Below are 81,494 nucleotides of genomic sequence, written 5' to 3'. Positions count from 1 at the left end.
CAGCAGCGCCGCCGCCCTCGTCAGTGAGCGGGGTTATAGATCCACCCCCACAAAGATGTCAACAACGTCCGTCGTAAAAAATCCAAAAATCAAACAAACCATTGATAAGAAATGGAAATTCCATAAAACACGATAGGAAGCAGGCCGAGGGACGTGAATATCGCCCGGTCTTAGAGGCTCATCCGACCCCGGGCCACCGGCATGCCATCTTTCCGTCCCGGGATTTTCACAATTGCATGATCTAGAGCACGCTTGAGGACACGCGCGGGTGCCTCCTGCCTCGCGCACGGGCAACCGCGCGGGCTCCTCAAGGCACCCCGGGATTTGACGGGGCGCGTCGAAACATGCAGATGTTGGCCGGCCTGCGTGACACGTGGGCGGGGTTCATGGGGAAAGCACGGATGCCGCGCGGATGATTAACGACCGCAACATGGTGCGATCGCTTGGAAGCGAACCGCCGATCCTTGCCGACGGCCATCGCGCGCCGGATCGGCGCGAGATTTCGCTGCGCTGGCTGTCCGGCACCTTCCTCACCGGCATCACTTCCTGCATCCTGATGGGCGTCGCCCTCTTCGCCGCCCTCGACGGCCGCCAGCAGCTGGCGATCCCGGCCGAAGCCTATGCGGTGACCGGTGACGGGGACAAGGCCGGCCTGGAGGCGGACACCGTCAGCCGCGGCGCCCGCCTCTTCGGTCCGAAGATTGCCGCCCGTCCGGTCGACAAGGCAATCCTCGAAGTTTCCACCGTCACCCATGACGGCGAACGCGAGGTGGTCCGCCGCCAGCCCTTCGCCCATGTGAAGATGGCGCTCGCCGCCAACTACAAGACCCAGGAAAACTATCCGCCCTTCGACCCTCTGGCGATTTTCGCCACCGACGAGAAGGTTGCGCCTGCCGCGACCCGTACCGGCACCCTCTACGGCTCCGATGTCGAATCCGAGGTCAGCCTGAAGACCACGCCCTTTCCGACCGGCGGCGCCAGCCGCCCCTTCGCCGGCGAGATGAGCTTCGACGAGGTCGAGGAAAACGTCCGCACCAACGGTTCGGTTCTGACCGACGGTTCGACCCAGGTCGCCGCCCTCTACTACATCGACCCGCAACGCTTCGACACCGAGACCTCGGGCGTCGACCTCGCCGCCGGGCTCACCGCCCGCATCGTCGAGCAGAACATGACCGTCTCCGAGCCGGAAATGCTGACGCCGGAAACGCCCGAATATGCAGACGACGTGCTGCCCGTGCGCCGTCCCCAGACCGCCGACGCCGTGCTGATGGCGGCCGGCTACCCGAAGGCCAAGGCCGGCGACATCGCCAAGGCGCTCGAACCCTATGCCGGCGGCCAGGAACTGTCCGAAGGCGACGTGCTGCGCATCGGCATCATCCAGCGCGGCGAGGAGGTCAAGATCGTCCGCATCAGCCTCTACCGCCGCGCGACCCATGTCGTGACGCTTGCGGTGAGCGATGCCGGCCGCCTCGTCACGGGCTCCGAGCCGCCGGCCCTCGACGCGATCGCCACGGCCTTCGACGAGCGTGCGCCGCAGGTCCCCTCGACGGCCCGCGACCTGCCCCGCGTCTATGACGGGATCTATCGGGCCGCCCTGTCCTACGGCATGAACAGCGACATGACGGCCCTGGTGATCAAGCTGCTCGCCGCCAATGTCGACTTCCAGGCGCAGCTGAAGCCGAGCGACACGCTTGAGGCCTTCTTCTCGGTCGAGGACGAGGAGGGTCACGCGACCGAGGACAGCGAACTGCTCTATGTCCGGGCCCGCTTCGGCGACACGGTGACGACCTTCTATCGTTTCCAGGACCCGGCCGACAATTCGGTCGACTACTTCAACGAGGAAGGCAAATCGATCCGCCAGTTCCTGCTGCGCAACCCGGTGCCGAACGGCGTGTTCAAGTCCGGTTTCGGCATGCGTCGCCATCCGATCCTCGGCTATTCACGCATGCACACCGGCACCGATTGGGCAGCACCCCGTGGCACGCCCATCATCGCGTCGGGCAATGGCACGGTGGAAAAGGCCGGCTGGGATTCGGGCGGCTACGGCAACCAGACGCTGATCCGGCACGCCAACGGTTATGTCACCTCCTACAACCACCAGAGTGCCATCGCCAAGGGCGTCACGCCGGGCGCCAAGGTCCGCCAGGGTCAGGTGATCGGTTATGTCGGCAATACCGGCCTGTCGACCGGTCCGCACCTGCACTACGAGCTGATCGTCAATGGTACCAAGGTCGACCCGCTGCGCGTCCGCCTGCCCGGCGGCAAGTCGCTCGAGGGCGAAACCCTCGCCAAGTTCGAGACCGAGCGCCAGCGCATCGACGCCCTGCTCGAGGGCGGCGGCAAGCCTCCCGAAGTCGCCAGCAACTGAGATCCTTGAACCAGGCCCGGCAGCCTGTGACATTAGCAGTCGGTCCTCACGCACGGCGCTCGTCCGCACGACAAAAAGGCGACCCCTTGCGGGACCGCCTTTCCTGTCTGTTGGAAATTTCGGCTAAGATCAGGCCGCTTCGCTGACCGCCTTGACCGTCGTGAACAGCAGCCGGTCGGAACCCGCGGCGATGCGGACGGTCGCGCCGTCGGCGATCGTGCCCGAGAGTATCTGTTCGGCCATCGGATCCTGGACATACTTCTGGATCACCCGCTTCAGCGGCCGTGCGCCATAGACCGGGTCGTAGCCCTTGTCGGCCAGCCATTCGCGGGCGTCCGGGGCAAGCTCGATGGCGATCTTGCGCTCGGCCAGCAATGCCAGCAACCGCTTGAGCTGGATGTCGACGATCGCCCCCATCTCCGCACGGCGGAGCCTGTGGAACAGGATGATCTCGTCGACGCGGTTGAGGAACTCCGGACGGAACGATGCCTTCACCACGTCCATCACCTGGTCGCGAACCGCCTCGCTGTCCTGATCGTCGCGAAGACCGGTCAGGTATTCGGCGCCGAGGTTCGAGGTCATGATGATGATCGTGTTCTTGAAGTCCACGGTGCGGCCCTGACCGTCGGTCAGGCGACCGTCGTCGAGCACCTGGAGCAGCACGTTGAACACGTCCGGATGCGCCTTCTCGATCTCGTCGAACAGCACGACCTGGTACGGCTTGCGGCGGACGGATTCGGTAAGTGCACCGCCTTCCTCATAGCCGACATAGCCGGGAGGTGCGCCGATCAGCCGGGCGACCGAATGCTTCTCCATGTATTCCGACATGTCGATCCGGACCAGCGCCGTTTCGTCGTCGAACAGGAAGCGGGCGAGCGACTTGGTGAGCTCGGTCTTGCCCACCCCGGTCGGGCCGAGGAAGATGAACGAGCCGATCGGCCGGTTCGGATCCTGTAGGCCGGCGCGCGAACGGCGGACCGCACGCGACACCGCCTGCACCGCATCGCCTTGGCCGACGACAGACTTTGCCAGTTCGTCTTCCATGCGAAGCAGCTTTTCGCGTTCGCCTTCCAGCATTTTGTCGACGGGAATACCCGTCCAGCGCGAGACGACATGGGCGATCGCATCCGGCGTGACGACTTCCTGCACCATGGCATTGGTCGAGCTGTCCTGGGCTTCCGCTTCGGCCAGCTGCTTCTCCAGCGCCGGGATGACGCCGTAGGTCAGTTCGCCCGCGCGCTGGAATTCGCCCTTGCGCTGCGCGATCGCCAGTTCGTTGCGGGCCTCGTCCAGCTTGCCCTTCAGGTCTGCGGCCAGGCCGAGCTTCTGCTTTTCCGCCTGCCAGCGCGCCGTCAGCGCATCGGCCTGCTCCTCGAGCGAGGTCACTTCGCTTTCGAGCCGGTTCAGCCGGTCGGCGGACGCGCTGTCGGTTTCCTTCTTCAGCGCCTCGCGTTCGATCTTCAGCTGCATGATGCGGCGGTCGAGCTCATCGAGTTCCTCGGGCTTCGAGTCGACCTGCATCCTCAGCCGCGAGGCGGCCTCGTCCATCAGGTCGATCGCCTTGTCCGGCAGGAACCGGTCGGTGATGTAGCGGTTCGACAGCGTCGCGGCCGCGACGATCGCCGAGTCGGAGATCCGCACCTTGTGGTGCTGCTCGTATTTTTCCTTGAGGCCACGCAGGATCGAGATGGTGTCCTCGACATTCGGTTCGTCGACCATGACCGGCTGGAACCGGCGGGCCAGTGCCGCATCCTTCTCGACGTGCTTGCGGTACTCGTCGAGCGTGGTCGCGCCGACGCAATGCAGCTCGCCGCGCGCAAGGGCAGGCTTCAGCAGGTTGGAGGCGTCCATCGCGCCATCGGCCTTGCCGGCGCCGACCAGCGTGTGCATCTCGTCGATGAACAGGATGATCTCGCCGCTTTCCGACTGCACCTCGTTGAGAACGGCCTTCAGCCGTTCCTCGAACTCGCCGCGATATTTGGCACCGGCGATCAGCGAGCCCATGTCGAGTGCCATCAGGCGCTTGTCCTTGAGGCTCTCCGGCACGTCGCCGTTTACGATGCGCAACGCAAGGCCTTCGGCGATCGCCGTCTTGCCGACGCCGGGTTCACCGATCAGCACGGGGTTGTTCTTGGTGCGGCGCGACAGGACCTGGATGGTGCGGCGGATTTCGTCGTCACGGCCGATCACCGGGTCGAGCTTGCCCTCACGGGCTTCCGCCGTCAGGTCGCGGGCATATTTCTTGAGCGCGTCGAAACCCTGCTCGGCATTGGCGCTGTCGGCGGTGCGGCCCTTGCGGACCTCGTTGATGACCTGGTTGAGTGCCTGCGCGGTTACGCCGGCCTTCTTGAGGGTCTGGAATGTCGAGGCGGAGGATTCGATGGCCAGCGCGAGCAGCAGGCGTTCGACGGTGACGAAACTGTCGCCGGCCTTCTTGGCCGCTTCTTCCGCGGTGGTGCAGACCTTCGCCAGCGGCTGGGACAGATAGACCTGACCATTGCCGCCCGAAACCTTGGGCAGCTTGGCGAGGGCGGCGTCGTTGGCGATCCGCGCTTCCTTGGCGTCGCCGCCGGCGCGCGCGATCAGCGAGGACGCCATGCCCTGGTCGTCATCGAGCAGGACTTTCAGCACATGCTCGGGGGTGAACTGCTGGTGGCCTTCGGAAAGTGCGTGCGTCTGGGCGGACTGCAGGAAGCCGCGGACGCGCTCGGAATATTTTTCGATGTTCATCGTGCCTGTCTCCGGTAGCCGCCCTGCCCGATCGGCACAGCGCGGCGGTTGAGATACGGCCCCCTGACAAGGCGGACCGTGCGGGACGTCGCCGTCCCCTTGACCGTGATATGGGGAGGCATTTTCGGCGTTTAAAGAGCGATTTGGAGCAAAATTGGTGACCCTTGACGATCGGCAAGCACCGCCTCGGAAAGTCCTCCGAAACACCCCGTCTCGCCCCATGGATGCAAAAAGCCCCTCCTCCCGGTCGGAAGAAGGGGCCCTGGTCTGTCACCTGTGCGGAGCGCTTACTCCGAAGCGGCCTCAAGTGCCGGCGCCTCGGCGGAAGCCTGGGCTTCGCCGCCCTCTTCTGCATTGCCGCGACGCGGCTGGCGGCGCGGGCGCGGTGTGTTACGGCGGCGCGGCTGGCGTTCGCCTGTCTCTTCGGCTGCACTCTCCGCAGCGGCGGCTGCCGCCTCGGCCGGCATGTCCTCGATCACCGGCTGTGGGCCGGTGCCGGCGATTTCGACCTCGCGGCGCGGCTGGCGCGGCTGCTGGTGCGACCGCTGCTGCTGGGGCTGAGCCTGTGCTTGCGGCTGCGGAGCGCCGCCGACGTCTTCCATGCCGTCCATGTCGTCGCCGTCACGATCGCCGTAGTCGTTGCGGTCATCCCGGTCGTCGCGGTCCTCGCGCTGGAAGCGTTCCTGCATCTGCGCCTGGGCGGCGGCGATGATGCGGTTGTAGTGCTCAGCGTGCTGCAGGTAGTTTTCGGCCATGACGCGGTCGCCGGCGCTCTGGGCGTCGCGGGCGAGCGTGGCGTATTTCTCGGCGATATGCTGGGCAGTGCCGCGGATCTTCACATCGGGGCCGGAGCTGTCATAGGTCCGGGTCAGCGGATTCTGGCCCTTGCGGTTAAAGTTGCCTCCACCGCCGCCGCCGCCACCGCCGCCGCCATTGTTACGCCCCCGACCACGCTTGTTCTGCTGTCCTGGCCTCATAGATGATTCACCTGAATTCTTCTGTTGTGCTGATAGATGGCAACGCTGTTGGTTCTGGTTGGACCGGACCAAGGCTATGCGTGCCGCGGGCAGACTGCGCCATCGCTTTTGTGCCGCTGGTGATAGTCAAGTTTACTGAGTTACGCACCGGGATTTCCGCGCCCCGTGTAGCCCTGTCACGAGCCGAAATCGAAGCAGACCCAGACCCGAACGAATCTCGTTCATTCCCCGCTGCCCGTTGCGTGCCCGCAAACTATTACGCTTCCTTACGAAAACCAAGCCTTTTTCTTCCAAAAGCCAAAATATCCTTAGCGTACGCAGCAAATGCAGATCAGCCCTTCTTGACGAAGAGCAGGACACGGTCGTTGCCGCCATAGTCCTGTCGCGCCTCCGAAAGGAAAAAACCCTTTTCCTCAAAGACTTGAATGACGCTAAGCTTCTGGTCGTAGCCGATTTCGACTGCGACCGCCCCGCCTTCCAGCAGATGCTGCGCCGCATCTGCCGCGATCGCGCGGTAGGCCTCTAAGCCGTCTTCGCCGCCATCGAGGGCGGCACGCGGATCATGGTCTTTGACCTCCGGATCCAGCGTCTCGACCACGCGGGTCGGTATATAGGGCGGATTTGACACGATGATGTCGAAGCTTCCTTCGACCTTGTCGAACCATGCGCTTTCGCAGGTCTCGAACCTCTCGTTCACACCGTTCAGATAGGCATTGCTTGTGGCAATTGTAAGGGCGCCGGGAGAAATATCGACGCCGACCGCCCGCGCCTCGCGGCATTCCTTGATCAGCGCCAGCGCAATTGCCCCGGTTCCCGTGCCGAGATCGAGGATCCGCGCGCTGCCCTTTTGCTCAACGAGTCGTCGAACCCACGGCAGCACCGTGTCGACCAGGATTTCCGTGTCCGGCCGCGGTTCCAGCGTGTCGGGCGACAGCGCGAGGTCGAGGCCGTAGAATTCCCGGCGCCCGAAAATGCGGTGGACCGGCTCGCGGGCCTCGCGCCGGCGGATCGCCGCCTCGATACGGGCGGCATCGGCACTCGTGACAGGCTCTGCACCGCGTAGCACGAAATCGGTCTGGTTGAGCCCGAGCAGCCCGCCGATCAGCATCCGGGCCTCGGTCGCCGGATCGTCGAGCCCTTCGACGGTCGCGAAGCGGCGGCGGGCCTCCGCCAGCAGCGAAGCGATCGTCGCTTCCGCCCCGCTCACGTCTGGTCGCCGAGCTGGGCCAGCTGACCCGCCTGGTAATCCGAGATCAGCGCATCGACCATCTCGTCGATCTCACCTTCCATCATCCGGTCGAGCTTGTAGAGCGTCAGGTTGATACGATGATCCGTGACGCGCCCCTGGGGAAAGTTGTAGGTGCGAATGCGCTCGGACCGGTCGCCCGAGCCGACCTGGCTCTTGCGATCGGCCGACCTTTCGCTGTCGGCCTTCTGCCGCTCGATGTCATAGAGACGCGACCGCAGAACCTGCATGGCTTTGGCGCGGTTCTGGTGCTGCGACTTTTCCGACGAGGTGACGATCAGGCCGGTCGGCAAGTGAGTGATGCGCACCGCCGAGTCCGTGGTGTTGACGTGCTGGCCGCCGGCACCCGACGAGCGCATCGTGTCGATCCGGATGTCCTCCGGGCGGATCTCGATGTCGATCTCTTCTGCTTCCGGCAGCACGGCGACGGTCGCCGCCGAGGTGTGGATCCGGCCGCTTGCCTCCGTCTCGGGCACGCGCTGGACGCGGTGCACGCCGGATTCGAACTTCAGTTTGGAAAACACCCCGCGCCCGGTGATCGTCGCGATGATTTCCTTGTAGCCGCCGGCTTCGCCCTCGCTCGCCGAGAGAACCTCGACCTTCCAGCCCTTGGTGCTGGCAAAGCGCTCGTACATGCGGAAAAGGTCGCCGGCGAAAAGTGCAGCTTCCGAGCCGCCGGTGCCGGCCCGGATTTCGAGGATCGCGCTCTTTTCGTCGGCCGCGTCCTTCGGCAGGAGCAGGATCTGCATGTCCTTCTCGAGCCCCTCGATCCGCTCCTCGACCTCGGGCAGCTCCATCTCGGCGAGCTCGCGCATCTCGCGGTCGGTCCCCCGGTCGGCGAGTAGCGCCTTGAGCCCGGAAAGCTCGGAGATCGCCGCCTCGTACTCGCGGATCTTCTTCACCACCGGCTGCAGTTCGGAATATTCCGACGCCAGCTTCACATAGACGTCGGCCGCCGGTCCGGCGGACATGCGCGCCTCTATCTCGCCGAAACGGCGTTCGAGTTCGCGCATTTTCTCGACAGGAAGCTTCGCCACCCTTTACTCCAAACTGTATTCGATCAGACGGGAATGTTGTTGTCTTCGGCAAATCCGACCAGGATGTCCCTGAGCGGCACATGCGTGTGGTGGTCGTCGAGCGCGGCATTGATATGCCGGCCGAGCTGTTCCACCTCGAGCCCGAGAAGCATCGCCTTGATCGGGCCGATCGCCGTCGGCGACATCGAGATCGACCGGAAGCCGATGCCGAGCAAGGCCATGGCCGAAAGCGGCTTGCCCGCCATCTCGCCGCACAGCGTCACCGGCGTCTCGTGCCGGTCGGCTGCCCTCACGATGTCGCGCAGGATGCGCAGGAACGGTCGCCCGAGAACGTCGAAACGATCCGCCACGCGCGCATTGCCGCGGTCCACCGCCATCGAGAACTGGAACAGGTCGTTGGAGCCGACGGACACGAAGTCCACCTCCTCCATCAGCTCGTCGAGCTGCCACATCAGCGCCGGCACCTCGAGCATCGCGCCGAACTGCAGCTTCTTCGGCAGCGGATGACCGAATTTCGAGAGGTGCTGGACCTCCTTCTGCATCAGTTCGCGCACAGCCCGGATCTCTGCGACCTCGGTCACCATCGGCAGCATCATCTTGAGCTCGGCGCCCGCGGCCGCCTTGAGCAGCGCCCGCAGCTGCGTGCGCAACAGGCCCGGACGGTCGAGCGAAAGACGGATCGCCCGCCAGCCGAGCGCAGGGTTTTCTTCCTCCTGCGCGCGGAAATAGGAAACGACCTTGTCGCCGCCGATGTCGAGCGTGCGGAAGGTCACCGGCCGTCCGGCGGCCTGCTTCAGCACGCTGCGATAGAAACTCTCCTGCTCCTCGGCCTTCGGCATGGTCGACGAGATCATGAACTGCAGCTCGGTGCGGAACAGACCGATACCCTGGGCGCCGGATTCCGAAAGCTGTGGCAGGTCGACCAGCAGGCCGGCATTCATCTGCAGCGTGATACGCTTGCCGTCCTTGGTGAGTGGCTCGACGTCGCGCAGCGCGCGGAACTGCTCCTGCCGACGGGCGCGCAGCTTGACCTTCTCTTCATAGGCCTTCTGCAGGTCGGCCACCGGCCGCACGTGTACCTTGCCGTCGTCACCGTCGATGATGACCGGATCGCCGTTTTCGGCAAGCGCCACCGCGCCGGCCGCCTGGCCGACCACGGCGATGCCCATGGCGCGCGCCACGATCACCACATGGCTGGTCACCGCCCCTTCCTCGAGCACCAGGCCGCGCAGGTTGGCGCGCGGATAGTCGAGAAGTTCGGCGGCCCCCATGGCCCTGGCAAAGACGATCGCGTCCGACGGGAAGCCTTCCGCGGCGCTGCGCGGAGAAAAGCCGGTGAGCTGGCGCAGCAGCCGGTTCGCGAGGTCGTCGAAATCGTGCATCCGCTCCCGGAGATAGGGATCGGTCAGGCGGATCATGCGCGCCTTGGTGTCGCTCTGCACCTTTTCGACCGCGGCTTCCGCGGTCAGGCCGTTGTGGATCGCCTCTTCCATGCGGCGGACCCAGCCCTGGTCGTGGGCGAACATGCGATAGGTCTCGAGCACGTCGCGATGCTCGCCTTCCATCGACACCTCGCGGCGCGACAGCATGTCGTCGATCGAGATCCTGAGCGAGCCGAGCGCATCGGCAAGGCGCCGGATTTCCGTCTCGGTATCCTCGTTGAGAAGATTGGTCACCACGATGCGAGGCTCGTGCAGCACGACATAGCCGAGGCCGATGCCTTCGTTGTAGCCGTCGCCGTCGATGGTCACCGCCCGCGTCAGGTCGAGTTCGAGCCCCGGACGGGTGATCTTCTTCAGCTCGCCGGTCGCGATCATCTCGGCCAGCACCATGGCGGTGGTTTCGAGCGCTTCGAGCTCGTCCTCCCGGTAGTTGCGCTGCGCCTTGTTCTGCACGACGAGAACGCCGAGGCTGCGGCCGGCCCGGAGGATCGGCACGCCGAGGAAGGAGTGATAGATCTCTTCGCCCGTTTCCGGCAGGTAGCGGAAGGCCGGGTGTGCCTGCGCGTCGGAAAGGTTGAGAGGCTGCGCCGAGGCCGCGATGGTGCCGACGAGGCCCTGTCCCATCTTCAGCTGGGCCAGATGCACGGCATCCTTGTTCAGACCTTCGGTCGCGTAGAGCTCGAGAACGCCGTCGGAGCGCAGCACGTAGGCCGAACACACCTCCGCGACCATGTTGCTCGCGATCTGGCGAACGATCTGGTCAAGGCGCTCCTGCGGCTCGAGCGGTTCCGCCATCAATTCGCGCAACCGCTTGAGGAGGACGCGTGGACCCGCGGAAAGGTCTCTCATCGCGTACGTGCTCCCGAATTCGTCATTGGGTCGGACGGCCTCGCCGCCCGGGTCCCGAAATGACGGGGAAGGCGAATGCCGTTTTAGAGAATCAATTCTTATCGAGGCCGTAGCAGGAATGCAAAGTCCGAACCGCGAGTTCGGCATAGGCACCGTCGATCAGGATCGAAATCTTGATTTCCGAGGTGGTAATAGCCTTGATGTTGATGCCCTTTTCGGCGAGCGCCCGGAAGGCGGTCGCGGCGACGCCTGCATGGCTGCGCATGCCGATGCCGATGACCGAGACCTTGACCAGCCCCTTTTCGCTTTGAACGACGTCGTAGCCGATCTTGTCCTTGTTGTCGCCGAGCACGGAGAGCGCCTTGTCGACGTCGCCCGACGGGACGGTGAACGTCATGTCGGTGCGGGTGCCGTCTTCGGAAATGTTCTGGACGATCATGTCGACATTGATATGCGCCTCGGCCAGCGGGCCGAAGATGGCCGCCGAAACGCCGGGGCGGTCGGCGAGCCGGCGCAGCGAGATCTGCGCTTCATCCTTGGCATAGGCAATGCCGGTCACTACTTCCTGTTCCACGATCTCATCCTCATCGCAAATCAACGTGCCGGGCGGGTTCAACAGATCGCCCATGCCCGGCGCATCGGGATCTTCGAAGCTCGAGCGCACGAACGTGCGCACCTTGTGGACCATCGCGAGTTCCACCGAACGGACCTGCAGCACCTTCGCACCGAGCGATGCCATTTCGAGCATTTCCTCGAAGGCGATCTTCTTCAGACGGCGCGCCTTCGGCTCGATGCGCGGGTCGGTGGTGTAGACGCCGTCGACGTCGGTATAGATGTCGCAGCGGTCGGCCTTGATGCCGGCAGCAATCGCGACAGCGGACGTGTCGGAACCGCCACGGCCGAGGGTGGCGATGCGGTTGTCCGGGCCGATGCCCTGGAACCCGGCGACGACGGCCACCTGGCCCTCGCCCATGCGGCGGATGATGTCGGTGCCGTCGATCTCCTGGATACGGGCGGCGCCATGGGCGTTGTCCGTCTTGATGGCAATCTGCCAGCCCTGCCACGAGCGGGCATTGATGCCCATCGACTGCAACGCGATCGCCAGGAGCCCGGACGTCACCTGTTCGCCGGACGCGACCACGGCATCGTATTCGCGCGCATCGTAGAACGGGGAGTCGGCGCCGGCGACCTTGGGCATGTTCTGCACCCAGTCGACCAGTTCGTTGGTCTTGCCGGACATGGCGGACACGACGACCGCGACCTCATGGCCCTGATCGACCTCGCGTTTGACATGCCGGGCAACGTTGTAGATGCGTTCGAGATTGGCGACGGAGGTTCCGCCGAATTTCATCACGATGCGAGCCATGCCTTGTACCGTCACGCTGATGGGTGCTCGCCGGCACCCCTTGAGAGAAGCGCCCCACGAACCGGTCGTCGGGCGAAGTTGCGGTCTCTTATCGAAAACGACGGGCAAGTTCAATGGCCCGCCATGCCGCGGCATGGCGATGATGACATCGGTCAAACCTGCCCCGGGGGGTACAGGGTGCTGGGGCAGGTACCTACGATGGTTTGAGAAGGGGGCGATCCTTCAGCCGCCCCCGTCGATTAAGACGATCAGCAGCGATTAGAGCCGCCGGCAGTTCTCGCCGTTCACGTCGCAGATGACCTGTCCGTCTTGGCGGTTGCGCGGCTTGTCCTTGTCTCGCTTGGGCTGGAGCACGCCGCCCTCGCGACGAATGATGTAGTCACCGTCGCGGGACGGGCTGCGCGGCCGCTCGACATTGTCCCAGTCCCGCGGAGGCGGCGGCGGACGACGCCAGGTGTCGTTGTCATCGTAACGCGGCGGGCGCGGACGATAATAGCCGTCACGCCAGTCGTCGCGGTCGCGGTAGAAGTCGCGGTCGCGATAGTGACGATCCCAGTAGCTGCCGATGGAGAAGGTCACCGTCGGAATGCCGAGCGGACGATAGTATTCCGGCTCCACATAGATACGGCGCTGCGAGTAGGTCGTCTGCAGGTAGCGACCGGAAACCCAGCCGCGATAACCGGCATAGGCGACATCACACCAGTTGGCGGTCTGCATGCAGCCCTGGATGTTGACGCGTGCGCCCGCGGGGATGACGATGACCGCCGGATAACGCGTGCTCGGCCCCGACCGCATGTTCACATTCGCGGTCGAATAGGCGGTTGCGGCCGCGGCAATGCCCGGCAAAGCCGCCGCAATTGCCGCACCGATTGCGAAAATCGTGAGCTTTTTCATTGGGGTATCTCCTCGATGCCATTCGGTGCTTATATGCGCCCGGGCAAATGAACCGATGCTGAACGTATGCTGCCCGCCCTTTGTTCCCTTCGGCATTTTCCGTTTTTTTTCGTTTCTGTTTTCCCCGCCCTTCCCGGCGCGCCCACAATGTTCACGTCCCGCCATGGATACACCGGATAGCGTTGCCGGCGAGGCGGGAACGGTGCTGCGAAGGGTCCTTCTGAAACGCGGAGGGATGTCGCAGGCTACCCTGAGGCGATCCCCCTCCCTGAAAAGGGGCGTGCCTGTGCGGCACACAAGGCGTCGGTCTCGATGCTGTAGAGGGAAAGGAATTGGGTGGCAAAAATCATCGAAACGGGGCGCCCTGCGTGTCACTGTTTCTACCTTGTCCGGCACGCCGGGCGCCCCGGCCGACAGGCCGGATGAATGGGAAGACCGCATGACATGGGGTTTCGGCCCGCGTGAACGATGACCTGTGTCCAGGAGAGGAGGCAAGCCATGGCAAAGAGCGATCATTACGAGCTGGAGCGTGCCCGTGAAGCACGCCACGAGGCCCGCTGGCGGCTCATGGGAACCTGCCACCTCAAGCTCCGCCACAACACCACGCCCGAACAGGGCTGTCGCATTCGCCGGTGCCGTCGCAATCGGATGTGCAGCGGGCCGATGATCGCCACGCCACGCCAGGGTCAGGCGATCACCAGGGAGCGCGATCTCGGCCTCAGCGGCGTCGCGGTCGCCTGCCTCCCCCGCTGCATGGTGAACCTTGACGACGAATTGTTCGAGCTCCATGCGCAGAACACGCTCCCGCAGCTCGAAGAAGCGTTGTTCGGCCACCCGCCGAGGTTACTGCGACGCATCATGAGCCCCGACCGTGCGCACCGCCGCTTCCTTGGCGGCCCGGACGACGACGAGCCCGACCCTTGACTTTGGCGACCGATAGGCCGACTTGAAAGGCGTTATCCGTGCAAAGAGGATCCGGCAATGAGCGCAGAGGCACGCACCACCATCGACCAGGCCGAAGTCGACCGTTTTTCCGCCATGGCTGCGGAATGGTGGGACCCGACCGGCAAGTTCAAGCCGCTGCACAAGATCAATCCGGTCCGTCTCGCCTATATCCGGGATCAGGTATCGGCCCATTTCGGCCGCGATCCCAAGGCCCACCGCCCGCTTGAGGGCCTGCGCATCCTCGACATCGGCTGCGGCGGCGGCCTGTTGTCGGAACCGGTCGCAAAGATGGGCGCCAATGTCCTCGGCGCTGACGCATCGGAGCGCAATATCGGCATCGCCAGCACCCATGCCGCCCAGACGGGGGTTGCCGTCGACTACCGCGCTGTGACGGCCGAAGCGCTCGCCGAAGCCGGCGAGACCTTCGACGTCGTTTTGAACATGGAAGTCGTCGAACATGTCGCCGACGTGGACTTCTTCATCACCACCTGCGCTTCGATGGTCCGTCCCGGCGGCCTCATGCTGGTGTCGACCATCAATCGCACGCTGAAGGCGGCCGCGCTTGCCATCGTCGGCGCCGAATATGTGCTCGGCTGGCTGCCGCGCGGCACCCACCAGTACGAGAAACTGGTCCGCCCAGAAGAACTGCGGGCGCCGATTGAAAAATCCGGGCTCGACGTGGTCGAGATGAAGGGTGTGTTCTTCAATCCGCTGCAGAACCAGTGGAACCTCTCGCCCGATATCGATGTGAACTACATGGTCCTGGCCCGCCGGCCTTCCGCAGGACAGGCCTTATGACCGTCGCCTCGGACGTCCTCACCTTCTGGCGCGAGGCTGGGCCGGAAAAATGGTTCGCCAAGGACGACGCCTTCGACGCGGCAATCCGGGAGCGTTTTCTTGACGCGCATCTCTCCGCCGCACGCGGCGAGATGGAAGATTGGGAGGAGACGGCCGAGGGGACACTTGGCCTCCTGATCCTTCTCGACCAGTTTCCCCGCAATCTGTTCCGCAGCAGCGGTCATGCCTTCGCCACCGACGGCCTGGCGCGCCGGATCGCCCGAGAGGCACTCGAGCGCGGCTTCGACCGTGCCGTCGATCCGACGTTGCGTCCCTTCCTCTACCTGCCCTTCGAGCATTCGGAACATCCCGCCGATCAGGAACTGAGCGTCGAACTGTTCACGACACTCCAGGACGAGACCGGCGATGCGGAAAGCCTGCGCTGGGCGGTCGAGCACCGCGACATCATCGCCCGCTTCGGCCGTTTTCCCCATCGCAACGCCGCACTTGGACGTCAGACAACCCCGTCAGAACAGGCCTATCTCGACGGCGGCGGTTTCAAGGGGTGAGTTTCCGCGGCCCAAACGCAGTTCAAGGAGTGCAAAGACCGGCCCCCGACGGTTGACCGGATGCGCCCCATCAGACTGGCAGGTTCCGGGCGGTGTGCAGAAGCTCCGCCTGGTCTCGGGCATTGATGGCGGCGATCTCCCTGACGCGGGCGCGGTCGATCCCATAGGGCCGACCGTCTGAATCGAACGCCTGCTTGAAGGTGAATGCGGTCGCCGAGGCGCCGCGATCGGCCAGAAGCTCGAACCGCCCGACCGCCTCCCGCCATTCCGGTTGCCGGTCCGCCTCGACCCAGAACAACACAAGCGGGGGCCATTGCTGCGGCACATTCCATCGTCTGGCATGCTTCAAAGCCTCGGCATGGATGCCTGCATAGGAAAAGGCCATCAGGCTCTCGATGTCCCGCCAGAGCGACAGGGAGGATGGGCCGGATTGGCGTCCGCTTCCCGAGAGGAACCGTGGAAAGACCTGCGACCCCCAACTCGATGGTCCCGGTTCCCCGTCATAACCCGATCGCGCAACGAAGCCCGATGCTCGCGTCGCCGCCTCGAAGTTCAGCGGTTCTCGCGTTAGAAACCCCTCGATCGCGGGATCGCCGTATTCTGCAACATGGATGCCGAAATTGTAGATTGCGAGGTGGAAGCCGTGAGACATCATTTAGTTGACGTCGTCCGGCAGGACCGGCAGGGGCGCGATTTCGATGCCCTCCTCGACCAGGGCCTTGACGTCGGTCAGCGACGCCTCGCCGATGATGCCGCGGGCCTCCGCCTCGCCGTAATGGATCTTGCGGGCCTCTTCCGGAAAGCGCTCACCGACATCCTCGCTGTTCGCGCGGATCGCGACGACCGCCTCCTTGAGCTTGGTCAGCGCTTCCTTCTGCACCTCGTTCGCCGCGAGCGCCTGTACCGCCTCCTTCTGCCGCGCGGTCGAGACCGAAGGTGCCATCAGCACCTTCGTCACCTCGAGCGAACCGCAGACCGGACAGCTCAGGAAACCGCTCGACTTCTGGCGTTCGAAGTCGGCGCTTTCCGAGAACCAGCCCTCGAATTCGTGGGCATTGTCGCAGTGGAGCGAGTAGCGGATCAAACGGTGACGCCCCCTTTCGCGAGTTCTGGCTCCATGTTGAGCTCGAAATCGCGGGCATTCTTGAGGTTCGGGATCTTGGCACGCGCCGCTCCGACCGCCGCGACATCGATGTCGGCAAGCACGATGGCTTCGCCGCTGCCACCGGCAGACGCAAGCACCTTGCCCCACGGGTCGACGATCATCGAGTGGCCGAAGGTCTCCCGGCCGTCCTCGTGCACCCCGGCCTGGGCCGCGGAGATGACGAAGGCGCCGTTCTCGATCGCCCTGGCACGAAGCAGGACCTCCCAATGCGCCTCGCCCGTCTGGCGAGTGAAGGCGGCAGGCGTGGTGAGAATTTGCGCACCGGCAACGGCTTCCGTGCGGAAAAGCTGCGGGAAACGCACGTCGTAGCAGATGCCGAAACCGAGCTTGGCGAAGGGCAGGTCGGCGACCGTCGCCTTTTCGCCCGGCCGGTAGACCGCGCTTTCTCGCCAGCTCTCGCCATTGTCGAGGTCCACGTCGAACATGTGGATCTTGTCGTAGGTGCAGATCTTGCGCCCGTCAGGTCCGAAGAGGAAGGCACGGTTGGCGATCTTGCCGTCGGCAAGCGCGATCGCCGTGGATCCGACATGCAGGTAGATCGAAAGTTCGCGTGCAAGATCCCCGGCTGTCCGCACGATGATATCATTCTCCTCGTCGCGCAGAACCGCCATCAGGCCCGGACGGTCTTTCTGCACGGCGCCGGTCATTTCCGGCGTCTGCACGTAGATCGCCCCGTGGCCGGCGGCTTCGCGAACGAGGCGTGCCATGGCGGCGGCGTTCTTTTCCGGGTCGACGCCCGAGCACATTTGGATGGCGGCAGCCTTGAAGGTCATGGGTCTTTCTTCCTCAGTTTGCCAGAAGGGCGTCGAGCTTGCCGGCCCGGTCGAGCGCATGAAGGTCATCGCAACCGCCGACATGGCTATCGCCGATGAAGATCTGCGGGAAGGTCATGCCGCCATTCGACCGGCTGATCATCTCCTGGCGCAGCTCCGGTTTCCCGGTCGCATCGTGCTCCAGGAAATCGACGCCCTTGGATTCGAGCAGCGCCTTGGCGCGCGAGCAGTAGCCGCAGCCCTGGCGGGTATAGATGGTCACCGATGCCATGTATGTCTCCGGTCGGAACGAGCCGGCAAATGCCGGAAAGGATATGGGTATAGCGGTCATATAAGACCGGAGATTGCCCTTGCAAAGGTTAAAACTGTGACTTCGCGCGCACCCGCCTTCTTGAGTGCTCGGGTCGCGGCGCTGACGGTTGCACCGGTGGTGAAGACATCGTCGACCAAAACGACGTGCCGACCGAAGACCTCAGGCGCCATGGCCTCCGGGACCACGAAGGCACCCCGCACGTTGAGCGCCCGCGCATTGGCTGTGAGTCCCACCTGCTGGGCGGTTCGCTTCTTTCGCACCAGCGCCTGCGGGCAGAAGCGTTTGCCGGCAAGTCGCGCCACATGCCGGCCGAGTTCCGCGGACTGGTTGAACTTGCGCCCGAACAGGCGGAAACGGTGCAAGGGCACCGAGATCACGACATCACAGTCTGCGAGCGCCTCGGTTCCCGCCCGCGCCATCCACGCCGCCATCATCGGCGCGAGGTCCGTGCGGTCGCGATATTTGAGATCGTGCACCAGGTCACGGGCGATACCCTCGTGCAGGGCCACCGAGCGCAGCCGGTCGAACACCGGCGGATGGGCGATCGCCTCCGCCGACAGCATCCCGGCCCCGGGATCGTGGGCGAAGGGTGTGCCGAGCACCTCGCAATACGGCCGTTCGATGAGGCGCAGGGACGACCAGCAGCGCGCGCAGAGGCCGCCATGTCTTTCCGTCCGCACGTGGCAATGGGCACAGCTCGGCGGGAAGACGAGATCGCGCAGCACGGTCGCGATGCCGAGCGGCACGGCGAGGCTGACGCCCAGAGCTTTTTGCACTATTTGACCCGGCATGCGGTTGACTTTAGGCGCTCGGCGGCGCCTTTGCCAGACCGAGTTTTCGACTGGAGCACACGCACATGGAGCGGCTTTTCGATCAGGACCTGCTGACGGCGAACCGGCTGCGGGCACACCGCAGACAGGAGGGCGGCAGCGACTTTCTGCTGGAGGTTGCCGCCCGCGAACTTGCCGAACGCCTGGCGATCGTCGAGCGCCGCTTCGAGCATGCGGTCGAGCTGCATGGCGCGACCGGTGTCGCGGCAAGGCTCGCGCTCGAGACCGGCAAAATCGACCGTCTGGATCGTGTTGAGACGCATGCCGAATACGGCAGGGCTGGCGAACGTCTCACTGTCGCTCCCTTCGAGGACGTCCCGCTCGAGCCTCAATCGGTTAACCTCGTTCTCTCCCCGCTTGCGCTCCATCTCACCAATGACACGCCGGGTATGCTGGTCCGCATTCGCAGGGCCCTGAAGCCTGACGGCCTGTTCCTTGCAGCAATCCCTGGTGCCGGAACGCTCGGCGAACTGCGCGACGTACTGCTGACGACCGAGGTCGAGCTTTACGGAGGCGCAAGCCCGCGGGTCATCCCCTTTGCCGACATTCGCGACGTCGGCGGGCTCCTTCAGCGCGCCGGCTTCGCCCTGCCGGTGATCGACGAAGAAAGCTACACCGTCCGCTACGACAATCTCTTCGCACTGATGCGGGATCTGAAGGCGATGGGCATGGCCAATCCGCTGATCGGGCGCAGCCGCAAGCCGCTCGGTCGGGCCTTCTTTCTGAAGGCGGCGGAACGCTATGCCGAACGATACTCGGATCCCGACGGACGCATCCGCGCCACCTTTTCAGTCATCTACGTTTCAGGCTGGGCGCCCCACGAAAGCCAGCAGAAGCCGCTGAAACCGGGCTCCGCGAAAATGCGCCTCGCCGACGCGCTCGACCCGACCAAGGGTCAACCACCGACGGGCAAGGGGGACGGCTGAGACACGGGGATTAGCGCCTTCCCGCACGGGGGGGTGCGCGCGAACAGGTCGGCCTGGTGGTGTGGTCGTATCAGTTGCCGGCGCCGTTGACGGACGTTTCGACGGTGCCGAACACGTTCATCAGCGAGTCGGCGAACTGTGCATACCCGCCGATCAGCGCGACAGAAATCAGGGCCGCCATCAGACCGTATTCGACGGCCGTCGCGGCCCTGTTGTCGGCAAAGAACTTGCGAACGAGATGCATGGTCTCTCCTGGGCACCCGCCGGCGGTCGTTTTGCCGGATCACGGGAATGAAGTCTCTGGATGGTCAGCAACCCTGGCCCGTTCCGAAGCCGTCGACGATGCAGACGGATCCAGGTGTTTCCTGCAGGACGCTGCGGCGGATGGTGTAGCGCTTTCCGCCTTCCGCCTTGGGGATAGAACCGGTGCTCATCATGTCATACTGGTCCGGCTCGAAAGCCAGGCTCTTCTTCTCGGTCTTGCCGGCAAGCATCGGTGTAACGACGAGCGAAAGCGCCACCGCCGCCGTACCGAACAGCAGGGCGAGGTTGAGTACACCCGTCTTACCGGACCTTTGCGAAGACCGTTCTCTCGACCTTACGGCCTTCCAGAAATCCTCGTTTGCCATGACACGCTCCACACACACGCTTGAACGTATGAACAGCCAAGAGCTTTGCCCCATGGCTGTAAACTTTGCGTTAAGAACGTCGGCAAATTATAGAAACGGCTAAAGAAGATCCTGGAGAAACGGGATCAGCGGCTCGTCGGCCGGCGGCATCGGATAGTCGCGAAGCGCATTGGCGCGCACCCATTTCACCGCCTGCCCTTCGCGACCATGGGCGATGCCCTCGTAGCGGCGGCAGATATAGAGCGGCATCAGCAGGTGAAATGTCTCGTAGGTGTGGCTGGCAAAGGTCAGCGGTGCGAGGCACGGCACTTTGGTGGCAATCCCAAGCTCTTCCTCGAGTTCGCGGATCAGGGTTTCCTCCGGCGTTTCACCGGGCTCGACCTTTCCACCCGGAAACTCCCAGAGCCCGGCGAGGGACTTGCCCTCGGGGCGCTGCGCCAGAAGGATCCGGTTGTCGGTGTCGACAAGGGCGCAGGCGGCGACGAGGAGGATGGGCTTGTTGCCGTTGCTCATGCATCTGCTCCCTTGCGCCAGTAGGCATAGCGATAGGCCTCGACGAAACCGAGCTTGGCGTAGAGCGCAAGCGCCGCCTCGTTACCGGCAACCACCTGAAGCCAGGCCGTCCGGGCGCCGCGCATCCGCGCCCAGCGCAGTGCCGCCGTCAGGATTTCGAGCCCCAGACCGCGCTGGCGTCGATCGGCTCGCACGGCGAGCGACATGATGCCCGCAAGATCGTTGTCCTGAACGCAGAGCGCCACCGCGACCGGCCCGCTTTCGGGCTCCTCAATGACGAACAGCCCGGTCGGCGGCTTGATACCGCTCACCACTTCGGCAAGTGCCGGCTTCAGGGCCAGATCGCTGCCGTGCACGAGAAGGTCGGCATCGACATAACGGCCGACGTCATGGCTCGGCAGGTGATCGAGCGTATCGCCCGGCAGTTCGATAGCACCGAGATCGCAGGTCATCGTGACCACTTCCTCGAAGCGTTCCCAGCCCTCGCCTTTCATCAGGTCGATAAGCGGCGGCGGCGTGAGCGGCGTCTCGCGCACCAGGATCGGACGGCCATGGGCCTCGAACTTGCGTGCGGCCTTTTCCAGCCGAAGGCCGATGTCGCGGCAGTCGGAAGGATCGAGGGCGACGATGCAGTTTAGCCGCTTGGAGGGATGACCGCCGGTCAGGCGGATCTGCCAGCTGCCGTCATACTGAACGCTCGTCGCCGGCCATGCCCTGAAGCCGACGGCCTCAAGGCGCCGGACGAGCGGCAGGTTCTGATCGGAGGGCACGGACGACATCGCGGCAATCAACTCCGGTAGTCACCGTTGATCGCGACATATTCCTTGGTGAGGTCACAGGTCCAGACGGTGGCCTTGCCCGCGCCGAGCCCGATGTCGACGCGGACCGGAATGTCCTGGCCCTGCATGACGGCCGTCGTGGCGGCCTCGGAATAGGCCGGATCGCGCTCGCCATTGACGGCGACGCGAATGTCGCCGAACCAGATCGCCAGCCGGTCGCGGTCGGCCATCTCGCCGGACTTGCCGACGGCCATGACGATACGACCCCAGTTGGCGTCTTCACCGGCGACCGCAGTCTTCACCAGCGGCGAGTTGGCGATCGACATGGCGATCTTCTTCGCAGCCAGATCGTTTTCGGCGCCGGTGACGGTGATCTCCACCATCTTGCGCGCACCCTCGCCGTCCCGGACCACCTGCAGCGCCAGGTCCTTGAGAAGGTCGTCGAGCGCGGCGCGGAAGCCGGCAAGACGCGGGTCGTTCGCATCCTCGACCTTCGTCTGCCCGTCGGCCGCCGCCGCACCCGTCGCGAAGAGCATCAGCGTATCGGAGGTCGAGGTGTCGCTGTCGACGGTGATCGAATTGAAGCTCGGCTCGACGCCGGCGGAGAGCAGCGCCTGGAGCACCGGAGCCGCGATGTCGGCATCGGTCACCACGAAGGACAGCATCGTCGCCATGTCCGGCGCAATCATGCCGGCGCCCTTGGCGATGCCGTTGATGGTCACGGTGACGCCGCCGATCTCGGCCGAACGGGTCGCAACCTTCGGATAGGTGTCGGTGGTCATGATGGCCTTGGCCGCCTCCAGCCAGAAGTCACCGGTCGCCCCCTTCGCCATGTCTCCGAGCACCCCGGCGAACTTGGTGGCGTCGAGCGGTTCGCCGATGACACCGGTCGACGCCAGGTAGATTTCATTCTCGCCGCATCCCAGCGCCTCTGCCGCCGACTTGGCGGTGAGCTGGGTGGCAGCCTTGCCCTTGACGCCGGTGAAAGCATTGGCATTGCCCGAATTGACCACAACGCCGCGGGCCAGCCCATGGCCAAGGCTTGCGCGGCAGTGATCAACAGGCGCAGACGGGCACTTCGACTTCGTGAAGACGCCCGCGACCGCGGCCGGTCGGTCGAAAGCCATCAGCAGCACGTCGGTCCGGTTCTTGTACTTGATGCCGGCGGCGGCTGTTGCCATCCGCACACCGCGGATCGACGGTATGTCGGCATAGGACGTGGGGGCGAGTGGGGAAACGGTTGCTGACATCTTCGGCTGCCTGGAATGGGAGGGCCCGCGAAAATGCGGGCCCGTGATAAAGGGAGACTATCGCTTACTGCTGCGGCTGCTGAGGCTTGTTGACGTCCTCGTAGCCCTTGCGCAGCGCTTCGTCGAGGATCTCCACCTTCTGCTCGGCCTTGGCCTTCTCGATGATGGCGAGATACTTGTCGCGCATCACCAGCTGCCGGATCTGCTGGGCGACCTGCTCGTATGCCGGCGGCGCGGCATCGCGCTTGTCCTCGACCTTGATGACGTGGAAGCCGAACTGGGTCTTGGTCGGAACCTTGGAATAGGAGCCCTTTTCCATGGCAAAGGCTGCTTCTTCGAATTCCGGAACCATGCGTCCCTTGGTGAAATAGCCGAGATCGCCGCCTTCAGACTTGTTCGGGTCGGTCGACTTCTCCTTGGCGAGTTCGACGAAATCCTTGCCGGCATCGAGATCGGCGATGATTGCCTTGGCTTCTTCCTCGGTCTTCACGAGGATGTGGCGGGCGCGCACTTCCTCCTGCTTGGGAAGTGCTGCGATTTCCTTTTCGTAGCGCGCCTTGACTTCGTCTTCGGTGACGGCGTCGACGACATGCTTCTTGAAATAGAGGTTGTGAAGTTCGCGATCGGCGATGAAAGCCATGCGCTTCTTGAACTCGGCGTCGTCCTTCAGGCCTTCGCCATCGGCATTGCCGGCGAGCAGCTTGACGTCGATCGCGCCGGAAAGGGCCGCGACCTTCTTCTGCTCGTCCGGCAGCTGGGCGAGCTGCGGGTCGAGATTGGCGATCGCCAGATCCAGCTCGGACTGGGTGATCTCGAGCTTGCCGACCTTGGCGACGATGGCATCGGCATCCTGTGCGAAGACCTGGCCCTGCAGCCCGATGAACGCAACGCAGGCCGCGAGGGTAATTTTATGAAAACGAAGCATAAGAAACCTTTCGGAAGATGAACCGTTTCAAGACCGCTCGAATCGGGCGAAAAATTGTCAGAGGCAAGGCGAGGCAGGCTTTTCCGGCCGACCTGCGCCGTTGACATCATTCGACCCCCCTCTTATCTGTCACGCAACCGCGCGTCCAGAGCCGTTTCCCGGGGCTCGGAGCCTAATCGCCGAATTTGCGACAGGGTTCAGGGGCGCGCACGAAAACATGACGAAGGTCAGAAAGGACCGTCGAATGGTCAGTCTCGGTGGGCTCGCCCGCAAACTCTTCGGTTCGGCCAACGAGCGTCGCGTTCGCTCGTACCAGCCGAAGGTAGCCGCCATTGGAGCACTCGAAGAGAGCATCAAGGCGCTTTCCGACGAGGCCTTGGCAGGCAAGACGCAGGAATTCCGCAAGCAGCTCGCCGAAGGCAAGACGCTCGACGACATCCTCGTCCCGGCCTTTGCGGTTGCCCGCGAGGCCTCGCGCCGCGCCCTCGGCATGCGCCCCTTCGACGTGCAGCTCATCGGCGCGATGATCCTCAACGACAATGCGATCGCCGAAATGAAGACCGGCGAAGGCAAGACGCTGGTGGCGACGCTCGCCGTCTATCTGAACGCGCTCGCCGGCAAGGGCGTGCATGTCGTCACGGTCAACGACTATCTCGCAAGCCGCGACGCGGCGACGATGGGCAAGCTCTATCGCTTCCTCGGATTGACCACCGGCGTGATCGTGCACGGGCTCTCCGACGAGGAACGTCGCGCGGCCTATGCCTGCGACATTACCTACGCGACCAACAACGAGCTCGGCTTCGACTATCTGCGCGACAACATGAAGTACGAGCGCGGCCAGATGGTACAGCGCGGCCACAACTATGCGATCGTCGACGAAGTCGACTCGATCCTCGTCGACGAGGCGCGCACCCCGCTCATCATCTCCGGTCCGCTGGACGACCGCTCGGACCTCTACAACACCATCGACGCCTTCATTCCGCAGTTGACGGAGGAAGACTACGAGATCGACGAGAAGCAGCGTTCGGCGAACTTCTCCGAAGTCGGCACCGAGAAGCTGGAAAACCTGCTCCGCCAGGCCGGCCTTTTGAAGGGTGCATCGCTCTATGACGTCGAAAACGTCGCGATCGTCCACCACATCAACAACGCGCTGAAGGCCCACAAGCTCTTCTCCCGCGACAAGGACTACATCGTCCGTAACGATGAGATCGTCATCATCGACGAGTTCACCGGCCGCATGATGCCGGGCCGCCGTTACTCGGAAGGCCAGCACCAGGCGCTCGAAGCCAAGGAAAAGGTACAGATCCAGCCCGAGAACCAGACACTCGCCTCGATCACCTTCCAGAACTATTTCCGCATGTATTCCAAGCTCGCCGGCATGACCGGTACAGCTTCGACCGAAGCGGAAGAGTTCGGCAACATTTACGGCCTCGAGGTCGTGGAGGTCCCGACCAACCTGCCGATCAAGCGCATCGACGAAGACGACGAGGTCTACCGGACCGCGGAAGAGAAGTTCAAGGCGATCATCGCCGAGATCAAGGATGCCCATGAACGTGGCCAGCCGGTTCTCGTCGGCACGACCTCGATCGAAAAGTCCGAACTGCTTGCCAACCTGCTCCGCCAGACCGGCTTCGAAAAGTTTCAGGTCCTGAACGCCCGCTATCACGAGCAGGAAGCCTACATCGTTTCCCAGGCCGGCGTGCCGGGTGCGGTAACGATCGCCACCAACATGGCCGGCCGCGGTACCGACATCCAGCTGGGCGGCAACATCGACATGCGTCTCGAGCGCGAGCTCGAGGGTGTCGAGGACAGCGCCGAACGCGAAGCCAAGACCGCTGCGATCAAGGCGGAAATCCAGGAACTCAAGGCCAAGGCGCTTGCCGCCGGCGGTCTCTACGTCATCGCCACCGAGCGTCACGAAAGCCGCCGCATCGACAACCAGCTGCGCGGGCGTTCGGGCCGCCAGGGCGACCCGGGCCGCTCGAAGTTCTACCTGTCGCTCCAGGACGACCTGATGCGCATCTTCGGCTCCGACCGCATGGACTCGATGCTGCAGAAGCTCGGCCTCAAGGACGGCGAAGCGATCGTCCATCCGTGGATCAACAAGGCGTTGGAACGCGCCCAGAAGAAGGTCGAGGCGCGGAACTTCGACATCCGCAAGAACCTCCTGAAGTATGACGACGTGCTGAACGACCAGCGCAAGGTCATCTTCGAACAGCGCATCGAGCTGATGGACGCCGCCGACGTCTCTGGCACGATCGAGGACATGCGCCACGAGGTCATCGAGACCCTGGTCCGCACCCATATCCCCGAGCGCGCCTATGTCGAGCAGTGGGACGTCGTCGGCCTGAAGCAGCAGATCGCCGTCACCCTCAACCTCGACCTCCCGGTCGAGATCTGGGCGGCCGAGGAAGGCATTGCCGAAGACGACATCGTCAATCGCGTGACCGAAGCGGCCGACAAGGCAATGGCCGACAAGGCCGAGCGCTTCGGCCCCGAGATCATGGCCTATGTCGAGCGCTCGGTCGTGCTGCAGACGATCGACACGCTGTGGCGCGAGCACATCGTCAACCTCGACCACCTGCGTTCGGTCGTCGGCTTCCGTGGCTACGCCCAGCGCGATCCGCTGCAGGAATACAAGGCCGAAGCCTTCGAGCTTTTCCAGGCCCTGCTCGCCAACCTTCGCGACGCCGTCACCTCGCAGATGATGCGCGTCGAACTGGTGCGCGAGACGCCGCCGGCGCCCGCCCTGCCGGAAATGGAAGGCCACCATCTCGACGCCACCACCGGCGAGGACGATTTCGGCGAAGGCTCCGCAACCTCCAACCTGCCCTTCGTCGCACCGGAAAACCGCGATCCGAACGACCCGTCGACCTGGGGCAAGATCGGCCGCAACGAGGTCTGCCCCTGCGGGTCCGGCAAGAAGTACAAGCATTGCCACGGTGCGTTCGAAAACGCCTGACGGCGGCGAACGGAACACAGGCATGGAAATCGGAAGGCGGCCTCGGGCCGCCTTTTTTCGTAAATGGAAATCCGCCCTGCCATGCCGATCGGAACCGTTTCTTAACCCTGATCTGACATGGTCCACGCTGTTGTTCGTGCGTCACCAATGGGCCTTTTGTGTCGATCATGGCAGTCATCCAGACAGCGGAAAAGCTCCTGCCATCCGGTCTCCATCCGGCATTGCGCAAGGTCGTTGCCGCCATTACCCGCGACGACGAGACGGCGCGTGCGCAGCGCATGGCGCTGATTGCCTTTGCCATTCGCGTCGTTTCGGCCGCCATCGCCTTCGTCTCGCAGATCATCCAGGCCCGGCTGATGGGCGAGTTCGAATACGGCATCTTCGTCTTCGTCTGGGTGCTCGTCGTCCTGTTCGGCAACCTCTCCTGCCTCGGCTTCCACACCGCCGTCATCCGCTTCCTGCCGCAATACGACGCCCGCGACGAGCATGACGAAATTCGCGGGCTGACCATGACGGCCCGGATCTTCGCCCTGACCTCGGCGAGCGCGCTTGCGCTCTTCGGTCTTGCCTTCCTGCATGTCTTCGGCGACCGGATCGAGGCCTACTACGTCATTCCGCTCTTCCTCGGCCTCTTCGCGCTGCCGATGATCGCGCTCGGCGACGTGCTGGACGGCACGGCGCGCGCCAACAGCTGGCCGGTCGCGGCGCTGAGCCCCACCTATATCGTCCGGCCAACCCTGATCCTGCTCTTCATGATCGCAGCCGTCTGGCTCGGCGCGCCGCGCACGGCGACGACGGCCATGCAGGCGGCCCTAGCGGCGACCTATGTCACCAGCCTCGGCCAGTTCCTCACCATCGACCACCGCCTGCAGAAGCGCTTTGTCGACGGTCCGCGCCGGATCGACTTCCTCGCCTGGTTCAAGGTGGCCCTGCCTATCTTCCTGATCGAGGGTTTCGGCTTCCTGCTCACCAATTCCGACGTCGTCGTCGTCGGGCTCTATCTCGATCCGGACCAGGTCGGCATCTATTTCGCCGCCGCCAAGACCATGGCGCTGGTGCAGTTCGTCTTCTTCGCGGTCAAGGCCGCCGCCGCTCCGCGCTTCTCCGCGATGATGGCCGAAGACGACATGCGCCCCCTCGCCGCCTTCGCCGGCAAGACGGCACGCTGGAGCTTCTGGCCATCGCTCATGGTCGGTCTTTCGGTGCTGGCGGTCGGCGAGTTCCTGCTGGGGCTGTTCGGCCCTGCCTTTACGGCCGGCTATGGGCTGATGGCCATCCTTTTCGTCGGCAGCCTGTCGAAGGCCCTTGTCGGTCCGGGCGAGGTACTCCTGACGATGGCCGGCAAACAGAAGCTCTGCGTGCTGCTCTATGTCGGCGCGCTCGCAACCAACATCACATTGAACGTGACGCTGATCCCGCTTTACGGCCTGACGGGGGCGGCTGTCGCAACTGCGGCGGCGACGATGACGGAAGCACTCCTGCTGCACGTGGCCATACGCGCCTCGCTCGGCATCGTGCTCTTCGCCTTCGCCGACCCGCTCGCCATCCTGAACAGGACGAGGACGACCTGACCATGGTGGAACCTCCGGTCTACAACGAGAGCATGAACAGCAGCGCCAATCGCCTGGTCGACAACCTGGCGGACGAGCGCGAGATGCGCCCCGCGGCGGACCTGCGCGTCGATGTCGGCCGCCCGGGCCGCCAGCTCAGCCTCTATCCGGGCCGCGTCGGCTACGACCTGCAGGAGGAACTCGACTTCCTCACCTATCGCGTGATGGAGGCGAACGTCTTCTTCGCTCCGCGCTTCCTTGCACCCGCCATGCCGCGCCTCGACGAACGGCAGATCCGGCTCGCCGTGCTGCGCGACGAGAACGGCACGCGCAGCCGCGTGCGGCTGATGATGCCCTTCTCCGTCGAGAAGCCCGGCTTTTCGGTCGGCCCCTCGATCATCCGGGCTTGGTCGAACCCCTTCGGTCCGCTCGGCACGCCGCTGGTCGATGCCGAAGGTGCGGCCGAGACGATCGACAACCTGCTTGATGCCTTCTCCCGTCCCGAGGCGAAGCTGCCGGGCATTCTCGTTCTGCCGGACCTGCGCCTCAACGGCCGCTTCGCGCAGCTCGCCAAGGCAGTGGCGATCGGCCGCGACCTGCCGCTGACCGTCACCAACACCTTCGACCGGCCGATGCTGCAGAGCTACGACGACGGCGACACCTATCTGAAGGAAACAATCTCGAAGTCGCACCTGCGCGAGATGCGCCGCCAGTTCCGCCTTCTGGGAGAGCACGGCCGCGTCACCTATAACGTCGCCCGCCAGCCCGAGGAGATCCGGCTCCGGATGGAGGAATTCCTGGCGCTCGAGGCGAGCGGCTGGAAGGGACGCAAGCGTTCCGCCATGGTCATGGACCGCTTCCGCGCCGCCTTCGCCCGCGAGGCGATCACCAATCTCGCCGAAGTCGACGCCGTGCGTATCCACACGCTCGACCTCAACGGCCGCGCCGTCGCCTCGATGGTGGTCTTCATCATGGCCGGCGAGGCCTATACGTGGAAGACGGCCTATGACGAGAGCTTCGCCCGCTATTCGCCGGGCAAGCTGCTGCTCTCCGAGCTGACCGAGTGGCATCTCGACGACCCCAACATAGAGCGCACCGACAGCTGCGCGGTGTCGGACCATCCGATCATGAGCCGCTTCTGGAAGGAGCGCGAGGAGATGGGAACGCTGGTCATCGGCCTGCGACCCAATGCGGACCGCGACATGCGCCAGGCGGCAACCCAGCTCCACATGTATCGCAATACGCGCAATCTCGCCCGCATCCTGCGCGACAAGATCCTGTCCCGCCGCTTCGCCGACTGATTGGCCGGCGGCTATTCGGCCGCGATTGCCATTTCGCGATCGCGCAACAGGCGGCGGATCACCTTGCCGCTGGTGGTCAGCGGCATCTCGTCGATGAACTCGACCTCGCGCGGGTATTCATGCATCGAGAGCCGCTGCTTGACCCAGTCGCGGATTTCACCGGCAAGTGCGACGCTCGGCGCATGACCTTCGGCGAGCACCACGAAGGCCTTGACGATCTCGGTGCGCAGCGGATCGGGCTTGCCGATCGCCGCCGCGAGCCGGACCGCCGGATGGCCGATCAGACAGTCCTCGATCTCGGCCGGCCCGATGCGATAGCCCGAAGAAGTGATGACGTCGTCGTCGCGACCGAAGAACTCGACATAGCCGTCCTTGTCCTGACGGCCGAGATCACCGGTCTTCATCCAGTCGCCGACGAACTTGCGCCGGGTCGCCTCCTCGTCGTTCCAGTAGCCGAGGAACATCACCGGATCCGGCCGCGCGATGGCGACCTGACCGGTCGTGCCGGCCGGAAGCTCGCGACCGGTCTCATCGATGATCGCCACCCGATGCCCGGGCACCACCCGTCCGATCGCACCGGCCTTCGTCACCCCCAGATGGGCGGCCGAGCCGAGAACGAAATTGCATTCGGTCTGGCCGTAGAACTCGTTGGGCACGATGCCGAGCGTCGCCCTCACCCATTCATAGGTCTCGCGTCCGAGCGCCTCGCCGGCCGAGCCGATGCTGCGCAACACAAGATCATAGCGTTCGCGCGGACGTTCGACCGATTTCAGCAGCCTGAGCGCCGTCGGCGGAATGAAGGCATTGGCCACTTTCATTTCGGCCATGATCCGGTAGGCCGTGTCGGGGTCGAATTTCTGCGCAGGCGACGCGACGACCGGCACGCCGAGCATCAGCGCCGGCAGCAGGGCATTGAGCAGCCCGCCGGCCCAGGCCCAGTCGGACGGCGTCCACATTTTGTCACCCGGCCGCGGCAGAAAATCATGCACCATCTGGAACCCGGGCAGATGGCCCGGCAGGACCCGGTGGCCATGCAGCGCGCCCTTCGGCGGGCCGGTGGTCCCGGAGGTGAAGATCATCAGCGCGGGCGTATCCGGCCCGGTATCGGCAACGGCAAAGACCGGCGGATGCGCCGCGACGAGATCGCCGAATGCATGCACGCCGTCGCCAGCGGCCTCGATCGAGATCACTTGCTTGAGATCCGGCAGGCGGGAACGGATTTCGCCGAGCCGCGACAGGCCGAAATCATTGGTGACGATCACCTTTGCCCCGGCGGCTGCAAGCCGGTATTCCAGCGCCTCGGCGCCGAACAGCAGCGCGAGCGGCAGCGCGATAGCCCCCATCTTGTAGATCGCCACATGGGCGATCACCGTCTCGAAGGACTGCGGCAGCAGCAGGGCGGCCCGATCGCCCGGCGCGACGCCGAGCGCCGTCAGCGCATTGGCAAACGAGGCCGATTTCGCCGCGAGTTCGCCATAAGTCATCGACGGATGCACGTCGTCGAGCGAGAAATGCTCAAGACAGACGCGATCCGGATCGCGCGCGGCCCAGTCGTCGCTGACCGCGCGGCCGATATTGAAGTCTTTCGGGATCTCCCACGAGAAATCGCGATAAATGCGCTCGTAGGAACCGTATTCGGGCAGGAACATGCCGGTTTTCCAGTTCACATCGGCATTTTGCTATCATTCATTTCGCAAGTGCACAATGGATGTGCACTTTGCCCCCGAAAGGCCGATCGGCGGGGCAGTTCGCTGGACACCGTTCAAAACCGCATGCTAACGTTGAAGACCGTTAGCCGGCATTGCCGGCATTGCATCGAACTCGTCCCGAACTGGCAGAAAGCACATCCATGAAGACTCCCGGCAAGAAGGTCCGCCTGGGCCAACCCGTCAAACAGGTGACCGTGGATGCCAGCCTGCTCCCCAAGACGATCAACCGGAAACCCGCCGCCGACACGGGCGCGACCGCCAAGGTCAACATCGTCGCGCCAGTGCATCCGGCCGTTTCCGCCACGCGCCAGAAGATCAAGCAGCAGGCTCTGAAAACCACGATTTCCCGGGTCGGAGCGGCGATCGAGGCTGGCAGCCTCCCGGCTGCGGAGGCCAAGCGCCTGCTGATTGCCCGCACGGCAAAGAGCCTCGGTTCGGTAGAGGCCGCCGAAAAGTGGTATCGCGGCCACCATCTGGCCGAGCTCGGCGGCCGCACGCCGGCACAGATGGTCCGCGCCGGCGAGCTGAAGACCCTGCTCGAACATCTGAGCAAGGAAGCCGCCGACAAGGCCTGACATCCTTCGCCTGTCATGGCAGGCCGGATGATGCACCGTCGGCCGATCGCGGTCAGGCGACCCTCATGCGCCCCTCTATGAAACGGAACTCCTGCGTCTTGCCGCCGAAGCCATAGGCGGCGGCGGGAACCTCGTGCACGAGCACATAACTTTCCGGATGGACATTGCCGAGCAGTGCCCCGAAGGCCGCATAGATCGCCGCGAGATAATCGGCGAGCTCGCTCTTGGTGTTCGTTCCGTCCACGACCTTGATATCGAGCCAGAAGCTCTGCGCCCCCTGATCGGCGAGCGAGGGCCCGCCGGCGAACCAGTGCGCCGGATCGACATGAGTGACGGCAACGGCCGTCACCGTCGGATCCTTGCGCAGATGCGTGCGGGTCAGCTCGGTGACGGTCTTGGCGATGCGGGCGGAGCGCTCCGCGTCGGGTGGCGTGGTGATGGCGACGGAAATGATCGGCATGATGGACCTTTCTGGATGGATGACCGGACATCCCGGCCCGGCCAGTCCGTTTTCGCAGAAACAACGCGTCAAAAAAATCGAATTGTAATTCACGAATATTTCGACAAAATCGAAATATGGAAACACTCGATCCGGAACTGCTCCGCACCTTCCTCGCCTTCGCCGAGACAGGCTCGCTGACCCGCGCCGCCGACATCGTCGGCCGCTCGCCCTCTGCCGTCACGGCACAGATGCAACGCCTCGAAGGCATCGTCGGGGATGCGCTTCTCGAACAGGCGGGCCGTGGCCGGAGCCTGACGCAGGCCGGCGAAGCGCTGGTGGGTCATGCGCGCCGCATCCTCGCGGCCCATCGCGAGGCGCTTCTCAGTCTCAAGGGCGCGCGCGCCGACGGGCGCATTGCCCTCGGCTGCACCCAGGATTTTGCCGAAAGCGGGCTGCCGTCCATCCTCAGCCTGTTTGCCGAGAGCTATCCGCGCCTGCGCCTCGACCTGAGGATCGGCCGGACGGCAGAACTGACGGGCGCATTCGACCGCGCCGAACTCGACATCGCCCTCACCATGCGCAGCGGCCCGTCGACCGACGAACGACTGGTGTTGCGTGAGCCGATGCTGTGGTTGGGACTGCCGCGCTGCCTTCACGGGATCGACGGCGAAGTGCCGCTCGCCCTGCTGGACGCGCCCTGCGGCTTCCGCCATGCCGCGATCGCCGCCCTCGATGCCGCCGGCCGCCGCTACCGGATCGCCGCGACTAGCGCCAGCCTGTCAGGCCTCGCGGCCGCGGTGAAGGCCGGGATCGCCGTCACTGCCCGCACCGGACGCATGGCCGGCGACGGGATCCCGCCACTCGACGGAGATTTCGGCCTTCCGAAACTGCCGGAGGCGGAATTCGCCCTTCGCCTGCGCCCCGACACCGACGCGCCTGCAACCGATCTCGCCGACCTCCTTGCCGACATGCTGCCGCTGGCAGGCAATCGAGGCTGAGACGACCCCTCACGTTGGACTCGACGGCATCTCAGGCCCGATGCGCGGACCTGCCGAGCTCGCGGCGCGAGAACCACAGGCCCGGCAGCATCGGCAGCCAGAAGGACAGGCCGCGGAACACGACGACCGCCGTCAACGAGGGAGCGACGGGGATGCCGAGGATGGACATGACCGCGACGGCGGACGCCTCATAGGTGCCGAGACCGAGGGGAGCGGGACCGATGGTCGCTCCGATCGAACCGGACACCATGCCGGCAAAGGCGACGAATGGGTCGACATCGACCCCGATCGAACGGAAGGCGAGCCAGAGGGTGGCGGCATCGAGCAGGATGACGGCCAGCTGGAAGCCGAAGGCGCCGAGAAAGAGCGGCAGGCTCATCAGCTCGAACAGCGGCGCCTCGGCCATTTCCATCATGACGATCCGCACGGTCGGGCGGCGCTTGAGCCAATCCGGGATGAAGCGCGCGCTCACCGACTTGATGGCGATGACGGCAAGCGGGATGAACAGCGCAACGACTGCGAAGACGGCGAAGGCGGAGGCGAGCGCCGCGCCCATGCGATGGCTCGTCCAGATGATCGCAAAGCTCGCGATCGCCGCGGTGAGATAGGCCGCATAATAGGAAAACAGCCCGACTAGCATGGCGAAGAACGCGATCCTGAGCGGCACGCCGCGATTGCGCAGGCTCGCCGCGACCAGCAGCGTTCCGCTCGCCCCGCCGGTCGGCAGGGCCTGGTCGACGAAGAGCTTTCCGAGCCCGAGCGAGGCGAAACCGGCTAGCCGCATCCGGTAGCCCGCATGCCTGAGCGCCAGCCACCAGACGCCTCCGGCACAAAGATAGGTGAGCGCCTGGGCGACGAGACCGAGCAGGAGCCAGCGCGGATCTGCCGCCGCGGCGAGCGCGACGAAATGCTGGAGTTCCGTGAACCGGGAAACCGCAAGGAGCAGGACCGCAACGAGGAGCAGGCCCGGGATCCAGCTCCACAGCGCAGCCCGCCTGACACCCGCGCCCTGACGTGCGATCTCGTCGAAAAGCGCAGAGCCGGCAGCGTCCTCATCGGGACGCGGCACGATTGGCCCTCCGTCGACCGGGGAAGACAGGGGATCAGGCTTCGTCTTGCGGGGAGTTTCGGACATCGGTCTGGGGGCACTCGTCATTTCCGGACGCGTCGGCACCTGTCGCCTTCGCCGCAAAAGCTTCCCCCGCGCCGCCGGGAAAATCAAGAAGTCGCGACCATTTGCTGCACGCGACAGAAACAGTGAACAAAGGGCGGCGCATACGGGAGGGAAATGATAAATGGTGCCCCATGCCGGAATCGAACCAGCACTCCTTTCGGAACTCGATTTTGAGTCGAGCGCGTCTACCAGTTCCGCCAATGGGGCACGGAAGCGACTTGCGTCGGTAGGACTGCGCCGGACTATACGAAGCGGGCCGAGGCGGTCAACCGCCTTTTTCACGCCGGCGACCGTTCACGCAAATGTTTGCACGGCGGATAAAGGGTCGCGGCGCCGGGAGTTTACAGCGGCCGTCCGCTTGCTTTAAACCGCTCGGGCCGAAGATCAGGGAATGAAGCATGCTGCGTCGCCTCTATGACTGGACCATGTCGCTTGCCGCGCGCAAGTCAGCGGAGAAATGGCTGGCGGTCATCGCCTTCATCGAAAGCTCGGTCTTCCTCGTGCCCGCCGACGTGCTTTACCTGCCGATGGCGCTCGCCAGACCGCAGAAGGCCTATCGCTACGCGCTGATTGCCACGGTCGCCTCCGTGCTCGGCGGCATCGCCGGCTGGTTCCTCGGCTATTACGCCTTCGAGACAGTGGCCAAGCCGATCCTCGAATTCTACGGCAAGTTCGACGCCTTCGAGCGCCTGCGCACCTCCGTCGACTACCAGATGGTGCTGTTGCTGCTGGTGACCTCGGGGCTCGCGCATCTTCCGCCGATCAAGGTGGTGACCATCCTTTCGGGCGTCGCCCACATCAACATCTGGCTGTTCATCGTGTCGGCCATCGTCGCCCGCGGCGCCCGCTTCCTGCTGCTTGCCTGGCTGCTCAAGCGCTACGGCGAACCGATCCGCGATTTCATCGAAAGGCGTCTCGGCCAGATCGCCGGCGTCGGTGCCGCCGTGCTGATCGTGCTATACGTCGCCTACCGCTACCTTCTTCACTGAGATCGGACACCGTCCATGAACCAGCCCGCATCCCTCCTCACCTCCGACACCGCGATCGCGGCGGTTCTGACGTTCGGCATGGCCGTCGTCGTCGGCTCGGCCCTCGGCTTCGAGCATATCGGCGGCTACATTCCCTGCGCGCTCTGCCTGCTGCAGCGCAATCCCTATTACATCGGCGTCGGCGTCGGGCTCCTCGCCATCCTGTCGTCGGTCTTCAGGCTGCCACCGGCCGTCACTCGCGGCCTGTTCGCCGTGATCGCCGTGCTGATGATCGTCAGCATCGGGCTCGGCACCTATCATGCCGGGGTCGAATGGAAGTTCTGGGAAGGCCCGACGACCTGCGCGGTCGGCGCGACGGGCGGGGCTGCACCGGGCAATGTGCTGGAAGCGCTGAACGAGACACGCGGCCCTTCCTGCACCGAAGCGGCGCTGCGCGTGCTCGGCCTGTCCTTTGCCGGCTGGAACGTGCTGACCAGCCTCGCCCTTGCAGCGATCGCAGTCTGGGCCACCTTCCGCCGCCGTACCGCCTGAGCGATCAGGGCTGCAGTTCGGAATCCCAGTAGAGATAGTCGACCCAGCTGTCGTGCAGATAGTTGGGCGGGAAAAGACGGCCGTTGTTGTGCAGGTCCTGCACCGTCGGGCGGTAGGGCCTCTGGTGCGGGAACATCTGCGCCTGGCGCGGCAGCTTGCTGCCCTTCCTGAGATTGCAAGGCGAACAGGCCGCGACGACATTTTCCCAGGTGGTCTCGCCGCCATGGGCGCGCGGGATCACGTGGTCGAAGGTCAGGTCGTCGTCAGAGCCGCAATACTGGCACTCGAACTTGTCGCGCAGGAACACGTTGAAGCGGGTGAAGGCAGGATTGCGGGTCGGCTGGACATAGGTCTTCAGGCTGACGACGCTCGGCAGCCGCATCGAGAAGCTCGGCGAGCAGACCGAATGATCGTATTCGGCGATGATGTTGACACGGTCGAGAAAGACCGCCTTGATCGCGTCCTGCCAGGACCATAGCGACAAGGGGTAATAACTCAGCGGCCTGTAGTCGGCATTCAGCACGAGCGCCGGCAAGGCCTGGGGCGAGACTGCAATCGTCAAGGCATTCTCCTGAGCGATTCGGCACCTACGCCTACATATTAGGTCCGTTGTTACAGCATTGTGAAGCCCAATTCCGAAGCCCGCGCTATTCGGCCGCCGGCGCCGCCTCGCGACCCGTTTTCGACGCGTAGTGCGCCCAGAAGAGACGGGCCGCGACGGAGCGCCAGGGCGCCCACGCCTCGGCGATCCTCGCGACCTCGCGGATCTCGGGCCGCACGGCATGACCGAGCGCATCGCCGACCGCGGCCCGAAGCGCCACGTCGCCAGCCGGAAAGACGTCGGGATGGCCGCCGCAGAACATCAGATAGACTTCCGCGGTCCAGGGCCCGATGCCCTTCAGGGCCGTCAGCTGCCTAAGGGCGGCGTCCGCATCGAGCCGGGCGACCGCTTCGAGATCGAGATCGCCCGAAACGACCGTGCGCGCGGCGTTGAGCAGCGTTTCCGCCTTGGCCCGCGACAGGCCGAGGCCGGCGGACGCATCCGGGGCGATGGACAAGTAGGTTTCGGCGGAGGGCAGGCCGCCCGCCGCCTGCAGGATGCGCAGCCAGATCGCCTCGGCACTCGCCCGGCTGACCACCTGCGAGACGATGATGTGGGCGAGACCGGCAAAACCCGGCTCGGCAAGGCGCAGCGGCAAGGGGGCAAGCCGCGCGGCGAGCGGCTCAAGCCGTGGGTCGAGCACGACGAGCGCGGCAAGACCGGCCTCGACATCGGCAGTGGTGCGGATCGTCATGTCGTCCCGTAATCCCTCTTTTCGCCAGCCGGCATTTCGTGCCAGATGGACCGATGATCCCGCCCGCCTTCCAAAGACCGGTCCTGCGCTTCGCGCCGAGCCCCAACGGCCTCCTGCATCTCGGCCACGCCCTTTCGGCGCTCTTGAACGCCGACATGGCCGGCGCGCTCGGCGGGCGCTTCCTGCTGCGCATGGAAGACATAGACCTGACCCGCTGTACACCCGAATTCGAACAGGCGATCTATGACGATCTTGCCTGGCTTGGGCTCGACTGGGAGCGCCCGGTCCGCCGCCAGTCGGAGCATCTCGACGCCTATCGGGCGGCCCTCGACGACCTGATCGCCCGGCGTCTCGCCTATCCGGCCTTCATGACCCGCGGCGAGGTGAAGGCCCACGCGACGGCGAAGGAGGCCAAAGGCGCGCCCTGGCCCCGCGATCCGGACGGCGCCCTCCGCTATCCCTCGATCGACCGGGCCCGCAGCGAGGGCGAGCGACGAAGAATGATCGATGAGGGCACGCGCCACGCCTTCCGGCTCGACATGGATCGCGCCCTCAAGGAATGTGGCGGAACGCTCTCCTGGACGGAAACGGGCGACGGTCAAACGGGAACGGTCGCCGCGGATCCGGCGGCCTGGGGCGACGTGGTCCTGTGGCGGTCCGACGCGCCGTCGAGCTATCACCTCTCCGTCACCGTCGACGATGCCGCGCAGGGCATCACCCATGTGGTGCGCGGCCTCGACCTCTTCCACGCCACGTCGGTGCATCGGGTGCTACAGGCGCTGCTGGGTCTTCCGGCACCCGTCTATCATCACCACAGGCTGATCCTCGGGCCTGACGGGCGGAAGCTGTCGAAGAGCGAGGGCGACACGGGCCTTTCGGCGCTGAGGGCGGAAGGGGCGACCTCAGCCGATATTCGCCGGCTCGTCGGCCTTTGACGCTTTGGCCTCTTCGACCAGGCTCTTCTGGCCGAGCACCTCGAACTTCAGGAGCGCCGCATTGAATTCGGCGCCGATGATGAAGATCGCGCCCACCATGTAGAGGAAGACCAGCACGACCATGATCGACGCCAGGCCGGCATAGGTGGCGGCATAGTTGGCGAAGCTCGCCAGGTAATAGGCGAAGATCAGGGCGCCGATCAGCCAGAGAACGAGCGTCAGCAGAACCCCGGGAAGAACGTCTCGAATGCGGCGGTGGCCGTCGGGCAGGCTGAGATGGGAAAGCACCAGTCCGAAGGCGAGCAGCCCGAGGGTGCCGTAGATGCGCCAGTCCGACAGGGTCGCGAGCACGCCTTCGAGCCAGGGGAACCATTTCTCCGCAAAGCCGAGCGCCACGGGAACGGCGACGAGCAGCGCGCTGATGAGGGCAAGTACCGCCACGCCACCAAGCATGAAGCCGACGCTCAGGAGGCGCGTGAGATACCAGCGGCGCGTCTCGACGACGCGATAGGCGCGGTTCAGCGAGACCCGGAGAGCCTCGACCCCGTTGGAGGCGAAATAGGCGGCAGCGAGAACCGAAACCGTCAGGAGCCCGCCGCGCGGGATGGTGAGCACCTGCACGACCTGCTCGGAAAGCGGCTTGGCGATCGCCTCCGGCCATGTGTCGAAGATGATGTGCACGGCGGTCTCGGCAAAGCTGTCGGCACCGAGAAAACTCGCAAGCGCCGTGCCGAAGATCAGGAAGGGAAAGACGGCGAGCAGCACCGACAGTGCGACGTGACTCGCCATGGCCCAGCCGTCGTCTTCGCTGAAATGATTGAGCGCGTCGAAGCTGACCTTGTAGAGCATACGCAGGAATGCCGGCATCCGATCTCCTTGAATTCCGCCGGCCGTCAATCGACGGCCGATTGTCACCCGCGAACGAATATGGGAAACGGAAGCGGTTTGTACAGGACACATTCCATGACGGATCGCCGCAACATCATCGTAACCGGATGCTCGTCGGGCATCGGCGCCCATTGCGCAAGGACGCTCAACACCGATGGCTGGCGGGTCTTCGCCACGGTGCGCAACGAGGAAGACAGGGCATCACTCGAAGCGGACGGCATCGAGACCTTGCTGATGGACTATACCGACACCGACAGCATCGCCGCGCTGGTCGACACCGTATCCGAGCGCACCGGCGGCCGCATCCACGCCCTGTTCAACAACGGCGCTTATGGTCAGCCGGGCGCGATCGAGGACCTGTCGACCGATGTCCTGCGCCGTCAGTTCGAGACGAACGTCTTCGGCTGGCATGAACTGACCCGGCGCATCATCCCGTTGATGCGCGCCCGCGGCGAAGGACGCATCGTCCAGTGCTCGTCGATCCTCGGGCTGCTGCCCTACCGCTACCGAGGCGCCTATACCGCTTCGAAATATGCGCTCGAGGGGTTGAGCGTGACGCTGCGCATGGAGCTTGAGGGCACCGGTATCCATGTCAGTCTGATCGAACCCGGCCCGATCGAAAGCCGCTTCACCGCCAATGCGCTGAAGATGATCGAAGCCAATGTCGACCTGGAAAATTCGGCCCATGCAGAGGAGTACAGGCGCCAGCTCGCCCGCCTCAACGGAACCGGCCCGATCAACCGCCACAAGCTTGGTCCCGAGGCGGTCTACAAAGTGCTGAGACATGCCTTGACCGCGGCACGACCCCGCCCACATTATCTCGTGACCACACCGGCCCGGCAGGGCGCGTTGCTGAAACGGCTCTTGCCGGCCGACCTGTTCTACAGGCTGATGCGATCGCTGGACTGAGCCTGAAAAGAAAGCAACAGAGAAAACATGTCCGGCTTCACCACCGTCCTCGCCCTGATCGTCATGGGCCTCGTCGTCCTCGTCCTCATCCGGGGCCTGTTCAACATGCTGAAGGGCGGCAGCGGCAACACATCGAACAAGCTGATGCAGGCGCGCCTCGTCCTGCAGGCGATCGCCATCGCGCTGATCATGCTGACACTGTGGCTGACCGGCGGCGGCCGCTGAGGAGGAACCGGCAATGGTCCGACTGAACAAGATCTACACCCGCACCGGCGACGACGGCACAACCGCCCTCGTCTCGGGGCCGCGCCGCCTCAAGCACGACCTGCGCGTCGACGCCTATGGATCGATCGACGAGGTGAACTCGACGATCGGCGTCGCCCGCCTGCACACCGGCGACATGGCGGAGCTCGATGCCATGTTGATGCGCATCCAGAACGATCTCTTCGATCTCGGCGCGGACCTTGCAGCGCCCGAGACCGGCGAAGTGTTGTCCTATGAACCGCTGCGGGTGATCGAGGCGCAGGTGATCCGCATCGAAAGCGAGATCGACCGGTTGAACGCCGATCTCGACCCGCTTAAATCCTTCATCCTCCCGGGCGGCTCGCCGGCAGCCGCACATCTTCACCTCGCACGCACCGTCGCCAGGCGCGCGGAACGCATTATGGTGGAACTGTCACGCTTCGACGGCGAGACGGTGGCCGAACCGGCGCTCAAATACATCAACCGCCTGTCGGATTTCCTGTTCGTCGCTGCCCGTTTCGCCAATGACGGCGGCAAGGCCGACATCCTCTGGGTTCCTGGCAAGAACCGCTGAACCGCCAACGGGCCGAAGGGGCGCGCGAATGTTCATTCCGCTGCACGATCGCAACGCCCTCAAGCACATCCGGCGCCAATACGTCACCGGCGGCCTGATCCTCGTCAACGCGCTAGTCTTCGCCTTCACCGTCCTGCTGACCCCGGAAGCCGTGGCCGAGGCCAATGTCTACGGGTTCGGCTTCATCCCGGCGGTGGTCTTCGACAGCGCCGTGCTCGATCCGGCGCTCGCCATCGTGCCGCCGGATGCGACGCTCGTCACCTATTCCTTCCTGCATGCCGACCTGATGCATCTCGGCTCGAACATGCTGTTCCTCTGGGTGTTCGGCGACAATGTCGAGGACGCGCTCGGACACGTCCGGTATCTGCTCTTCTATCTTCTTTGCGCCGCCGCCGGTGCGCTGTTTCACGGGCTGGTCGCACCCCTCTCGCAGGCCCCGCTGATCGGTGCTTCCGGTGCCGTGTCGGGCGTCGTTGCCGCCTATCTCATGCTGCATCCGAAGGTTAGGATCTGGGTGCTCGTGCTCTTCCGTTTTCCGCTGCCCCTTCCGGCCTTCCTGCCGCTCGCCTTCTGGATCGGCCAGCAATTTGTAATGCTGGCGACCGATGGCGAAGGCACGGTCTCCTGGGGCGCCCATGTCGGGGGCATTCTCGCCGGGACACTTCTGGTCCTCGTCATGCGGCGGCGCGGTGTGCCGCTGTTCGACCGGACAATCGTCACACCGAAGGCGGTCGTGCACCGGACCACGACGCCGCCGTCGGCCCCCGTCCCGCAAGCCGGCGGGCAGAGGCGAACGCTCCAATGGGGTCGATAAGCGGGTCGCGCCTTAAATTTACGTGTACGTAAAAGTCAGTTAATCGTTTTAAGGATGGTCATGGGCGTCTGCGGACGTTGTAATTGGGAAAAAAATGCGTATCCATGTCGCCCACTGACTATCGGATAGCCGCCCGAAAGCGCATTTTCAGGCAGGGCAATGAAGGAAGGAACTCATGAAAGTACTCGTTACCGTCAAGCGGGTTGTTGACTACAACGTCAAGATCCGCGTGAAGCCTGATGGTTCCGGCGTTGAGCTGGCGAACGTCAAGATGTCGATGAACCCGTTCGACGAAATCTCGGTCGAAGAGGCGCTTCGCCTGAAGGAAGCCGGCAAGGCGGACGAAGTGGTCGTGGTTTCGATCGGCCCGGCCAAGGCCGAGGAAACGCTGCGCACGGCGCTTGCGATGGGTGCGGATCGTGCGATCCTGGTCGAGACCGAGGATCAGGTCGAGCCGCTCGCGGTCGCCAAGATCCTGAAGGGCGTGGTCGAGGCGGAAGCCCCGGGCCTCGTCATCACCGGCAAGCAGGCGATCGACGACGACGCAAACCAGACCGGCCAGATGCTTTCGGCCCTGCTCGGCTGGAGCCAGGCGACCTTTGCCTCGAAGCTCGATCTCGGCGCCGACAAGGCGACAGTGACTCGTGAAGTCGACGGCGGCCTGCAGACCATCGAGGTCAAGCTCCCGGCGATCGTCACCACCGACCTTCGCCTCAACGAGCCGCGCTATGCCTCGCTGCCGAACATCATGAAGGCGAAGAAGAAGCCGCTCGACAAGAAGAGCCCGGCCGATTTCGGCGTCGACACTGCTGCTCGCCTGAAGGTGCTGAAGACCGAGGAGCCTTCGGGCCGCAAGGCTGGCGTCAAGGTCAAGTCGGTCGCCGAACTGGTCGAGAAGCTGAAGACCGAAGCCGGCGTGCTTTGATCCGGAAGATTTGAGGAGATATTGAACATGGCCATTCTTCTTCTGGCAGAACACGACAACGCAACCGTCTCCGACCAGACGGCCAAGGCGCTCACCGCCGCCGCCAAGATCGGCGGCGACGTCCATGTGCTGGTCGCCGGCGCCGGCGCCAAGGCTGCCGCCGACGCGGCGGCAAAGCTCGCTGGCGTCTCCAAGGTGCTTCTCGCTGACGACGCTTCTCTCGCCAACAACCTGGCGGAGCCGCTCGCAGCCCTGATCGTTTCGCTGTCCGGCGCCTATGACACGATCATCGCCCCGGCTACCTCGGTCGGCAAGAACGTGCTGCCGCGCGTTGCCGCCCTTCTCGACGTGATGCAGGTCTCGGAAATCATCGAGGTCGTCTCGGCCGACACCTTCAAGCGCCCGATCTATGCCGGCAACGCCATCCAGACGGTGCAGTCGACCGACGCCAAGAAGGTCATCACCGTACGCACGGCATCCTTCGCCGCGGCCGCTGAAGGCGGTTCGGCCGCTGTCGAGAGCGTCTCGGCGGCTGCCAATCCGGGTCTTTCGAGCCATGTCTCGGACGCCCTGTCGTCGTCGGACCGTCCGGAACTGACCTCCGCCAAGATCATCATCTCGGGCGGTCGCGCACTCGGCTCGTCGGAGAAGTTCCAGGAAGTGATCCTGCCCGTCGCCGACAAGCTCGGTGCCGCCGTCGGCGCGTCCCGCGCCGCAGTCGATGCCGGCTATGCGCCGAACGACTGGCAGGTCGGCCAGACCGGCAAGGTGGTCGCCCCGCAGCTCTACATCGCCTGCGGCATCTCGGGTGCCATCCAGCACCTCGCCGGCATGAAGGACTCGAAGGTCATCGTCGCGATCAACAAGGACGAGGAAGCCCCGATCTTCCAGGTCGCCGACTACGGCCTTGTCGCCGACCTGTTCGAGGCCCTGCCGGAACTCGAAAAGGCGCTTTGATCTGCGTTCCTTTCGCAACTGCGAAAGGACTGGAAAAACGCCCCGCAGGGGTCTATCAATTTGCCGGGCTGGCTTTCGTTGGCCCGGCATTTTCATGAAATGCGATCAAAGCCTGGCGAGGAGAACGGGATGGCTACGACTATTGGCAATGTGGGGATCGTCGGCGCGGGCCAGATGGGCTGCGGGATCGCCCATGTTTCGGCGCTCGCGGGTTACAAGGTCACCATCTACGACCTGGCCAAGGATCGCATCGAGGCCGGCCTCGCCACCATCAACGGCAATCTCGCCCGCCAGGTGAGCAACGGCAAGCTCGCCGACGAGGATCGCAAGGCGGCCCTTGCCCGCATCTCCGGCACCACCGACATCAACGACATGGCGCCGATGGACCTCGTGATCGAGGCCGCCACCGAGGACGAGACGGTCAAGCGCAAAATCTTCGCACAGCTCTGCCCGGTCCTGAAACCCGAGGCGCTGCTCGCCACCAACACCTCCTCGCTGTCGATCACCCGCCTCGCCGCTGCGACCGACCGCCCGGAACGCTTCATGGGCATCCACTTCATGAATCCGGTTCCGGTGATGAAGCTGGTCGAACTGGTGCGCGGCATCGCGACCGAAGAGGTGACCTTCGAAACCGCAAAGACCTTCGTCCGCTCGCTGGAAAAGACGATCACCGTCGCCGAGGACTTCCCGGCCTTCATCGTCAACCGCATCCTGCTGCCGATGATCAACGAGGCGATCTACACACTCTATGAGGGCGTCGGCTCGGTCGAGGCGATCGACACCGCGATGAAGCTCGGCGCCAACCATCCGATGGGCCCGCTGCAGCTGGCCGACTTCATCGGCCTCGACACCTGCCTGTCGATCATGCAGGTGCTGCACGACGGCCTGGCCGACAGCAAGTACCGTCCCTGCCCGCTGCTGGTGAAGTATGTCGAAGCCGGCTGGCTCGGCCGCAAGTCCGGCCGCGGATTCTACGATTACCGCGGCGAAGTACCGGTCCCGACGCGGTAACACCGTTCTCCTTGACGCCAAGGGCGTTGTTCCCGGAAAAAGGCGGCCGCCTTTCACCACCGGGACATGAAACGATGCCACCGCCGGGATCGAGGGGCCAATCCTCGGCAATGAGCAGTGAGGCGATGTTCAGCTGCCGACGGCGGCCTTGACCAGCGCCCGGGCGTCCTTGCTGTCCCATTGGGCGGGACCGTTCATCGCGCCGAGCAGGCAGCCCTTGCCGTCGAGAAGCAGGGTGACCGGCAGGCCGAAGGCGAGGCCTTCCTTCTTCATCGTGTTGAATACGCCCATGCTGGCGTCGCGATAAAGCCCGAGCGCATCGACGCCGATTTCGTCGAGGAAAGCCTTCGGCTTGTCGACCGGTCCGGTGTCGATGTTGATCGCCAGCACCTGGAACCTGTCGCTGCCCTCAGCCTTCTGCAGCGCGTTGAGGGCCGGCATTTCCTCCCGGCAGGGCACGCACCACGTGGCCCAGAGATTGACCAGCAGCGTCTTGCCGGAGAAGTCGGCAATTGTCGTGGCCTTGTCCGCCTGGTCCTTGAAGGTGAGGCCGCCGATCAGGCGCGGCTCGCTCGCCGCCACCATCGCCGCGACCTCGCCGGTGGTGAAGGGCTTCAAGGCCGCAGCCTTTTCGATGCTCCCCGCGCACTGGGCGGCCTCCGCCGTCTCCGCGCCATTGCCAGACCCGGCCTGCTTCACGTATACCGCGACCGCGCCGGCCATGATCCCGGCGACCGCCGCAATCAACACAAGCTTGGCGGAAGGAAGTCCGAGCGGTCTTTTTTCTGTCATCGCAGTCTCCAGGATGGGCATCGAATGGCTGAGGACACCAAGAACACGAAATCCTCCAACCAGATGTGGGGCGGTCGCTTCGCGTCCGGGCCGGCCGCCATCATGGAGGAGATAAATGCCTCGATCGGTTTCGACAAGAAGCTTTACGCCCAGGACATCCGCGGCTCGATCGCCCATGCGACCATGCTCGCCCATCAAGGCATCATCACCGGCGAAGACAAAGACAAGATCGTTCACGGCCTGAACACGATCCTGTCAGAGATCGAGGAAGGCCGGTTCGAGTTCTCGCGCAAGCTCGAGGACATCCACATGAACGTCGAGGCGCGCCTTGCCGAGCTGATCGGCCCGGCCGCCGGACGCCTGCACACCGCCCGCTCGCGCAACGACCAGGTGGCGCTCGATTTCCGCCTCTGGGTCAAGGAAGAGCTGCAGAAGGTCGAGGGATCTCTGACGTCGCTGATCGCCGCCTTCCTAGACCGCGCCGAAGAACACGCCGCGACCGTGATGCCCGGCTTCACCCATTTGCAGACCGCCCAGCCGGTGACCTTCGGCCATCACTGCATGGCCTATGTCGAGATGTTCGGCCGCGACCGCCAGCGCGTGCGCCACGCGATCGAACACATGGACGAGAGCCCGATCGGGGCAGCCGCCCTTGCCGGCACCGGCTTTGCCATCGACCGCCACATGACGGCTCAGGCGCTCGGCTTCCGCGAACCGACCCGCAACTCGATCGACACCGTGTCCGATCGCGACTTCGCGCTCGAATTCCTGTCGATCGCCTCGATCTGCGCCACGCACCTGTCACGGCTCGCCGAAGAAATCGTCATCTGGTCGACGCCGCAATTCGGCTTCATCCGCCTGTCGGACGCCTTTTCGACCGGCTCGTCGATCATGCCGCAGAAGAAGAACCCCGACGCCGCCGAACTGGTGCGCGCCAAGACCGGCCGCATCAACGGCTCGCTGATCGCACTCCTGACCGTGATGAAGGGCCTGCCACTCGCCTATTCCAAGGACATGCAGGAAGACAAGGAACAGGTTTTCGATTCGGCGGAAAGCCTGGAACTGGCGATCGCCGCCATGACCGGCATGGTCCGCGACATGACGGTGCGCACCGACAAGATGAAGGCGGCCGCCGGTTCTGGGTACTCGACCGCGACCGATCTCGCCGACTGGCTGGTGCGCGAGGCGGGACTGCCGTTCCGCGACGCCCATCATGCGACAGGCAAGGCCGTCGCCATGGCCGAGGCAAAGAGCTGCGACCTGTCGGAACTGTCGCTCGAAGACCTCCAGTCGATCAACCCGGCCATCACCGCCGGCATCTTCGACGTCTTGACCGTCGAGGCCTCGGTCGCCAGCCGCAAGAGCTATGGCGGCACGGCACCGGAGGAAGTACGCCGGCAGATCGCCTGGTGGCGCGCCCGCAACTGATCACAGTCGTTTAAGCCGGCATCACGAGATTGAGGGTGCACAAGCGCCCCAATTTTCGCTACAGGCTAAAGAGACGAGATTTTCGATGGATTGGGTGATGGTGAAGACGCTTTCCCGTGCGACGATGGCAGCCGGCATCCTGGCAGCCGCCCTGGTGCTGACCGGCTGCGGACGAAAGGCCGACCTCGACCCGCCGAACATGCCGGCGGCCGAGCAGAACAAGCTGGCACCCGGCCAGAAGACGCAGAAGCCGACCGTCGCCGACGACCCCTTCATCCTCGATCCCCTTCTCTGACAGGCCGTAGCCCGTGAACCACTTCGACTATCGCGACGGCGTGCTCTACGCCGAGGACGTTTCCGTACTCGACATCGCCAAGGCGGTCGGGACTCCCTTCTACTGCTATTCGACGGCCACCCTCGAACGTCACTACAAGGTCTTCTCCAAGGCCTTCGCCGGTGTCGAATCCATGGTCTGCTACGCGATGAAGGCCAACTCGAACCAGGCGGTCCTCAAGACCCTCGCCAGGCTCGGCGCTGGCGTCGACGTCGTCTCGGAAGGCGAGCTGCGCCGCGCGCTCGCCGCCGGCATCCCGGCAAACCGCATCATGTTTTCCGGCGTCGGCAAGACTGTCTCCGAAATGGACCTGGGCCTCGAGGCAGGCATTTACTGCTTCAACGTCGAGAGCGAACCGGAACTCGAGGTTCTGAATGCCCGTGCCGTCAAGGCCGGCAAGCAGGCGCATGTCTCCTTCCGCGTCAATCCGGACGTCGATGCCAGGACCCACGCCAAGATCTCGACCGGCAAGAAGGAAAACAAGTTCGGCATTTCCTTCGACCGCGCCCGTGTCGTCTATGCCCGCGCGGCCAGCCTGCCCGGTATCAAGGTCACCGGTATCGACATGCACATCGGCAGCCAGATCACCGAGCTGCAGCCCTTCGAGGACGCGTTCCGGCTGCTGCGCGAACTGGTCGAGACGCTGCGCGCCGACGGCCATGCGATCGATCACGTCGACGTGGGCGGCGGCCTGGGCATTCCCTACAAGGACGACAACAACCCGCCGCCGGAACCGGACCACTATGCCCGGATCGTCAAGGAACAGCTGGCCGGGCTGAACTGCAAGATCGTCGCGGAGCCGGGCCGCCTGATCGTCGGCAATGCCGGCATCCTGGTGACCGAGGTCATCTATGTGAAGGACGGCGGCGAAAAGACCTTCGTGATCGTCGACGCGGCGATGAACGACCTTATCCGCCCGACCCTTTACGAGGCCCACCACGAGATCCGCCCGGTGGTGATCCAGGCGGCAAGCGCACCGCGCATCCGCGCCGACGTCGTCGGCCCCGTCTGCGAGACCGGCGACTATCTCGCGCTCGACCGGGAAATGGCGATGCCGAAGGCAGGCGACCTGATGGCCGTGGGCTCGGCAGGCGCCTATGGCGCCGTCCAGGCGAGCACCTACAACACCCGCCGGCTGGTGCCGGAAGTGCTGGTCAAGGACAGCGAGTTCCATGTGATTCGCCCGCGTCCGAGCTATGACGACATGATCAATCTCGATTCGGTTCCGGCCTGGCTGGACTGATCGGCACCCGCGGCCGCCGTTCACTTTTCGGCGACCGCGGCAAAAAAGCGGACTGAGCGCGCCGTCCGCCCTCGTCTTCGCCACAAAGAATGCTATCCTCCCCGGAGAAGGCAAAAGGCCGGCTCGCGACCTTTCCCCGGTCCAAGGCCCGCTCAACGGAGACCCGACGGATGACCCCTCCTCAGCCGGGTGGAACGAGAACAGGAGCGTTTCGCAACGACCCGGCCCTGGCGCGGCGGGTGGCGATCAAGCGCTTCCTCGCAAGGCTCGTGCTGTTTGCCGAACGGCTTCTGCCGCTCTTCCTGCCACTGGCAGGCATCGCCGCCATATTCATCTCGCTCGCCTGGCTCGGCGTCTATCGGCAGTTGCCCGACGCCGTTCGGCTTGTTCTCGTCTTCGTCCTGACCTTCGCCTTCGTCGCGAGCCTCCTTCCCTTCGCCCGGCTGCGCTGGCCGGCAAGCGAAGAGGCTGACCGGTTGCTCGAGGAACGCAACCACCTGCCGCATCAGCCGGTCGCCGTGCAGGATGATGAACCCGCCTTCGAGACGCCCTTTGCCCGGGCGCTGTGGGTCGAACACCAGCGGCGCATGGCCGAGACCATCGCCGCCCTCGACGCAGGCTTTCCACGTCCCGACATCGCCCGCTTCGACCGCTATGCGCTGCGCGCCGTCCCGGCGCTTCTGTTTGCCGTCGCACTCGCCTATTCCGGCTCGAACGGCGCGGGCGTCATCGCCGACGCCTTCCGCCAGCAGCCGCAGACCAGTGACATGCCCGACATGCGCATCGACGCCTGGATCACTCCGCCGGCCTATACCAGCCAGGCTCCGGTCTTCCTGTCGGGTCTGGACGGAGCGACCGAAGGCCTTGTGCGGGTCCCGCAGAATGCCCAGGCGACCGTGCGCATCACCGGCGGTGGCGCCGATGAAAAGGTGATCTTCCGTGCCGCCGACAGCGGCGCCGTGACGGACTTCGCAGCCACGGTCCCTGAGGATGAAACCGCAGAAGATCCAGCCAAGCAGCAGACGGCGGAAGCGGCGCCCGCCGCCCGTGTCTACGAATGGAAGCTCGGAACGAGCGGGGACCTGCTGGTCGGTGGGCACCAGTGGCGGATCGAGGTGATCGCCGACAAGGCGCCGGAGATCGCCTTCGACGGCCTTCCGCGGCGCAGCGCAAACGGCGCGCTCGAAATCGGCTTCAAGGCACAGGACGACTACGGGCTTTCCAAGGCCTTTGCCGAGATCGAGTCCGTCGATCAGAAGCCCGATGCCCTGTCGCTCTACCCCCTGCCCGACTACAAACTCGACCTGCCACGCCATAATTCCCGCGAGGCCAAGGGTATCTCGAGCCGCAACATCACGGAGCATCCGCTTTCGGGCCGCAAGGTCAGGATCACCCTCGTCGCAACCGACGGCGCAGGCCAGACCGGTCGCAGCCAGCCCCACGAGATGGTCCTGCCGGCGCGCGCCTTCGTCGAGCCGCTGGCGGCAGCGGTCGCCGAGGAGCGCCAGGTCTTCGCGCTGGATGTGCGCGACCTGCCGCAATCGATCGCCCTCAACGAGGCACTGTCGCTCCGTCCCGACGAAACGATCCCCAACACCACGCACTACCTGCTGATCCAGTCGGCCCAGGCGCGCATGAAGCTTGCCCGCACGACGGAAGACCTGAAAGGCACCGCCGACTATCTCTGGGAGATTGCGCTCGGCATCGACGGCGGCGACCTGTCGCTTGCCGAGCGCAAGTTGCGCGACGCCCAGCAGGCCCTCGCCGACGCGCTCGAACGCAATGCCCCGGACGAGGAAGTCAAGAAGCTGATGGACGAGCTGCGCGCCGCCATGCAGGACTTCATGAAGGCGCTCGCGGAACGGCAGCCGGATGCCCAGGAGCAACAGCAGCAGCAGTCGGCGCAGAATGTCCTGCGCCAGCGCGACCTCGAAAACATGATGAACCAGATCGAGAACCTGGCGCGCTCCGGCAACCGCGACGCCGCGCGCCAGATGCTGTCCGAGCTGCAGCGCATGATGAACAACCTGCAGGCCGGACGCCCGCAGCGCGGCGGCCAACAGCAGGAGAACAGCCAGGTCCGCCAGCAGATCGACAAGCTCGGCGAGATCATGCAGGAGCAGCAGAAGCTGATGGACGAGACCTTCCGTCGCGACCAGGCTCTGAAGGACCGCATGCAGCGCGGCGATCCCGGCGACGGCGAGGATGGCGAGTTTCTCGAGCAGATGCCGCCGGAAGGAGAAGGCGGCCAGCAGCCGCAGGAAGGCCAGCAGGGCGAGGACGGGCAGCAGGGCTCTCCGACCGATCGCATGACCGCCGAACAGTTGCGCGAGGCACTGAAGAACCTTCGCGCCCAGCAGGAGCAGCTCGGCAAGCAGCTCGGCGAACTGCAGAAGGGCCTGAAGGAACTGGGCGTCGAGCCCGGCGAGGGTTTCGGAGAGGCCGGACGCGAAATGCGCGGCGCGGGCGAAGCGCTCGGCAAGAGCCAGGGCAGCCGCGCCGTCGAAGGACAGGGCAAGGCTCTGGAAGCCCTGCGCAAAGGCGCACGCGACATGATGAACCAGATGATGCAGGCCATGCGGGGCCAGCAGGGCGAACAGCAGGGCATGGGGCAAGGCGGCCAGAACGGCCGCGATCCGCTCGGTCGGCCGAGAGCCAGCTCAGGCCCGGACTTCGGCGAACGCGTCAACGTGCCCGACGAGATCGACGTGCAGCGCGCACGCGAAATCCTGGAGGCGATCCGCAAGAAGCTTGGGGAGAATGCCGGTCCGGAACTGGAGCGGCGCTATCTCGAACGACTGCTCGACATCCAGTAGACAGGGTCATCGCCGGCCGACATGTCGCCCGGCGGGCAGACGTCAGCTCGCCAGTGCGCGGGCGACGGCGGCACGGATGTCCGGCAGTGCAAAGGGCTTCGACACGACATCGATGATCTTCGCGGCGAGATCGTCGGCGCGTTCACGCTGCTCGGCATAGCCGGTCATCAGCAGGATCTTGAGGTCTGGGAAGGACGACGCGGCGCGATGGGCAAGCTCGATCCCGTCCATGACCGGCATGCGGATATCCGACAGCAGGAGGTCGAATTCCTTTTCACCCAGGCGCTCCAGGCCTTCGGCACCGTCAGCGGCCTCGAAAGTCTCATGACCGTCGAGACGGAGGGCGCGCGCCACGAAGGAGCGGAGGGAATCCTCGTCCTCGGTAATCAGAATTCTCGCCATGATCGCTACTCCGTTCATTCGCTGTCCCGGAAGCGAAATCACCAGAGTTTCCTTTGCGATCGGTAAACGCCGCGGGGGCCGACCGCCCCCATGGTTAACAAGTGCTCTTCGTCTCGGGGCGAAAGTCAGCCCCGGCGAAGACCTCAGGCGTCGCCCGTGACGACGCCGACGAAGGGCAGTTCGCGGAAGGCATAGGCCACGTCCATACCGTAGCCGACGACGAAGTAATCGGGGCATTCGAAGCCGACGTGATCGGCCTCAAGCTGTTCCTGGCGCTTGACTTTCTTGTCGAGAAGCACGGCCAGCGAAACATGGGCGGCACCACGCTCGTAGAGCAGTTCCTTGGCGAACTTGAGCGTCCGGCCGGACTCCAGGATGTCGTCGATCAGGAGCACGTTGCGGCCCTTCACGTCGCTGTCGATATCCTTCACGATCCTGACCCCTTGCGAGACAGTGCCTGTGCCATAGCTGGACAGGGTGATGAACTCGACCTCCGGAGCAAGACCGACGTCATGCAGCGCGCGGATCAGGTCGGCGGCGAAGATGAAGGAGCCCTTGAGCACGGCAATCACCAGCAGATCGTCGGCAGGTCCCTTGGCGATCTCGGCGGCGATCTGGTGGTTGCGCTCGTTGATCTGCCGGGCGGTATAGAGCGGTTCGATGTTCTTTCCGCGGACGACGGGCATGGTTCACTCCTTCAGGACTGCGGCACGGCCTGTCGGGACCGAGCGTCGAGAGTGTTGGCCGATAGCATAGTCAGGAGCGCGAGGCACCCGTTTCCTCGAAGGAAAGCCGAAGTTCCGGCATTTTTCCACCGGGATGCAGGAGCCTGGCTGTGATGCCACGGCTGTGTCCGGCATCGATTTCGCTGACGGGGGTCTCGATATAGGTGCTGGCGATCACCTGACCGCCCGCGATCAGGTCAGCGCGCAGCTTCGGCAGCACGCTTGTCCGCGTCCCACGGTTCTCGATGATCGCGTTGACCTGCAGGACCCGCATGCCGTCGTCGTCATGCGGAGTCAGGCTGACATGGGTGATGTCGAGCGGCTCGGCATTGGCCCTCGCCCCCGGCTCGCCGACCATCAGCCCGGCAAGCGCGAAGATCGCGACGAAGACGAGCGAAACGAAGGCGGCGAACCCCTTGTCCGAAAGTGTCTGCAGTAGGCTTTCCAGCCGCGACAGAATGCCTGCGGCGAAGGTGCGCCTGCTGGCTGGCCGCGACGCCGCCCAGCCCCTGTCGGCGGTCCGGCGGTGATTATCGTTGGAACTGCGGGCATCGGAGGGCCGGCGCGGCGTGGTTTCGCGAACCGTGACGAACTCGGCGTCGACGATGTCTTCCGTCACGCGGATCGGCCAGGCATGCGGCATCCTCGGCCTGTCGGGCGGCAGGAGGTCGATGTCCGGTGCGGCGGCGTGCCTTCTGGAGCGGAATGCGTTCATCTTCCAACAGCCTTTCGCAATCGCCCGCGGACCGGCCAAATCTGGGCATTGAAACGAATCCTCTCCAGACGTAAATTCAAATGGTTAATGCTTCGGAAAGAAGGGGCCGCAACGGCCGTAATTCGACCGGGATTTACCGACTGTTAACCTCATTCGTTAAGATGTCGCGGATCCGCGATCTGTCAGACTGGCTGGGCTCTTGATCCATTTCGAAAATGTCGGCTTGCGTTATGGGATGGGACCGGAAATTCTCCGCGACCTCACCTTCGATATTCCGAAGCGTTCCTTCCAGTTCCTGACCGGGCCTTCCGGTGCCGGCAAGACCACCCTGCTGCGCCTTCTGTTCATGTCGCTCCAGCCGACGCGCGGCCTGATCCGCAGCTTCGGCCGAGACATCACCAAGATCCCGCGCGCGGAATTGCCGATGCTGAGGCGCCGTGTCGGCATCGTGTTCCAGGACTTCCAGCTACTAGACCACCTGACGACCTACGAGAATGTCGCGCTGCCGCTGAGGGTGCGCGGCAAGGACGAGGCAACCTACCGCAAGGACGTGATCGAACTCCTGAAATGGGTGGGCCTCGGCGAGCGCATCAACGTGCTGCCGCCGGTGCTTTCCGGCGGCGAGAAGCAGCGGGTGGCGATCGCCCGCGCGCTGATCGACCGGCCCGAGATCCTGCTTGCCGACGAGCCGACGGGCAATGTCGATCCGCCGATGGCGCGCCGCCTGCTCAGCCTGTTCCTGGAATTGAACCGCCTTGGCACGGCCGTCGTCATCGCCACCCATGACCTGGCGCTGATGGACCAGGTCGACGCAAGACGCATGATCCTTACCGACGGGCGGCTCGACATCTATGACTGATCACGATCCCTACGAGAGCCACGCACCCAGCACCGCACCACCTCAGCACGCCGCGCGGCGCACCGAGATGACCGTGCGCCCGACGGGCGCAATCCTGCCGCCCTCCAACATCCAGGGCAATGCGCTGATGGTGGTGATCGCCATCATGGCCTTCCTCGCCTGCCTGACGCTCGGGGCGGTCAGCATGGTGCGCGCCACCGCCGCCGGCTGGCAGAGCCAGATCTCCCGCGAGGTCACCATCCAGATCAAGCCCGAGGACGGGCTCGACATGGACAAGGCACTGGCCAAGGCCCGTGACCTGGCACTGACCTTCGTCGGCACCAAGGACGGCCAGATCATGGACGACGCGGCAACGGCACGCCTGCTAGAACCCTGGCTCGGCACCGGACTCGACCTTCACGAACTGCCCGTCCCGCGGCTCGTCATCGTCACCATCGACGAGAGTAACCCGCCGGACTTCGCGGCGATGCGGGACATGCTGAAGACCGAGGTTCCGCAGGCTTTCCTCGACGACCACCGCACCTGGGTCGACCGGCTCGTTCAGATGGCCCGCACCACCGTGCTGATCGGCTCGGCAATCCTCCTGCTCGTCTTCACCGCGATGGTGCTGACGGTGGTATTCGCGACCCGCGGGGCACTGTCCGGCAATCGCCATATCATCGAGGTCCTGCACTTCGTCGGCGCCGAGGGCTCCTTCGTCGCCCGGGAGTTCCAGAAGCATTTCCTCAAGATCAGCCTGAAGGGTGCCGCCGCCGGCGGCCTGCTTGCAGCCGCCCTCTTCGCCATCGCCGGCTACTGGCAGAGCCGGTCGCTCGCCACGCCGGAAAGCGATCAGGCAAGCGCACTCTTCGGCACTTTCTCGATTGGATACATGGGTTATCTCGGCATCTTCGCGACGATGATCGTCATTGCCCTGCTGACGACGCTGACAGCCCGACTGACGGTTATCCGCACAATCTATGAAATCGACAGCATACGCTCCGACCCGGCACGCACGGACGGGTTGCTGAGTGACTGACACCGTGAAAGCCTGTTGAATGCCACAAAGCCGCCTGTTCCGCATGGCAGAAGCACGCTATGCACGAACAATGACGATGGGTCGGATGAGACGCGATAGAGCATTCCGCGAGGATCTGCCAAAGAGCCCCGCCGGCGGCCTTCTTGCGCGCCGGGGCCTCCTGCGTCGTTTTCTGCACTATGCCGGCCTGGTCGCGATCCTGCTTTGCGGCGTCATCCTTGCCGGCTTCCTGTGGTTTGCCGATTCGGTCACCACCCTCGTCCCGCCCGCAGATGCCCGGGCCGATGCCATCGTCGTGCTGACAGGCGGCTATCAGCGGATTGATCAGGCGGTGGAGCTCCTGCGCCGCGGTTCCGGCCGGCGCCTGCTTATTTCCGGCGCCCATCCGACGACATCTCCGGCGCAGATCCGCAAGATGACCCAGAGCTCGCCGGACCTCTTCGAATGCTGCGTCGATGTAGGCTACGAGGCGCTCGACACGATCGGCAACGCCAATGAGACCTCGCGCTGGATCCATGATCACGGCTATGCCTCAGTTCTGGTGGTCACCAACAATTATCACATGCCGCGCAGCCTGATGGAGTTGCGCCGTATCGATCGCGCGACGAACTTCATCCCCTATCCGGTGGTCAATGCCGACCTCAAGCACACCGCCTGGTATGCCGATCCTAATGTCGTGCGCACCCTCCTGTCGGAATACGGCAAGACGCTGATCGCCTATGCGCGCGGCGTGATCGGATGGGGTGCCGGCGACGGGTTGCGCTCGACGGCCAAGTTCGCGAAGACGTCGGGCTGAGCCGGCCGCGACCGGCAAAACACGGCTTTTTATCCCGGGCAATATGCGTTAGGGACGGTGTCACGCCCGTCTTAGGAAATCCTGCCCGATGATCATACTGCGTTCGATCCTGTTCAACACGCTCTTCTATGCAAACCTGATCCTGCAGATGATCTTGCTGTCGCCCTATTACTTCCTGGCGCCACGCAAGAAGGCATTCGTCATTCCGAAAAACTGGGCCCGCTCCAACCACTGGCTGATGGAGAAGATCGTCGGTACGACATTCACCGTCGAGGGGCTCGAGAACATTCCGAAGGGCGGCTACATCCTTGCGCCGAAGCACCAGTCCCTTTGGGACACATACGCGCTGCTGCCCTGGCTCGACGACCCGGTCTACATCCTCAAGCGGGAACTGATGTGGATCCCGATCTTCGGATGGTATGTCGCCCGGCAGAAGATGATCCCGGTCGATCGCGGCGCCAAAGGCAAGGTGATGGTCGGGGTGATGGAGCGCACCAAGAAGGAAATGGCCGACGGCCGCCAGCTCATCATCTATCCGGAAGGCACCCGCCGTCCGCCGGGCGCCGAGCCGGCCTATAAATACGGTATTGCCCGCATCTATCGCGACCTCGAAGTCCCGGTCGTACCTGTAGCAATGCATCCCGGCCTGTTCTGGCCGCGCCGCAAGTTCCTACGCTTCCCCGGGCATTTCAAGGTGAAGATCCTGCCGCCGATCGCGCCCGGGCTCGATCCTGACACCTTCTACGAAACCCTCATCGAAAAACTCGAATGGGTAAGCGACGAACTCCTCATCGAGACGGTGGAGAACAATCCTGGTCTACCGCTGCCGCCGACTGCCGCGAAGCGGATGAAGGAGCTTCTGGCCGAAAAGGGGGCGTGAGGCTCAGGCAACACCCTCGAGCCGCTCGATTTCGGCGGCGACCTGCTCCAGCCATTGGTCCCGGATGCCGAGTTCGCGCAGATGCGCGACCGTGTTGGCCACATAGACCGGATTGGGACCCGACACGCCGACCGCGCGGTTGACGATCTCGGCCGCCTCACCGACGGAAACCGACCCGGCATACTGATGATGCCCGCGATCGATGACATAGGTCAGCGCCCTGACCTTCCGGCCGTCGGAGAGGCGGATCGGCAGGGTGCGCTCCAGATAGACATGGGTCACGAGCTCGCGCTGGCGAAGGTAGTCGATGGTTTCCTCCCGGTTTGCCTCGGCGACCCTGAAGGCGACGCCGCGGCACGAACCGCCGTGATCCAGTCCCAGCACCAGCCCCGGGCATTCCTGCGTGCCGCGATGGACCCAGGAGCGCACGCAAAGCGAGCGGCGATAGCCCAACATCAGGGCCTGGGCCCGTTCCTCGTAGGAAAAGCCCGGGTTCCACATCAGGGATCCGTAGCCAAACACCCAAAATTCGTCCATATCGCAGGTCATTCCAGAATACCGGCCCGATTACCGGATCACCATTTTACGTTTGGAGCGCCTGATGGCAACGTCGAGTGAGGAAAACCGGAGTGTCGCCACCCTGAAGGTCGTGCGACTCGGCATTGCCGTCGTGCTCTGCATCCTCGTCTATAGCGGCCTGTGGTACGGCGCGGCAGGGGCCTTGAAGGACAAATTGACGGCGATCCTTGCCGGCGCCAATCCCGCGGCCATCACCGCGGAATGCGACGACATGCAGGTCGGCGGCTTCCCCTTCCGCGTCGGCGTCACCTGCAGCCGGCTGTCCGTCGACGACCATTTCCATGGTCTTTCGGCAAGTTTCGGCGCCTTCCGCTCGGCCGCCCAGGTCTATGCCCCCGGCCATGTGGTCTGGGAACTGGATAGCCCCGGCCAGGTCCGCTCGGCGCTCGGCTTTTCGCTCGCGCTGGAATGGCAGGCGCTGCGTTCGAGCCTCAATGCCGGGCTCTCCGGCCTCGACCGCACCTCCCTCGAAGCGACCGGTCTGCAGGTTCTTCTGACGACCATGGTCGACGGGGCGACCATCGAGACGACGGCGCCGCATGCGGAGGCCCACCTTCGCCGCTCCGGCGAGGACCTGGACATCGCGCTCCTGTCGCGCGACGCGGTCGTGTCGTTGCGCGGCCAGGCGTCGCTCCTGCCGCCGGTCTCATCGAGCCTCGACATGACGCTCGTCGGCAAGGCCAAGTATCTCGAACTCAAGGGCGACCGCGGGGAAGGGCTCTACGGCAGCGAAGGCGAGATCCGCCGCCTCGTGGCAGACATGGGCGGCGGCCGCGTCGTGACGATCAGCGGCCCTATCTCGGTCGGCAATGACGGCATGCTCTCCGGCCGGCTTCGGATCGAGATCGAGGGCATCACGGCTTGGCGGGATACCCTGAGCGCCGCGTTCCCCGAGGAGAAGGACAGCATCGAGAACGCTGCCAATGTGCTGAGGGCGCTGTTCGGCGGGCAGGACAAGGGCGGCGCCGACCTCAGGCTGACGAATGGCGTCGTCTCCCTCGGCATCATCCCGATCGGTGTCCTGCCGCCGCTCTGAGCGAAGCGGTCAGGCCTTCTTGTCCAGCGAGTGGCGGCCGAAATCCGGCACGTCGACGTCCTGGCCGGCCTCGATGATCGAGCGGCGAATGGCGCGGGTGCGGGTGAAGAGATCGAACAGCTTGTCGCCCTCGCCCCAGCGGATGGCACGCTGCAGATAGGCGAGATCCTCCGAGAAGCGCGCCAGCATTTCGAGGATCGCGTCCTTGTTGTGCAGGCAGACGTCGCGCCACATGGTCGGGTCGGAGGCCGCAAGACGGGTGAAGTCGCGGAAACCGGACGCCGAATACTTGATCACTTCCGACTGCGTCACCGTCTCAAGGTCGTCCGCCGTGCCGACGATGTTGTAGGCGATGATGTGCGGCAGGTGCGAGACGATCGCCAGCACCTTGTCGTGATGCTCCGGGTCCATCTCGTCGATCTTGGAGCCGAGCGCCCCCCAGAAGGTACGGAGCTTGGCAAGTGCACCGGCATCGGTGCCCGGCAGCGGCGTGAAGATGCACCAGCGCCCCTGGAATAGACCGCTGAAACCGGCATCCGGGCCGGACTTTTCCGTGCCCGCGAGCGGATGGCCCGGAATGAAATGCACGTTGTCCGGCATGTGCGGCGCCATCTGGGCGATGACCGACGCCTTGGTCGAGCCGACGTCGGTGACGATTGCACCCGGCTTCAGATGCGCGGCGATCTGCCGGGCGACGGCTTCGGAGGCGCCGACCGGGACCGAGACGACCACGAGGTCGGCATCCTTGACCGCATCCGCCGCCGACAACTCGTAGGCCGTGCCGAGGGCAAGCTCTTCCGCGCGCTTCAGCGTGTCGGCGCTGCGGGTCGAGACGACGACGTCACGGGCGAGACCCAGTTCCTTCACGTCGCGGGCGATCGACGAGCCGATGAGGCCGATACCGATCAGCGCGATCCGGTCGAACATCGCAGTCATCAGGCACGCCCCATGAACTCGGTCAGCGCATCGATCACGCCGCGATTGGCCTCTTCGCTGCCGATCGTCATGCGCAGCGAATTGGCAAAGCCATAGCCGCGCACGGCGCGCAGAATGAAACCGCGGCTGGTCAGGAAGTCGTCGGCCTCTGCGGCGCGCTTACCATCGACGTCGGGGAAATGCACCAGCACGAAATTGGCGACCGACGGCGTGACCTTGAGGCCGAGTGCGGAGAGTGCGGTTGAGACCTTCTCGACCCAGGCGAGATTGTAGTCGGCCGCCATCGTGACGAAGGCCTGGTCGCGGACCGATGCCGCGCCCGCGGCGATTGCCGGCGCATTCATGTTGAACGGACCGCGCACACGGTTCAGCGCGTCGATGATCTCCAGCGGCGCATAGGCCCAGCCGATACGCAGCGCCGCAAGCCCGTAGACCTTCGAGAAGGTGCGGGTCATCACGACGTTGCGATTGCCGGAGACGAGCTCGATGCCGGCCTCGTAGTCGTTGCGGCGGACATATTCCGCATAGGCCGCGTCGAGCACCAGGATGACATTGCCGGGCAGGCCGGCATGGAGGCGACGGATTTCGCTCGCCGGCACATAGGTGCCCGTCGGATTGCCCGGATTGGCGAGGAAGACGATCTTCGTCTTCTCCGTCACGGCGGCAAGGATCGCATCGACGTCGACCGTGCAATCCTTTTCCTTCACCACGACCGGGGTCGCGCCGGCGCCCATGATCTGGATCTTGTAGACGAGGAAGCCGTGCTCGGTGATGATGCCTTCGTCGCCCGGGCCGAGATAGACGTGGCAGAGCAGGCCGAGAAGTTCGTCCGAACCGTTTCCGCACAGGATGTTGGCGGCGTTCAGGCCGTGCACTTCGGCAATCGCCTCGCGCAACGCTACCGCCTGGCCGTCCGGGTAGATCTCGAGATGGCCGGCGCTCTGCTTGAAGGCGTCGATCGCCTTGGGGCTCGGACCGTGCGGGGTTTCATTGGACGACAGCTTGAAGACCCGCGCAACGCCCGGCGCATGTTCCTTGCCCGGCACGTAGGCGGCAATGTCAAGGATACCCGGACGCGGGGTCGGCTTCATGGTTTCGCTGCTCATCGATGTGGCTTTCTGTCGTTGAAATTCCGGGCGGACGCCCGGCAATATCGGATGAGAGCCCATAAAACGGAAAGCCGGTTTTGTCGAGGGTGACCGCTGTCGCAGCCGTCCTCCGGATCAGCGATCCTGAAGCGCCTTGACCCGCGTCGTCGGCACCCCTTGAGGCGCGAGAACGGGCGCGAAGACACGGCGCGAGGCGCGTGCCGCGACCGGCAGGCCCTGATAGAGGCGCTTCTGCGCCTCGATGACGATGACGCCGGAAAAGGCCGGCCAGACAAAACGCCCCAGCCGCTCGAAACTGCGCCGCAGACGCAAGACCGCTCGGATTTTCGACGGCGGGAAGAACAGCGCCTCCGCGCTCGCCCCAGGCGTAAAATTGGTCTCGCGGAAAAGCGCGGTCAGCTGGCCGCGCGAATAGGGGCGGCCGGATCCGAAGGGCGTGTGCTCCATCCGGGCCCAGACCCCGCGCCGGTTCGGCACGACAACGACCAGCCGTCCGCCGGGTGCCAGCACCCGCCAGATCTCCTTCAGGCTCTCCCGCGGGTTTTCGGCGAATTCGAGCGAATGGACCATCAGCACCCGGTCGACCGAGGAATCCGGCAGCGGCAGTTCCTCGTCGAACACCAGCGCCGTGGCAGATGGTTCGCCGACCGGCCAGTTCACGGCCCCCTGGCCGGCAGGCATGAAGGCAAAGGTCCGCTCCGTGTCCGCCCGGAAGCGGTCGAGGAACGGGATGGCATAGCCGAGGCCGACCAGCCGTTCCTGCGGCAGCCGCACCCAGAGCGACGAAAGCGCCATGGCGATCGATTCCTCCGCCATGCGGCCCAGCATGGAATGGTAGAACTGGCGGAGATCGACGATATCGACGTGCATGGCGCCATTGATAGCAGGCAGCCGGTGGACTTCAAGGCGCAACACGCTACATTTCGGCAATCGAAGCACAACGGACAAAGGCCCGATGAAGCCCCTCGACCTCGACGTCTTTCCCTGCCGGAGCGACAATTTCGGCGTTCTCATCCACTGTCAGGAAAGCGGTCTCACCGCCACGATCGACGCTCCCGAACTGGAGCCGATCCTCGCCGCCGCGGCCCGCCGCGGCTGGAAGATCACCCATGTCTTCACCACGCATCACCACGGTGACCATGTCGAGGCGAACCTCGCCCTGAAGGAGAAGTTCGGCTGCGAGATCATCGGCCCTCGTGAAGAGGCCGTGGCTATCCCCGGGCTCGACCGCGCGGTCGGCGATGGCGACAGCTTCGACTTCGGCGGCCATGTGGTGCAAGTGATCGAGACGCCTGGCCACACCGCCGGCCATATCTGCTACCACCTGCCCGACGACAAGCTTCTGTTTGCCGCTGACACCCTGTTCGCCCTCGGCTGCGGCCGGCTTTTCGAGCGCCCTGCGGCCGACATGTGGCATTCGCTTCAGAAGCTCGCAGCTCTTCCCGACGAGACGGCGGTCTATTTTGGCCATGAATACACGCTGTCCAACGCCCGTTTTGCCCTCACCATCGACCCCGAAAACAACCGGCTGAAGAACCGCGCTGCCGAGATCGAGGCCATGCGCCAGAAGGGCGAATTCACCATTCCGACGACGATCGGCCTGGAGAAGGAGACGAACCCCTTCCTGCGCGCCGCCGACCCGTCGATCCGCCGCAACCTTCTGATGGAGGGCGCGACGGACACCGAGGTGTTTGCCGAGATCCGCAAGCGCAAGGATCACTTCTGATGACGGCAGAGGACGTGATCGAGACCCTCGGGATGCAGCCCCACCCCGAGGGCGGCTGGTTCGTCGAAACCTTTCGCGACGGAGCCGGCGGACCGCGGGGACACTCAACGGCGATCTACTACCTGCTGAAGGCGGGCGAACGTTCTCACTGGCACCGGGTCCGTGACGCTGTCGAAGTCTGGCACTACCATGCCGGCGCGCCGCTGGCGCTCTACAGCGCGCCCGACGGAACGACCGTCGAGACCATCGTGCTAGGTGCCGATCTCCTGCGCGGCGAGCGCCCGCAGGCCGTGATCCCCGCCGACGGGTGGCAAGCCGCCGAAAGCCTCGGCGACTTCACGTTGGTGGGCTGCACGGTCGCACCCGGCTTCGACTATCAGAGCTTCGAGATGGCACCGCCCGGCTGGTCGCCCTGGGCTGAAAGCAGGTCATAGCTCCTGTCAGATCAGGACGCGATTGCCACAACCGACAGGGTCAGAATGACCTGCGAACCGAAATAGCTCGCCCACACATAGCGGGCGGCAAGGCGGCGCAGCGGGTGATCCTTTGTCATCTTGAAGGTCTCGACGGCCAGCACCGCATCGGACGACATGAAGAGCACGGCACCCGCAAAGACCGCGACGGCAGAAACGCCGAGCGACAGGACCGCCATGCCGGCAATCGCCGAGGCATAGGCGAGCACGGCGGGCGCCAGTTCGCCGGCCGCACGCCAGAGGAAACCGACAAGGGCCCCGGCAAGCAGCACGGCGACAACCGCAGCAACCATCCTCCAAGCCTCCGCAGCGACAAGTCCGACGTCGCCGATCTGGTAGAACAGTGCCCCATAGGCCAGATGAGCGATGAGGAAGGAGGCGAGGCCGCCGATGAAATTCCGCTCGCCCTCATAGGCCAGGAAGGCGTCGCCGAGCGCGCTGAAGGCAAGCCCCGCGACCATCAGATGCGGTGCCTCCATGACAAGGGCATAGAGCGCAAGCAGCGAAACCGGAAGGGTCTTCCAGAGCGCACGCCTATGGCTCGGCTGCTTGTTCAGGATCAGAAAATAGCTCAGTCCGACAAGGACGGCGATCGAAAGGACGATCGTGGCAGCGGCTTCCATCGTCCCCTCCCCAACAATCGGCCGATCAGGCTTCGGCCTTGCGCTTGCGGCGGATCATGTCCTGCGCCGCGAGCATGGCACCGCCGGTGATCAGCAGGCAGGCGAAGGCAATCCTCAGGCTAGGCTCGGCGAAGCCGAAAAGGGTCAGGATGAGCGTCGACAGAAGCGGCGCGGCATAGCTCGACGCGCCGAGGATCTGGATGTCACCGTTCTTCACGCCATGATCCCAGGCATAGAAGGCAAGACCGACCGGGAAGATGCCGAGGCCGACGACGGCAACCCACTGCGACACGCTGTCCGGCCAGACCGTCGTCTCCAGACCGAGATGGCAAAGCGCCGAGAGGATCGAGGTGGCAAGGCAGAAACCGGTCACCACATCGGTCGACACGGCCTCGAAGCGACGCGTGAGAAGCGAATAGCCCGACCAGGTGAAGGCGCACAGGAACGCGGCCATGTAGCCAAATGCATAGGCCGGATCGAAGGCGATGCCGTTCTTGGCGACGATCAGCACCGTGCCGGCAAGCCCAGCAAGCGCACCGGCCACATGATACCAGCGCAGCCGCTCGCCCGGCAGAAGGGCCGAGCCGACGACGATGAGCAAGGGCCAGAGATAGGCGATCAGACCGGCCTCGACGGCAGGAGCATTACGTAGGGCGGTGAAGTAGAGGAAGTGATAACCGAAAAGGCCGATCACGCCGGTAAGCCAGACCTTAGGAGGCTGGCGCAACTCGCGGATGCGTTCCGGCTTCAGGATGAAGGTCACGATGCCCGGCAGGCTGCCGATCGCAAACGTGATCGCCGAAAGCTGGAACGGGGGCATGGTGCCGGACGCGGCCGTGAGCAGTGCCAGAAACGACCACATCAGGATGGCCGTGAAGCCGATCAACGTTGCCTTGGTCTTCACCCGTGTCTCCCCTCGCGGGGATCAGGCCCGCACTTCCTCAGCCGTCGAATTCGACCGCCGAAACATAGATCGTCCCCATCTGCGTCGGCACGCGCGCATAGACAGGAGCATATACCTTCAGCGTGGACGTCTTGGCAAACCAGATTTCCATGCCGTCCACCTTGCGCAGGTACTCGATGTCCTTGCGGCCCTTACGGAAACCGGACTTCGGGACATACCGCATGGAGCAGACGATCGCCTCACCCTTGACGCCACCGGCGGAGAAGCTTTCACGCCCCTTGGGCGTCAATACGATATCCATCCGGCTTTCACCGTCATAGATCGGAAGCGTTCGCGGGCAGGCGGCCTCCCCCTCCGGAATGATCAGGCCGCTGATCGGATCGAGCACCGCCATGAGATCCTGCTGGGTGACTTCGATCCAGGTCTCGGGCCGCCGCTTCGGCTGCGGCTCGATCGTCGTCTGGGTGACGTTCCCGTCCTGGTAGCGCACGTCATAGGTGAGCTTCTTGCGGCCCTTCTGATAGACCAGCGTATAGCGGTCGGTCTGCATGCGGTCCCCATGAAGGGTTCCGGACACGTTGGAGACCGCCGAGATTGTGGTGACGACATTGACGATCGCCGACGACTTGAAGCTGCCGGAGATCGTGTAGCTCGACTGGTTGACCTCGGTGACGAAGGAGGCGCGCGCGATCGGCAGTGCGCCGAGCGTAACGCGGTAGTCCGTGCGGTAACGCAGGTTCTCAGCCGCGGCCGGCCCGGCGGCAAGGACAAACAGACAGCTTAGAAGGCTCAAGAAACGCAACGACGGCTCCCACGGCGGATCCCGCCTCTCGTTTGACGGCAAGTGATGACCGCGCTTATCCTGAGCAGCGACTGTGGCAACAAAATAGCGGGAATTTCCCGCACTTGCGCGAAAATCCAAGGTTTGGCTTGACGCGCCCGGCCAGTCTGACTATAGAACCGCAACTTTCCAATCAAACGCCGTTGGATTGCCACGCCGGTATTTGCCCGGAAGCAATGCGATGGCCAAGAAAAATATAGGTGTATCATGTCCCGCAGTTGCGAATTGACCGGCAAGGGCGTCCAGTCGGGCAACAATGTGAGCCACGCGAACAACAAGACCAAGCGCAAGTTCCTTCCGAACCTGTGCGACGTCACGCTGATCTCGGACGCACTTGGCCAGCGTTACCGCCTGCGCGTTTCCGCAGCCGCTCTGCGCTCGGTCGAGCACCGTGGTGGCCTCGACGCCTTCCTTCTGAAGGCCAACGAAAACGAACTGTCGATGCGCGCCCGCCTGCTGCGTCGCCAGATCGTCAAGAAGACTGCAGCTGCCGCCTAATCCGCGGTTCGCAAAGCTTCTACAAGGTCAGAAGGCTTGAACGGGACCGCCCGTGCAAGCCTTTTCCTTTTGCATCATCGTTACTCCAACTGGTGGCATCACCCAGGATAAAAAAATGCTGAACGCACGCCATATCCTTATCTACAGCCTGCTGATGACGGCCATCGTGGTCGCCTCGAACATCCTGGTCCAGTATCCGCTCTCGGGTACGCTCGCCGGGATCCAGCTCGGTGACCTCCTGACCTACGGCGCCTTCACCTACCCGGTCGCCTTCCTCGTCACCGACCTCACCAATCGCCAGTTCGGTCCGCAGACCGCGCGAAAGGTCGTCTTCATCGGCTTCGTCGTCGGCGTCGCGCTGTCCTTCCTGACCTCTTCGCCGCGCATCGCGATCGCCTCCGGCTCGGCCTACCTCGCCGGACAGCTGCTCGACATTACCGTCTTCAACCGCTTGCGCCGGCTCGCCTGGTGGAAGGCGCCACTGATCGGTTCGATCTTCGGGTCCGTGATGGATACGATGATTTTCTTCTCTCTCGCCTTCGCCCCGATCTTCACGCTAATCGGCCCGAACGACGATTTTGCCATCGAATGGGCACCGGTCCTCGGCGTGCTGGCGACCGATGCACCGCGCTGGATGTCCTGGGCGATCGGCGATTTCGCAGTCAAGATGATCGTCGGCGTCGTGATGCTCCTGCCCTATGGCGCCCTGATGAGCGTCCTGCGCCCAATGGCGCCGGCCCGTTCCGCCTAGGCGGAAGAACAAGCCGGCTCGTCACCGATCTCAGTCGACGAGCCGGAACTCCAGCATCAGCGTCCGCTGCAGGATTGAGTGATTGTCGTCAGAGACGAGGATGACGCGCGTCGAGCCGTCGGGCGCGACCACGACGTCCAGCCCCTCCATGTTATCGATCTCCTCGTCCATCCCGGCTTCGAGGATGATGCTGCCGTCGACAACGGCACCCGGCTTGATGCTCTCGCCAGCAATCCGCCGCATGCGCAGGGCCACCCCGGTGGCGAGTGAGAAGCGCCGCTCCAGCAGAAGAAGATCGCCGTCAGGCAGGAAGGCACCGTCCGTCACGTCGAAACCGTCATGGGCGACGACCCGGAACGCCCCCTCGAGAGGCCCGTCGAGGATGCCGGCAAAGAGATGACCGTTTCCGTCATAGCTCTTCTCCGCCACGGCGACGAGGGCACCGGAAAGCGGGCTCGACGGCAGCGACAGGGCAAGCATCTCCAGCCCGCCATTGCTGCGCAGTTCCCGGACCGGGATCGGCAGAGGCAGGGCCATGGCGAACGGACGCGCCGTCTCGATGGACGAGAGGGGCCGGTAGCCGCTCACGCGATGCATCTGCTCGTAGCCGACGAACACATCCCCGCCGCGGATCGCCAGGCTTTCGGCGTCGACTGAACGCTTGCGCCGGTTGGAGGCGCCGTTGACGTCGAGCATCGGCGCAATCGTCACGTCGGCGAGCCCGCCGAGCCGGCCGGCGCCGTCCCGCGTGATCCTTCCCGAAATCCAGTGGCCGGTATCGAGAACGCCGAGGAAGTGTTCACCATCGGGAAGGAAACGGATACCGGACCAGGCACCGAAAAGCGGTTCGGGCGAGGAAAGCTCCAGGCCGCCGACGAATTCCAGCGCCCCGAAGCGGCTGCGGGCATCGGGCGCGAAGTTGGTGATCGCCAGGGCATCGACCCGAGCCGGCTCGGCCTGGGCGGGAAGAGGCAGGATCATAGCGGCGGCGAAGATGCAGGCGAAGGCGAGAGGGCGGCGGGATGGCAATGACTTGACCCTGAATGGGAGGAGCGTTCATCGCCTTATGCCACGGACGCCCCCGACCGGCAAAGCACCGGGAAACGGAACCCGGGCTTTAGGCCGGGACAAGCTACGCGTGCGAGCCTTCGCCCATTCCATCCAAGCCACTATTTCAGGAGTTTGCAGTGATCAACGGCGTTAGCGACAAGCAATATGCTCCCCTCCTCTACCGTTCGGGTCAGTCGACCGGCACAGAAAGCGGCGGCTTTTCCGACGCACTCCTCTCCTATGGCGGCGGCTCGTCCTTCTCGCTCGAAGACGAAAACACCGTTTCCTACGACAGAACGCCGGAAGAGGCAGAGGCGCGCGCCGAGGCCAAGAGCCTCATCGAGGAATTCTCCGAATGGGCGCATATGGACGTCGCGGAACTCATCCGCGCGCAATATCTGCAAGATCAGGGCCTTACCGAGGAATCGCTTGCCGCGATGGATCCCGACGCCCGCAAGGCGATCGAGGAGGACATTGCCGAGCTGATCAAGGAACGGCTCGGAGTCGACAAGGGCACGACCTCGGCTGGCAGCACGGAGGCCTCGGAGGCCGCCGTCGAAGCCTGATAATCAGCTGGCGCGGCGTGCCCTGCCGCCGCGCTTGCCGCCCTGTTCCTGGTCTTCGAACAAGGCCGCGAGCTGCTCGGTCATAGCACCGGCCAGTTCGTCCGCATCAACGATGGTCACCGCCTTGCGATAGTAACGCGTCACGTCGTGACCGATACCGATCGCCAGAAGCTCGACCGGCGAGCGCGTCTCGATCTGTTCGATGACGGCGCGCAGATGGCGCTCAAGGTAGTTACCCGGATTGACCGAGAGCGTCGAGTCGTCGACCGGCGCGCCATCGGAAATCATCATCAGGATCTTGCGCTGCTCGGAGCGGACCATCAGGCGGCCGTGCGCCCACATCAGCGCCTCGCCGTCGATGTTCTCCTTGAGCAGCCCCTCGCGCATCATCAGGCCGAGATTGCGGCGCGCCCGGCGCCACGGCGCGTCGGCGGACTTGTAGACGATGTGCCTGAGGTCGTTGAGGCGGCCGGGTGTCGGCGGTTTGCCGCCCGAGAGCCACTTCTCTCTGGACTGACCGCCCTTCCAAGCCTTGGTGGTGAAGCCGAGAATCTCGACCTTGACGCCACAGCGCTCAAGCGTGCGGGCAAGAATGTCGGCGCAGGTCGCGGCGACTGTGATCGGACGGCCGCGCATCGAACCGGAATTGTCGATGACGAGCGTCACGACGGTATCACGGAACTTCGTGTCGCGCTCCATCTTGAAGGACAGCGGCTGCATCGGATCGATGACCATGCGGGTGAGCCGCGCGGTATCGAGATAGCCTTCCTCCAGGTCGAAGTCCCAGGAGCGGTTCTGCTGCGCCATCAGTCGACGCTGCATGCGGTTGGCGAGGCGCCCGACGGCACCCTGCAGATGGGCCAGCTGCTTGTCGAGGAAGGCACGCAGGCGGTCGAGTTCGGCCTCGTCGCAGAGTTCCTCCGCCGTCACGACCTCGTCGAACTCCTGCGTGAAGATCTTGTAGTCGACCTTCTCGTTGAAGTCGTCGAACGGGCTTGCCGGACGGCGCATTTCACCGGGCGTCTCGCTGTCGTCCTCGCCCTCGTCCGACATGTCGTCGTCGGAGATTTCGGCGCCGTCCATCTCGCCGTCGTCCATCTGCTCCTGCGAGGCTTCGCTCTCCTCGGCGGGAGCCTGCTCGGAGCCGGCCTCCTCCTCGGCGCTTTCCTGCTCTTCCTCGTTGGAGCGCGGCTGGTCCTCGGAGGACTGGTCTTCGTCCTCGCCCTCCTCGGTCTCGTCGCCGACGTCCTCGGCCATTTCCATGGCGGACAGCATGTGGCGGACGACGCGGGCAAAGGCCTGCTGGTCGTTGATCGCGCCGGGCAGGTCTTCAAGGCTGGAACCGGCCTTGTCCTCGATGAAGGGACGCCACAGGTCGAGCACCTTGCCGGCGGATTCCGGCGGCTTTTCGCCGGTGAGCTTCTCGCGCACCAGCATGGCGACGGCTTCCTGGATCGGTGCGTCTTCCTGGCGGTTGATGCCGGAAAAATTCGCCTTGGCGTATTTTTCCGAGTTCATGGCGGTGATGTTCGTCGCCATGCCGCTCATCCGGAGCGAACCGATCGACTCGACACGGGCCTGCTCGACCGCATCGAAGACCGAACGGGCATCCTGGCCTTGAGGCGCCATCGTCGCATGGATCTTCTGGTCGTGGCAGGCGATGCGCAGCGCCATGGAATCGCCGAGCCCGCGGGTCACCGCGAGTTCGTGGGCCGTGGGCTTCTTCGACAGTTCCGGCAGCCGGACACGCTCCCCGGCGAGGCCCGGTCGCTCATTGGCGAACACGACCTCGACCTCGGGGCTGCCTGCCACCGAACGCACGCAACCGGTGATCGCCCGGCGAAGCGGCTCGGTGTCCACTCCCGTGCCGGGCTTTGCTCTCGAATTATCCCCGCGACCTGCCATCGTGATCGCCCTCTCAGGCGCCGAGCACGATGTTGGCAGCGCTTTCCTTCAGCTCGACGCCGAAGGCGCGCTGATACTGCTCGGCGACCAGCGTGCGCTCGAGTTCGTCGCACTTGTTGAGGAAGGTCACGCGGAAGGCGAAGGCCACGTCGCCGAAGATCTCGGCGTTCTCGGCCCAGGTGATGACGGTACGCGGGCTCATGACGGTCGACAGGTCGCCGTTGATGAAGGCCGAGCGGGTCAGGTCGGCGAGGCGAACCATGCGCGAGACCGTGTCGCGACCTTCTTCGGTCTTGCCGAAGCTCTTCACCTTGGCGAGAACGATGTCGACTTCCTTGTCGTGCGGCAGGTAGTTCAGCGTGGTGACGATCGACCAGCGGTCCATCTGCGCCTGGTTGATCTGCTGCGTGCCGTGATAAAGGCCAGTCGTGTCGCCGAGGCCGACGGTGTTGGCGGTCGCGAACAGGCGGAAGGCCGGGTGAGGACGGATGACGCGGCTCTGGTCGAGCAACGTCAGACGGCCCGAGCTTTCCAGCACGCGCTGGATGACGAACATGACGTCCGGGCGGCCGGCGTCGTATTCGTCGAAGACGAGCGCGACGTTATGCTGGTAGGCCCAGGGCAGGATGCCGTCCTTGAATTCGGTGATCTGCTTGCCGTCCTTGAGCACGATCGCGTCCTTGCCGACGAGGTCGATACGGCTGACATGGCTGTCGAGGTTAACGCGCACGCAGGGCCAGTTGAGCCGTGCTGCGACCTGCTCGATGTGGGTCGACTTGCCGGTACCGTGGAAACCGGAGACCATGACGCGGCGATTGTGGGCGAATCCGGCGAGGATGGCGAGCGTCGTTTCCCGATCGAACAGGTAGTCCGGATCGAGGTCGGGCACATAGGCATCTCCCTTGCTGTAGGCCGGGACGCGAATATCGCTGTCAATACCGAACACCTCGCGCACCGACACGGTGGTGTCGGGGAGATTGGAAATATCAAGTTCAATTTTGCTCATCGTCTCTCCATGCCGGGCGCCGCCGACCGGCCTTCCAAATAAAGCGCGTTACAGGCACTATCGATTAACAGAAACCCGCCTGCTTTAACAATTGATACGCTTGAATGACAGCGCGAAAACGCTCTTCCGAGCCCCTGTCTCCGCCATTTGCGTCAGGGTGGTGTTTTTTTACAAGTTCCTTGTAGCGGCTCTTGATTTCCTGCGCGCTCGAATTGGCCGCAAGCCCGAGCGTATCGAGCGCCTTAGCCTCGAGGGACTTCAGCTTGCGGGCCTGCGGCTGGAAGCGCGAACCGCTACCGCGCCCCTGCTGGACGAAACCGAACGGGTCCTTGATGCGCGCCTGGGAGGCTGCCGAGCCGGACCGGGCCGTCGAATGCAGCGGGCTCGCTTTCGCATTCTTGTTGACGCCAACCGTCCAGGTCGGCCGATGCCCAGTGATCGCCTCCTTCTGGTAGCGGGCAATCTCTGTGTCGGACAGGCCGGAGAAGTAGTTGTATCCCTTGTTGTATTCCTTCACGTGCTCGAAGCAGAACAGGAAGAATTGCCCTTCGGCGTTGCGTCCGACGGGTGCCCGATGAACCCCGGGCTTGTCGCACCCGTCCCATTGGCAGGTCGGCGTGGCTTTCTCCGCCTCCGGCTCCCGTTTCCGCCGCGTGCGGATCCGGTCGAAGTATTTTGAATCGAGTTTCATCCGGTAATTATGGTGCCTCCGGCAGTCGACAACAAGAATTGACAAACGTGATTGTTCTAGGCTTTGTGAGGCTTTTTTCGAGCCGGCAAAGCGCAAGGAAGGTCATGTCTCTACGCAACAGAATTGAGGCGAAACTGCGCGAGGCCTTCAGCCCGGAACGCCTTTTCGTCATAGACGAAAGCAGTCAGCATGCTGGCCATCAGCCCGGCTTCGAAGGTGCCGAAGGCACCCACATGCGCGTGCGGATTGTCGCCGCCCTCTTCACCGGAATGACGCGGCTCGCCCGCCACCGGGCGATCACCGAACTCCTGCAGCCGGAACTCGATGCCGGACTGCACGCGCTGGCGATAGAACCTGCCGCGCCCGGCGAGGAAACGCGCTGGTAGAAGCCTTTGCGACTGGATTGCCGACGCTCAGATGGGCCGGTCGGGGCCGTCTGTCAAGCCGGGCCGGCCGTTTGGTCCCTGCTTGCAGCCTCCTCCGCAGGGCGGATGCGCAGCTTGGTGATACGGTTCTTCTCGCGCTTCATCACGATGAAGCGTTTGCCGTGGAAGGTGAAGGCCTGCCGCTCTTCGGGGATCGATTTCGATTCGTGGATGACCAGCCCGGCGATCGTCGTCGCCTCCTCATCCGGCAATGACCAGTCGAGAGCCCGATTGAGGTCGCGGATCGGCACGGCGCCATCGACGACGATCGAGCCGTCGGCCTCCTGCCGCACCCCCTGGATCTCCAGGTCGTGCTCGTCGGAAATGTCGCCGACGATCTCCTCGATGATGTCCTCGAGCGTGACGATGCCCTGCACCTCGCCGTATTCGTCGACCACGACGGCGAAGTGCATCTTGCGGCGCAGGAATGCCGCGAGCTGATCCTTGAGATTGGTCGTATCCGGCACGAACCAAGGTTTCTGGGCGATCTTCACCAGATCAAGGCGCGAGACGTCGGCATCCGGCTCGGCAAGCGCAATCAGCAGGTCCTTGGCGTGCACGACCCCGATGATGTTGTCGGTCGCTCCACGCCAGAGCGGCATGCGCGTGTAGGGGCTGTCGAGCACGGCGCGGACGGCGACTTCCGGAGGTTCGTCGGCATTGACCGCCCGCATCGCCATGCGGTGGATCATGATGTCGGAGACTTCGAGCTCGCCGAGGTCGAGCACGCCACCAAGGCGGTCGCGATCAGTCTTGTCGAGATGGGCGTCGTGATGGACGATCGCGAGCGCTGCCTGCAGGTCGTCGTAGCTGGAAAGCGACAGGGTCTCCTGCGACAGATCGACCTTGAAGGTACGGAGAAGCCCCCGAACCATCGCATTGACGAACCGCGACAAGGCCCCCCGTTCAGCCGTCATTTCGACCGCATGTCCTCCAGGAACGAACAGACTTCCGATGCCGGCACGTCGTCGGCGACGAAGGACTGACCGATGCCGCGCGTCAGGATGAAGGTGAGCTTGCCGCCCTTGACCTTCTTGTCCTGGCCGATTGCATCCATCAGCACCTCGGTCGAGGGAAGCTCTCCCTCGATGTCGTCGATCGAGGTCGGCAGGCCGACAGCCTTGAGATGTGCCTCGACGCGGGCCACATCCTCGACGCCGATCAGGTTCAGCCGGTTCGAGAAACGGTGGGCGAGAACCATGCCGATCGACACGCCTTCGCCATGCACGAGGCGGCTGCTGTCATACTGGGTCGCGGCTTCGAGGGCATGACCGAAGGTGTGGCCAAGGTTCAACAGCGCCCGGCGGCCCGTCTCGCGCTCATCGGCGACGACGACATCGGCCTTGGCCTGGCAGCTCGTGGCGATCGCCTCGATGCGTGCCGCACCGCCGGAGAACACCTCGCGCCAGTTGCGCTCGAGCCAGGCGAAGAAATCCGGCTGGTCGATCAGACCGTATTTGGCGACCTCGGCATAGCCGGCACGGAATTCACGCTCGCTCAGGGTATTGAGAACGTCGGTATCGGCGAGAACGAGGTCCGGCTGATTGAACACGCCGACGAGATTCTTGCCCTGGCGTGTATTGATACCGGTCTTGCCGCCGACGGAGCTGTCGACCTGCGACAGCAGAGAGGTAGGCACCTGAACGAAGCGAACGCCGCGCCGCACGATACCGGCGGCAAAGCCGGTGAGGTCGCCGATCACGCCCCCGCCGAGCGCGATCACCACGTCGTTGCGCTCGATGCGGGCCTCGAGCAGCACGTCGCAGACCTTGGTCAGGTAGTCGAAGCTCTTGGTCTTCTCGCCCGGCGGCAGGGTCAGCGACACCGCCTCGATGCCATCGGTCTGAAGGCTGTCCATCAGCGGATCGAGATAGATGCCGCCGACATTCTCGTCGGTGATGATCGCGGCCTTGCGGCCTTTGATGCGCGTGGAGATTTCGCCGCCCGCACGCCCGATCAGGCCAGGCCCGATCAGGATGTCATAGGCGCGCTCGCCGAGCGGCACGTGGACGAGCCGCTCTTCGCTCTCGGTCTTACTCATCGTTCTTGCTGCCTTTACCCGTATATTCAATGATAGCTTCCAGCACCTCGTTGACGATCGTCTCCTTGCGCTCATCACGCGAGTGGACCGTCATGTCGGCAAGCTCGTAAACCGGATAGCGCTGGTTCATCAGGTTTTCGAGCGTCTGCTTCGGGTTCTCGGTCTTCAGCAGCGGACGGTGGTCGCGCTTGTTGACCCGCTCCCAGAGTACCTCGAGGTCCGCCTTCAGCCAGAGGGATATGCCACCACGCTCGATCTGCTTGCGCGTCTTCTCGTTGATGAAGGCGCCGCCGCCGGTCGAGACGACCCGTGGGCCGGACCTGAGCAGCCGCTTGATCACCCGTGTCTCCAGTGCCCGGAACTCCTCTTCGCCATAAGCTGCGAAGAGTTCGCTGATCGTCATGCGCGAGACGCGTTCGATCTCGGTGTCCGTGTCGATGAAGGGAAGGCCGAGTTGGGCGGCGGTCATCCGGCCGATCGCCGACTTGCCTGCCCCCATCAGTCCGACGAAGACGAGATTGCGTCGTCCCAGCGCAGCACGCGCGCGTTCACCCAAGGTGGGGGCAACGGGAAATATTAAATCGCTCATCGACCTGTTCGCATCCGTTTCCCAACGGTATTGACAAATGAACGCCTAGCGTCAAGCCATACACTGGAATGAATGCGACGACTGCGCGCCTTGCACAGTCAGCGGCGCCCCATCATATCAGGTGTCGTTCGCAGCCCGGGGACGATGCCATGCCGACGCTATTCCGCTTTCTCTTCTTCTGCGCAACGATCGTCGGGATCGTCTATGCCGCCATGTGGTCGCTCGTCGTCTTCGTCGAACCACGCGAACGCGACGTGACGATCCGCATTCCCTCCGAGCAGGTCAATCCGCCGGAAGAGGGTGCGGGACAGTAGACGAAGGAGCCGTCCTTGGCCGATCTGAGCCGCGCCCATGTCGAGGCCTTCCTGGAGATGATGAGCGCCGAGCGTGGCGCGGCGGCGAACACGCTTGCCTCCTACGAACGCGACCTCGACGACCTTTGCGATTTCCTGTCCGGCAGGAAGACGAGCCTCGACACGGCCGAGCGCGGCGATTTGTCCGCCTATCTCTCCGACCTCGCCAAGCGCGGTTTTATGCCGACCTCCCAGGCCCGGCGCCTGTCGAGCATGCGGCAGTTCTACAAGTTCCTCTATGCCGAAGGACTGCGCGGCGACGATCCGACGGCGATTCTCGACTCGCCGAAGAAGGCGCGTCCACTGCCGAAGTTCCTCAGTGTCGAACAGGTCGGGCGGCTGCTGAGGCTTGCCGAGGAGGAAGCAGCGCTCGACGGTCCCGGCCGCCTGCTGCGTCTGCGTACCCTAGCCCTCATCGAACTCCTTTATGCGACCGGCATGCGCGTCAGCGAGTTGGTTGCCCTGCCCGCCAGAGTACTGACCCAGGAGGGGCGTTTCCTGGTCGTCCGCGGCAAGGGCAACAAGGAACGCCTGGTGCCGCTGTCGAAGGCAGCGGTCGTGGCACTCGCCCGCTACGGCGACCTGATGGCTGAGGAACGCGGCGACCGGGAAACCTCGCCCTTCCTCTTTCCGGCGGCAAGCAAGGAGGGCTTCCTGCCGCGCCAGGTCTTCGCGCGAGAGCTGAAGGATCTTGCCGTCCGGGCCGGCCTTCCCGCCGCGTCCGTCTCGCCGCACGTGCTGCGCCACGCCTTTGCCAGCCATCTGTTGCAGAACGGAGCAGACCTGCGCGTGGTGCAGGAACTGCTGGGCCACAGCGACATTTCAACGACACAAATCTATACGCATGTGCTCGATGAAAGGCTCCAGGAACTGGTCCAGACGCATCACCCTCTTGCAAAAAAGGCCAAAAACCTCGATTAGGACCGGCAACGCCGGTGCCAAGCGCCCGAATGGCAAAGGGCAAAACGATCGGAACCCGATTTCATGCACAACTATCTCGACTTCGAAAAGCCCATCTCCGACCTCGAAGCAAAGATCCACGAACTGAAGAAGCTCGCGGAAGAGGATGAGAGCATCGACACCTCCGAGGAGATCGGTCGGCTGGAGGCCCGCACCCGCGAGGCGATGGAAGAGATCTATTCCAAGCTGAACGCCTGGCAGAAGACGCAGGTTGCCCGCCACCCGCAGCGTCCGCACTTCGTCGACTATGCCGCCGAGCTCTTCACCGACTTCACGCCGCTCGCCGGCGACCGCAAGTTTGCGGAAGATGCCGCGATCCAGGCTGGTCTCGCCCGCTTTCGCGGCCAGCCGGTCGCGGTGATCGGCCAGGAGAAGGGCAACGACACCAAGTCGCGCCTCAAGCACAATTTCGGCAGCCCCCGTCCGGAAGGCTATCGCAAGGCGATCCGCGTCATGGAAATGGCCGACCGCTTCGGCCTGCCTGTCGTGACCCTGATCGACACCGCCGGCGCCTATCCGGGCATCGGAGCCGAGGAGCGTGGCCAGGCGGAAGCCATCGCCCGCTCCACCGAGATGTGCCTCAACATCCGCGTGCCGATCGTTTCCGTCGTACTCGGTGAAGGCGGCTCCGGCGGCGCGATCGCGATCGCCACTGGCAACCGCGTCTACATGCTCGAGCATGCGATCTACTCGGTCATCTCGCCGGAAGGAGCCGCCTCCATCCTGTGGCGCGATTCCACCCGCGCCAAGGAGGCCGCGACCAACATGAAGATCACCGCCGAGGACCTGAAGTCCCTCGGGGTCATCGACGGCATCATCCCCGAGCCTGTCGGCGGTGCGCATCGCGATCCGAAGACGGTCATTCATGCAGCCGGCGACGTGATTGCCAACGCGCTTGGCGAGCTCTCGCCCCGCCCCGGCGATCAGCTGCGCAGCGAACGCCGCCAGAAATTCCTCAACATCGGACGCAATCTCTAAGGCCGGGCGTTCAGCGCCCGTCACAATGCTGCTGCTTTCGCAAGTTAAGCGCGGTGATGTCGCGGTTCGACTGCGCCGTTGGTTAATGGTTTGTGAAGAAAAGCGTAATAGACTAAAAAGGTGTGCTTTCGGACGAAAGCTGTTCTGTCCTTTATCTGATGAGCCTTCGGAAATGCGCTGGAAATCGACCGCTCTCGTTTTGACCCTCGTCGCCGCACTTGCCGGCTGTACAGTCAATGAAACGCTGGACAGCGTCGATACGTCCAAGATCTCCGACAAGGACGACCACCCGCTGTCGCCGAAGATCCTCGCGGAGTTGCGCGCCAAGGGCATGGACCGCAATTCGCCGATCGCCATCCGCATCTTCAAGGAAGAAGGCGTCCTGGAGATCTGGAAGGCCAAGACCAACAATCGCTTCGACAAGATCAAGGAATACCAGATCTGCGCCTGGTCGGGCCGGCTGGGTCCGAAGATCAAGGAGGGCGACAGGCAGGCGCCCGAGGGCTTCTATCCACTCTCGCCCTATCACCTCAATCCGAATTCCAAGTATTTCCTCGCCATCAATACCGGCTTTCCGAACCGGTTCGACCAGGCCAACGGCCGCAACGGCACCAACCTGATGATCCATGGCGCCTGCTCGTCGTCTGGCTGCTATTCGATGACCGACGCCCAGATCCTGGAGATCTACGCCTTTGCCCGCGACGCCTTCAAGGGCGGCCAGCAGACCATCCAGCTGCAGGCCTTCCCCTTCCGCATGACCGCGGAGAACATGGCGCGCCACCAGCACAGCCCGCATTTTGCCTTCTGGCAGATGCTGAAGGTCGGCTACGACAATTTCGAAGTGACGAAGCGTCCCCCGGAAGTCGCCGTCTGCGACAAGAAATACGTCTTCAACCAGCAGGTCGAGGATGGAAAGGCGCTGAGCTCTTCCGCCGCCTGCCCCCCCATGACCACGCCGCCGGCACTCCAGATGGCACTCGCCTCGTACAATGCGACCTATGCCAAGGATTACGCCAAGGCCACGAAGAAGTTCGACGGCAAGATCTGGTATGATCCGACCGAGGCCGAACGCAAGGCGATCGTCGCCGACCAGCGCAAGGGCCACGACCTCGCCTATGCCCCGACCGGCTCGGCGCTGAAGGCCGGCAAGCTGATGAAGATCGAGGATTACGAGAACCAGACGGCGGCGGCCAGCGCCCCTGCCAAGACGGCACCGGCCGCGATCGAGCAGCTTGCCTCCGCACCGGCGGCCAAGACCGCGAGAACCGCTTCACCGGCCACACAGACCCCGGCCACCGCTGCTGCCGCGACGGCAAGCGCCACGACCACGCCCGCCCAGGCCGGCGCCGTACCGGTTCCGCAGCCGAACCCGATGGCCGCACCCGCCCCGGTCCAGACGGCCGAGACGAATAAGAAGCCCTTCTGGAAGTTCTGGCAGTCGCAGCCGTCGCAATGAGCGCCCACGTCTTCTACGATCTCAAGGGGCTGAAATGTCCCTTGCCGGTGCTCAAGACCCGGCGCAAGCTCGCAAGCATGCAGCGCGGCGAAGAACTCAGCATCGAAACGACCGATCCGCTGGCAGTCATCGACGTTCCGCATTTCTGCCGAGAGGACGGCCACGAACTGATCGAGCAGGCAAAGCTCGACCATGGCCATCGTTTTCTGATTCGCAAGGGCTGAACGCCCCCGCGCGCTGTCACATCTTCAAGCCGGGAATGGCGAGCGGATTGTCTTCGAGCGCCGCCCGATCGGGTCGATCGACCTGCACGCGGCCCGTGAAGGCATCGAACAGTTCCCGCACATAGCTTTCCGGCAGATCGCGGGTGATCAGCACCAGCCGCGTGCGCCGATCCGAGGGATCGGGCCAAGCCGGAAGGCGCACAGGCGGATGGAAGACCGTCTGTACCCCATGCAGGACGAGCGGCCTTTCCGGACGATCCGTCAGCGCCACGACCGCCTTCATCCGCAACAGCTTGTCGCCATGGGTGGAACGCAGGATGTCGAGGAACATCTCCAGCGCCATCGGGTCGATCGGCTGGTCATGCATGATCGAATAGGAGCGGATCTGGTCGCCGTGACGATTGACGTCGTGATGGTGATGATGGTGATGATGGTGATGATGGTGCCCATGATGGCCGTGGCCGTGGCCGTGGCCATGATCGTGCCCGTCACCATGACCGTCATGCGCCTCGTCCTTAAGCCATCGGCCGACGTCGGGGATCTTGCTCGCCGGATCGTAGAGTCCGTTGGCAAGGATCGCGGCGGTGCCCGCCGCTTCCGTGTCACCGTCCGTGATGTCCGCCCGCGGATTGAGCGACCGCAGCCGTTCGACGAGTTCGGCGCGCTGCGCCGCCCCGGCAAGCGTCGCCTTGGTCAGCACCAGCCGGTCCGCGACCGCGACCTGCTTCAGCGCTTCCGGATAGGTCGCGATCGTGGACAGGCCGTGGACGACATCGACGACCGTCACGATGCCGTCGAGGTCGAAATGCTGCGCGATCGCCGGATGCCCCATGACCGACTGCATGACCGGCGCCGGGTCGGCAAGCCCGGTCGTTTCGATCACCACCCGCGACAGAGCTTTGAGCTTGCCGGTCTGCATACCGTCGATGAGTTCGGCCAGCGTGTCCACCAATTCGCCGCGCACGGTGCAGCACAGGCAGCCGTCGGCGAGTTCGACGATCGAATCGTTCGAGGCCTCGACCAGCATGTGGTCGATACCCACTTCGCCGAACTCGTTGATGATGACGGCGGCGTCCCGCATGGCCGGATCCTTGAGGATGCGGTTAAGAAGGGTCGACTTTCCGGCACCGAGGAAGCCCGTGATGATCGACACGGGGATCCGGCCGTTGACTGGTGACATGGTGAACTCCCGGATCAGAAGGTCGGACGCGGCTTCGGGATCGGAACGTTGGCGATCTCGGCGACCCCGGCGGCGCCGTTCTTGACCGGCTCGGTTCCCGGAATCGCGCCGGCAAACACGGTACGGGGCGGACGGCCCATTTCATGGATATAGGGCGAAAGCAGCTTCATGCGTCCGGCATCGTCGCGCCCTTCGCTGCGCACCTGACGGGCCTGCGGGTTGCAGATCTCGGCGCTGATGTCCGTGACGTTGTCGCGGCCATCTCCGTAGGGCTGAAGGGTATCAAGGCGCGGGCCGGACCCGCCGGTCGTCAGCGCCTTCTGCAGGAGATCGGCGGAAACGTCGGCACGCGCTCCGAGACTGTCAGCGCCGAGCACCACCGAAACCACGGTGCGGCCGTTGCGGGTGGCCGATGAGACCTGGTTGAAGCCGGAGGCGCAGATATAGCCGGTCTTCATGCCGTCAGCACCGTCGAAGCGGCCGATCAGAAGATTGTAGTTCGGGTATTCCTTCTTGCCGGTATTGATCCCTTCCAGCGAGAAGTAACCGGCATATTCGGGGAACTCGCGGCGCAGCGCGACGGCGAGAACGGCGAGATCACGGGCCGTTGTATACTGGCCCTTGCCCGGCAGACCGTTCGGATTGATGAAGTGCGACGAGGTCATGCCCAGGCTCCGGGCATCGGCATTCATCCGCGCGACGAAATTGTCGAGCGAACCGCCGACCCGCTCGCCGATCGCGACAGCGATGTCGTTGGCCGACTTCACCAGCAGGATCTTGAGCGCACTGTCGAGGGTCAGCTGCGTGCCCGGCTTGTAGTACATCTTGCTGGCGGGCTGGTCGGCAGCCTTCTTGCTCATCACCACGATGCTCTCCAGCGACACCTCGCCCGAGCGGATCGCCTTGAATGTGGTGTAGGCGGTCATCAGTTTCGTCAGCGATGCCGGGTACCACTTGCGGAAGGCATCCTCGTGCGCGATTACCCGACCGGTATTCACGTCGACCACCATCTGCGGATTGGCAAGGCTGAGGCTCGGCATGAAGGTGGTGAAAGTGCAGACGAGAGCCGCAAAACGGCGGTTGCGGCGCGCCTTTGACGGCATGCTGAATTTCTTCGACGACACGATGAAAACCTCTTGAATGCGGAAGCGTCTCGCAAAGGCCCGACAATTGACCTATGACTGCAAGCAATGGCAAGACCCATTGATTACGTCAATCTCAAGGCGCACATTCTGCGCGCCCACCAAGCGATATATCGAAGTCGACAAGCAGGACTGCAACATGCCGATATTGAACCGCGCTGCCGAACTCCAGGCGGAGGTTAGCGAATGGCGTCGCCATCTCCATGAAAATCCAGAAATTCTTTACGACGTCGAGAACACGTCCGCCTTTGTAGCGCAGAAGCTTGAAGAGTTCGGCGTTGACGAAATCGTGACCGGGATCGGCCGCACCGGTGTCGTGGGCGTGATCAACGGCCGGGGCGCGAGCACCCGCGCGATCGGGCTCCGCGCCGACATGGACGCCCTGCCGCTCGAAGAGATCAGCGGCAAGCCGTGGGCATCGAAGATCAAGGGCCGGATGCACGCCTGCGGCCACGATGGCCACACCGCCATGCTGCTCGGCGCCGCCCGGCACCTGGCGGAAACCCGCAACTTCAACGGCCGCGTGGTGGTGATCTTCCAGCCGGCGGAAGAAGGCGGCGCCGGCGCCCTTGCCATGGTGCAGGACGGCTTGATGGAGCGTTTCGCCATCGAGGAAGTCTACGGCATGCACAACATGCCCGGACAGCCGGTCGGTACCTTCTCGATCCGCAAGGGCGGCATAATGGCCGCGCCGGACAAGTTCTTCATCACCGTCAAGGGCCGCGGCAGCCACGCCGCAGAGCCGCACAAGGCGGTCGATCCCATCGCCATCGGCGCCCAGATCGTCACCAACCTGCAGCAGATCGCCTCGCGCAACGCCAATCCACTGCGCTCTGTCGTCGTCTCTGTCACCCGGTTTCATGCCGGCACCAGCCACAACATCATTCCAGAGGAGGCATCGATCTCCGGCACGGTGCGGAGCCTTGACGAAGAGGTGCGGAACATGGCCGAGAGCCGCATCCGCGAGATCGCCCAGGGCCTTTCCGCCGCAAACGGCGGCGCTGCCGAAGTGGTTTATGAACGTGCCTGCCCGGTGACCGTCAATCATCCCGCAGAAACCGATCACGCCGCCCGCGCAGCAGCCGACGTCGCCGGTATCGACAAGGTGAACACCGAAGTCGACCCGTCGATGGCGGGAGAGGACTTTGCCTTCATGCTGCAGGCCCGCCCCGGCGCCTATATCATGATCGGCCACGGCGACACGCCGGGCCTGCACAACCCGGCTTATGACTTCAACGACGAGGTCCTGGCCTACGGCATCTCCTATTGGGTGCGCCTTGCGGAGCAACGGCTCACCGACTGACCGCACGCGCCGGCGCGCCGCAAGGCACGCCGGCGCACGCCTCTTTGCCACAACGA

At 64.2% G+C, this 81,494-nt stretch carries 84 protein-coding genes, 1 tRNA gene and 1 pseudogene; 41 read left to right on the top strand and 45 right to left on the bottom strand.

Annotation, left to right across the window (positions count from 1 at the left end; translation table 11 throughout):
• The first annotated feature begins 412 nt into the window (after positions 1-412).
• Complete coding sequence (locus ACX93L_RS18905) at positions 413-2,368, top strand: M23 family metallopeptidase (protein ID WP_459406236.1); 1,956 nt, start codon at positions 413-415, stop codon at positions 2,366-2,368.
• 129 nt (positions 2,369-2,497) lie between these two features.
• Here the strand turns inward: ACX93L_RS18905 and clpB are convergent, their stop codons facing one another.
• The 7 genes from clpB to ACX93L_RS18870 form a co-directional block, all read right to left on the bottom strand.
• Entirely contained in the window at positions 2,498-5,098 is a 2,601-nt protein-coding gene (clpB, locus tag ACX93L_RS18900; RefSeq protein ID WP_459406235.1) for an ATP-dependent chaperone ClpB, read from the bottom strand.
• Positions 5,099-5,385: 287 nt separating this feature from the next.
• On the bottom strand, positions 5,386-6,075 hold the full coding sequence (locus ACX93L_RS18895; protein ID WP_459406234.1) for a DUF4167 domain-containing protein: 690 nt from the start codon (positions 6,073-6,075) through the stop codon (positions 5,386-5,388).
• 331 nt (positions 6,076-6,406) lie between these two features.
• Positions 6,407-7,282: a peptide chain release factor N(5)-glutamine methyltransferase gene (gene prmC / locus ACX93L_RS18890; protein ID WP_459406233.1), complete on the bottom strand. Its 876-nt coding sequence runs from the start codon at positions 7,280-7,282 to the stop codon at positions 6,407-6,409.
• Entirely contained in the window at positions 7,279-8,358 is a 1,080-nt protein-coding gene (gene prfA / locus ACX93L_RS18885; RefSeq protein ID WP_459406232.1) for a peptide chain release factor 1, read from the bottom strand. Before prfA ends, prmC begins: the two co-directional genes overlap by 4 nt.
• A gap of 23 nt (positions 8,359-8,381) precedes the next feature.
• Positions 8,382-10,649, bottom strand: coding sequence for a phosphoenolpyruvate--protein phosphotransferase (gene ptsP, locus ACX93L_RS18880; protein ID WP_459406231.1), 2,268 nt, complete (start codon positions 10,647-10,649; stop codon positions 8,382-8,384).
• Positions 10,650-10,740: 91 nt separating this feature from the next.
• The gene (locus tag ACX93L_RS18875; protein ID WP_459406230.1) at positions 10,741-12,015 is read right to left on the bottom strand and encodes an aspartate kinase; all 1,275 of its coding nucleotides are present in this window, start codon (positions 12,013-12,015) and stop codon (positions 10,741-10,743) included.
• A gap of 258 nt (positions 12,016-12,273) precedes the next feature.
• Complete coding sequence (locus ACX93L_RS18870) at positions 12,274-12,909, bottom strand: SH3 domain-containing protein (protein WP_459406229.1); 636 nt, start codon at positions 12,907-12,909, stop codon at positions 12,274-12,276.
• 498 nt (positions 12,910-13,407) lie between these two features.
• Here ACX93L_RS18870 and ACX93L_RS18865 point away from each other — a divergent pair, with 498 nt between their 5' ends.
• Genes ACX93L_RS18865 through ACX93L_RS18855 form a run of 3 tightly spaced genes read left to right on the top strand, consistent with a single transcriptional unit; the run spans position 13,408 to position 15,200 of the window.
• A complete protein-coding gene (locus ACX93L_RS18865) occupies positions 13,408-13,833 on the top strand; it encodes a hypothetical protein (RefSeq protein WP_459406228.1) in 426 nt (141 codons plus the stop codon).
• A gap of 57 nt (positions 13,834-13,890) precedes the next feature.
• A complete protein-coding gene (gene ubiG / locus ACX93L_RS18860; protein ID WP_459406227.1) occupies positions 13,891-14,652 on the top strand; it encodes a bifunctional 2-polyprenyl-6-hydroxyphenol methylase/3-demethylubiquinol 3-O-methyltransferase UbiG in 762 nt (253 codons plus the stop codon).
• The gene (locus ACX93L_RS18855; protein WP_459406226.1) at positions 14,649-15,200 is read left to right on the top strand and encodes a DUF924 family protein; all 552 of its coding nucleotides are present in this window, start codon (positions 14,649-14,651) and stop codon (positions 15,198-15,200) included. The genes ubiG and ACX93L_RS18855 overlap by 4 nt, the downstream gene beginning before the upstream one ends.
• 70 nt (positions 15,201-15,270) lie before the next feature.
• Here ACX93L_RS18855 and ACX93L_RS18850 read toward each other — a convergent pair whose 3' ends face one another.
• From ACX93L_RS18850 to ACX93L_RS18830, 5 genes are read right to left on the bottom strand one after another with little or no spacing between them, the layout of a single operon-like run.
• Positions 15,271-15,855: a DUF3291 domain-containing protein gene (locus tag ACX93L_RS18850; RefSeq protein ID WP_459406225.1), complete on the bottom strand. Its 585-nt coding sequence runs from the start codon at positions 15,853-15,855 to the stop codon at positions 15,271-15,273.
• Entirely contained in the window at positions 15,856-16,284 is a 429-nt protein-coding gene (locus ACX93L_RS18845; protein WP_169593969.1) for a DUF1178 family protein, read from the bottom strand.
• Positions 16,281-17,138, bottom strand: coding sequence for a carbon-nitrogen hydrolase family protein (locus ACX93L_RS18840; protein WP_459406224.1), 858 nt, complete (start codon positions 17,136-17,138; stop codon positions 16,281-16,283). The genes ACX93L_RS18845 and ACX93L_RS18840 overlap by 4 nt, the downstream gene beginning before the upstream one ends.
• Before the next feature lie 13 nt (positions 17,139-17,151).
• Entirely contained in the window at positions 17,152-17,409 is a 258-nt protein-coding gene (gene grxC, locus ACX93L_RS18835) for a glutaredoxin 3 (protein WP_169593964.1), read from the bottom strand.
• Between the two features lie 56 nt (positions 17,410-17,465).
• A complete protein-coding gene (locus ACX93L_RS18830) occupies positions 17,466-18,242 on the bottom strand; it encodes a ComF family protein (RefSeq protein WP_459406223.1) in 777 nt (258 codons plus the stop codon).
• Between the two features lie 65 nt (positions 18,243-18,307).
• Here ACX93L_RS18830 and ACX93L_RS18825 point away from each other — a divergent pair, with 65 nt between their 5' ends.
• Positions 18,308-19,207 carry a methyltransferase domain-containing protein gene (locus ACX93L_RS18825; RefSeq protein ID WP_459406222.1) on the top strand — a complete coding sequence of 300 codons (900 nt, stop codon included), beginning with the start codon at positions 18,308-18,310 and terminating at the stop codon, positions 19,205-19,207.
• A gap of 70 nt (positions 19,208-19,277) precedes the next feature.
• On the opposite strand, the gene ACX93L_RS18820 is transcribed toward ACX93L_RS18825, so the two are convergent.
• The 6 genes from ACX93L_RS18820 to ACX93L_RS18795 form a co-directional block, all read right to left on the bottom strand.
• Positions 19,278-19,451: a Flp family type IVb pilin gene (locus ACX93L_RS18820; protein ID WP_459406221.1), complete on the bottom strand. Its 174-nt coding sequence runs from the start codon at positions 19,449-19,451 to the stop codon at positions 19,278-19,280.
• A 64-nt stretch (positions 19,452-19,515) separates the two neighbouring features.
• The gene (locus tag ACX93L_RS18815; protein ID WP_169593956.1) at positions 19,516-19,836 is read right to left on the bottom strand and encodes a hypothetical protein; all 321 of its coding nucleotides are present in this window, start codon (positions 19,834-19,836) and stop codon (positions 19,516-19,518) included.
• Between the two features lie 99 nt (positions 19,837-19,935).
• The gene (mutT, locus tag ACX93L_RS18810; protein ID WP_459406220.1) at positions 19,936-20,349 is read right to left on the bottom strand and encodes an 8-oxo-dGTP diphosphatase MutT; all 414 of its coding nucleotides are present in this window, start codon (positions 20,347-20,349) and stop codon (positions 19,936-19,938) included.
• Positions 20,346-21,128 carry a GNAT family N-acetyltransferase gene (locus ACX93L_RS18805; protein WP_459406219.1) on the bottom strand — a complete coding sequence of 261 codons (783 nt, stop codon included), beginning with the start codon at positions 21,126-21,128 and terminating at the stop codon, positions 20,346-20,348. The genes mutT and ACX93L_RS18805 overlap by 4 nt, the downstream gene beginning before the upstream one ends.
• Before the next feature lie 8 nt (positions 21,129-21,136).
• Positions 21,137-22,378: a bifunctional glutamate N-acetyltransferase/amino-acid acetyltransferase ArgJ gene (gene argJ / locus ACX93L_RS18800; protein WP_459406218.1), complete on the bottom strand. Its 1,242-nt coding sequence runs from the start codon at positions 22,376-22,378 to the stop codon at positions 21,137-21,139.
• Positions 22,379-22,442: 64 nt separating this feature from the next.
• The gene (locus tag ACX93L_RS18795) at positions 22,443-23,303 is read right to left on the bottom strand and encodes a peptidylprolyl isomerase (RefSeq protein ID WP_459406217.1); all 861 of its coding nucleotides are present in this window, start codon (positions 23,301-23,303) and stop codon (positions 22,443-22,445) included.
• A 244-nt stretch (positions 23,304-23,547) separates the two neighbouring features.
• Between ACX93L_RS18795 and secA the strand changes: the two genes are divergently transcribed.
• The 3 genes from secA (at position 23,548) to ACX93L_RS18780 (ending at position 29,116) form a co-directional block, all read left to right on the top strand.
• Positions 23,548-26,265: a preprotein translocase subunit SecA gene (secA, locus tag ACX93L_RS18790; protein WP_459406216.1), complete on the top strand. Its 2,718-nt coding sequence runs from the start codon at positions 23,548-23,550 to the stop codon at positions 26,263-26,265.
• A gap of 167 nt (positions 26,266-26,432) precedes the next feature.
• Positions 26,433-27,836, top strand: a complete 1,404-nt coding sequence (locus tag ACX93L_RS18785) for a lipopolysaccharide biosynthesis protein (RefSeq protein ID WP_459406215.1) — start codon at positions 26,433-26,435, stop codon at positions 27,834-27,836.
• Positions 27,837-27,838: 2 nt separating this feature from the next.
• Positions 27,839-29,116 carry a GNAT family N-acetyltransferase gene (locus ACX93L_RS18780; RefSeq protein ID WP_459406214.1) on the top strand — a complete coding sequence of 426 codons (1,278 nt, stop codon included), beginning with the start codon at positions 27,839-27,841 and terminating at the stop codon, positions 29,114-29,116.
• Between the two features lie 11 nt (positions 29,117-29,127).
• On the opposite strand, the gene ACX93L_RS18775 is transcribed toward ACX93L_RS18780, so the two are convergent.
• Positions 29,128-30,765, bottom strand: a complete 1,638-nt coding sequence (locus ACX93L_RS18775; RefSeq protein WP_459406213.1) for an AMP-binding protein — start codon at positions 30,763-30,765, stop codon at positions 29,128-29,130.
• Between the two features lie 200 nt (positions 30,766-30,965).
• Here ACX93L_RS18775 and ACX93L_RS18770 point away from each other — a divergent pair, with 200 nt between their 5' ends.
• Positions 30,966-31,400, top strand: a complete 435-nt coding sequence (locus tag ACX93L_RS18770) for a hypothetical protein (RefSeq protein WP_459406212.1) — start codon at positions 30,966-30,968, stop codon at positions 31,398-31,400.
• A gap of 52 nt (positions 31,401-31,452) precedes the next feature.
• Here the strand turns inward: ACX93L_RS18770 and ACX93L_RS18765 are convergent, their stop codons facing one another.
• Positions 31,453-31,860, bottom strand: coding sequence for a tautomerase family protein (locus tag ACX93L_RS18765; RefSeq protein ID WP_459406211.1), 408 nt, complete (start codon positions 31,858-31,860; stop codon positions 31,453-31,455).
• A 116-nt stretch (positions 31,861-31,976) separates the two neighbouring features.
• On the opposite strand from ACX93L_RS18765, the gene ACX93L_RS18760 reads away from it, so the two are divergent.
• Entirely contained in the window at positions 31,977-32,840 is an 864-nt protein-coding gene (locus ACX93L_RS18760) for a LysR substrate-binding domain-containing protein (RefSeq protein WP_459406210.1), read from the top strand.
• A gap of 31 nt (positions 32,841-32,871) precedes the next feature.
• Here ACX93L_RS18760 and ACX93L_RS18755 read toward each other — a convergent pair whose 3' ends face one another.
• Both ACX93L_RS18755 and ACX93L_RS18750 read right to left on the bottom strand, forming a co-directional pair.
• Positions 32,872-33,909, bottom strand: coding sequence for a lysylphosphatidylglycerol synthase transmembrane domain-containing protein (locus tag ACX93L_RS18755; protein ID WP_459406209.1), 1,038 nt, complete (start codon positions 33,907-33,909; stop codon positions 32,872-32,874).
• Between the two features lie 227 nt (positions 33,910-34,136).
• Positions 34,137-34,221: transfer RNA gene (locus tag ACX93L_RS18750), tRNA-Leu, on the bottom strand.
• A gap of 191 nt (positions 34,222-34,412) precedes the next feature.
• Between ACX93L_RS18750 and ACX93L_RS18745 the strand changes: the two genes are divergently transcribed.
• Both ACX93L_RS18745 and ACX93L_RS18740 read left to right on the top strand, forming a co-directional pair.
• Positions 34,413-35,003, top strand: coding sequence for a YqaA family protein (locus tag ACX93L_RS18745; protein WP_459406208.1), 591 nt, complete (start codon positions 34,413-34,415; stop codon positions 35,001-35,003).
• A 15-nt stretch (positions 35,004-35,018) separates the two neighbouring features.
• The gene (locus ACX93L_RS18740) at positions 35,019-35,534 is read left to right on the top strand and encodes a disulfide bond formation protein B (protein WP_459406207.1); all 516 of its coding nucleotides are present in this window, start codon (positions 35,019-35,021) and stop codon (positions 35,532-35,534) included.
• A gap of 4 nt (positions 35,535-35,538) precedes the next feature.
• On the opposite strand, the gene ACX93L_RS18735 is transcribed toward ACX93L_RS18740, so the two are convergent.
• Both ACX93L_RS18735 and ACX93L_RS18730 read right to left on the bottom strand, forming a co-directional pair.
• Positions 35,539-36,096, bottom strand: coding sequence for an HNH endonuclease (locus ACX93L_RS18735; RefSeq protein ID WP_459406206.1), 558 nt, complete (start codon positions 36,094-36,096; stop codon positions 35,539-35,541).
• A gap of 85 nt (positions 36,097-36,181) precedes the next feature.
• Positions 36,182-36,829: a DNA-3-methyladenine glycosylase family protein gene (locus ACX93L_RS18730; RefSeq protein WP_459406205.1), complete on the bottom strand. Its 648-nt coding sequence runs from the start codon at positions 36,827-36,829 to the stop codon at positions 36,182-36,184.
• Between the two features lie 53 nt (positions 36,830-36,882).
• Here ACX93L_RS18730 and gluQRS point away from each other — a divergent pair, with 53 nt between their 5' ends.
• Entirely contained in the window at positions 36,883-37,764 is an 882-nt protein-coding gene (gene gluQRS, locus ACX93L_RS18725) for a tRNA glutamyl-Q(34) synthetase GluQRS (RefSeq protein ID WP_459406204.1), read from the top strand.
• Here gluQRS and ACX93L_RS18720 read toward each other — a convergent pair.
• On the bottom strand, positions 37,732-38,631 hold the full coding sequence (locus ACX93L_RS18720) for a YihY/virulence factor BrkB family protein (protein WP_459406203.1): 900 nt from the start codon (positions 38,629-38,631) through the stop codon (positions 37,732-37,734). The genes gluQRS and ACX93L_RS18720 overlap by 33 nt on opposite strands.
• 96 nt (positions 38,632-38,727) lie before the next feature.
• On the opposite strand from ACX93L_RS18720, the gene ACX93L_RS18715 reads away from it, so the two are divergent.
• The 7 genes from ACX93L_RS18715 to ACX93L_RS18685 all read left to right on the top strand — a co-directional run bounded on the left by ACX93L_RS18715 (position 38,728) and on the right by ACX93L_RS18685 (position 44,085).
• On the top strand, positions 38,728-39,561 hold the full coding sequence (locus ACX93L_RS18715) for an SDR family oxidoreductase (RefSeq protein ID WP_459406202.1): 834 nt from the start codon (positions 38,728-38,730) through the stop codon (positions 39,559-39,561).
• 27 nt (positions 39,562-39,588) lie between these two features.
• Positions 39,589-39,786 (top strand): twin transmembrane helix small protein, encoded by a 198-nt coding sequence (locus tag ACX93L_RS18710; RefSeq protein ID WP_169593917.1) that lies wholly within the window; start codon positions 39,589-39,591, stop codon positions 39,784-39,786.
• Positions 39,787-39,799: 13 nt separating this feature from the next.
• Entirely contained in the window at positions 39,800-40,378 is a 579-nt protein-coding gene (locus tag ACX93L_RS18705) for a cob(I)yrinic acid a,c-diamide adenosyltransferase (protein WP_459406201.1), read from the top strand.
• Between the two features lie 28 nt (positions 40,379-40,406).
• Complete coding sequence (locus tag ACX93L_RS18700; RefSeq protein ID WP_459406200.1) at positions 40,407-41,192, top strand: rhomboid family intramembrane serine protease; 786 nt, start codon at positions 40,407-40,409, stop codon at positions 41,190-41,192.
• A gap of 175 nt (positions 41,193-41,367) precedes the next feature.
• Positions 41,368-42,117, top strand: coding sequence for an electron transfer flavoprotein subunit beta/FixA family protein (locus tag ACX93L_RS18695; protein WP_459406199.1), 750 nt, complete (start codon positions 41,368-41,370; stop codon positions 42,115-42,117).
• Positions 42,118-42,144: 27 nt separating this feature from the next.
• Positions 42,145-43,074: an electron transfer flavoprotein subunit alpha/FixB family protein gene (locus ACX93L_RS18690; protein ID WP_459406198.1), complete on the top strand. Its 930-nt coding sequence runs from the start codon at positions 42,145-42,147 to the stop codon at positions 43,072-43,074.
• Between the two features lie 129 nt (positions 43,075-43,203).
• A complete protein-coding gene (locus ACX93L_RS18685) occupies positions 43,204-44,085 on the top strand; it encodes a 3-hydroxybutyryl-CoA dehydrogenase (protein ID WP_459406197.1) in 882 nt (293 codons plus the stop codon).
• A 129-nt stretch (positions 44,086-44,214) separates the two neighbouring features.
• Here the strand turns inward: ACX93L_RS18685 and tlpA are convergent, their stop codons facing one another.
• Positions 44,215-44,877 (bottom strand): thiol:disulfide interchange protein TlpA, encoded by a 663-nt coding sequence (gene tlpA, locus ACX93L_RS18680; RefSeq protein ID WP_459406196.1) that lies wholly within the window; start codon positions 44,875-44,877, stop codon positions 44,215-44,217.
• A 24-nt stretch (positions 44,878-44,901) separates the two neighbouring features.
• On the opposite strand from tlpA, the gene argH reads away from it, so the two are divergent.
• From argH to ACX93L_RS18660, 4 genes are all read left to right on the top strand, one after another.
• On the top strand, positions 44,902-46,305 hold the full coding sequence (gene argH / locus ACX93L_RS18675; RefSeq protein ID WP_459406195.1) for an argininosuccinate lyase: 1,404 nt from the start codon (positions 44,902-44,904) through the stop codon (positions 46,303-46,305).
• An 85-nt stretch (positions 46,306-46,390) separates the two neighbouring features.
• Positions 46,391-46,600: an LPS translocon maturation chaperone LptM gene (lptM, locus tag ACX93L_RS18670; RefSeq protein ID WP_459406194.1), complete on the top strand. Its 210-nt coding sequence runs from the start codon at positions 46,391-46,393 to the stop codon at positions 46,598-46,600.
• A gap of 13 nt (positions 46,601-46,613) precedes the next feature.
• Positions 46,614-47,882, top strand: coding sequence for a diaminopimelate decarboxylase (gene lysA, locus ACX93L_RS18665; protein WP_459406193.1), 1,269 nt, complete (start codon positions 46,614-46,616; stop codon positions 47,880-47,882).
• A gap of 170 nt (positions 47,883-48,052) precedes the next feature.
• A complete protein-coding gene (locus tag ACX93L_RS18660) occupies positions 48,053-50,698 on the top strand; it encodes a TIGR02302 family protein (RefSeq protein ID WP_459406192.1) in 2,646 nt (881 codons plus the stop codon).
• A 42-nt stretch (positions 50,699-50,740) separates the two neighbouring features.
• On the opposite strand, the gene ACX93L_RS18655 is transcribed toward ACX93L_RS18660, so the two are convergent.
• From ACX93L_RS18655 to ACX93L_RS18645, 3 genes are all read right to left on the bottom strand, one after another.
• Entirely contained in the window at positions 50,741-51,100 is a 360-nt protein-coding gene (locus tag ACX93L_RS18655; protein WP_169593896.1) for a response regulator, read from the bottom strand.
• 143 nt (positions 51,101-51,243) lie between these two features.
• The gene (gene hpt / locus ACX93L_RS18650) at positions 51,244-51,786 is read right to left on the bottom strand and encodes a hypoxanthine phosphoribosyltransferase (protein ID WP_169593894.1); all 543 of its coding nucleotides are present in this window, start codon (positions 51,784-51,786) and stop codon (positions 51,244-51,246) included.
• A 70-nt stretch (positions 51,787-51,856) separates the two neighbouring features.
• Positions 51,857-52,540: a hypothetical protein gene (locus ACX93L_RS18645; protein WP_459406191.1), complete on the bottom strand. Its 684-nt coding sequence runs from the start codon at positions 52,538-52,540 to the stop codon at positions 51,857-51,859.
• A gap of 199 nt (positions 52,541-52,739) precedes the next feature.
• On the opposite strand from ACX93L_RS18645, the gene ftsE reads away from it, so the two are divergent.
• The 4 genes from ftsE to ACX93L_RS18625 all read left to right on the top strand — a co-directional run bounded on the left by ftsE (position 52,740) and on the right by ACX93L_RS18625 (position 56,093).
• Positions 52,740-53,399, top strand: coding sequence for a cell division ATP-binding protein FtsE (gene ftsE / locus ACX93L_RS18640; protein ID WP_169593890.1), 660 nt, complete (start codon positions 52,740-52,742; stop codon positions 53,397-53,399).
• A gap of 67 nt (positions 53,400-53,466) precedes the next feature.
• Complete coding sequence (locus ACX93L_RS18635; protein WP_246701880.1) at positions 53,467-54,417, top strand: cell division protein FtsX; 951 nt, start codon at positions 53,467-53,469, stop codon at positions 54,415-54,417.
• Positions 54,418-54,493: 76 nt separating this feature from the next.
• On the top strand, positions 54,494-55,213 hold the full coding sequence (locus ACX93L_RS18630) for a YdcF family protein (protein ID WP_459406190.1): 720 nt from the start codon (positions 54,494-54,496) through the stop codon (positions 55,211-55,213).
• Between the two features lie 88 nt (positions 55,214-55,301).
• On the top strand, positions 55,302-56,093 hold the full coding sequence (locus ACX93L_RS18625; RefSeq protein ID WP_459406189.1) for a lysophospholipid acyltransferase family protein: 792 nt from the start codon (positions 55,302-55,304) through the stop codon (positions 56,091-56,093).
• Positions 56,094-56,096: 3 nt separating this feature from the next.
• On the opposite strand, the gene ACX93L_RS18620 is transcribed toward ACX93L_RS18625, so the two are convergent.
• Positions 56,097-56,630, bottom strand: coding sequence for a gamma-glutamylcyclotransferase (locus tag ACX93L_RS18620; RefSeq protein ID WP_459406188.1), 534 nt, complete (start codon positions 56,628-56,630; stop codon positions 56,097-56,099).
• A 64-nt stretch (positions 56,631-56,694) separates the two neighbouring features.
• Here ACX93L_RS18620 and ACX93L_RS18615 point away from each other — a divergent pair, with 64 nt between their 5' ends.
• Positions 56,695-57,708 (top strand): DUF2125 domain-containing protein, encoded by a 1,014-nt coding sequence (locus ACX93L_RS18615; protein ID WP_459406187.1) that lies wholly within the window; start codon positions 56,695-56,697, stop codon positions 57,706-57,708.
• A gap of 9 nt (positions 57,709-57,717) precedes the next feature.
• Here ACX93L_RS18615 and ACX93L_RS18610 read toward each other — a convergent pair whose 3' ends face one another.
• The 3 genes from ACX93L_RS18610 to ACX93L_RS18600 form a co-directional block, all read right to left on the bottom strand.
• Positions 57,718-58,644, bottom strand: a complete 927-nt coding sequence (locus ACX93L_RS18610; protein ID WP_459406186.1) for a prephenate/arogenate dehydrogenase family protein — start codon at positions 58,642-58,644, stop codon at positions 57,718-57,720.
• Entirely contained in the window at positions 58,644-59,750 is a 1,107-nt protein-coding gene (hisC, locus tag ACX93L_RS18605; protein ID WP_459406185.1) for a histidinol-phosphate transaminase, read from the bottom strand. The genes ACX93L_RS18610 and hisC overlap by 1 nt, the downstream gene beginning before the upstream one ends.
• A gap of 117 nt (positions 59,751-59,867) precedes the next feature.
• Positions 59,868-60,623, bottom strand: coding sequence for a class I SAM-dependent methyltransferase (locus tag ACX93L_RS18600; protein WP_459406262.1), 756 nt, complete (start codon positions 60,621-60,623; stop codon positions 59,868-59,870).
• 85 nt (positions 60,624-60,708) lie between these two features.
• Between ACX93L_RS18600 and gloB the strand changes: the two genes are divergently transcribed.
• Together gloB and ACX93L_RS18590 are read left to right on the top strand one after the other, a co-directional pair.
• Positions 60,709-61,479, top strand: coding sequence for a hydroxyacylglutathione hydrolase (gene gloB / locus ACX93L_RS18595; protein ID WP_459406184.1), 771 nt, complete (start codon positions 60,709-60,711; stop codon positions 61,477-61,479).
• Positions 61,479-61,913 carry a cupin domain-containing protein gene (locus ACX93L_RS18590; protein ID WP_459406183.1) on the top strand — a complete coding sequence of 145 codons (435 nt, stop codon included), beginning with the start codon at positions 61,479-61,481 and terminating at the stop codon, positions 61,911-61,913. Before gloB ends, ACX93L_RS18590 begins: the two co-directional genes overlap by 1 nt.
• Positions 61,914-61,924: 11 nt before the next feature.
• Here ACX93L_RS18590 and ACX93L_RS18585 read toward each other — a convergent pair whose 3' ends face one another.
• From ACX93L_RS18585 to ACX93L_RS18575, 3 genes are read right to left on the bottom strand one after another with little or no spacing between them, the layout of a single operon-like run.
• Positions 61,925-62,575, bottom strand: coding sequence for a lysoplasmalogenase (locus tag ACX93L_RS18585; RefSeq protein WP_459406182.1), 651 nt, complete (start codon positions 62,573-62,575; stop codon positions 61,925-61,927).
• Between the two features lie 25 nt (positions 62,576-62,600).
• Positions 62,601-63,479 carry an aromatic amino acid exporter YddG gene (yddG, locus tag ACX93L_RS18580; protein WP_459406181.1) on the bottom strand — a complete coding sequence of 293 codons (879 nt, stop codon included), beginning with the start codon at positions 63,477-63,479 and terminating at the stop codon, positions 62,601-62,603.
• A gap of 37 nt (positions 63,480-63,516) precedes the next feature.
• On the bottom strand, positions 63,517-64,281 hold the full coding sequence (locus ACX93L_RS18575; protein WP_459406180.1) for a DUF3108 domain-containing protein: 765 nt from the start codon (positions 64,279-64,281) through the stop codon (positions 63,517-63,519).
• A 246-nt stretch (positions 64,282-64,527) separates the two neighbouring features.
• On the opposite strand from ACX93L_RS18575, the gene rpmB reads away from it, so the two are divergent.
• Positions 64,528-64,818, top strand: a complete 291-nt coding sequence (rpmB, locus tag ACX93L_RS18570; protein WP_169593868.1) for a 50S ribosomal protein L28 — start codon at positions 64,528-64,530, stop codon at positions 64,816-64,818.
• A 115-nt stretch (positions 64,819-64,933) separates the two neighbouring features.
• Positions 64,934-65,569 carry a queuosine precursor transporter gene (locus tag ACX93L_RS18565; protein ID WP_459406179.1) on the top strand — a complete coding sequence of 212 codons (636 nt, stop codon included), beginning with the start codon at positions 64,934-64,936 and terminating at the stop codon, positions 65,567-65,569.
• Positions 65,570-65,599: 30 nt separating this feature from the next.
• On the opposite strand, the gene ACX93L_RS18560 is transcribed toward ACX93L_RS18565, so the two are convergent.
• Positions 65,600-66,550 carry an esterase-like activity of phytase family protein gene (locus tag ACX93L_RS18560; RefSeq protein ID WP_459406261.1) on the bottom strand — a complete coding sequence of 317 codons (951 nt, stop codon included), beginning with the start codon at positions 66,548-66,550 and terminating at the stop codon, positions 65,600-65,602.
• Positions 66,551-66,756: 206 nt separating this feature from the next.
• Here ACX93L_RS18560 and ACX93L_RS18555 point away from each other — a divergent pair, with 206 nt between their 5' ends.
• A complete protein-coding gene (locus ACX93L_RS18555) occupies positions 66,757-67,185 on the top strand; it encodes a hypothetical protein (RefSeq protein WP_459406178.1) in 429 nt (142 codons plus the stop codon).
• A gap of 3 nt (positions 67,186-67,188) precedes the next feature.
• Here ACX93L_RS18555 and cobT read toward each other — a convergent pair whose 3' ends face one another.
• The 3 genes from cobT to ACX93L_RS18540 form a co-directional block, all read right to left on the bottom strand.
• Complete coding sequence (gene cobT, locus ACX93L_RS18550) at positions 67,189-69,090, bottom strand: cobaltochelatase subunit CobT (protein WP_459406177.1); 1,902 nt, start codon at positions 69,088-69,090, stop codon at positions 67,189-67,191.
• Positions 69,091-69,103: 13 nt separating this feature from the next.
• Positions 69,104-70,096, bottom strand: coding sequence for a cobaltochelatase subunit CobS (cobS, locus tag ACX93L_RS18545; RefSeq protein ID WP_459406176.1), 993 nt, complete (start codon positions 70,094-70,096; stop codon positions 69,104-69,106).
• A 64-nt stretch (positions 70,097-70,160) separates the two neighbouring features.
• Complete coding sequence (locus ACX93L_RS18540) at positions 70,161-70,787, bottom strand: J domain-containing protein (RefSeq protein ID WP_459406260.1); 627 nt, start codon at positions 70,785-70,787, stop codon at positions 70,161-70,163.
• A 104-nt stretch (positions 70,788-70,891) separates the two neighbouring features.
• On the opposite strand from ACX93L_RS18540, the gene ACX93L_RS18535 reads away from it, so the two are divergent.
• On the top strand, positions 70,892-71,173 hold the full coding sequence (locus tag ACX93L_RS18535; RefSeq protein ID WP_459406175.1) for a BolA family protein: 282 nt from the start codon (positions 70,892-70,894) through the stop codon (positions 71,171-71,173).
• Between the two features lie 53 nt (positions 71,174-71,226).
• On the opposite strand, the pseudogene ACX93L_RS18530 reads toward ACX93L_RS18535, so the two are convergent.
• From ACX93L_RS18530 to ACX93L_RS18520, 3 genes and pseudogenes are all read right to left on the bottom strand, one after another.
• Positions 71,227-72,114: pseudogene (locus tag ACX93L_RS18530) on the bottom strand (HlyC/CorC family transporter); the annotation flags it as partial.
• Between the two features lie 11 nt (positions 72,115-72,125).
• Positions 72,126-73,253: a 3-dehydroquinate synthase gene (gene aroB / locus ACX93L_RS18525; RefSeq protein WP_459406174.1), complete on the bottom strand. Its 1,128-nt coding sequence runs from the start codon at positions 73,251-73,253 to the stop codon at positions 72,126-72,128.
• On the bottom strand, positions 73,246-73,842 hold the full coding sequence (locus ACX93L_RS18520; RefSeq protein WP_459406173.1) for a shikimate kinase: 597 nt from the start codon (positions 73,840-73,842) through the stop codon (positions 73,246-73,248). The genes aroB and ACX93L_RS18520 overlap by 8 nt, the downstream gene beginning before the upstream one ends.
• Before the next feature lie 149 nt (positions 73,843-73,991).
• Here ACX93L_RS18520 and ACX93L_RS18515 point away from each other — a divergent pair, with 149 nt between their 5' ends.
• The 5 genes from ACX93L_RS18515 to ACX93L_RS18495 all read left to right on the top strand — a co-directional run bounded on the left by ACX93L_RS18515 (position 73,992) and on the right by ACX93L_RS18495 (position 77,813).
• The gene (locus ACX93L_RS18515) at positions 73,992-74,156 is read left to right on the top strand and encodes a hypothetical protein (RefSeq protein ID WP_459406172.1); all 165 of its coding nucleotides are present in this window, start codon (positions 73,992-73,994) and stop codon (positions 74,154-74,156) included.
• A 15-nt stretch (positions 74,157-74,171) separates the two neighbouring features.
• A complete protein-coding gene (gene xerD / locus ACX93L_RS18510; RefSeq protein WP_459406171.1) occupies positions 74,172-75,116 on the top strand; it encodes a site-specific tyrosine recombinase XerD in 945 nt (314 codons plus the stop codon).
• Positions 75,117-75,179: 63 nt separating this feature from the next.
• Positions 75,180-76,133: an acetyl-CoA carboxylase carboxyltransferase subunit alpha gene (locus ACX93L_RS18505; RefSeq protein WP_459406170.1), complete on the top strand. Its 954-nt coding sequence runs from the start codon at positions 75,180-75,182 to the stop codon at positions 76,131-76,133.
• 172 nt (positions 76,134-76,305) lie between these two features.
• Positions 76,306-77,589: a L,D-transpeptidase family protein gene (locus ACX93L_RS18500; protein WP_459406169.1), complete on the top strand. Its 1,284-nt coding sequence runs from the start codon at positions 76,306-76,308 to the stop codon at positions 77,587-77,589.
• The gene (locus ACX93L_RS18495) at positions 77,586-77,813 is read left to right on the top strand and encodes a sulfurtransferase TusA family protein (RefSeq protein WP_459406168.1); all 228 of its coding nucleotides are present in this window, start codon (positions 77,586-77,588) and stop codon (positions 77,811-77,813) included. The genes ACX93L_RS18500 and ACX93L_RS18495 overlap by 4 nt, the downstream gene beginning before the upstream one ends.
• A 16-nt stretch (positions 77,814-77,829) precedes the next feature.
• Here ACX93L_RS18495 and ACX93L_RS18490 read toward each other — a convergent pair whose 3' ends face one another.
• On the bottom strand, positions 77,830-78,993 hold the full coding sequence (locus ACX93L_RS18490) for a CobW family GTP-binding protein (RefSeq protein ID WP_459406167.1): 1,164 nt from the start codon (positions 78,991-78,993) through the stop codon (positions 77,830-77,832).
• Positions 78,994-79,007: 14 nt separating this feature from the next.
• Positions 79,008-80,117, bottom strand: a complete 1,110-nt coding sequence (locus tag ACX93L_RS18485; RefSeq protein WP_459406166.1) for a D-alanyl-D-alanine carboxypeptidase family protein — start codon at positions 80,115-80,117, stop codon at positions 79,008-79,010.
• A gap of 157 nt (positions 80,118-80,274) precedes the next feature.
• Here ACX93L_RS18485 and ACX93L_RS18480 point away from each other — a divergent pair, with 157 nt between their 5' ends.
• Positions 80,275-81,438 carry a M20 aminoacylase family protein gene (locus tag ACX93L_RS18480; RefSeq protein ID WP_459406165.1) on the top strand — a complete coding sequence of 388 codons (1,164 nt, stop codon included), beginning with the start codon at positions 80,275-80,277 and terminating at the stop codon, positions 81,436-81,438.
• Positions 81,439-81,494: the final 56 nt, after the last annotated feature.

The organism is Rhizobium sp. CAU 1783 (assembly GCF_054551725.1).
The sequence above is the reverse complement of the archived record's forward strand: the minus strand, read 5'-3'. Positions and strand labels throughout refer to the sequence as shown.

Coding starts and splice junctions, on each gene's coding strand:
- ACX93L_RS18905 (WP_459406236.1), top strand. CDS start 413: ATGATTAACGACCGCAACATGGTGCGATCGCTTGGAAGCGAACCGCCG.
- clpB (WP_459406235.1), bottom strand. CDS start 5,098: ATGAACATCGAAAAATATTCCGAGCGCGTCCGCGGCTTCCTGCAGTCC.
- ACX93L_RS18895 (WP_459406234.1), bottom strand. CDS start 6,075: ATGAGGCCAGGACAGCAGAACAAGCGTGGTCGGGGGCGTAACAATGGC.
- ptsP (WP_459406231.1), bottom strand. CDS start 10,649: ATGAGAGACCTTTCCGCGGGTCCACGCGTCCTCCTCAAGCGGTTGCGC.
- ACX93L_RS18875 (WP_459406230.1), bottom strand. CDS start 12,015: ATGGCTCGCATCGTGATGAAATTCGGCGGAACCTCCGTCGCCAATCTC.
- ACX93L_RS18870 (WP_459406229.1), bottom strand. CDS start 12,909: ATGAAAAAGCTCACGATTTTCGCAATCGGTGCGGCAATTGCGGCGGCT.
- ACX93L_RS18865 (WP_459406228.1), top strand. CDS start 13,408: ATGGCAAAGAGCGATCATTACGAGCTGGAGCGTGCCCGTGAAGCACGC.
- ubiG (WP_459406227.1), top strand. CDS start 13,891: ATGAGCGCAGAGGCACGCACCACCATCGACCAGGCCGAAGTCGACCGT.
- ACX93L_RS18855 (WP_459406226.1), top strand. CDS start 14,649: ATGACCGTCGCCTCGGACGTCCTCACCTTCTGGCGCGAGGCTGGGCCG.
- ACX93L_RS18850 (WP_459406225.1), bottom strand. CDS start 15,855: ATGATGTCTCACGGCTTCCACCTCGCAATCTACAATTTCGGCATCCAT.
- ACX93L_RS18840 (WP_459406224.1), bottom strand. CDS start 17,138: ATGACCTTCAAGGCTGCCGCCATCCAAATGTGCTCGGGCGTCGACCCG.
- grxC (WP_169593964.1), bottom strand. CDS start 17,409: ATGGCATCGGTGACCATCTATACCCGCCAGGGCTGCGGCTACTGCTCG.
- ACX93L_RS18830 (WP_459406223.1), bottom strand. CDS start 18,242: ATGCCGGGTCAAATAGTGCAAAAAGCTCTGGGCGTCAGCCTCGCCGTG.
- ACX93L_RS18825 (WP_459406222.1), top strand. CDS start 18,308: ATGGAGCGGCTTTTCGATCAGGACCTGCTGACGGCGAACCGGCTGCGG.
- ACX93L_RS18820 (WP_459406221.1), bottom strand. CDS start 19,451: ATGCATCTCGTTCGCAAGTTCTTTGCCGACAACAGGGCCGCGACGGCC.
- ACX93L_RS18815 (WP_169593956.1), bottom strand. CDS start 19,836: ATGGCAAACGAGGATTTCTGGAAGGCCGTAAGGTCGAGAGAACGGTCT.
- mutT (WP_459406220.1), bottom strand. CDS start 20,349: ATGAGCAACGGCAACAAGCCCATCCTCCTCGTCGCCGCCTGCGCCCTT.
- ACX93L_RS18805 (WP_459406219.1), bottom strand. CDS start 21,128: ATGTCGTCCGTGCCCTCCGATCAGAACCTGCCGCTCGTCCGGCGCCTT.
- argJ (WP_459406218.1), bottom strand. CDS start 22,378: ATGTCAGCAACCGTTTCCCCACTCGCCCCCACGTCCTATGCCGACATA.
- ACX93L_RS18795 (WP_459406217.1), bottom strand. CDS start 23,303: ATGCTTCGTTTTCATAAAATTACCCTCGCGGCCTGCGTTGCGTTCATC.
- secA (WP_459406216.1), top strand. CDS start 23,548: ATGGTCAGTCTCGGTGGGCTCGCCCGCAAACTCTTCGGTTCGGCCAAC.
- ACX93L_RS18785 (WP_459406215.1), top strand. CDS start 26,433: ATGGCAGTCATCCAGACAGCGGAAAAGCTCCTGCCATCCGGTCTCCAT.
- ACX93L_RS18780 (WP_459406214.1), top strand. CDS start 27,839: ATGGTGGAACCTCCGGTCTACAACGAGAGCATGAACAGCAGCGCCAAT.
- ACX93L_RS18775 (WP_459406213.1), bottom strand. CDS start 30,765: ATGTTCCTGCCCGAATACGGTTCCTACGAGCGCATTTATCGCGATTTC.
- ACX93L_RS18770 (WP_459406212.1), top strand. CDS start 30,966: ATGAAGACTCCCGGCAAGAAGGTCCGCCTGGGCCAACCCGTCAAACAG.
- ACX93L_RS18765 (WP_459406211.1), bottom strand. CDS start 31,860: ATGCCGATCATTTCCGTCGCCATCACCACGCCACCCGACGCGGAGCGC.
- ACX93L_RS18760 (WP_459406210.1), top strand. CDS start 31,977: ATGGAAACACTCGATCCGGAACTGCTCCGCACCTTCCTCGCCTTCGCC.
- ACX93L_RS18745 (WP_459406208.1), top strand. CDS start 34,413: ATGCTGCGTCGCCTCTATGACTGGACCATGTCGCTTGCCGCGCGCAAG.
- ACX93L_RS18740 (WP_459406207.1), top strand. CDS start 35,019: ATGAACCAGCCCGCATCCCTCCTCACCTCCGACACCGCGATCGCGGCG.
- ACX93L_RS18730 (WP_459406205.1), bottom strand. CDS start 36,829: ATGACGATCCGCACCACTGCCGATGTCGAGGCCGGTCTTGCCGCGCTC.
- gluQRS (WP_459406204.1), top strand. CDS start 36,883: ATGATCCCGCCCGCCTTCCAAAGACCGGTCCTGCGCTTCGCGCCGAGC.
- ACX93L_RS18720 (WP_459406203.1), bottom strand. CDS start 38,631: ATGCCGGCATTCCTGCGTATGCTCTACAAGGTCAGCTTCGACGCGCTC.
- ACX93L_RS18715 (WP_459406202.1), top strand. CDS start 38,728: ATGACGGATCGCCGCAACATCATCGTAACCGGATGCTCGTCGGGCATC.
- ACX93L_RS18710 (WP_169593917.1), top strand. CDS start 39,589: ATGTCCGGCTTCACCACCGTCCTCGCCCTGATCGTCATGGGCCTCGTC.
- ACX93L_RS18705 (WP_459406201.1), top strand. CDS start 39,800: ATGGTCCGACTGAACAAGATCTACACCCGCACCGGCGACGACGGCACA.
- ACX93L_RS18700 (WP_459406200.1), top strand. CDS start 40,407: ATGTTCATTCCGCTGCACGATCGCAACGCCCTCAAGCACATCCGGCGC.
- ACX93L_RS18695 (WP_459406199.1), top strand. CDS start 41,368: ATGAAAGTACTCGTTACCGTCAAGCGGGTTGTTGACTACAACGTCAAG.
- ACX93L_RS18690 (WP_459406198.1), top strand. CDS start 42,145: ATGGCCATTCTTCTTCTGGCAGAACACGACAACGCAACCGTCTCCGAC.
- ACX93L_RS18685 (WP_459406197.1), top strand. CDS start 43,204: ATGGCTACGACTATTGGCAATGTGGGGATCGTCGGCGCGGGCCAGATG.
- tlpA (WP_459406196.1), bottom strand. CDS start 44,877: ATGACAGAAAAAAGACCGCTCGGACTTCCTTCCGCCAAGCTTGTGTTG.
- argH (WP_459406195.1), top strand. CDS start 44,902: ATGGCTGAGGACACCAAGAACACGAAATCCTCCAACCAGATGTGGGGC.
- lptM (WP_459406194.1), top strand. CDS start 46,391: ATGGATTGGGTGATGGTGAAGACGCTTTCCCGTGCGACGATGGCAGCC.
- ACX93L_RS18660 (WP_459406192.1), top strand. CDS start 48,053: ATGACCCCTCCTCAGCCGGGTGGAACGAGAACAGGAGCGTTTCGCAAC.
- ACX93L_RS18655 (WP_169593896.1), bottom strand. CDS start 51,100: ATGGCGAGAATTCTGATTACCGAGGACGAGGATTCCCTCCGCTCCTTC.
- hpt (WP_169593894.1), bottom strand. CDS start 51,786: ATGCCCGTCGTCCGCGGAAAGAACATCGAACCGCTCTATACCGCCCGG.
- ACX93L_RS18645 (WP_459406191.1), bottom strand. CDS start 52,540: ATGAACGCATTCCGCTCCAGAAGGCACGCCGCCGCACCGGACATCGAC.
- ACX93L_RS18635 (WP_246701880.1), top strand. CDS start 53,467: ATGACCGTGCGCCCGACGGGCGCAATCCTGCCGCCCTCCAACATCCAG.
- ACX93L_RS18630 (WP_459406190.1), top strand. CDS start 54,494: ATGGGTCGGATGAGACGCGATAGAGCATTCCGCGAGGATCTGCCAAAG.
- ACX93L_RS18625 (WP_459406189.1), top strand. CDS start 55,302: ATGATCATACTGCGTTCGATCCTGTTCAACACGCTCTTCTATGCAAAC.
- ACX93L_RS18620 (WP_459406188.1), bottom strand. CDS start 56,630: ATGGACGAATTTTGGGTGTTTGGCTACGGATCCCTGATGTGGAACCCG.
- ACX93L_RS18615 (WP_459406187.1), top strand. CDS start 56,695: ATGGCAACGTCGAGTGAGGAAAACCGGAGTGTCGCCACCCTGAAGGTC.
- ACX93L_RS18610 (WP_459406186.1), bottom strand. CDS start 58,644: ATGACTGCGATGTTCGACCGGATCGCGCTGATCGGTATCGGCCTCATC.
- hisC (WP_459406185.1), bottom strand. CDS start 59,750: ATGAGCAGCGAAACCATGAAGCCGACCCCGCGTCCGGGTATCCTTGAC.
- ACX93L_RS18600 (WP_459406262.1), bottom strand. CDS start 60,623: ATGCACGTCGATATCGTCGATCTCCGCCAGTTCTACCATTCCATGCTG.
- gloB (WP_459406184.1), top strand. CDS start 60,709: ATGAAGCCCCTCGACCTCGACGTCTTTCCCTGCCGGAGCGACAATTTC.
- ACX93L_RS18590 (WP_459406183.1), top strand. CDS start 61,479: ATGACGGCAGAGGACGTGATCGAGACCCTCGGGATGCAGCCCCACCCC.
- ACX93L_RS18585 (WP_459406182.1), bottom strand. CDS start 62,575: ATGGAAGCCGCTGCCACGATCGTCCTTTCGATCGCCGTCCTTGTCGGA.
- rpmB (WP_169593868.1), top strand. CDS start 64,528: ATGTCCCGCAGTTGCGAATTGACCGGCAAGGGCGTCCAGTCGGGCAAC.
- ACX93L_RS18565 (WP_459406179.1), top strand. CDS start 64,934: ATGCTGAACGCACGCCATATCCTTATCTACAGCCTGCTGATGACGGCC.
- ACX93L_RS18560 (WP_459406261.1), bottom strand. CDS start 66,550: ATGATCCTGCCTCTTCCCGCCCAGGCCGAGCCGGCTCGGGTCGATGCC.
- cobT (WP_459406177.1), bottom strand. CDS start 69,090: ATGGCAGGTCGCGGGGATAATTCGAGAGCAAAGCCCGGCACGGGAGTG.
- cobS (WP_459406176.1), bottom strand. CDS start 70,096: ATGAGCAAAATTGAACTTGATATTTCCAATCTCCCCGACACCACCGTG.
- ACX93L_RS18540 (WP_459406260.1), bottom strand. CDS start 70,787: ATGAAACTCGATTCAAAATACTTCGACCGGATCCGCACGCGGCGGAAA.
- ACX93L_RS18535 (WP_459406175.1), top strand. CDS start 70,892: ATGTCTCTACGCAACAGAATTGAGGCGAAACTGCGCGAGGCCTTCAGC.
- aroB (WP_459406174.1), bottom strand. CDS start 73,253: ATGAGTAAGACCGAGAGCGAAGAGCGGCTCGTCCACGTGCCGCTCGGC.
- ACX93L_RS18520 (WP_459406173.1), bottom strand. CDS start 73,842: ATGAGCGATTTAATATTTCCCGTTGCCCCCACCTTGGGTGAACGCGCG.
- ACX93L_RS18515 (WP_459406172.1), top strand. CDS start 73,992: ATGCCGACGCTATTCCGCTTTCTCTTCTTCTGCGCAACGATCGTCGGG.
- ACX93L_RS18505 (WP_459406170.1), top strand. CDS start 75,180: ATGCACAACTATCTCGACTTCGAAAAGCCCATCTCCGACCTCGAAGCA.
- ACX93L_RS18500 (WP_459406169.1), top strand. CDS start 76,306: ATGCGCTGGAAATCGACCGCTCTCGTTTTGACCCTCGTCGCCGCACTT.
- ACX93L_RS18495 (WP_459406168.1), top strand. CDS start 77,586: ATGAGCGCCCACGTCTTCTACGATCTCAAGGGGCTGAAATGTCCCTTG.
- ACX93L_RS18490 (WP_459406167.1), bottom strand. CDS start 78,993: ATGTCACCAGTCAACGGCCGGATCCCCGTGTCGATCATCACGGGCTTC.
- ACX93L_RS18480 (WP_459406165.1), top strand. CDS start 80,275: ATGCCGATATTGAACCGCGCTGCCGAACTCCAGGCGGAGGTTAGCGAA.